Here is a 115343-nt window from a genome sequence, read left to right as displayed (position 1 = left end):
AAAACTTTTTTCAGATCTTTTACATCAAGGAGTGGCAAATTATTATCATCACAATATTTAAACAGGATGGTAATTAATCCTGCTTGTGTATCATTTAATTCTAATATTTTTGAAACCAAAATTGGTCCAAATTCTGAAATTGTTGCACGTAGCCGAGTTCCTTTTTGATCAGATAAAGTAAGAAACTCAACTGGAAATTTTTTTTGTTGATATGGAACTCCAATTTTGGAATGTCTTTCTTCTATTTTAGGATTAGAAGTTCCCTCAGCGGCTATTCCGCTCAAATCGCCCTTAATATCCATCAGTAACACAGGGATACTTTTTTCAGAAAGTGATTCCGCAAATAACTGAACTGTTTTAGTTTTTCCGGTTCCGGTTGCACCTGCAATTAACCCATGCCTGTTAATGGTGCTTAATGGAATTTTTATGTGGAGGTTTTGTTGAGGTTTACCATTATAAATTGCAGTTCCAATTATTACTGAATCACCCTTAAATGTGTAACCATTTGTAATTTCCGAAATAAAATTATCTGGTGCGCTCATATTTTATCCTGGTTTTATAAAAAATCTAAAAAAGAAGGGAATTGAAAATACTTCCCTAAACGAAAACTTATAAATTTACATTATTTTTAATCAGTATATCCATCAATTTATTAAAATTGAATTTGCATAAAGTTAGATACTCGTACCAAGTCTATTTATTCAGCTATTTCAATATTTTCAATCGTTATAGGATTTATCCTTGTTATAAATTTACCCCGGAAAACTTATTTTATAATTCAATAAAATTTTTAGAATAATGAGTAACTAAATCCAAGTTGCAAAGCTTCTCTTAATTGAGTCTTTCTAGTTTGGCTTATCTCATGAATCACTGTAACCGCAAAATTAACATTGATATAATCATTTACTTTTGCAGAGATGATGTTATCCCATCTTACATCCCATACATCCAGAGAATTAAACCTGGTGAATAGTCTGAGAAAACTTGAATATTTCATATTTTCTAAAAATTCATAATTTACCTCAGTCACTGATTCAAGACCTGTATCAAACTTAAATTTTTCAATTTCAGCTGTTACCGGATCATCTGTATAGCCAGTAAATTTGTTTGCAAATGTTTGTTGAATTGCAATACCAAGCCTTGTTGTAATTATTTTATTCTGATCGTAAGTGAATCCGAGCGCTTCAGATAGGTAACCGGGGTCAAAGAAATCAACTATTTGAATACCGGAAGTCTCAACTGAATAATCATAACCTTTTGTTAAAGAGCTTCTAAATGTTACTGAAAAATATGGATCAACAGCCCAGCCGATATCCCTGGATGCTATGCTTTCAAAATAGATATCATTTTCATTTGTTCTGTATCCTTCATTACCAATTTTAGATCTTCCATAAGTCATATTTAATCTATTTTTCCATTTCCAGGGAGCATTGTTATATATAGCTCCTAAATTGGTGTATGCGGCGAATGCTAATGAATTAGAACCACCCTGTGCCCAATTAGAAAATGAAGTTTGACTTAGATTCAAGCCTACAACTCCAGTCATATTCCAACCTACTTTTAAAAGTGAATCTGGAATATCTTGAGCAAAAGAATTAAATGAGATTGCTATAAAAATTATTAGGAATAGTTTTTTCATAGGTAGAGCCCTCTATAATTAATGAAAGTTTATTGTGTTTTTATAAAATCTAAATTGAGAAATCAAAGACTTGTTCTAGTTTGAATGGAAAATCAAAATAATAAAAGTCCCCATCCTCTTTTTTTACTTTGTCTTTTGTAAGATAATAGTTCTGAGTGGAATCATCCTTAATATCTTTTTTATAAGAAAGAAAAAGTCCTTCTTCAAAGTAATATTTTGGAAGTCTAATCTTTTTGTGTGATGCTAAAAATGCCATATCAATCGATATTTTTCTTATAAAACCGTTACTAATTACCTTAAGATATATTGTTCTCATTTTCCACTCGCTTTAGTACAAAATTAGTTATAATGTCGATAATCTAAAAACCTTAAATATAGCTAAATAGTTCGCAAAGAAGAGATATTTTATAGATATAGCTTATATTTGCAAAATTAAAACAGGATTTATTGATGAAATATTTTACACTCATCTTTCTGATATTTTCCATAGTATTTGCTGATACTGCTTTTTCACAAATTGAAAATGTTCCTATTCGAAATAGCGTATATACTTTTCTTAAAGAAATGAAAGTGAAGGGATTATTATCATTCATCAGGGAAGATGATCCTGTTCTTTCCAGATTTGAAATCAAAGATTTACTTGATAAAATAAATAGTAACCTAAGTGAGCTAAGTTCAACTGAAAAAAAACTTTTGAATAAGTATATATCTGAATTTTCCGGTAGTGTTGATTCTGATACCACGACTCAGCTTTTTAATCCAAAAAATAATTTATTTTCAGATCTAGATGAGATGATGTCTGATAAAGTAAAATATTTATATTCCTACAAAGAACCCGAAAATAATATTTTTATTGAATGGCTCGGACATTTTTATCATGCGCAGGATTTCTCAAATGATTATGCAATCAATTCTAATCTTTATGATATTGGATTTGCAATTCGTGGTACGGTTTTTAATCATCTGGGATACAATCTTACAGTATTTAAAGGCGGAGTAAGCGGCAATAAACATTTGGCAGAAGTTGTTGAACCACGTTTGCTTACCAGCTTTAAATGGTTAGAAGATATCGAAAATATTGGCAACTATGATTTTACTTATGGTTATTTAAAGTATCATACCGAACCCTATGAAAAGATGAACATTAGTTTTCAACTCGGAAGGGAAGACATAACTTTAGGTTATGGATACGGAAGCAAATTGATTCTTTCCGGTGATAACCCAACAATGGATTTTTTCAAGTTTAATTTTGATTACGGAATTATAAACTTCACATCACTTCACGCCTCCACAACCGGCTATTTTAGTTTTACACCCGAGGATCGTTACACTAAATATTATGCGCATAATCATCTAAAACTAAAATTTGATAATTTGTTTGATATTGGAATTGGTGAAACTATGATTTACTCAGGGCGAGGAATTGAACTTGGATATTTATCTCCAGTAACTTTTTATAAGTTTATTGAGATGGGAACACAAGATAGAGACAACGGAAATCTATATTTTGATCTTCAAACAAAATTTTTAAAAAATTTAGAACTACAAGCAACCTTTTTACTCGATGAAAATATTCTTAGCAATCTTGGTGATTTAGAAAAGTACACTAACAAAACAGCCTACCAACTTGGTGCATTTTGGTATCAACCTTTTTCTTTAAATGATCTTTCATTGATAATTGAATACACAAAAATACGGCCTTATGTTTACACACATTTTAATATTAAAAATAACTATACTGCTTTTGGGGCAAATTTAGGGCACAGAATAGGACCAAATGCTGATGAACTGATGCTCAGATCAAACTATAATTTTAATGAATGGCTGAGATTGACACTTGAATATCGTTATCAACGAGAAGGTAATAATGTTTATGCTGATGATGGAACTCTAATCCAAAATGTTGGCGGCGATATTGCACTAACTCACGGATATGTTATTACAACGGATCGAGCCTACTTTTTAGATGGAGAAAAAGTAAATACAAATATTTTTATGTTAGGACTAAGGGTAGAGCCGATAAGAGGTTATATATTTGATATTTCCTACAATAATAAAAATCAAAAGAACATCGCAAAAAATCTCTCTGATAATTTAAGTTACACACTTCTAAAGTTTACATTAGAGTATTAATTTTTTTTGTATCAAAAAAAAACTACTTGTTAATCATAAAAAAGTACTAATGTAATTAGTTGCTAATTATATAATAACCCTCATTTCTGAAACTGCAATAAAACTAATTTCCTATTTGTGAGAAGCTAGAATAATCTCTACAATAATTGGGAAATGAATATACTCCAAAAATTGAAAAATTTTGCATAATGTAATAGTTGCGCGTTGCAAAATTTTGGAACGTAGTTTGATTTACAAGACAGGCAAATAAATAATTCATTAAGGATAATTTTATGAAAAAATTAGTACTTGTTCTATTTTTCTTCGCTGTTGGGACGATTTTAACATTCGCTCAAACAGTTGACTTAACAACATACGGTGTTTCCCCTAGAGATGTCGCGAGAGATACTGTTGACCAATATTTTGATCTTAGCTATAATTCTCTGAAGAATGTAGGTACAGAAGCTAAAGTTTATTTAAAAGGAACTTCCGATGTTACTTTTACATCTCCAACCTGGAATTTTTCTACAAAACCTGCTGGTTCAAACGCTACATTTGGCCCAGTTAAGGATTTAGATACATCAACTCAACTCATAACTTTTATTCCTGATGTTGCTGGTACATATGTGATTGAGTTTTCAGATGGAGGTGACTTGGCATTAATTACTATTAATGCGGCAGTCTATTGGGGTGTTGAAGGTGGACCGGTTTCCTGTAAAACTTGCCATCAAAATACTATCAATAATATACCAGATATTTATAATACCTGGGTAAATACTGGACATGCTTCGGACACAAAAAAAGCATTTGATGGTGAGTTAAGCAGTCACTTTAATGTAAGCTGTATGCCCTGTCACTCAACGGGATACGACTTGAGTGCTGCTAACGACGGATTTGACGATTTTCCGTTCGTATTTCCAACTGTATTTCAACCTGGAATGTATGATTCATTGTCCGTGCTTTATCCCGATGCAATGGGAAGAGCAAATATACAATGCGAAGCTTGTCATGGACCAGGTAGCAACCATTTAAGTGCAATAGATCAATCAAAGATAGATAAATCATTAAGTGCTGAAGTTTGTAATGCTTGTCATGATGCTTCTGGAACACACCATGTAATTGGAGATCAATGGAAACACTCTGGACATGATGCTACAGAATTTGATGGCAGAGGGTTTCATGGCGGACATTTTGTGGGAGCATTTGTTGTGTCCGCAGATAGAGATGGTTGTTCACCATGTCATAGTGGTTCAGGATTTGTACAGTGGATTAAAGAAGGCAGACCAGTTGATGCTTTAGGTCTACCTGCTGCCACAAATATTAGACCACCAGCTATGAATATTTCTTGCGCAGTATGTCATGATCCTCACGATGCTACAAATATTCATCAATTAAGATCAGTCGAATCACAACTTGGTGATGGTACCATTCTTACTGTTGAACAATATGGCACCGGAACAACTTGTATGACTTGTCATAGAAGCAGAAGATACGCAAAAACTTATGCTTCAAATACAAGTAACCAAAGTGCACATTATGGAGCACATCATGGTCCTCAAGCTGACATGTTAGTTGGAAAAAATGCCCCAGATTATGGTATTGAATTTCCAAGTTCACCACACGGTGTAGCAGGCGGTAATGCATGTGTTGACTGCCATATGGTAGGCGAAAAAACAGGTCTTGATGGTAATCCACTTCCTGTTGGCGGACATACTTTCAACATGAATGATGTTGAAGGAAATGATCACGTTGAAGCGTGTGAACCTTGCCACGGAAATGTTGGTTCATCATTTAAAGATAAAAAATATTATATAAATGGTAATGCGGATCTAGATCGTAATGGCATTGCTGAAGGATTACAGTTAGAAGTTCATGGTTTAATGGAACAATTAAGTACACGTTTACCGCATGATGCTAATGGGCTTGTTTCAATTACTAATAATAATGCAGATTCCATTGCACTTACTCCTGCAATTATGAGAGCTGGATATGTTTATATCTGGATTGAAGAAGACAGAAGTTTTGGTATTCACAATCCGGCGTTTACAGTTGCATTATTAAAAGCTGCAATTGAAGATTTAGGCGGTACAGTGGATATTGATTTTGAAAATAATACACCTACGTCTTATTCACTAAATCAGAACTATCCTAATCCGTTTAATCCATCAACAACTATTAGCTTCAATTTACCTGAACAAGCTAAAGTAAAAGTTACAATTTATGATGCACTTGGAAATCAGTTAGAAGTTATAGCTGATGATTTTAAGAGTGCCGGTACTCATAATGTAACCTGGAATGCTTCAAATTACGCTTCAGGAATTTACTTCTACAGACTTGAGGCTGGTAATTTTGTTCAAGCTCGTAAAATGATTTTAATGAAATAATTTGAATGAATGATTAGTTAGTTAGTAGTTAGTTAGATTTCAAAGGCTCAGGTGACTGAGCCTTTGTAAGTTTAAATGAGTTTCTTTTTAGAGTTGATTATATATTATTTGTTATTTTCTTCTACACTTTTTGTATAGACCTTTAAACTTTCAAACGCTTTTAATTGTGAATTTCATCATTCTAAAACAAACTTACCCTAAATTATTTATTTAAAGATTGTTCAAGAAACCATTTATATAATTCTTCATTATTATAAGTTTCTGTCCACGAGTTATGATTTGCTTCCGGATAAACTGTAAACTTAACATCCGAACCACATGATTTCAGTCTTTCAACCATAAATTCTGAAGATTCAATGGGAATTACATTATCTTTTGCGCCATGAAACACCCAAATAGGCATATCTTTTAACCTGCAGGCGTCAGAAGGCATATTCCAACCGCAAACAGGTGCAATCGCAGCAAAACGTTTTGGTTGTGCAATTGCGAGCGACCACGTTCCATTACCACCCATACTTAATCCAGTTACATAAATTCTATTTTTATCAACAAGATAATTTGTTTCAATCTCATCTAATAAAGCTGAAAGAATATCTGTACTCCAAACCTTATCTTCAGAACATTGTGGGGAAACCACGATAAATGGGAATTCTTTTCCTTCATTAATTAATTTTGGCAGCCCGTGTGTTTTAACTTTTTCTAAATCGGTTCCTCTTTCTCCAGCGCCATGTAAAAATAAAACTAATGGAAATTTATTCTCACTTTCTGCATAATCTTTAGGGAGATAAAGAAGATAATTTGCAGTTAAAGTCTTTGTAATTTCTTTTTGAAAATTGTGAGTGGTTTGTTTTTCTTCTTGTGCAAATGAAGGTGTTATCATAATGTATAGTATATAAAATGTTAATAATATTTTCATAATGTTTCCAATATGGTGATTTGAAGAATTGAATTACTTTTTATATTGAATTAAACAAAGTATTGGAACGAAAATAGTAAAAAAAATTCTTAATAACCCCAAACAGCTCTAATACGCTATTTAATAAGGTTTTAACCTACTCAATCTTCAGAATCTCATTCCAAAGTAAAGCTAATCGAGTATTTTTATCAAGCCTGGATGGGAAAATTATTATAAAAAAAAGTAATGCTTACTATCTTAATAAACATTAAATACAGTTTTTATATAGCAGGTGTTTTACCACATTTCTTCTTAATTTTACAGTAATAATAATTATCAAATATGTTTAGTCAATTCACATCCACGCAGGGGCGTTTATGAAAAAAATATTTTCAGTTTTATTTATTTTATTTATTTCTTCAATAACATTTTCTCAAGTTTTAGATGAACTGTATTTTCAGGATAATCACGAAGTATATTTTAAGTTTAATATTTCGGATCGTGCTGAGATACGAACGCTAATAAACATAATCTCTATTGATAATGTTGAAGGTAATACCGTTTATGCATATGCAAATGAAACCGAATTCCGTGAATTTGAAGGATTAAACTATGGTTATACAGTTCTAATTCATCCCGGAAAACTAATTGAACCAGAGATGTCATCAGATCTTGAGGGACTTACTGCATGGGATGTTTATCCAACTTATGAGGCGTACATAACAATGATGAATTTGTTTCAAGCAAACTATCCCAATCTTTGCAGAATAGTTGATGCCGGAAATACAGTACAGGGAAGAAAAATATTATTTGCAGTAATTTCTGATAATGTAACTGAACACGAGGCAGAACCACAATTTATGTACACTTCCTCTATGCACGGCGACGAGCTGACAGGATATGTTTTAATGTTACGATTAATTGATTCACTTTTAACAACTTATGGAACTGATTCAAGAATTACAGAACTTGTTAACAATGCTGAGATTTGGATTAATCCACTTGCAAACCCCGATGGAACATACAGAAGTGGAAACAACACAGTCAGTGGCGCAACTCGCTATAATTATAACAATTATGATCTTAACAGAAACTTTCCTGATCCTATTTATGGTGTTCATTCAAATCAGCAAATAGAAACTACACGGTTTAGAAATATTGCAGAATCAAATAACTTTACGCTTGTTGCAAATTTTCACGGTGGAACTGAGGTAGTAAATTATCCTTGGGATACTTGGACGAATACTCCGCCAGATAATCGTCATCATCCGGATGAAGCGTGGTATCAATATATTTCTCATCTATATGCGGATACTTGCCAGGCAAATGCTCCATCTACATATATGAATGGTTTTGATGATGGGACAACAAACGGTGGCGATTGGTATATTGTGAATCATGGAAGACAGGATTACACAAATTATTTTAGATGGGGCAGAGAAGTAACAATAGAAATTTCTGATACGAAACTAATTCCTGCTTCTCAGCTTCCGGCCCACTGGAATTACAATAGAAAATCTTTAATTAAATATATAGAATCAGTTCTAAAGGGTGTTAATGGAGTAGTAACTGATACTTTAGGAAATCCAATTAAAGCAAAAATCACAGTATTAAATCACGATGTTGATAATTCAGAAGTTTATTCGGACTCAACAGGCTTTTATTTACGTATGCTATCTCCAGGGGCATATTCATTTAAATTTGAAGCACCTAATTATTATACGCAAACTATAAATAATGTAAATGTTAGTTCTTATAATTCATTAACTGTTTTAAATGTGCAGCTTGTTTCAAGTATAATTCCGGTTGAACTCATTTCATTTAATTCATTTGTTGATGGAAATAATGTAACGCTGAACTGGCAAACAGCCACAGAAACCAATAATATGGGATTTGAAATTGAAAGAATGTTATACATCAAAGGTCAAGAGTCAAACGGCTGGGGCAAAATTGGATTTGTAGATGGTAACGGAACTTCGACTGAACCAAATACCTATTCCTATATAGATGAAAATTTAATTTCTGGAAACTATCAGTACAGATTAAAGCAAATTGATTTTAATGGATCGTTTGAATATTCAAATACAATCAATGCAGAATTTACCTTGCCAATTGAATTTTCATTGGGACAAAATTATCCTAACCCATTTAATCCAACGACTTCAATACGATATAGTATTCCTAATGTCATTTCTACCGAAGGGAGAAGTCTAAATGTATTACTTAAGGTTTACGATGTTCTTGGAAATGAAATTGTTACACTAGTTAATGAAGTTAAACCTTCAGGGAATTATGAAGTTGAATTTAATGCGAAAAGTATTTCAAGTGGAATTTATTTCTATAACTTGAAAGCTGGTTCCTTTTTTGAAACTAAAAAGATGATACTCTTGCAATAATTTTCCGGCGGGAGGTATTTAACTTCCCGCATATCTTATTTTGAATAACCTCTTATTTTTATATCTTGCTGCAAGAAAATCCGATAGAGAATTATAAAATGAGAAATTATACAATCCTAATTATTGTTTTCGTTTCTTTCTTAACTTTTGCATACTCAGGTTTGTTTGAATACGATTTATTAGGTGGAACAGAATTAAACGGAAGCGGCTGCGTTTGCCACACAGTTGAACAAGACACTTCAGTTTCAGTTTGGATTGTGGGTCCAGATACCCTAATGAGAGGACAAACAGGAATTTACAGGATGTATCTTGCAAATGGTCCAGCAGAAGGCGGCGGCTACAATGTAGCAGGCAGATATGGAATTATGTCGCTCGTTGATACTCTTTCATTCTGGCATTTTGCTTCCCCTAATGAATTAACACAAGCATTTCCATTAGTTTTTCCAACTCCTCAGGATACAATTTATTGGGAATTTGCTTACACCGCACCTGATTCAATTTTAATCGATACTTTATATTCGTGTGGATTGAGCCTTGTTTACGATGGAATTCCTGATTTTCACGATAGATGGAATTTTGGCCCGAAGTTTCCGATAGAAGTAATTGAAAATTTTATACCTGTTGAATTGATTTCATTCACTTCTATTATCAATAATAATTCCGTATTACTTAGTTGGAAAACAGCATCAGAGGCAAATAATATGGGATTTAATATTGAACGTGCTGACATTTCGAATGATGTGGGAAATCTTTCTTGGAAGACGATTGGATTTTTAAATGGCAGTGGAACTTCGACTGAACAGAAATCTTATTCCTTTAATGATGAAAATTTAACGACTGGAAAATATCAATACAGATTAAAACAAATAGATTTTGATGGATCGTTTGAATATTCAAACCAGATCGAAACTGAAATTACTTCTCTAATTGCATTTTCTTTGGAACAGAATTATCCAAACCCATTTAATCCAAGTACAACAATTAAATATAACATTCCAAGTGTCATTTCGTCCGAAGGGAAAAATGTTATTGTAACAGTTAAGGTTTATGATGTTATGGGAAATGAAATTGCTACTTTGGTTAACGAAAATAAATCTGTAGGAAATTATGAAGTTGTGTTTAATGCAAAAAATCTTTCTAGCGGTGTTTATTTTTATAAATTAAAAGTGGGGAATAGGGCAATCACAAAAAAAATGGTTTTGATAAGATAATAGAGAAAACAAAAAAGGCTGCCTTTAAGACAGCCTTTTTAATTTTAAAAAGCAGTTATAAAATTGATATTGTATGAAGAAGAATTATCAGGGTAATTTTGTACTCCTACAGAAACATTCCATCCAACTTCCTGATTTAGATTGTTGTTATACTTTGAGACTAATCTAACTGCGTTTATGGCACTAACAACTCTGTTTAACAATAATGCGCCAACCACAAATCTTAGATTATTAAATGATTGCTCAGAAGAAACCCACATATCCCTGTAACTTTTTCTTTCTTCGCTGGTATTCCATTTCCAGAAATAAGTATTTGAATTATACATCTCATTAAAATTACGCTCAAAAGCTTTTGCATCATTATATTGATCTATGTTAAGGTATTCGCCAATAGTTGCGTAGTAATCATCATCTTTGCTAGCAGTGGAGATACCTGCATTTGATTGAGCGTAGGAGATATATCTATCCTTTTTCCAGTTAGCATAAACATTCATGCCAATGTATGTTCCCCAAAGAACACCATCCGCAACAGTAAAGTAAACTCCGCTGTCATATGCATCGGCATATAATTCACCCATACCGGGCAGCAGTAAAGAATATACAATTGCTAAGCCCGTATTCTTTTTCTTTTTTACATCATCAACAACAAGATTACTATTTAAATCTGTTGACTGAGAAATCTCAGAAATGATTTGTTGCTTGAGTGAATAAAATGATTGTTCATCAATTTGTGACAATATTTGGGTGGAGATAAGTATAAAAAGGATAAGAGTATTTTTCATTTTTTTTATATGAATAATATGATTAGGATATTTCTAATGCAACGGAATTTTTTATCTCTTTTACATCACCGTAACATAAACCGTTATAAATTCCATTAACTAAAACGCTGCAAACCCGGTTTTCTAATTCTTTGATAAATTTATTTTGTACTCTTATGTAATTGGAGGAAAACCCTTTTATTGATCCTTCGTCATCTTCAGATTCAAACAGAACATCAATAGTTTTTCCAATTATCTGATTATAAAAATAGTTTTTCTTTTTATCACTTAAAATTCTTAGCCTTTTATTTCTGCTTTTTCTATCGGAAGGTTCAACAGAATCTACAAAAGTTAAAGCCTTGGTATCCGGTCTCTCAGAATATGTAAAAACATGCAAGTAAGTAATTGGTAGATCAAGAAGAAAATTATATGTCTCCATAAATTCTTTTTCTGTCTCGCCAGGATAGCCAACAATTACATCAACGCCAATTGCAGCATCCGGAATCATTTCTTTAACTTTTAATACAACATTTTTGTAATTATCAACTGTATATCTTCTTTGCATTGATCGTAATATAGTATCGCTTCCGCTCTGCAAGGGAATATGAAAATGATTACAAAGCTTATCTGAATTAGCTGCAAGTTTAATAATTTCTTCCGTAAGCAAATTTGGTTCGATCGAACTAATACGAATTCTAAAATCGCCTTCTACTTGAATAAGATTTTTTAGAAGTTCAAACAAATTTAGATTAAAGGAATTCCCATAATCGCCAACATTTACACCTGTTAGAATAATTTCTTTATATCCTTGATTAACAAGATTTGTAAATTCCTTTACAACAAGTTCAGGATTCATGCTTCTGCTTTTGCCACGGGCAAGTGGAATTGTACAAAAAGTACATTTATAATCGCAGCCATCTTGAATTTTAAAATAAGCTCGAGTTCTACTATCAGCATCTGTGGAACTTGCTAATCCAAATTTATTTAGTTCATCTTTTGGTGAAACATAAATACAGGATAAATCTTTTTTATTAAAATCTTTCAACAAAGTAAATATCTCAAACTTTTCATTACTGCCAAGAACTGCATCAACGCCATCAATCGCAGCAATTTCGTTGGCTCTTAACTGCGCATAACATCCAGTAACAATTACATAAGCATCAGGATTTGTTCTTAAAACTCTTCGTACAAGTTGTCGACATTCTTTTTCAGCATTTTCTGTAACGGTGCAAGTATTAAATACATAAACATCTGCACTATCTTGCATATCAACAATGGAAAAACCGTTTTTTAAAAAATGATTTCCAATTGTAGATGTTTCTGAAAAATTAAGTTTACATCCTAATGTATGTAGTGCAACTGTTTGGGGCATTTTATTTTTATTTGATAAAAAAAGAGCGGGAAGTTATCCCGCTCTAATATAGAATATTTAAGAGAATTTATTCAGTCTCTTCTTTTTTCAGAACTTCAGGTTCAGAAACTTCAAAGATTGGGAATTCGGAAGAATCTATCGTTCCCATTTCAGCATTTTGAATGTTCTGTACAGTGACACGTTCTAATTTAAAGTTATTGATGTACTGTTCAATTTCTTCATCAGATTTTTCTTTAAGAGCTGCAATAGCACTTAAAACTATTTTCTTGCTTTCCTTATCAAACTCGATAACTTTCAAAGGTATTGTTGCATCGATAGGGAAGTGATTAGCAATATTTTTAATCTTTGATGTAGAAAGCTGAGTTGTCGGTACAAAACCATCCACGTGTGAAGGAAGTTCAGCAATAATTCCTTTTTCAATTATTCTTACAACCTTACCATCAGTTAGTTTACCAACTGAGTAATCTTGTTCAAAAGTATCCCAAGGATTATCCATAATTTGTTTATGTCCGAGTGATATTTTTCTTTGATCAACATCAACGCCAAGAACTAATACATCTATTCTTTCGTTTTTCTTTACAACTTCCCCGGGATGACGAATTTTCTTAGTCCATGATAGATCAGAAATATGAACTAATCCATCAACTCCTGGTTCAAGTTCTACGAAAACACCAAAGTTGGTAAGATTACGCGCAACGCCTGCATGTTTTGATCCAACTGGATATTTAGCCATTAAAGTTTCCCAAGGATCTGGTTCAAGCTGTTTGATACCAAGAGAAATTTTCTTTTCATCTTTATCAAGACTTAAAATGATTGCTTCAACAATTTGTCCCATCGCAACTATTTGAGAGGGATGCTTAATATGCTGAGTCCAGCTCATTTCGGAATTGTGAATAAGACCTTCAATTCCTTTTTCGATCTCGATGAAAGCACCGTAATCAGTTAGAGATACAACTCTACCTGAAACTTTATCACCAAGATTATATTTTTCAGAAATTTGTTCCCAAGGATGTGGAAGAAGTTTTTTAAGAGAAAGTGAAATTCTTCTTTTCTCTTCATCAAAGTCTGTAACAACTATTTTTATAGTTTCATCAAGTTTTACAACTTCATTTGGATGGTTGATTCTTCCCCAGCTAAGATCTGTAATGTGGATAAGACCATCAACGCCGCCAAGATCAACAAACACACCAAAATCTGTAATTGCTTTAACTGTACCTTCAAGAATCTGTCCTTTTTCAAGGCTCGTAAGTATCGCATTTCTTTGTCCAGAAATTTCTTCTTCAACAAGTACTTTATGTGATACAACTACATTTTCTGTTGGAACGTTAACTTTAACAACTTTGAAATCCATTGTCTGACCAACAAACGCATCAAAGTCTCGGATAGGACGAATATCAATTTGCGAACCTGGTAAGAATGCTTCCATTCCTAAAAGATCAACAACCATTCCGCCTTTAATCCTTTTAACAATTTTACCTTCGATAATTTCACCAGTATCGTGTGCTCTAAGAACTTTTTCCCAGATTCGCAAGAAGTCAGCTCGCTGTTTACTAAGAACAAGATTTCCTTCTTGATCTTCAACACTTTCGAGTACTACTTCAATTTCTTGACCGACTTTTAAATCAACGCCTTCAAAAAATTCACTACGTGGAATTGTACCTTCGGATTTAAAACCAACATCAACGATAACATTATCACCCATGATTCTAACAACTTTCCCCTTAATCATCTCGCCTTCTTTAACATCTCTAAATGAATCTAAGTAGAGTTTGGCAAGCGCCATAAACTCTTCTTGAGAGTATTCTTCATCGTTAAATTTATTCTTGGCTTTTTCATACTCATCGGGTGTCACAGTTTTTAGAGTCGTTTCTTTTTCTTCGGACATTCATCCTCCTAAAAATATTTTTCTGTTTTTCTGAGTCTCAGCCGGATAGCTCAGGCAAACAGACTATTTAGTTTAACAATAGTTTAGCCGGCTTAAATTCTAGTATCTTTTTTATCAGTGATAATTTTTACTTGATTCAAAATCAATTCAACTTGTTCTGTTATTGTGGTGTTTGAAGTATCAACTTTTATTGAATCCGGAGTTTGAGTTAACGGACTTGCTTCACGATTTGAATCAATAAAATCTCTATTTTTCAAATTCTCTCTAACTTTATCAATAGGAACATCAGTCCCTTTTTCTAAAAATTCTTTAGCTCGCCTTTCAGCCCGCTCATCAATACCAGCGGTAAGAAAAATCTTAACATCAGCATTTGGATAAACAACAGTTGTTATATCTCTACCTTCCATAACAACGCCGCCATTTTTTCCCATTTCTTGCTGTTTCTTTACAAGAATTTTTCTAACGCCTTCAATGCAGCTAATTTCACTAACGTTACTATTCACTTCAAAAGACCGAATCTCTTTAGAAACATCTTCTCCGTTTATAGTAATATTAGTTTCACCATCAACAAAACTTAGAACAATATTTAAACTGTTTGCAAGCTTGATTATTTCATCCGTTTTTCCCATCAATTTTTCTCTTAAAACGAATAAAGTGACCGCTCGGTACATCGCACCTGTGTCTATGTAAAGATAATTTAATCTATTAGCTACAAGTTTTGCGGTTGTACTTTTCCCGGAGCCTGCAGGTCCGTCTATGGCAATGATTAGATTTTTTGACATAGGACACAAAAATATGTATAACTATTTAATTTTCAAACGTTTATAGTGGTTCAAAATATAGAAAATAAGTTGATAATATTAGTTAATTTCACTTCCGCCAAGATCTTCTACAATGATTTTTTCATATGGATCGAGGATTTTGGAAATTTTAGCACTTTTCGTGGGTTTGATCTCTTTATTTGCAGTAGATTTTACTTTTGGAAGCTCATCTCCGCCGAACTTGATATTTACTTTTTTACCAAAAAAATCACTAGATTTTTTATTGATATACTCTTTATGGAGAAGTAGGGAAGACTCAGTTGTTGGGTCAGATGATTCCAAATTCAGATTTGTGCCATCAAAATTTATTGGCTTAACTTTATTAAAAAGCGGAGTTAGCAGAAATGATTTTTCTTTGCAAACATCATCCACAAAGCTCTGCCACTTTTGTGTGATTAATTCAAAATTTAAATCTTTTTGGATCCCTGAAAGTGTTTCTTTGATCGGCGGAACAAATGGTTTTGATTTTACATTTGATTCAATTTTAATTTCGCTTTTTTTTTCCGGTACAATTTGTTTTGCAGAATATGTTGAAGAACCTTTTTCTTTTGCGATAGAATTTTCGGTAGTAGATTTTATTTCAATACTTCCTGATTCTAACCCTGAAATTATTTCTGAAAGCGTTGCTGATTTTTCCAATCCAACAAGATTTGTTAAAGCGATCTCTATTTTAAGTTTTTGATTGTTAGAATATCTAAGTTCCTGCTGGAGCTTACTTAAGTAATTTAATATTCTTAATAAGTCTCCTTTAGAAAAAGTCTCAATATAATTTGCATATTTTGTTCGATAAACTTCTGCTGTTTCAACAAGTTCTGTTTTTTCCGTTAAGATAACAGTTAAAATATTTCTAAAATGTTCCAGCAATCCATCATTAAAGTCTATAAAATCCCAACCATTCTGATAAATTTTTTCTGTTGTTTGAAAGACGACATTAAAATCTTTTTCAAGTATTGCATCCGAGATTGTAAAAAATAAATCATCATCAATCAAGTTTAACATTTTAGCGACTGTTTCAGAATCAATCTTATCCCCGCAAAATGAAATTACCTGATCAAATAAACTTTGTGCATCGCGCAATGCACCGTCAGCTTTTTTCGAAATTAATGTGAGTGTCTTATCATCAATATTTATTTTTTCTTGTTTTGCAATATTACTTAATGTGCTTTTAATAGTTTCAAGCTGAATCCTTCGAAAATCAAATCGTTGGCAGCGTGAAATAATTGTAAGTGGAACTTTGTGAATATCTGTTGTTGCAAAAACAAAAATTGTATGTGCTGGAGGTTCTTCCAACGTTTTCAGAAATGCGTTAAACGATTCCTTTGTGAGCATGTGAACTTCATCTATAATATAAATTTTATATTTGCCGCGTGTTGGTGCATACTTAACAGATTCACGCAGTGTACGTATTTCATCTATACCACGATTTGATGCGCCATCAATTTCAATGATGTCCATTGTCTGTGAATCGTTAATCGTTTTACACATTGCACATTCATTACACGGTTCAAAATCCTTTGGATTTTCACAATTTAAAGCTTTGGCAAGTATTCTTGCGGTTGTTGTTTTACCAACACCACGTGGACCTGTGAAAATATAAGCATGTGCAATACGATTTGTTTTAATCGCATTTTTTAAAGTTGATGTTATATGTTCCTGACCAACAACATCTTCAAATTTTTGCGGTCGCCATTTTCTAGCAGTTACTTGATAAGCCATATACTTTAAATAATTTCTTTACTTAAAAAAGTTACTAATTCTTCAAGATATTTTTTGTCTGTTGTATTAAATGAAGCATATTCTGTGCTATCTATATCCAAAACTCCAAACAGATTTCCATCTATAATTATTGGAACAACTATTTCAGATTTTGATTCGACATCACAAGCAATATGACCTGGAAATTTATCTACATCATCAACAATAATTGTTTCTCTTTTTTGTGCAGAAGTGCCACAAACCCCGCTGCCGAGTTTTATTTCAGTGCAGGCAACTTTTCCCTGGAATGTGCCGAGATAAAGTTTTGATCCATCAAAAAGATAAAATCCCACCCAACTGATTTTTGAAAAAGTTTGTTTTAGTGCAGCAATAAAATTAGAAAGATTCGTAATCAGATTATCATCCTTATTCAATAGGTTCCTAATCTGTTTAACTAATAGTTTATATTGCTCATCCAAAGAAATAGAGTTATTTATGGTTAATGATTCTGACATTAACTATTTTTTTTAGTTTTATTCGTTTTTTGTTTTGATGCTGGTTTAATCTTTTTCATATCAGGAAAAATATAGGGGATAGCCTCTTCCAATTTTGCAATAGGAATTATCTTTAATCCTTCTTTAACTTTTTCCGGCATTTCCTTTAAATCAATTTCATTATCCTTTGGGATAAGGATGGTTTTTATATCATTTCGTTTTGCTGCAAGCAATTTCTCATTCAAACCACCAATTGCAAGAATAGATCCTGTTAAAGTTATTTCACCTGTCATCGCAATACTGTTTGAGGCCGGCATTCCGCTAACAGCAGAAAGCATAGCCATCGCCATTGTTATTCCTGCAGAGGGACCATCTTTTGGAATTGCGCCTTCAGGAAGGTGAATGTGAATTTCTTTCCCTTTGAAGAAATCAGGATTTAATCCCAACTGCTTTGCTTTTGATCGTAAGTAACTTAATCCTGCGTGGGCAGATTCTTTCATAATATTGCCAAGCTGTCCTGTAAGTGTTAACTTTCCTCCACCATTCATAATGGTAACATCAACGGTAAGAATTTCGCCGCCAACACTAGTCCAAGCTAAACCGGTAACACTGCCAATTTTATTTAACTTACTATGTCTATGTGATCTGAACCTTGGTGTTTTTAAATAATCTTCAATCCTGTTTTCATCAATAACTTGCTTGTGTGTTTTTTTCACTTTCCCATTTGCAGATTCTTTAACAACAATATCCCTCGCAACTTTACGGCATACAGTTGCTAATTCTCTTTCAAGATTTCTAACACCTGATTCACGTGTATACTCTGATATTATTTTTTTTATCGCCTCATCTGAAAAAGTTACATGCTTATTTTGAATTCCATGAGCAATAAGCTGCTTTGGCAGGATGTGTCTTTTTGCTATTTCAAGTTTATCATAATCAAGATAACCAGGCAGTTCAATGATTTCCATTCTATCCTGCAAAGGAAGAGGGATATTATATCTAACATTTGCTGTTGTGATGAACATAACCTGGCTTAGATCGTAATCAACTTCGATGTAGTGATCGTTAAATGTGTTGTTTTGTTCAGGATCTAAAACTTCAAGCATAGCTGATGATGGATCACCACGAAAATCCATACTCATTTTATCAATCTCATCTAATAAAATAACCGGGTTTATTGTACCCGCTTTTTTCATCGAATGAATAATTTTACCTGGCATTGATCCGATATATGTTTTACGATGACCACGAATTTCAGCTTCATCCCTAACCCCACCAAGACTTATTCGTATAAATTTTCTTCCAAGAGCTCGGGCAATTGATTTTCCTAAAGATGTTTTACCGACTCCGGGAGGTCCAACAAAACATAAAATCTGTCCTTTCATGTGTTTTACAAGATTAAGCACAGCAATGTGTTCAATAATTCTTTCTTTAGGTTTTTCTAATCCAAAATGATCTTCATCCAAAATTTTCTGAACATGCTTAATACTTAAATTATCTTTAGTCCGTTCATGCCAGGGAATATCAACCAGCCAATCAAGATAATTTCTTATTACTGTTGATTCGGGTGACATAGTTGGAGTTTTCTTTAACTTGTTAAATTCTTCAAGCGCTTTTGCCTCAACATCCTTTGGCATTTTTGCTTTAACAATCTGTTCACGGATTTTTGCAAATTCCGATGTGGATTCTTCATCATCACCTAGTTCGTCTTGCAGAATTTTTATTTGTTCTTGAATGATAAATTTTCGCTGCGTCTTTGCAATATTTTCCTGAACCTTATTATCAATTTCTTTTTCGATTTTCAGAATATCAATTTCTGAGTTAAGAACTTTTATAACCTCGTAATACTGTTCCTTCAAAATGTATTTTGAAAGAATATTCTGTTTTATCTCAATCGACTGATTAATATTTGCGGCAGCGTAAAATATTTTTCTATCCGGCTCTTCAATGTTATCAAATGCGGCTATTGTCTCATTTGGAACATTGCGACTAATCTTAACATAATCCTTAAATAGTTGAGACATTTGCCTAACTAATGCATTCATTTCGTGATCGACTAATGTTTCTGGAATAATAACTTCAATCTTACCCTCAAAAAATTCTTTTCGATCTGTAAACGAAATAATTTTCGCTTGTAATAAACCATCAACTAAAATTTTTAACAAACCATTAGGCAGTTTTAGTATTTGTACAATCTTGGCAACAGTACCTTCTAGATAAAAATCAGTTGGTTTGGGATCTTCTATACTTGATTTTTTTTGTGTTGATAGAAAAATGTACTTTGTATTTTCTAAAGCGTAGTTTGCTGCATTAATTGATTGCTCACGTCCTACAAGAACAGGGAAAATCATATACGGGAAAATTACAATATCTCTTAATGGAAGTATTGGTAAAATTGATGGAATTTCATCAACAAGATTATTTTCTTTATTATTTTTTACTATTTCTGACTTATCGCTCAATTTCTCTCCTTATTTTCACTCGATTTTGAGTCCAAATATACCCAAATACAAATGTGCTATCAAGGAACAGAAAAAGCACAAATTTAGGTGTGTGATTTAGAGTTTTTATATTTGTAAGTAAAACAGAGAGAATTATGATTAAAGATATTTTAGAGATAGCAGGTGTAGCAGGTGAAATTGTTCGTAATGGTTTTGGAAAAAATTTTCAGGTTGAATATAAAACGAATGAAAAAAATCTTGTAACAGAAATAGATAAGAAATCTGAAATTGCCATTATGGATTTTATATCCCGAAAATATCCAACACATAATATTCTAACCGAGGAATCCGGTGAGCATAAAAAATATTCGGATTATTTATGGGTGATTGATCCGATTGATGGAACAACAAACTTTGCACACGGTTTGCCAATTTTTTCTGTTTCTATTGGAGTTATGAAAAAGAATGAAATAATTGCCGGAGTTGTTTACGATGTTATGCAAAATATTTTTTATTCTGCGGAAAAGGGGAGTGGTACTTTTGCAAACGATAAGAAAATAAAAGTTAGTGATAATTATAATATTGGTTTGGGAGTTTTAGTTACTGGATTTCCTTACGATGTTGCAGATAATCCTGACAAGGCTTTTGAAAGATTTGAATCACTAACAAAGCAGGCAAGAGCTGTAAGAAGACTCGGTTCTGCAGCAATAGATTTTTGTTATGTTGCTCGCGGAGTGTTTGATGGTTTCTGGGAAGTTTCTTTACAACCCTGGGATATATGTGCAGGAAAATTATTAGTGGAAGAAGCCGGAGGATTGGTTACAGATTTTTCTGGAAATGAAATTGATATCTTTACCTCACAAATTTTGGCAAGCAATAAAAAAATTCATCAACAGATGATTGATGGATTGAAAATTTAGTTTTCAGAATTATTGTCAGATTCTCACCACGATTTAGCGTGGTGTTAATTTCGAAAAAAAAATTGTTAACGGTTTTAACCGTGTACAAATATCTTATATTTTTCTAGAAAAAGCTGATATTCTTCGCTGAAACTTTTCTTTCTTTGATGTTCTTCCTGTTTCTTAATGTAATCTACCACATTTGGAACTTGCGATTCTGAAACTGAAAAAACACCATAACCTCTTCCCCAAGTAAATTTAGTTTGAGTAAGTCTATTCTGATGAATAAAATGTGAGGAAGCATCTTTGAATAATTTTATACATTCTTCAATTGATAAATTTGTAGGTAATTCAATTAGGATATGAACATGATCACTGTTAACAAAGTTTACTTTCATAAAAATATTTTTTTCCTTTGAGTATTCGAATAGATATTTCGATATTTTTAATCGAGCTTCTTTATTAAAAACATATTGATGATCTAAAGTTTCCCAGAAGAAATTATCCAGATTTTACTGAACGAGTGTGATGACATTTTTTCCTCCAAGACAATTAAACCGTTAAAACGGTTTATTATTTAAGTAAAAACTAATTTATCGGCACAGATCTATCTAAACTTTGGTACATCTGCTCAATCAAATCTTGGTACCTTTCCTCAACATACTTACGCTTGATTTTTAAGCTTGGGGTAATTTCACCGGATTCAATCGTAAATGGTCTGTCTAATAAAACATACTTTCTTACTTTTTCGAAATTAGCCAGTTTTTTCTGAAATTGATCCATTTCCTTATCAAGCATTTTATAAATTTGTTCATCTCGTATTAAATCTTCTACTTTATCATAAGGAATTTTATGTGTATCGGCATATTCTTTTACAGCTTCGAAGTCAGGAACAATCAGCGCAGTTAAAAACATTCTTCTATCGCCAATTAATACAAACTGATCGATGTATTTACTTGCAAGGAACATGCTTTCTATCGGATTTGGTGCAATATATTTTCCCGCGGAAGTTTTGAATAGGTGTTTTTTCCTATCAGTAATCATCAAAAAGCCATTAGGATCAAATACACCAATATCACCTGTGTAAAGCCATCCATCTTTAATTGTAGCTTCTGTTTCTTTTTTATTTTTGAAATATCCTTGCATAATGTTTGGACCCTTTGCAAGAATTTCACCATCACTTGCAATCTTAATTTCAACACCAGGAAAAGGTTTTCCGACAGAGCCAAATTTATAATCATCTACTCTGTTTGCACAAATTACAGGTGAAGATTCTGTTAAACCGTAACCTTCTACTATAATGATTCCTATGGCTTCAAAAAACTTACCTAAATACAGAGGAAGAGCTGCACCACCGGAAATAAAGAATCTTAAATTGCCGCCGGTTTTTTCTCTTAATTTACCGTAAACAAGTTTATCTGCAAGTTTATGTTTTAAGGAAAGTGCAACTGAAATATTACCATTCTTTTTTGCTTCATTAAATCTAACACCTACATCCATAGCCCAATAGAATATTTTTTGTTTCTTTAAAGGCTGGCTATCAACATTTTTAATAATCTTGGAGTGAATTCTTTCAAACAAACGAGGCACACTTGTCATAATTGTAGGTTTAATATCAACAAGATTCTGTGCTACAGTCTCAATGCTTTCCGCATAACAGACTGTACACTTTGCTGCAAAAGCAGTGTAATAGCCAGCCATTCTTTCAAAGATATGACACAAAGGTAAGAAAGATAAGAAAACATCAGTACTTCCAATCGGAAAGCAATCCAATGCAGCCTGAACGTTAGAAAGAATATTGCGATGAGTTAAAACTACGCCTTTCGGTTCACCCGTTGTGCCTGAAGTATAAATTATTGTACAAATATCATCCGGTTTTATTATGGAAAGACTATCTTTTAGAAGTGATGTATGCGCTTTACTAAAAGTTTTTCCTAACTCCTGAACTTTGCTGAACGATAACAGATCTTTAATTTTATCATCAACATCTTTTTCATTTAATAAGATGATGTACTTTAAAGTTTTACATTTGTCTCTAATCTTCATCACTTTATTAAGCTGGAATTTGGTTGAAACAATTATGACTTTTGATTCAGAATTATTTAAAATAAATTCCACGGATTCAGAAGTAAGCGATGGATAAAGCGGAACATCAATAGCGCCCAAACTTAAAATCGCAAAATCGCTGTAAACCCATTCCGGACGGTTTTCTGCTATGATTGCAATCTTATCGTCTTTTTTAATTCCTAATGAAGCTAAACCAAAAGCAAAAGCATCAGTTTCTTCTTTTAGCTGATCGTATGTTATACCAACATATTTACCTGCAACTTTATGTTTTAAGACAAAATTATTTGTTTCTTTGCTATATTCTTCGGTAAGATGCTGATAGAGACGGGGAACAGTGGTTAAGTAATTTAACTGAGCCATATTTTTACTTCTCTCCTTTAAATGTCGGATTTCTTCCCCTGAAAACCGTTATTTAGTTTAAGTTAGCTTTGTCTTTATACAAGTTGTAACGGAATTTTGCGTGACAACCAATAATAATTGACTAAAAATAGCATCAAAAAATTTAAGAGCAAAAGGAAAAATGTTAAAAATGAAACTAGTGGAATTATATCCATAAAGATCTTCAAATATGTCTCCCTTAATTAAATTGAGCAGCCTAACAAAGTGAAGTTTTCAATAATTCTCTATTTAGTAAAGGGAGTACCCGAACGAAATGAACCTTATATAAAGTCTCCCTTTAGTAAAGGGAGATTTCGCGATAGCGACAGAGGGATTTGTTTGTACTAAAAATAAGATTTGAGTACTCAGTAAGTTGAATCCCCCTCGGCTTCGCCGCTTCCCCCTTTATTAAAGGGGAACATTTCTGAAATCAGAAATAATATTTAAAGGTTATCAGGTCGCACCGTTACAAATAGTTAGCAAAGTCACAGAATGGTCCGTGACTTGCCATAAATATCCCTTTTTTACATCCTATTTTGCATTCAACCCAAATTGATAATCCCGCCCAAAAACCTTAATTTTTCAACTACAATTTTTAATTTTTAGGATGTCAAATGTCAAACGCATATTTCAAAGTTCCACAACCAGTAAATGAACCCGTAAAATCATACAAACCGGGCAGCCCAGAAAGAGAAGAATTAAAGAAAAAATTAGCTGAATTAAAATCAAAACAAATAGAAGTTCCACTTATTATTGGTGGAGAAGAAGTTAGAACCGGCAACACTGAAAAAATGGTAATGCCACATAACCATAGCCACGTTCTTGGAATTTATCACAAAGCTGGTAAAAAAGAAGTAGATATGGCTGTTGAAGCCGCTCTTGAAGCTAGAAAAGAATGGGCGGAAATGCCGTGGGAACATAGAGCTTCTGTTTTCTTAAAGATTGCTGATTTATTAGCTGGACCTTGGCGAGCGACAATAAATGCTGCTACTATGCTTGGACAATCTAAAACCGCTTACCAGGCCGAAATTGATTCTGCTGCTGAGCTTATTGATTTCTACCGATTTAATAGTTACTACATGGCTCAGCTTATGCAAGATCAACCATACTCTGGTGGTGGAATGTGGAATCGTTTGGAATACAGACCACTTGAAGGATTTATTTTTTCTGTAACACCTTTTAACTTTACTTCTATTGCTGGAAACTTACCGACAGCACCTGCGATTGTTGGTAATGTAAGTTTATGGAAACCGGCATCAAGCGCTGTTTACTCTGCTTACTGGTTGATGAAATTATTTGAAGAAGCAGGTTTGCCAAAAGGAGTAATTAATTTTGTTCCCGGTTCAGGCGGACAGGTTGGAACACCTGCATTTACAAATCCAAATCTTGCTGGGGTACATTTTACAGGATCAACAGAAGTATTTCAGAATATGTGGAAAACGATTTCAGAAAATCTTAAGAATATGAAATACTATCCACGCATTGTTGGTGAAACTGGCGGTAAAGATTTTATATTTGTTCATAATACTGCCGATGTTGATGCACTTGTTGTTGCAGCATTGCGCGGTGCTTTTGAGTATCAGGGACAAAAATGTTCTGCTGCATCAAGAATGTACATTCCAAAATCTTTATGGAAAGAGTTTAAAGAAAAATATGTTGCGGAAGTTGGTAAGATTAAAATGGGAGATATAGAAGATTTTACAAATTTTATGGGCGCTGTAATTGATAAGGGTGCATTTAAATCAATAACTGAATATATTAAGTTTGCAAAAGAATCTAATGAAGCCGAGATAATAACAGGCGGAAATTTTGATGATTCAAAAGGTTATTTTATCGAACCAACAACTATTGTAACAACAAATCCAAAATTCAAATCGATGGAAGAAGAAATTTTTGGACCGGTTATGACAATATATGTTTATGATGATAACAAGCTGGATGAAACATTAACCCTGTGTGATGAAACTTCTCCTTACGCATTAACAGGCGCTATCTTTGCACAGGATAGAAATGTAATTGTTAAGTTATCTAATAGACTTCGAAACGCAGCAGGTAACTTCTATATAAATGATAAACCAACAGGTGCAGTAGTTGGGCAACAGCCGTTTGGTGGCGGTAGAGCTTCCGGTACAAATGATAAAGCAGGTAGTGCAATGAATTTGATGAGATGGATGACAGCAAGAACGATAAAAGAAACTTTCGATCCTCCGAAAGATTGGCGTTACCCGTTTATGAGTGAAGAAGGCAAATAAAAATATTTTAGTCATTTCGATCCCGGTTTTAATCGGGAGAGAAATCTTAATCGTTATTACTAAAACAGATTTCTCATTCGATGACTCCTTCGAAATGACAGCAAAAGAGTTTATTAAAAATAATTCAAGGAAAATAAATGAAAATACACGAGTATCAAGCAAAGGAAACATTAAAGAAATTTGGTGTTCCTGTTCAAGATGGTATTGCAATAAAAAGCATGTTAGAGTTTGATGATGCTATTGCAAAATTACAGCAGCGTGGTATAAATCAGTTTGTGGTAAAATCACAAATACACGCCGGTGGAAGAGGGAAAGGAACTGTTTATGATGTGATAAACAGAGATTTAGTTGTTCTTGAAGGAGGAGTTAAATTTACTACTTCACCTGAAAAAGCTGCTGAGTACGCTGAAAAAATTCTTGGTAATGTTTTAGTTACTCATCAATCCGGAGCAGAAGGAAAAGTAGTTAAAACACTTTTTATAACTGAAGGATTAGATTATAAAACAGAACTGTATCTCGGAATTTTATTAGATCGTGCTGTTTCTAAAAATGTAATTATGGTTTCTACAGAAGGCGGAGTTGAAATTGAAAAAGTTGCTGAAGAAACTCCGGAAAAAATTATCAAAGAATGGATCGAACCTGGTATTGGGTTACAGGCTTATCAAGCACGTAAATTAGCTTTTGCACTCGGCCTTGAAGGCAATGCTTTCAAGAGTTTTATCCCTTTTATAAAAGCACTTTACAAAGCATATGAATCAACTGATGCCTCTATGTTAGAAATAAATCCGTTAGTTATTACAAATGATGATAAAGTTGTTGCATTAGATGCAAAAATGAATTTTGATGATAATGCTCTATATCGTCATCCAGAAATTCTTGAATACAGAGATTTAGATGAAGAAGATCCATTGGAAATTGAAGCTTCAAAATTCAATCTGAACTATATAAAGCTGGATGGAAACGTTGGTTGTATGGTTAACGGTGCGGGACTAGCAATGGGAACTATGGATATTATCAAACTTGCAGGTGGTGAACCCGCAAACTTTTTAGATGTTGGTGGTGGAGCTAATAAAGAAACTGTTGCAAACGGATTTAAGATTATTTTGTCTGATCCAAATGTAAAGGCAATTCTGATTAATATATTTGGCGGTATCGTAAGATGTGATAGAGTTGCTCAGGGAGTTATAGATGCTGCAACAGAAATGGATGTTCATGTTCCGATTGTTGTAAGACTTGAAGGAACTAATGCAACAGAGGCTGCTGATCTGCTTGATAAATCGGATCTTCACTTTGAAGTTGCAAAGAGTTTACAGGATGCAGCAGAAAAGGTTACGGCTGTTTTAAAAGTTAATTAATATTTTTTAGAGTCACACTTGGATGTTTCGGCATCGTTGTGTGACACTTATAATTATCATTACAAAAAATTTAACTAACTAACAAATTATACTCGCCTTGATTTTCTTTTTTATTAGTTATAGATTTTTCCTGAAATTATTTTCAGTTAGGAGAACTTAATGTCCTTTTTCGATTCCGAATTTTCTAACGAAGAGGAATTCGATCTGCCCGAAGAAAACTTTGATGAAGAGTTAGCTTCTTGCAAAAAGATTCTTGAAAGCGGTTATGTATTTGATTCAGTTGAAAGAATAGAAGAACTGATACAAGTAGCTATGGATATTGATCGGTATGAAGATGCTTTATTTTTATTGGATAAGTTTTTAGAAATATTTCCATATAACTCAGAATACTGGCTAAAGAAGGGCATAGTCTTAAATGGATTATTCCGTTTTAGTGAAGCTTTACTTGCTTACGATAAATCATTATCTCTCAATCCAAACGATATCGAAACTTTAATTGATAAATCAGCTACAGAAGAAAATTTAGGATTATACGATCAGTCTCAGGAATCACTTGAAAAAGTTTTAACGCTTGATCCTGAAAATGATGATGCACTATTTAGTCTTGGACTACTATTCCAACGAAGAGCACATCTTAAAACAGCAATAGAATATTTTAATAAAGTTGTTGCCCGTGATCCTGAATATTCTGAAGTTTATTATGAACTTGGATTTTGCTACGAAAACTCAGCACAACTTGATAAAGCATTGGAATCATACGATAAATTTTTAGAACTCGATCCATATAATCCAAATGGCTGGTATAATCGTGGAATTGTTTTAGTTAAAATGGAGAAACTTGAACAAGGTATAAACAGTTATGAACTTGCTATATCAATTCGTGAAAATTTTTCGAGTGCATGGTTTAACAAAGGAAATGCGCTTGCAGATCTCGGTCGTTTACACGAAGCTATAACTTGTTTTAAAAAAGCATATGAAATTGATAAGCAGGATGAAACTGCTGTTTACAATATTGCTAATATTTATGAAGAGCTTGATGATTTATCCACGGCTATAAAATATTATACAGAGTCAATCAAATTAAATGACGAATACTATGATGCTTATCTATCGCGGGGATTCTGTTATGATTCGATGGGCAAATTTCAGTTGGCTTTAAAAGATTTTAATAAATCAATTTCTCTTTCTCAAGACAGTGCAGAAGCTTGGTATGCTAAAGCTGATCTTGAATATTCGCTTGGACAGATTCAGGATAGCATAGTGAGCTATACAGAAGCTGCAAGAATAGAACCGGATAATTCTGAGGTGTGGTTTAATCTTGCGGAAACTTATTATGAAATTGGTGAATGGCTAGATTCGCTAAAAGCTTTTGATGAATGTATAAGGATAAATCCAAAAGATGCTGCCTCTTTTTACGGTAAAGCAAAAGCAAATTTTATATTAAGCAGAACTCAGGAAGCTATTGAATGTCTTAAATCAGCGTTTCAATTCGATCCAACCATAAGGATAGAATTTGAAAAAGATTATCCTGACATAAAATCATCAAAGTTATTTAAGAGACTTATAGGCGAAGTTTAAAATTAAATATTTATTATTTATACTTTATGCAAAATTCATTTTATTCAAATACTGAATTAATAGGTTTGATAGGTTACCCTATCAAACAAAGTTTTTCACCATTTATTTTTAATGTTGCTGCTGAATTGACTGGAACTAAAATTCTTTATCTTCCGTTTGAAGTTCACTCAAGTAGTTTAAAAAATGCTGTTAAAGGTGCCGTGGCTCTAGGGCTTAAAGGATTTAACGTGACTGTTCCGCATAAAGTTAAAGTTGTAGAGTATATTAATAAACTTTCTGAAGAAGCCGCTGTAATTGGATCTGTTAATACTGTTGTAAATGAAATAGGCAAACTAATTGGGTATAATACTGATGTAAGTGGAATTCAGGAATCACTTTTACCTTATAAATCCCAAATAAGTGGAAATGAAGTTTGTATAATTGGTGCTGGTGGCTCAGCAAGAGCGGTGATTTATACACTTATCAGAAATTTTAAACCACAGAAAATTTATTTGGTTAACCGCACTGAGCAGCATGCAGAGGAACTTAAACAGCATTTTAAATCTAAAATGAAATTTGATAGTATCGTCCCGAAAGAACTGCAGCAGCCAGATTTAATTAATATTCTAAACAATTGTTCATTAATAGTTAATTCAACTCCAGTAGGTATGTATCCAACTGCTGATGATAGTGTATTAAGTACAGCAGATGTTTTTGTAAAGGATCAAATTGTTTTTGATTTGATTTATAATCCTGTTAAAACAAAGTTTTTACAATTGGCTGATTCCAAAAATGCAATCACAATAAATGGATTAAGTATGCTTGTTCAACAGGCTGCAAAATCCTTCACTCTTTGGACAGGGAATGAATTTCCCACTGAGAAAGTTTATAAATCTCTTCTGCTATACGTAGCTAAATAATTTAATGTATTTTGTTTAATGCCTTCTTTAGTCTAAATATTGCTTCATGTAAATGATCCATAGAAGTTGCATACGACATTCTCAGATATCCTTCACTTCCAAATGCACTGCCAGGAACCGCAGCGATGTGGGCTTCATAAAGCAAGTGCATCGCAAAATCAAAAGAGTTTTCCACCTTTAGCACATCAGATTTTTTGTTAAGATAATGTGAGATATTGGGAAAAAGATAAAACGCTCCTTCAGGTTTGTGGCAAGTTATACCTTTTATTGAAGTTAATTCATGGTAAAAATATTCGCGTCGATTTCTAAATTCTTCAAGCATTTCACTTATAACATATTGTGGACCCGCGACGGCTTCTATTGCAGCATGTTGTGATATAGAAGATGCATGTGAGGTTGTGTGACTTTGAATCTTATTGATGGCGCTCACAATATTTTCTTCTGCCGCTGTATAACCAATTCTCCAGCCTGTCATTGCATAAGTTTTTGATATTCCGTTAACAAGTATGGTTTTCTTTTTCATTTCAGGGTCAAGTGAGGCAAAACTTATGAATTCAAAATTATCATATACTAATTTTTCATATATCTCATCTGATAGAACATAAAAACTATTTTTTAAAACAATTTCTGCCAACGCAGTCAATTCATCTTTCGTATATGCAGAGCCTGTTGGATTTGATGGATTACAAAGAATCAGCATTTTAGTTTTGGGAGTAATCGCAGAAAGTAATTGCTTAGGAGTAACTTTAAATCCTGTTTTTTCATCGGTTTGAATTATAATATTTCTACCACCCGCAAGCGAAACCATTGCAGGATATGATACCCAATATGGCGCAGGAATAATTACTTCATCGCCAGGATTTACAGTTGCAAGAATGCTGTTATAGACGCTTTGCTTAGCACCATTGGAAACTATTATTTCATTTAATTTGTAATCAAGATTATTATCACGTTTTAACTTTGCAGAAATAGCGGTGCGTAGTTCATTAGTCCCTTGATTAAGTGTGTATCGTGTTCGGTTTTCTTCAATCGCATTTATACCAGCAGTTTTAATACTATTTGGAGTGTGAAAATCAGGTTCGCCCATACTCAAGTCAATTACATCAACGCCTTCAGATTTTAATTTTTTCGCTTCGGCGGCAACCATCATTGTAGGTGATGCACCTATTTCTTTTACTCTATCAGCTACCAAAATATTACTCCTGTATTATTATGTTTGGGGAAATGTTAGTAAATCAGACTTGGGCAAATATAGTATGCTGATTTGGAAATAAAAATTATTTTGAATCTTACTGAAATCCTATTTTTTTCTTGGCCTATTTTTCGTCGCTAATTCTTTCAACAGCTCAGCATGAAAGATAATATTTTCAACATCATTTTCAACTATCACGGATTGAACATCGCCGATCCAATATTCAGTTTCAAGAACAGTTTTGTCATCCAAAAACATCCCAAGGACTATCATAGTTTTAGTCTTGATATTAAGAGAATCATCTCTCATTAAAAGCATTTTCTGGTTATATCTTATTAATTGATTGTCTTTAAAGTAATATTGATTCGCGGAATTGCCTCTACTTCCTATACTCTCCTCTTCATTGATAAAAACAAGCTCATCATTTAAAAAATATGAACGAAATATGGATCTTCTTTCTCCAACTACCTTGATTGTATTAAATCCATCTTCAAATTTTATTTCGCTGGAGATTTTTTGGACATAGACTTTATAATTTTGAAGTTTTTCATCTTTGCTTGCGCAGGAGATTATAAGAGCAAATCCAAGAAACAGGGAAAGAAAAGCTTTTATCATATCATTTATAAATTTATTTAATGAACCTTCTTAATCTAAACCCAAAATGTTTTTTTTACAATGAACTTTACTATGGAACTTACTATCTTCTTTTTGAGTTTTATAGATATTCATTCAATATTAAAGAGGAGTAATAATGATTAAAACACTTTTAGCGGTGGTTTTTGTTTTTGGAATTCAGCTTATATCTGTTGCACAGAATAAATCCTGTTGTTCGACAGAGGAATCAGTTTCATTCACATCTTTTTCGGAAGAAAAGGAATTTAGAGATATTCATCAAATTCCTGCCGCATTTACTTTAAAAGATGCATTAGGTCAAATGATTACTTTCAAAACAAAGGATGGCAAATCAGCAAACGGTTATTTTGTAATATCAGAAAAACCATCAAACAAGTTTATTTTTGTTTTTCACGAGTGGTGGGGTTTAAATGACTACATCAGAAAAGAATCTGATGAACTTAAAAAAAAGCTTGTTGATGTGAACATTTTGGCTATTGATTTATACGATGGAAATGTTGCTGATAATCGAGAAGACGCCGCAAAATATATGCAATCAGTAAAAGATGAGAGAGCATTTAATATTATTAAAGGTGCGATTGATTATGTAGGTAAAGAAGCAAAAGTTGGAACAATTGGCTGGTGTTTTGGCGGTGGTTGGTCTTTACAAGCAAGTATTATGCTTGGTAAACAAGGTAGAGCCTGTGTGATGTATTATGGAATAATCGAAAACACCCCGGAAACATTTAAGGAATTAAATGCTCCTGTTCTTGGAATCTTTGCTGAAAAAGATGGTTGGGTAAATCCTGAAGTATATGGAAATCTTGAGAAAAATCTAAAAGCAGCGGGAAAAAATGTAACTATAAAAAGTTATGATGCCGATCATGCTTTTGCAAATCCAAGCAATGCAAAATTTGATGAGAAAGCAACTAAGGATGCAAAAGAGCTCACTTTGAAGTTTTTTAAAGATAATTTAATGAAATAATAAAATGATTTTTTGATAAATAATATTAATATTAGTCGGTAACTAAAAAGCCATTCTATTAGAATGGCTTTTTGAATTAAAAGTATTTAATTATTTATTTCTTTAATAAGTCTCTAATCTCGCCAAGCAAAACTTCTTCCTTGGTGGGTGCAGGTGGTGGAGCTGGAGCCGCCTCTTCTTTCTTTTTCATTGAATTCATTGCTTTTATAACCATAAAAATTGCGAAAGCAATTATTAAAAAATCGACGGTAGCATTGATAAACATACCATAATTTAAAGTTACTGGCGCCACTCCTTCTGAGCCCTCTTTTAGCGTTAATGCTAATTTAGAGAAATCCATTCCACCAAGAAGTAAGCCAATTGGCGGCATTAAAACATCACTTACAAATGATGAGATAATTTTACCGAATGCACCGCCGATAATTATACCGACTGCCATATCCATAACATTACCCTTCATTGCAAATTCTTTAAATTCCTTCATCATGCTCATTTTTTAGTTCCTTTTATGTTGATTGAAATAGTTAGCATATTTAGATGTGCTGGTCTAATATAGAAATATTACTCAATATAAAAAACCGCAGTGAAAACTGCGGTTTTTAAAAACAAACTACTAGCACCAGAACTATTTCATAAGTAACATCTTCTTAGTTTCAGAAAAGTTTTCTGTCTGCAATGAATAGAAATAAATACCACTAGGTAAATTAGTTGCATTAAAAGTTAATTGATGATAACCTTGTTCTTGAGTCTGATTAACAAGAACTGCAATTTGCTCACCAATAGCATTCATAACAACAACTTTAACATTTGTTTTTGCACTTAGCACATAACCAATTTTAGTTGTTGGGTTAAATGGATTAGGATAATTTTGTTCGAGTGTATATGTGTCAAGACTTCTTACATCAACCTCAATTGCTTCAGAATATTCATAAGCTCCATTATAATCAATTTGTTTTAAGCGGTATGAATATATTCCATTTTGTAGATTCTTATCAGTAAATGAATATTCTTTTTGTTCTGTTGTAGTTCCAGCACCTTTAACAAATCCAACAGTTACAAATTCAGAATTAGCAGAACTTCTTTGAATTTCAAATCCATTATTGTTTATTTCTGTTGCTGTTGACCAATTAAGTGTAACCTGTTGGTTTTGAGATACAGCAGTAAATGAAGTTAATTCAACTGGAAGTACAACTCCGTCTAATTTTAATATAGTACCAGCATTACCGACAGCCCAGCAATAATTTCCTGTTGTAGCCACCCAGTACAAAGTTTGTGTTGTTCCTGTCGTTAATGGTATCCAGGTTGCTCCGTTATCTTTTGTATAATTACTGACACCAGAACTGCCGACTGTAACGTAGGCACTATAAGTTGGCACATTTACAATAGATCTAAATCCTACACCAGCTAATGAAGAAGTTGTCCAGGTTGATCCACCATTATCTGTCATGGCGATAGTATTGTCTAAACATACTATAAGTCCATTTAACGGATCTTTAAAGGAAATAAAGCTTGAACCACCAAGTATACCAGGAAATGAAGAACGTGTCCAGTTTAGTCCATTATTATCTGATTTGTAAACAAAATCTGTAGTACCAGCTGCGGTATAAGATGAAAACCAAACAGTATTTCCAAGAGTAAATAAATTACAAGCAACTCCAACTTCACCAGCAACGCTGTCTGCAGGAGGATAGTTTCCTGCAGGTACTCTGTTCCAATTTGTGCCGCCATTAGTAGTGGTCAGTATCTCCCAATTGGATGATGTAACTGGATCAGGATCACCATAGTAAACTCCATTGTTTGCATCAAACATACGTAAACCATCACCAAAACCTGTCGGGTTATTATATTGAGAAACCCATGAAGTTCCGCCATCTGTTGTTTTCCATATACTAACATCTGCTGAACCGCCAACTGTTCCTGTTACCCAAGCTGTTGTGGCATCAAAGGCATCAATTGTATACATCGTTGAACCAGCGTTAGGTGAAGTTACTGGTACCCACGTTGTACCTCCATCTGTGGTTTTTAGAACAACACCACTGTTTCCGCAAGCCCAAAGAACATTGTCATTAACTGCCTTTATGTACCTTAAACGGGTTGTTATACCGCTGGTCTGTGGTACCCATTGTGAAAAAATTTCTGTTGCTGAAAGTACCACGAGAGAAAGAACAATAATGGAAGAAAGGAGAGATCTTTTCATACTATACTCCTGAATTATTTTGAGGTTATTTAATTGTAGGAACGTTATAATAAATAATAATTTATTAACTGCTTTTAACCTAATAAAATGAATATCATTTGTCAATTGGAGATAAATTGAAAATTAATATAAAAAAGCGGGTTGTACGTACCCGCCTTTTCTAACAATTTACTTTCCTAATCTCTTTGGGCCAGCCGATTGTACTTCATCTGAAGTGTCTTTTTCAAACAGCTTAAAGTTCTCAACGAAACGTGCTGCAAGCGCATCATACTTTTTCCAATACTCATCTTTATTGCCCCAGGAGTTTGAGGGCTCAAGTACATCTTCGGGAACTTCTGGACAAGTTAGTGGCACTTCAAATCCAAACAATTTATCTTTTCGATATTTTACTTTATCTAACTTACCTTCCAGGGCAGCATTTAAAAGATTTCTAGTATGACGAATACTAATTCGTTTTCCCACACCAAATCTTCCGCCAACCCAGCCTGTGTTAACAAGCCAAACATTTGCTTTATGCTTGAGCATTCTTTCTTTCAACATTGCAGCATATTCATAAGGATGACGAACCATAAACGGGGCTCCAAAACAAGCAGAGAAAGTTATCTGTGGTTCTATTCCAAGTCCGATTTCAGTTCCAGCAATTTTAGAAGTGTAACCGCTTATAAAATGATATTGGGCTTGTTCAGGATTTAATTTTGCAATTGGAGGCATTACACCTGAAGCATCGCATGTCAAAAAGATTATATTTTTTGGATGTGTTCTTACATATCCATCGGGAACAACATTTGGAATAAAACTTAATGGATAAGAACAGCGGGTATTTTCTGTGATCTGATCATCGTCCAAATCGATGTATCTGCTAACAGGATCGTAAACAACATTTTCTAATATCGTTCCGAATCTTCTTGTCGTTTCATAAATCTCCGGTTCAGCTTCTGCAGAAAGACGAATTACTTTTGCATAACATCCGCCTTCAAAATTAAACACACCTTCATTACTCCATCCGTGTTCATCATCGCCTATAAGATTTCTTTTTGGATCCGCAGAAAGTGTTGTTTTACCAGTTCCGCTTAATCCAAAAAACAATGCAACATCACCTTTGTCTCCAACATTTGCTGAACAGTGCATAGGTAAAACATCTTCAAATGTTAGTAAGAAATTTAGAAGTGTAAAGACAGATTTCTTAATCTCGCCGCCGTAAAGTGAGTTTGCAATTATCGCCGTGCGTTGTGCAAAGTTTAATATAATTCCAGTTTCAGTTCTCGTTCCATCAATGGCGGGCTCGGTTTTAAAACCCGGTAAGCAAATAACTGTAAAATCAGGAATAAACTTTTTAAGTTCATCTCTGTCTTCTGTTGTGATGAACATATTTCTTGCAAATAAACTGTGCCACGCTTTTTCAGTTATTATTCTGATCGGCATTTTATAATCCGGATCGGCACCAACATAACAGTCTTGAACAAATAATTCTTCACCCTGACAATAAGCCTGAACTCTACCCATCAACTGATTAAATTTTTCTGAGCTGAACGGACGATTATAAGCACCCCACCAGATTTTATCATTTGTGCTTTGTTCCTGAACTATAAATTTATCTGCCGCAGCTCGTGCAGTATGTTTGCCTGTATTTACTACAAGCGGACCTTGTTTAGAAAGTTTTGCTTCATTTCTGAAAATTGCTTCCTCATACAAAGCTTCGTCAGGTAAATTCCAGAATACACGATCAAGATCTGTTAAACCCTGATTCTTTAATCTGAAATCAGAGGCAAGTTCCATTGCCTGCTTTGTTGCGGGGGTATTAAATTCTAAATATTTCATGACCAATCCCTCACTAATTTTCTGTCGCCAATATATAGTTCGTTAGGTGAGTTAGGATCGAGAGCCCATTTCATTCTCTCAATTCCATCTTGAACATCTTTTATAGCTCCGCAATAGCTTAACCTCAAATGACCATCCAAACCAAACTCTTTACCTGGAACTGTTAGCACCTGAACTTTATCAATTAAAAATTCCGAGAGTTTGTTTGAGTCTTTCATATAAGCAGAAAAATCCGCAAGACAATAAAATGTTCCATCAGGTTTAGAAACTTTAACACCTTCAAACGATCTTAACAAATCAACCATAACATTTCTGTTGTTTTCTAAAGTTGCACGTAAACTTTCTACACCGGATTGAATTCCGTTTATTGCGGCAACTGCAGCTTTTTGTAACAATACAGATGGACCGGAAGTTTGATGTCCCTGTATGTTGCTCATTGCCTCGATTACTTTTTTATTTCCAACAGCCCAGCCGATTCTAAATCCCGTCATAGCATACTGTTTAGAAACTCCGTTTATTACAATTATCTTAGAATTTTCATCTTTCTTTTTTGCATACTTAAAACAGTTGATTGGTTTTCTTCCATCAAACAATAAGCGATGATAAATATCATCCATTATCAGCCAGATATCTTTCTTCTCGCAGAACTCAACAACTTCAGCAATAAAATCCTCGCTGTACATTGCGCCGGTAGGATTGTTAGGACTGTTGATGATAACCGCTTTTGTATAAGAGCCAACTCTGTCTGTAATATCTTTAATGTTCGGATAAAATGTACCATCTTCCGGAAGTGCAGTAACAGGAATTGCACCAATCATTCTTGCCATATCAGGATAACTAACCCAATACGGAGCAGGGAAGAGAACTTCTTCCTGAGGATTTAATATTGCCTGAAGCGCAACCATAATTGCCTGCTTAGCTCCGCCTGATGCAATAACGTTTTCAGGTCTTACTTTTCTTTCATAAAATTCATCTGTGTACCTGATGACGGCCTGCTTAAGCGCAGGAATACCATCTGCAGGTGCGTAGCGTACTTCTCCGGTGTTTACGTGTGCAACAGTTGCAAGTATTGCATCCATTGGCACTTTGGTTTTTGGTTCCCCGCCGCCAAGATGAATTACGGGATCACCTTTTTCTTTTAAGATTGCAAACTTTTCATTTAGCTTTAAAGTGGGCGAGGCTTTAATAGATTTTGCGATAAGACTGAGACTCATTTAGAACCTCTGATTGTGTGAATAATACTTATTAAAATTAACCCTTCTAAATTATTTGCACAGTGTAAGAAAGGCAAGGTTATTTGAATCATTTTCAAAAAAAATAAAAAATAAATTGCCAAAGTTTATTTGATTTTAACTAATTTATTTTGTTCGTTTGTGGTGAAGGTTTTTATTCAATTTTTCATTCAGGGGCTTTTATGAAAAAATTAGTTTTAGTTTTTGTATTCTTTTCTATAATTTCATTTCAGCTAAATGCACAGTGGTTTCAACAAATAAGTGGAACAGAGTTCGATTTATACGGAGTCTCTTTTACTGATGTAAATAGCGGAACAGCTGTCGGAGATGGCGGTACAATTCTCAGAACTACAGATGGAGGTACTACCTGGACGCTGCAATCAAGTGGAACAACAAATTCTTTATCGTGTGTTTCATTTACTGACTCAAATAACGGAACAGCTGTTGGTTACAATGGGACCATATTAAGAACTACAGATGGTGGAGCGAGTTGGATTCTACAACAAAGTGGAACAATGGAATGGTTATGGGGTGTATCCTTCACAGATTCAAGAATTGGAACCGTTGTTGGTGAGAAAGGTATAATTCTCAGAACAACGAATGGAGGAGCTTCTTGGGTTCCACAATCTAGTGGTACGACAAATACTTTATTAAGTGTATCCTTTACCGATTCAAATAATGGGACAGCTGTCTGTTTAGATGTTCTCAGAACCACAAACGGTGGAGCTACTTGGATTCCCCAAAATAGTGGAGCAACAAACTGGTTGGCAAGCGCTTCTTTTACTGATTCCAATTATGGAACAGCAGTTGGTTATGAAGGCACAATCTACAGAACTACAGATGGTGGTATTACCTGGACTTCGCAAACAAGTGGAACAACAAATTGGTTGTACGGTGTCTGCTTTACCAATGAAAATTACGGAACTGCTGTTGGTACTTTTGGGACAATCTTAAGAACCACAAATGGTGGAGCAACCTGGATTTCTCAGCAATCTAATGTGGTTCCTTTTAATTTATCTGCTGTGTCATTTACAGATTCGCTTACTGGGACAGTCGTTGGTGATCAAGGTAGAATCGTTCGTACCATAAATGGTGGAGTAACAAATATAGAAAAGACGATTGATGTAATGCCAACTGAATACGGCCTGAGTCAGAATTATCCAAACCCGTTTAATCCAAGTACCAGTATCCAGTATGCAATAAGCAGTAGGCAATTTGTCACTTTAAAAGTTTACGATGTCATAGGTAAAGAAATTGCAACACTAGTTAACGAAGAAAAAAGTGCTGGAAATTTTAATGTTGAATTCAATGCATTTCACTTGGCAAGCGGAATATATTACTATCAACTAAGAGCAGGGGATTATGTTGAGACTAAGAAGATGATTCTTTTGAAATAAAAAAGTCACGAATTTGTTTGTGACTTTCTTCTCTGTTATACTAAAAACTTTTTCTTCAAAGCATCATGTACATTTGGTGGAACAAAGCTGCTAACATCTGCATGAAGAGATGCAAGATTTCTAATAACAGTTGAATTAAGGTAAGTATATCTTTCGTGAGGCATTAAAAATATTGTGGTTATATCGCCGCTAAGTTTTCTATTCATTAACGCCATCTGAAATTCAAATTCAAAATCGCTTATTTGCCTTAACCCCCTTACAATTGCGGTTGCACCAACTTGTTTTGCATGCTCAACAAGCAATCCAGCAAATGAATCTATTACAACTTTAGAATTAAATTCTTTTAATGATTCACGGAGCATTTCAACTCGTTCTTCAGTAGTAAATAATGGCTTTTTTGTAGGATTGATTGCTACAGTAACTACTACTTCATCAAATAAATCAACTGCTCTTTTTACAATATCAATATGCCCAAATGTTACAGGATCGAATGTACCGGGGTAAATTACTTTTTTCATATCATACCAAATAAAGTTTATTTATTACATTCAAATCTATTATTAATAACAAAGAATAAAAAAATCTTATTTAATTTATTTTTTCTACAACCAGTCCTGAAGAAAATTCTTCTAAATCTATAACTTTTTCTACCGATAAAGTTTCAGTATTAATTATTCCTAAAGTCCCGTTGTTGCCTTCTCCATTAATTTTAAATTTTGGTTGATGCATTCCATCAAGATTACGACCGGAAACATAAATGTATTTGTCATCTTTCGTAATATCACAGCCATGCAGCATATTTAAACGCACATCGGAAATTTGTGCAATTCTGTTCCAACTTGTACCTGATTTTTCTATCACATTTAAAGCACTTCCATTGCCAGAATTCATCATTGTAGAAACGTATATTCTATTGCCAGTGCTAGAAACCACAATATGCATTGGCATTTCGTTCACAACAACTTCTGCAAATATACTGTCTGCATTGGTGTCTATAATTAATATTTTACTTACTCCTCTTGCGGAGATATATAAATAATTACCATCTGGTGAAATAGCTGCCTGCATTGGTTCAGTACCAGTTGGCAGTATTATATCATCAAGAAACTCATCATTTACCGCATCTACAATGCTTATCCTATCCTTGGTAAGATTTGCTACGTATAATTTTAAATTACTTTGATTCAATGCCAGAGCATGCGGTATACCAGTTACAGGTAATGAAATCTCTTTAGTTAAACTCATAGTGTTTAAATTAATTACGTATATCGTATTGTAGATACTTGAGGAACTAGATGATCGTGATACATAAGCTTTTGTGCCGGTAGAATCAATTTGTATCATTCCTGGTTTTTCTAGACCGGAAATTTCAGCTACAATTTGGTTATCAGATTTTCTAATTTTAAAGAACTTACCTGAGCTAATAACAGTTGCATAGATAAATTCCCCAAACTCCTTTACCATATGCGGTGCATCAATTGTGGAATTGGTACTAACATTAATTAATCTTGACACCACTTTTTTATCACCATCTATTACTGATATCAGATCACTTGCTTGATTGCAAACATAAACATGGTAACTGGCATTGCTTGATGAAACTGTTCCGCCTTTGTCTTTAGCACCATCATTTATCCAATTCTTAACAATTTCTGTTTCTGAAGAAGTAAGATTTATTCCATCATGCGGAGAAAGGGGAGTAACATTTTTTTTTATTATTTGATAAAGAAGACTTTTGTCGGCGTTAAACGGAATGACAACCTCACCTTCAAAATTAAAGCTACCGTTATTGCCTGATTTTGCTCCTTGCATTAAAGCTGAAAATGTTTCCATCGAAATATTACCTGCCGGTGTTGCACCAATATGGCATCCTGAACTAGCACATTTATGAATAATAATTTCAGCGACAGCGTAACTTTCAAATCCATTATTATTTTCATCAATATATCTGACAGCATCTTTAGGGTTTTCTTTACATGCGATTAGTGTCAGAAATATTAAACTAATGGATACAACAATAATTATTATCTTCATTTTACTCTCATTTAATCAAATTCATTTTAATAATGTTGGAATAATTTCCTGATTGTATTCTAGCAAAGTATGCCCCTGATGAAAGATTACCAGCGTTGAAATTTATTTCAAAAACTCCAGAGTTTTTTATTTCATTTACAAGTTCTCTTACTTTTTCGCCAAGAGAATTATAAACAGAGATGTTTACAAATCCACTTTCAGGAATGGAAAATTTTATTTTGGTAGTAGGATTAAACGGGTTTGGATAGTTTTGTTGAATCTGAAACGAGGTAGTTGAATATACTTCAACTTTAATCACTTCGGAATAACTAAAACTTCCATCAAAATCTAACTGTTTTAACCGGTACTCGTAAGTACCCTCAACTATATTTTCATTGGTGAATGAGTAAACTTTGGGTTCAGTTGTAGTTCCAGCTCCGTTAACAAAACCAACCGTAAAAAAATCATTGCCTGATTTTCTTTGAATCTCAAACCCCTGGTTATTCGTTTCAGTTTTCGTTTCCCAATTAAGAACAACTGAATTTCCTAATACATTACTTGAAAATGAACTAAGCTCAACAGGAACTATGGCATTAAAATGTAGAACGTATAACCCAGTTTCTATATCTGATATTATTGTATTACCTGAAGGAAGAAAAGGATAACAACCCCAAGCTCCCTCATAAGTTCCTGTGTTTGAAGGATAAGTATCATAGTTGGCTGCTAATATTGGTTGTGTTGGATCGGAAATGTCTAACACAGCATAACCATGTTTATAATATGATATGTGAGCGTAGTTTCCCTTCACAAAAAGATTATGCACTGGATCACCACTGCCGGGATTTGGGTTTGGTAGTTGCCAGTTCGGAATCACGAGATCCCAGCTAGATCTATCTTGTAAATCCCAAACTGTAATATCTCTCTGATCAAACTCTTCACAACCAATAAAATATCTTTTGTCTTCGGTCATCCAACCACTGTGTGCATATATACCAGGTAAACTTTGACTAACTGAAATCAAGACAGGATTACTTTTATTTGTTATATCAATAAGATCATACGAATCTTCAGCACAAGCGACTACAGTATCATTCCAAACAAAAACATCATGTATATACCCGCTGCCCGCGTAGTATGCTGTTCTGGTTGGATTTGTTGGATTGCTTAAATCTAAAATATGCATTCCACCACTTCCGTTTGTTCCGATAACAAATGCATAACCGTTATCAATAAAAATATTATGGGCGCGTGTAAACCATGTTTCATTTGTTGCTACTAATGTTGCATCATTTGGTAATTGAGAAAGATCAATAATTTGCAACCCTCTCCCCGTACTTGTTGCTTCGGTGACAACATAAGCATAAGTTCCATGTACTTTTGCGTCTCGCCAAATTGAAGGAGGACCAGGAATAAACTTGACTTCCACGGGGTTTGAAGGATTTATCAGACTAACTATTGAAGTTCCATGTTGTGTAAGAAGTAATGCATATTCATTTCCCAATGGATCAACATATCCCCAAATATCATTGTAACCTATTGAGGGATATGGATTGAAGTTAGAAACTAGCTCAATACTCGATTGAGCAAAGTTTGGAAATGCAAATGCCATCCATAGCATGAATAAAAGAATTTTCATCGTGTAACCTTATTTATTTTAATAAAACAATCTTAATCGTTACACCGGATTTCAAAGTTCGCAGATTTATAAAATATACACCTGCAGGAAAACCGGCAGCATCAAAGCTTAATTGATGACTTCCGGAATGCATGAACCCATTAAATAATTCGCTAACTTTTTCGCCAAGAGCATTGTAAACGGCAAGCGAAATCAATTCGGATTCATGTAAATCAAAACTGATTATTGTTGACGGATTAAAAGGGTTGGGATATGCTGTAAGAAGTAAAAATTCTATCGGCTTAGTATCCCAGTCTTTGATATCGGATATCGTTAGGTTGTTGTAAAGATAAAGCCCCCCTTTAATATTTCCAAACATTAAATCGATATCTGAATCGTTGTCAATATCAATTAAATTTGGAACTGAATTACCTCCAAAATTTAATTCAGTAATAAGATTGTTTTTAAGTGTCCAAATCGGTGTAAAATCATTTCCCGCATTTTCGAAGTAAAAAATATTTCCATCTCTGCTGCCTGAGAATAAATCGTTATCCCCATCATTATCATAATCAATAAGAAACGGTGCACTGTTATCTCCGACATCAATTCCAGAGAAATAATTTTGCTGTAATTCGTAGGCTGGGGAAGTTTGTGAACCAACATTTTTATAAAATGTTATTCTGCCATTAAAACCTCCAATAATTAAATCCAAATCACCGTCTATATCGATATCTTTAATAAATGGAGTGGATGAAGTTCCAATATCTATGGGAAGTAAATTTATATCGGTTAAAATTCCCTCAAGTACAAAATCAGGAATAAACTTTGTCCCAATATTTTTATAGTATGATATCTTTCCATCAAATTTTCCAATAAAAAGATCATAATCTTCATCTCCATCAACATCTCCAAATGCTGGTACTACCGAAAGATCACCGGTAATATTTGAAAAATTTTCAGTAAGAAGATTATAGTGTGGTGAAATTGGTGAGCCATCATTTCTAAAAAAATAAATTGAGCCCAACGGATTTTTTAATGCACCAATAAATATATCCAGATCACTATCTGCATCAATATCTACAAATACAGGATAACTATTATTTCCTACATCAAGTGTTTTCAGATAGTCCTCAGTGATTTTCCTGAGGTTCGGATTAAATTGGTTCCCCTGATTTTCATAAAACATAAGCGATTGGGGCACACTTGGATCGTAAAGCACGGAAACAAATAAATCTAAATCTTTGTCTGAATCAATATCAACCAAACGCGGCATATTGAATCCACTGGTGTTTACACTATCTTCATTTATCGGATAGATAGTTGATGTAAGTTGAATGTTGGGAACGGTCGCAGTGCCTGAATTGGTCAACAAATAAAGGCTATTACTAAAAAAATCTCCCCAAATTAAATCTAAATCGTTATCACTATCAATATCAGCAAACTCCAAAGAACTTGCACCGTGTCTGAATTCTGAATTTGCTGATGTTCCAATAATTAAAATGTTCTGCCAAAAATTTGTAATAAACTTAAATGAAAAATTTTGTGCTGTTCCAATGTTTTCATAATAAGTAATGGTACCTGCCGAGTTTCCAAGAAAAAAATCATAATCATTATCTCCATCAATATCTGCAAGTATTGGATTACTGCCTGTTTCATTTGGGATATTTTGTCCGAGATTATCCTTAAGAGTATCAATGCTATTTTCAAAAAAAGGTGTTGCAGCGGAACCAGTATTTTTATTATATGTGATGTATCCACCATTACTTGTAAAAAAATCAAAGTCATTATCAAAGTCTGCATCAAAAAAATAAAACCAATCCAACAATTTTAAACCTGGAATAGTATCCAAAGACAAGACAAATTCCGGTTCACTTGGATTCCCTTCATTTTTTAATAATCCAAATGTTCCATCGCTATTAAAAAAAAAGAGGTCAAAATCGCTGTCGCTATCAATATCCACAAATTGATGCTCAATGTTATTGAATCCACCGGATAATATATTCTGATATTCGGATGTTCCATTTGTAAAAATCGGATTGTTAATTTGTCTTTGGTATAATTGGCTGAAGATGTCGGTAGGGATAATAAAAAGCAGTACAATTAAGTAGAAAAAATTTCGTATAGACAAGCGTCACCTATTATTTTAAACGGTTCAACATTAAAATTATCAATATCCTTTTGCTTTGTTTGGATTGATCTCTCAATTATCATTCTGGCATCTTGCTTAAGATATCCATTAGATTTAATATTCTCAACAACTTTGTAAATATCATCATTAAAGAAGGGCGGATCAGCTAGGATTAACTCATATTGTTTTTCCGGTATTCGTTTAGAGTAATCAACTGCCTCAGATTTTACAACTTTACAATTATTCTCAACTCCAAGTGATTTAATATTATCGATAAGATTTTTGTATATCTGAAAATTTCTTTCAATAAAAGTTACGTGCAAAGCACCACGGCTGATACATTCCAAGCCGAGTGATCCTGATCCGGAATAAAAATCGAGTATTTCAATTCCATCAAAATCTATTCTATTATTTAATAAATTGAAAAGTGTTTCTCGAACTCTGTCTGTTGTTGGTCTAATTTCTTTGGATTGAGGAACGTTAATCAATCTTCCTTTAAAGATGCCGGATATGATTCTCATTCTCATATAATTTTAAAAGTAATTAGGCAATTCTAAAAGCAATTCCTGCTGCAGAGGCAAAGGAGTTATACTTTTCTAAGTACAACTTACTTTCGTAAAGATCGGGTACTGGTCTTATTTTATCAAAGGGGTTGAATAGAGTGAAATCCAAACCCAATGTTTTTTTAAGTGTTTGAACAATGGCACCTGTTATTTCATCACCAGAAATAAATGCTGCTTCTATCTGTTCTCGTTTTACATTAAGGATAGATGAATGGGATGTTTCTTTAATTAGATGATTTGTTATCTCTCCAGCATCATTTAAGGGAATTACTTTAAAATATAGCGGTTTGCCGTTAAACGCATAAAAAAGTGAGAGAAATTTACTGTTGAAATAAATGCTTAGAGTTAATCCTTTATAAACGATTGCATTACTAACAGATAAAGACCTTTCAGCTGCTATGTGAAGGTTATCTATAAATTTTAGTTTGAGATTATTTCTTTTACAAAATGAATCGAGCATCTGTAAATATCTTCGCTGGATAGCAAAAACTAATGCAGAACTTGTTTCATTGAAATGCCCCTTCTCAATCTCAAAATACTGAATAACTAAATTTTTTGTAGAAATGAAAGGGTAGAGTACTGATAGTTCCCATTTAAATTCATCAAGCAAATCTTGATACAAAAGCGTTGTATCGTAAGGCATTTGCATTGTGTGAAAAAGTTCGAATGGAAGAGTAAACGAGACGGCTGTACTTTTAAAATTCTTTTTGATCAGCAGTTCATCAAAAGCGCCCTGAAGTAGGGCGCTAATTTTTGTTTCTTTATCATTTTCAAAATCTATCTGATCATTAAAATAAGTTTCATCAACATTAACCAACTTGAATTGATCATCTGAATAATTTATTTCAACAACTTGCAGTTTAGAACTGGATATATTAAACCCGATATGATTTTCAAATCCAGTCATTAATTTTCAGATTACTCCCAGGATGCTGTGTTTTTCAAAGCATCATTATCAATACTTCCTATGGTTCCATAACCGTTTGGATCTTCAATATAATATTTTGTTCCAATAACCTTTTTCTTATCAAGTCTTAAAAATTTTCCGGAAGGTGTAACAACAGAATCGGTAACTTCCGAACTATCAATTTTCATGACAAATCTTTCAAAAGTCTTTGGTGAGTAGTATAGACTGTCAGGTGTAAAAGTACCATCGGATAAGTTATTAAAAGGATTTGCAGGTTTCATGGTAAGTGAATCAAATGCATTAACAATGCTATCAACAAATCTATCATTCTTAACAAAGTTAATCAGCTTATCCAAATCACCGCTAAAAGCTCCATTCTTTTTTTGGAAAAGAATTTGTGCTTCTTTAAGATTTGACATTCTCATTCTTGTTTCATTCTTGAAATATTTTTCAGCTTCAACTTCAGCAGAAGGATCAATAACCGCAACTTTAATTAAAAGAAAGGTAAGGATGGCGACAACTAAATATAAGCCAGCGTGGATGTACCAAGGATCATCATTCTTCGAGTTTTTGGAAAACATTTTTCCTCCGGAAAAAATATAATGTTAAACGTTAATCAATAAAAATGTACTTTTTAATTTTAGATAATTTGCTTTCGCCAATGCCTTTTACATTCAACAGCTCATTAATGTTTCTAAATCGTTTATTTTGTTCACGATAATCAATAATATTTTGAGCCGTTTTTTGCCCTATTCCTGGTAAATTAACCAGTTCACTAACCTTGGCAGTGTTCAGATTAATACTTTTTTCTGCAGGCAAAGTTTTTTTCTGAATATTATCAAAACTTTGAGTGTTAAAATCTAAAACTTCCTGCTTATAGTCAACCTCTTTATCATCACTTTTTTTAGAATTATCTAAATCAGCGACTTTACTAGAATTATTAAACTTTTCATCTTCTTCAGAATAATCAAAAATCTGATAAGAAACTGTTTCCTGTTTGTCAACAAATACTTTGTATGTTAATCCAACTATAAAAACTATAATTACAAACAAGGAGATTTTTAATTCAGTTTGCGTTAATCCTATTTTTTTAGAAATTCCCTCGAGCATTTTGCCCCCGAGTAATACCTTTAATTTATTTTACTAAGAAAGTTAACAATTACTGTTTAATTATAAACCAAATCTCCTAAAAAAACCTTTGTCATTTTCTTTATCAGACGTTTTAAAATTTGGCTGTTCAGCAAGTTCTTTTAACAATTCCTTTTCCTTGTTACTAAGCTTTTGTGGAATATTAACAACAACTCTTACTATTTGATCGCCGCGTCCGGAATGATTTAAATGTTTAATTCCCTTATCGCGCATCTTTAAAAGCTTGCCTGATTGTGTACCTGAATCAATTTTTAATCTTGCTTTTCCAACAAGTGTTGGAACATCTACTTCAGTTCCTAAAACCGCTTCGGGAAAAGTGATTGTCAAATCATAAACAATATCATCCTCTTCTCTAACAAAATACTCATGTTCTTCTTCTTTAAAAACAACAATTATATCTCCTGAATGACCTCCTCGTTTTCCGGCGTTACCTTCACCACGCATTGTCATATAACTACCTTCGTGAACTCCAGCAGGCACATCAATATTGACCATTATGTCATCATTAATTCTTCCATCGCCCATACACTTTTTACAAGGAGTATCAATCACTTCGCCTTCACCATTACAATTTGCACAAGCAGTAATGTTAACAAATTGCCCAAATACCGATCGAGAAACAGATCTGATTTCTCCAGAGCCATTACAAATTGGACATTTCTTTTTAGGCGTATTTGCTTCAGCACCGCTGCCGCTACATTTATCGCACTTAACTTGTTTTTTTACTTTTATTTTTTTTGAAACACCTTCGGCAATTTCTTCCAACTTAAGTTTTAAAGTTACTTTTAAATCAGAACCAGGTGTTCCGTGCCCACGTTGTCTTCCACGCTGCTGTCCGCCGCCAAAAAAGTCATCAAATATTGAAGAACCGCCGCCGGCTCCAAAAATATCCGAAAAGTGAGAGAAGATATCATTTATATCCGAAAATCCTTGCGAGCCATAACCGCTGCCTCTAACTCCATCGTGGCCAAATCTATCATACTTTGCTCTCTTATCATCATTATTTAAAATCTCATATGCTTCTGCTGCTTCTTTAAATTTTTCCTCTGACTCTTTATCACCTGGATTTCTATCCGGATGATATTGCATTGCAAGCTTACGGTAAGCTTTTTTCAAATCATCTTTTGTTGCGTTTTTTGCTACACCAAGTATTTCGTAATAATCTCTTTTAGTCATTAATTTCTTTGTCTTTCTCTTTGATATAAAAACTACTCTTCACTAACAATAACTTTTGCGTGTCTTATTACACGATCTTTATACATATATCCAGTTTCTAATTCATCAATTACTGTGTAAGGTGGAACTGAATCATCGGCCCGTTGCATTAATGCTTCGTGAAATTCTACACTAAACGGCTGCCCAATTGATTCTATCTTTTTTATGCCCTGTTCATCAAGCGTTTTGATGAATTTATTATAGATAAGCTGGACGCCTTCTTTTACTTTTTTAATATCGTTTTCTTCATTAAAATGTTCAAGCGATCTTTCTAAATCATCAAGAGTCGGAAGTAGTTTAATTATTAATGATTCGGCAGCATATTTTAATAAATTAAGCTGGTCATTTTCTGTTCTGCGTTTATAGTTTTCAAATTCCGCAGCTTTTCTTAACATTAATTCTTTGTATTGATTAACTTCAGCCTCCAGTGATTTTATTTTTTCTTCTGAATCAGATTTAGAAACTATTTCTTCTTCAACATGATCATCATCTGCGGATTCAATATCAGGATTCATATTTTCATTTAATTCATCTTTGAAATTCTCATTCATTTTATCTTTACCTTTTCCTTTAGACATTAAAACGATTCTCCTTTTTTATTTCCTTTTAAAACTTCTGATAACATATCACCCAAATAAGAGACTATAGCAACAACTTTTGAGTACTCCATTCGTTTTGGGCCTATAATACCAACTGTTCCGGAAGTTTCGCCAAACGAATATTCTTTTGTAATTAAACTGTACTCGTTCAGTTTTTCATCTTCAATTTCACTTCCGATTGAGATTATAACATTACTATTTTTATCTGATTTTTTCTTGTCCATAATGTGGATAATTATATCTTTATCTTCAATTAATTCTATCACACTTTGAAATTTTTCCGGATCTTCAAACTCCGGCTGTTGAATTACATTTGTTGCACCAGTAATTACGAGTTTATCGCCATTTTTTTGATCTTTAAAAATCTTATCAACCGAATCAATAAATAATCTAATAATTGGTTTTTCAGATTCAGGAATATCAATAAATCTTTCCTTAAATGTACTTCTGATTTCTTGAAAGGTGAGTCCGTTTAATCTTTCGTTTAAGAGTGATTCCACTTTGTGAAGCTTTGTAATTTCAACTTCACTTTCAAACTCAAGTGTTATCGTTTTAACTAATCCAGACTTAATGCTTACCACAACTAATAATCTAGTTGATGATAAAATTACTAATTGAATTTTTTCTAAAATTCCGTTATCCAAGGTAGGATATGTAACACACGCAATTTGTTTTGTAATTCTGCTTAATAATTGAGATGCGATTTTTAAAATCTCATCTGTTTCCAATAAACTTTTATCTAAGCTTTGATCAATAATTCCTTTTTCGGAAATTTTTAATTTCTGAATTTCCATCAAAGAATCAACGTAATATCTGTAACCTTTATCGGTAGGGATTCTTCCGGCTGAAGTGTGTGGGTGATTTATAAAACCCGAATCTTCTAAATCGGACATAATATTTCTTACAGTCGCAGGAGAAACCCCAACATTAAACTTTTTGGTGATATTTCGCGATCCAACCGGTGAAGCAGTTAATATAAACTGGTGCACGATCGAACGCAGAATAGTTTTCTCTCTCTCGTTTAAATCTTCGTAAAGCATTTTCTAAAAGTGTTAACAATAAAATTATTTTTCAATTGTCAAATATATCAATAAATGAAAAAATATGCCTTATTTAATTGTTTTTATGTTTTGCAAAAATTTCCTTTAATTATAGTCTTGCTATTCCAAACATCATTACCAAACACAGCAATCTGATGAAAAAACGAACTTTTAGTTTCAATTGTAATAAAGTAACTATTGCTAAACAAAAATATTTTGGAAATTAATAATATCAAATATATTTTAGGGCATAAAATAAATAAGGTTATTTAAATGCCCACTGAAATGGAACCGATTGCGGAGATGATTTGCGAGTTGACTCGGAATTGCAGCATAAAGGAGGAATATTTTGCAGCAAGTTTTAATCTTTCACCAACAGAAGTAAAATTTTTAAAACTTTTTGCTGTAAAACCTAAATATACTATAAAAGAACTACGTGATATTTTAAAACTTACTCCCGGCAGAATAACTCATATTTTAACCTCTTTGGAGGCAAAAAACCTAATTTCAAGAACATTGGATGAAAATGATAAACGAGTTATTCTTGTAAGCATTTTGCCCAAAGCAAATCCTCTAATTGCCAATCTTCATCAAAACTACAGCGAATTACATAAACGAATTTTGCAAAATGTTAATGAAGAAGAACTGCAAAAAATCTCATCTTCATTAAAAATTCTTAACGAAGTCTTCGGGAAATGGGTAAATCAAAAATAGTTTAGAGCCTAAAATAATATCAATTTAAATCTTAAGTTAAAAAAATGAGAAAGATAGTATTAATTCTTGCCTTTGTTGGCTTACTGGTTGTAATAGCTGTGGGTTTTTTCTCACAAAAGGATTACGAACCTACTACTTTAATGAATTTGAAAGAAAAATATTCTCAAAAATATTCTCCTTCAGTTGACCACTCAAAATTTACTTCGCTTCAACAAAAATTTGAATCTCCGCAGGAAGTGACAGCAACTTGCATTAGCTGCCACAATAAAAGACAGACAGAAGTGATGCATTCAAATCACTGGAATTGGGAGCGAGAAGAATATGTTGAAGGACGTGGCATAGTTTATCTTGGTAAAAAAAATGCAATAAACAATTTTTGCATCGGAACACAAGGAAATGAAGAAAGCTGTGCAAAGTGTCATATTGGATATGGAATGCATTCCGATGGAAAAGTTTTTACAGATTCAACAAATGTAGATTGTCTTGTTTGTCACGATAATTCTGAAACTTATGCTAAAGCACCAGAAAAAGGCGGATTACCTGTTGCTACTTTAGATCTGAATTTAATTGCTCAAAGTGTTGGTAAGCCAAAATTAAGTAATTGCGGCGTTTGTCATTTCTTTGGCGGTGGTGGAAACAATGTTAAACATGGTGATCTTGATATGGCGATGTTTGAAACCACCAAAGATGTTGATGTACATATGGGCACAGACGGTGCAAAACTTCAATGCGTTGATTGCCACACAACTGAAAAGCATAATATTTCAGGTAAAGTTTATTCGCTTTCTTCAATGAATCTAAATAGAAATACTTGTGAACAATGCCACACTGAAACTCCGCATGAAGACAATATACTAAACGAGCATTCAATTAAAGTCGCTTGCCAGAGTTGCCATATACCAACTTATGCAAAAGCAAACTCTACAAAAATGTCTTGGGATTGGTCCACTGCGGGTAAATTAAAAAACGGTGAGCCGTACGAAGAAGATGATAGCCTTGGCAATCATACTTATTTATCTATAAAAGGTAGTTTTACCTGGGAAAGAAACGTTGAACCTGATTATATATGGTTTAATGGTACTGCCTCACACTATCTTGAAGGCGATAAGATTTCTGACACGACAAAACCACTCATACTTAATCAACTTCACGGATCTTATGCGGATGATGATTCAAAAATTTATCCTGTAAAGATTCATGTTGCAAAACAACCATTTGATCCAGTAAATATGATTCTTATCCAGCCAAAACTTTTTGCTGAGAAAAAAGGAGAAGGAGCATTTTGGAAGGATTTTGATTGGCAAACAGCATCTACCGAAGGAATGAAGCAACTTGGTTTACCATTCAGCGGAAAAATATCTTTTATCAAAACTGAAATGTATTGGCCTGTAAATCACATGGTTGCAACAAAAGAAAATACTCTTGATTGCAATAGCTGTCATCAAAGAGAAAACAGCAGGCTTGCGGGATTGAAAGATTTTTACATGCCGGGAAGAGATTATTCCAACATTGTTGAAATAGCCGGCGTTTGGATGTTGATACTAACTTTATTGGGTGTGCTAGCACATGGCACAGTTAGAATTTTTGTTGCTGCAAAAGCAAGAAAAGGAGACAAAAAATGAAAAATAAACAAGTTTATGTTTATAAGGCCTTTGAGAGATTCTGGCACTGGATGCAAGCAATATTAATTTTCTTTTTAGCCTTTAGCGGTTTTGAAATTCATGGTTCTTACACTTTTTTTGGATTTAAAGATGCTGTTAAGTATCACAACATCGCAGCTTATATGCTTATCGTATTAATTGTATTTGCAATTTTTTGGCACTTCTCAACGGGCGAGTGGCGACAGTATGTTCCTTCTTTTGAAAATATAAGAGCACAACTTAATTATTACATTTTAGGAATTTTTAAGAATGCTCCTCATCCAACCAAGAAAACAGTTTTAACAAAATTAAATCCACTGCAAAAGTTAACATACTTTGGACTAAAGATTTTGGTTATCCCAGTTATCGTTACATCAGGTCTGCTTTACATGTTATATCGTTATCCACAGCGACATGGAATTGAATCTTTAAATATTCAATCTTTAGAATTGATAGCAATAGTGCATACTATTGCTGCATTTTTCTTTTGTCTTTTATTATCACACATTTGTACTTGATTACTACTGGCGATAAAGTAACAACAAATTTAAAAGCAATGTTAACCGGTTACGAAGAACTAGAGGGGGATGATGAGCACAAAAATAAATCAGAATTAAAAAATGAAATTAAAGATGAGCTACAAAATGTTCGATCAGAAAATTTAGTATAGAGGATATTATGGAAGAAAAAAAATATATGAATCCTTATTTAGCAGGAGTTTTTCTTGGTCTTTTGTTAATAGCAACAATTTATATTACTGGCAGAGGTTTAGGTGCAAGTGGAGCAGTTAAAAGTTTTGCTGTTGGGATTGTGGAGTCAGTTGCACCAGAACACACAAGTAATCAAACTTTTTACAAGGAATACTCCGAAGGACACTCCGGCAGCCCATTAATGAACTGGTTGGTTTTTGAAGTTGTTGGAGTTTTTATCGGTGCATTTCTATCGGGACTTATATCCAACAGATTAAATCTAAAATTAGAATACGGGCCCAGATCTAAACCAAACATAAGAATTGTTGGAGCTTTAATTGGTGGATTGTTATTTGGATTTGGTGCTCAGCTCGGAAGAGGCTGTACTAGCGGTTCCGCATTAAGCGGAATGGCAGTTTTATCAACAGGTGGATTGATAACTATGATGGCAATATTTGGCGGAGCTTACTTGTTTGCATACTTCTTTAGAAAATTTTGGATATAGAAAGGAGAATTTATTATGGGACCATTAGTACCCGATGTAATTGGAAATGATTTAAATTTTATTGTAGCACTTATAATCGGAATTTTATTTGGAGTGATTTTAGAACAAGCTGGATTTTCAACTTCAAAAAAATTAGTTGGATTATTTTACGGATATGATTTTACAGTCTTAAGAGTTTTCTTTACTGCCGGAATTGTTGCCATGATTGGTGTAATAGCTTTAGAGCATTTTGGTTTGCTTGATATAAATCTAACATATATTAACCCTACATTTCTTTGGTCTGCAGTAATTGGTGGATTGATAATGGGACTGGGATTTGTGGTTGGCGGGTTTTGCCCCGGTACAAGTGTTTGTGCTGCGGCCATTGGGAAAATTGATGCAATGATTTTTATTGCTGGTTCATTTATTGGAGTATTAATTTTTGCTGAAGGTTATCCACTTTGGGAAGGTTTATATAAAGCGGAGAACTGGGGAAACATTAGAATTTTTGATTTACTAGGAATGCAACAAACTATATTTGCGTTTATGTTAACTGCATTTTCACTTTTTGCATTTTGGATTGCCTCAATAGTAGAAAATAAAGTTAATGGAATAAAAAAACCTGCATTTAGGTTTACTCCATATTATGTTACAATTGGTGCAATCGGATTTATACTGTCTCTTTCTGCGTTCGTGCTTACTGAAAGAAAAGATTCACTTTTACAGCGAGTAGAGGATATTAAATTTGTAAATAATTATGGTATCAAAACTATGACCGTTGATGAATTTGCTTTTCGATTAATGAAAGATGATAACAAACTACAAGTAATAGATTTTCGTCCCTTTAAAGAGTATCAAAAACAAAGTTTACCATACTCAACGTCATTTACATTTGATAATCTTTTTGAAAAAGAACCAAGTAAGATTTTAAAAATCAGACATAAAATAAATGTATTTGTTTCTGGCGATGAACTTGCAGAAAGAAAGCTTGCCATTATTGCCGATAAGCTTGGTTTTACAAATATAACCATTTTAAAAGGCGGCATGGATAAGTTTAATAAAGACATTTTAAATTTTGATAAAAATAGTATTGCTTCAAACAAACAGGAACATGACACATTTCGATTTAGAACTAAAGCAAGCTCAGTTATTCCCATTCTTATTGAGCAAAATAAATCGGCAGGACCAGTTAAGAAAACACAAAAACGTGTAGTTGGCGGATGTTAAGATATTAAATGAAGCCGGTTTATGCCGGCTTTTTTATTTTCACTTAAAAATTAAATCCCTAATTTTTTAATTTTTCTCCAGAGTGTTGAAGGATTGATATTTAGTTCATTTGCTGCTTTTGTTCTATTTCCATTGAACTTATCTAAAACTGAAATTATCAAATCACGCTCTGCATTTTTAAACCCATTTTGTAAATCACGTTTAATTGGTTTACTAATATTCAGGTTTTGTTCGCGTAATCTTTTAGGAAGACATTCAACCTGAATAATATCTCCATTGCATAACACAAAACAATGCTCGATAACATTTTCTAATTCTCTGATATTTCCTTGCCAACTATAATCCACAAGAAGCTCATAAGCATCAGATGAAAATTGCTTTATTTTTTTATTAAACTTTGTATTAAACGATTCTATAAAATGTTTTACTAATAACGGAATATCATCCATCCGCTCTCTAAGAGGAGGAAGATGTATATTGATAACGTTTATTCTGTAAAATAAATCTTCACGAAATCTTCCGGCGTTTATTTCTTCAGCCAGATTTTTATTTGTTGCGGTAATTATTCTAGCATCCAATTTTATAGTTTTGTTTCCACCAACTCTTTCAAACTTGTGTGTTTCTAAAACTCTAAGAAATTTTGTTTGAACTGTGCTTGAAAGATCACCAATCTCATCAAGAAATAAAGTGCCGCCTTGTGCAAGCTCAAACTTTCCAATTTTTGTTTTTATTGCACCTGTAAATGCGCCTTTTTCATGCCCGAACAATTCACTTTCAATAAGTGATTCTGCAAATGCACTGGAGTTAACTGCGATAAAAGGACCTGTTTTTCTCGAACTGTTTAGATGGATAGCTCGCGCTGCTAATTCTTTTCCTGTTCCGCTTTCACCGGTTACTAAAACTGAAGTATCAGTTTGTGATACACTTTCCAGAACAGAAATAATTTGTTTGATTTCTTTGTTTCTACCAACAATATTTTCGTATTTAAAAAACTCACTTAAATGAGCAGAAAGGTTTTTTATTTCAGAAATATCAATGAAGGTTTCAACTGCACCAATTTTTTCATTTTTGTTATTAATGAGGATACCGGAATTTACACGGATAGGAATTTTTTTGCCATCTTTATGCAGTATTTCCAATTCATTACCAATCATTGGTTTACCTTTTTGCATTGTCTGCTCCATATGGCATCCATTACGACATAGTGAAGAATTAAAAATATCCCAGCACTTTTTTCCTATTGCTTCAATTTTTTTTAACCCGGTTATTTTCTCTGCTGATGTGTTAAATGAAGTTACATTCCAATCATTATCAATTGTAAATGTTCCTTCAATATTACTGTTGAAGATTGCATCTAGTATATTTTTTTGGTCCATTAATTCAAATGTTTTATGTTGCAGCTCTTTGGCAAGTGAAAGCATTTCGTTCGTATCTCTAAAAACAAAAACTACACTTAGAACATGATTCTCTCTTTTAATTGGTGTTATCGATGCAAGAACGTTTTTAGTTTGTCCGTTGTGGTCAGTAATATTAAATGCAAGATTATTGAATGCTAGATTTTTCTCTAATGATTCATTAATAAATTTTCTTCCATCTGGATTATTTTCAAAAATAAATTCAAAAGAATTTCCAATTACTTCATCTTCAGAATAACCCGTTATGCGTGAAGCTGCTTCATTAAAGACAATTATGCTCTGATCTTTACCAATCACCACAATTCCATCTGGAATGATTAGCGTTTCTTTATTTTTATCAATAATCTGTTGTACATCTGACATATCAATCTCATTTTTTTAGATAAAATAATAATTGCAATGCAATAATGCAAGATGATTGCAAGATATATTGCAAAAATGCAAATCTCTCTAGATGAAAAAGCGAGATAATCGCATAAAAGATAATTCAATTAGTGGAACATGAATAGCACTACAGTAATTATTACAAACGAGGTATGAAATGGATAATCAAGTACATAAATGGTTTAAAGGTAAATTGGAATCAATTTACTTAAAAATTGAAAGAAGTGTTCTTTCAAATAAATCCCTAAAATGTAAAGTTGTTTTTGGTCCTGTTCGCTCAAGAAGATTGGGTTTGGTTTTGGGAATTAATAATTTAAAACCAAACGTGTGTTCCTATGATTGTATTTATTGTCCGGGCGGAAAAACTTCTTGTTGCTCAATCTGCACAAAAAATTGTCTCTCACCTTATGAACTTTACTTTTCAGTAAAAAATAAAATTGATGAAATTAAAAAAAGTGGAAAAGATATAGACTATATCCTTTTTGCAGGAAGCGGTGATCCTGCACTTGATTCAAATCTTTCAGAGGAAATTAGGATTCTTAGAGAATTTGGTTACAAGGTTGCAGTATTTACTAACTCAGCACTTTTGTGGAATGAGAACATTCAAGAAAATCTAATGTATGCTGATTATGTTTCACTTAAAGTTGATACTGTAAACGAAGATACATGGTCAAAAATAAATCGCCCGCATCAAAGATTGGATTATAATCATATCCTGAAGGGGATTGAACAATTTTCTAAAAGATTTAGAGGGCATCTTACAACCGAAACAACACTAATAAAAAATTTGAATGATAGTTCAGAAGAAATAGAGCAACTCGGCAAATTTTTAAATACCATTAAACGAAATGTTTCCTATTTTATGACTCCAATCTATCCTACAGCCGAAGTTTATGCGATTAGTCCTGACACTGAATCACTTAAAAAATTATCCACAGTAATTAACAATAATGTCGCGAACTCGAAGATGTTATGCTGTCCGGAGAAAGAAGAGTTTTTTGCAACTGATGATTTTGAAAATGAACTTTTAGGATTACTTCAGATCCATCCTGTTAACGAATCTGCTGTAAAAACTTTTGCACTTGCTAACAGCAAACTGGAAAAATTGACTGAACTGATAGACACCAAAATTATTAAAAAATTAGATCATAACGGCAAAACATATTATGCAATTGAAGAATCATTGCAAACAGAAATGATTAAATAATAAACCTGTGTAGAAAGATTATAAATGAATCAACAAGACAAACAAAAATCATATGAAGAAGAGGAAAAAAGAATTTCTGAAACAATCTCGAAAATAAAACACCGCATTGCAGTCTTTAGCGGTAAAGGTGGAGTTGGAAAAACTACGGTTAGTGTTAACCTTGCTTACGCTTTACAATTAGAAGGTTTTAGAACAGGAATACTCGATGCTGATATCACTGGGCCGAACGTTGCAAAAATGTTGAACATTGACAGCGAAATAATTTTCCTGAACGAGAAGATTGTTCCTTTTGAAAAATACGGTGCTAAAATGATTTCTATGGCAAGCATGTTACCGCAAGGGCAGCCATTAATCTGGCGTGGACCAATTCGATCAAAAGTTATAAATCAATTTTTAGCAGATGTGGAATGGGGTGAACTTGATTATCTAATAGCAGATTTGCCTCCAGGAACCGGAGATGAAATTTTAACTATCGCACAAGAAATGAAGCCTGATTATGCAGTTATTGTTACAACCCCGCAGGAAGTTTCCGTAATGGATGCTGAACGAGCGATAAACATGGCAAAGAAACTTGAGATTCCATTTATTGGTGTCGTAGAAAATATGGCTGGATTTGTCTGTCCACATTGTGGCGCTGTTGCTGAAATATTTGGTGCTGGTGGTGGTGAAAAGCTTGCTGCTGACTATGATGTGAAATTTTTAGGATCAATTCCTATCGATATTGATGCGCGAATACTTTCTGATAAAGGAAAACCTATTGTACTTGAAAAACAAAATTGTGAAGTATCATCAGTCTTTAAATCAATCTCTGCTTTTATTGCAGAACATTATCAAAAAGAACCGTTTAGTAAAATTGTTAAGTAAAAAATAATCAACGTTAAATGAGGTTAAAATGATCAGGTTAATATTTGTTTCTCTTCTAATTTGTGTTGCTTCTGTTATTGCTCAATCACACAAAGATTATATCTCCGGACCATTTAACGGTCCACAGGAAGTGACACAGGAATGTTTGAATTGCCACGAAAATGCTGCAACAGAAATAATGAAAACAAATCATTGGACATGGCTTAACGAAGAGTTTGTTGATGCAAATGATAATAAAGTACAAATGGGTAAGAAAAATTTTATAAATAATTTTTGTATTGCAGTTCCTTCAAACTATCCTCGCTGCACAAGTTGTCATATAGGTTATGGATGGAAAGATGCTTCTTTTGATTTTAAAGTTGAACAAAATGTTGATTGTCTTGTATGTCATGAGCAAACCGGCACTTATATAAAAGTTCCAACGGGAGCAGGAATACCTGATGCAAAAGTTGATTTATTAGTTTCAGCACAAAGTGTTGGTAAAACTACTAGAAAAAATTGCGGTATCTGTCATTTTGATGGCGGTGGCGGAACTGGTGTTAAACACGGCGATATGGATAATAGTTTATACGACCCGAAACCTGAAACAGATGTTCATATGGGAGCACTTGGTTTTCAATGTTCTGATTGTCATACTACTAAAGAACACAAAATTATGGGCGCCAGTCATGGTTCTATGGCTTCTGGTCAAAATCATATTTACTGTACAGATTGTCACGAAGGTGAAATTCACGAAAATAAAACTATTAACAAACATCTTAGCAGAGTCGCTTGCGAAACCTGTCATATTCCTCAATTTGCAAAAGAAGAACCCACTAAAGTTTGGTGGGATTGGTCAAAAGCTGGTGAAGATAGAACAGATATAAAAGATAAATATGGAAAAGATTCTTACAACAAATTAAAGGGTGAATTTGTGTGGGCAAAGAATGTTGTCCCTACATATCAATGGTATAACGGCAGTGCAACATATTACAAATTTGGAGATAAGATTGAACTAGGTGAAATCGTAAAGTTAAACTCTCTAAATGGTGATATAAAAGATCCTAAAGCTAAGATTGCTCCCTTTAAAGTTATGCGGGGCAAACAAATTTATGACTCACAGAATAAATATTTAATCGTACCAAAACTTTTTGGTGAAGACGGCTACTGGAAAACATTTGATTGGAATTTAGCATCTCAACTTGGAATGAAGGAAGTAAACTTGGAATACTCAGGTAATTATGCCTTTATTGAAACTGAAATGTATTGGCCAATAAATCATATGGTTGACTCAAAAGACAAAGCACTCGGTTGTACAAATTGTCACGGCGTCAAAGGTGATAGATTAAATTGGAAAGAATTGGGTTATACCGGTGATCCGATGAAAGTAAAAGGAAGAAAGTTTAGTAATTAAATAATTAAGCATTACATAAATAAGCTGAAATTTTATGGATAAAAAAGTAAAAATCGGAATTATCATTTGTGATAGATATAAAAGCTGTGCTGGTGGCAAATGTTTTAGATCAATCAAAGAACGAGCTGGCGCTTTTGATATTTATAGAGATAAAGAAGTTGAGCTTGTGGGATATACAAGCTGTGGTGGGTGTCCGGGTGGAAATATAGAATATGCGCCCGAGGAATTAAAAAAGAATGGTGCAGAAGTAATCCACTTTGCAACCGGGATGGTTGTGGGATATCCCCCATGCCTTTATATAAATCAATTTAAGGATTTTATAGAAAGTAAATTTGATTTAAAAGTTGTTGTTGGAACTCATCCAATACCGGAAAAATATTTTCTTACTCATACGCAGCTAAATACTTGGAATGGAAGTGAATGGAAAGAAATTTTAACTCCAACACTCAAAGATAAAGCAGTTAGAATAGCTTATGATTAATATGATAATAAATCTTATAATATATTATAGAGAGTATAAATAATGATCGTTTTTGGTCCAATACCATCTCGTAGATTAGGCAGAAGTTTAGGAATAAATAATATACCGCCAAAAGTTTGCAGCTACTCCTGTGTTTATTGTCAGGTTGGATTAACTACTCAACTATCGATTGAGCAAAAAGAATATTATTCACCGATGATGATTTACACAGAGATTGAAGATCGGATATCTGAACTTAAAAGTAATAAAGAACGAATAGATTATCTTTCTTTTGTTCCTGATGGCGAGCCAACCCTTGATGTAAATCTTTATGAAACAATTCAACTGCTTCAAGAATTTGGGATTAAGATTTCAGTTTTTACAAATTCATCTCTCATCTGGAAGAAGGAAGTTCAAGAAGCATTAAATCTTGCGGATTATGTTTCTGTTAAGATTGATGCAATAGATGAAGCCACATGGAAACAAATTAATCATCCTGCTTTGTCACTTAAGCTTAATACAATTTTAGATGGAATTCTGGACTTCAAAGAAAAATACAATGGTACACTTGTAACTGAAACAATGTTGATTGATGGATTGAATGATAATGAAGATGAACTTATCAAAATTGCACATTTTATTGTAAAGGTTGATCCTGAGATTGCCTATTTGACTATTCCAACAAGACCTACACCATTGAAGAATATTCATAGACCTGATAGAACAAAAACAATTAATGCTTACAGAATTATTAAATCAGTATACAATAACACTGAGCTATTGAACGAGTATGAAGGGAATGAATTTTCTACTGGAAGTGAAACAGAAGAAAGTTTAATAAGCATTATGGCGGTTCATCCAATGAGAAAAGATGCTGTTGAAAAATATCTAAAGAAATCTAGTTCAAATTGGAATACAGTAACAAAACTGATTGAAGAAAAAAAGATTAAAAAGCTTATATACGATGGTAATACTTTTTATAAAAAGAATTAATTGATCAATTAATTAGAGAGGTAAGATATGGCAATCAGTAAAACATATTCACAAGACAAAAAAGTATGTCGTGTTACTTTTACACTTCCTAAAGAAGTTTGTGAAAACTTTGAGGAGATAAGTGTAGTTGGTGATTTTAATAACTGGGATCCGCATCACGATAAATTTTCACACAGTCATCCTGATGGTTCTTCATCAATCGAATTAGTGCTTGATGCAGGAAATGAATTTAAATTCAGATATCTGTGTGATGGCGCAACTTGGTTAAATGAACCTGAAGCTGACGCAGAGGTTTTAACTCATTATGGAGACTCGAAAAACTCTGTAATCGTTGTATGAAAATGTAATGTAAAAATTAAATCACAAATTAATAGGAATAAATCATGCCAAACTTAGATGGAACTGGTCCGCAAGGACAAGGTGCTTTGAAAGGACGAAGAAGAGGTAAATGCAGAGATACAGAAAAAGGTGTTACAAAAGACCAATCAACCGAAAATAAAGAAGTTGTATACGGACTTGGACGCGGTGGAAGACCACATGACGGTGGAGGAGTTGGGTATGGACAAAACAGAGGAAAAGGATTCGGAAGAAATCATACTTCCAATAAATAATACCTTGATAATAGCAGTCTCAATAAATAAGCCGGAGTTATCATCCGAAATCTCTGATGTGTTTGGAAAAAGTAAATATTTTTTGATTTACAACTCCACCCATAATACATCAGAGTTTTTGCTCAATCCATTTACATCGGAATTAGGAGGTGCTGGAATTCAATCAGCTTGGTTCCTGATTGAGAAAAATATTGAAGCTGTGATCACAAAGCGGATTGGAATCAATCCTCTAAGATTCTTCAGTTCTTCAAAAATAAAATTATATCAATTCAATAATGGAACAGCAGAGGAAGCAATAAAAGCATTTATTGATAATAGACTTCAAGAAATCAGTGTAGATGAAATCGAACTAAATCCAGTTAGAAATCGAAAAAGATATGGAAGAAAATTTTCCAATAAAATTATTACAAACAATCACAATAAAGGACAGGATTCTATATGAAGAACAGAATAGCAATTGCAATTGAAGAAAGTGGCAATGGAAGAGAAACAGTTGCAGAACATTTCGGAAGATGTTCGAGATTTAAAGTTTGTGAACTTGATGATGATAAATCAGTAGTTAAAACAGAAATTTATTTTAACCCAATGGTAGGTGAGCATAACGGTGCGTGTCAACTTCCTGGTTACGTAAAGCAATTTAATGTTAACACAATTATTGCTGGCGGAATGGGACAAAAAGCTGTAAGTAATTTTCTTAATTACGGTATAAGTGTAATAACCGCACCAGGACTTTTATTTGAAGATGCTTTCGATCTTTATCTGCAAGGGAAACTAAGTGGATATGAAGCTTGTAAGCATGAACATCATCATCATTGAGGTTTAAGTTGGTAATATCAATTGCATCAGGTAAAGGCGGAACAGGAAAAACAACAGTTGCATGCGGACTCGCTTCAGTTATTAACGAAAGTGTTTACATTGACTGTGATGTTGAAGAACCTAACGGTCATCTTTTATTAAAACCTGGAATCTTAAAAGAAGAACCTTCTTATAAACTTATCCCAAAGATTAATTATGAGAGCTGCGATTTCTGTAATAAATGTGCAGAGGTTTGTGAATTTAATGCACTGCTTAATCTCAAATCTGAAATTTATTTGATTGATGAACTCTGTCATAGTTGTGGAGCTTGTACTTACTTTTGTCCTCAAAAAGCAATTACAGAAGCAAATAAAGAAAATGGGAAGATCAGAATTGGTGAAACCTCAAATAATATTTTATTCTATGATGCATATCTAAAAGTTGGTGAGGCCTCTGCCGCTCCACTAATTAAAAAAGTTAAAAATGCTTATAAAGGAAATAAAACTGTAATCATTGATTCACCTCCGGGAACTTCCTGCTCAATGCTGGAATCAGTTAAAGATTCTGATTTTTGTGTACTCGTAACAGAATCAACCCCGTTTGGTTTTAATGATCTTAAGCTTGCTATTAATGTATTAAGACAAATAAAAATACCATACGGAATAGTAATAAATAAATATGATGAAAATTATTACTTGCTGGATGAATACATCCAGAAAAACAAGCTCAATTTATTATTGAAAATTCCCTTTAGAATGGATATAGCTGAAAGCTACTCAAAAGGTGAACTGCTAACAGAGACAATTAAAGATTACAGAATTATGATGTTAGAACTATTGGAAAAAATCAAAACAGAAATTGTTGAAAAAGAATATGTTTGATAAAAAGTATAAACAAATTGTAATTCTAAGCGGTAAAGGCGGCACTGGTAAAACAACCGTTGCAACTGCATTGTCAGAAATAGCAGAAGATAAAATAATTATTGATGCAGATGTTGATGCTGCCAATATGCATTTAGTTTTTGATTATTACATTAACTCTGAATACGATTACTATGGAGGGAAAAAAGCTGAAATAAATTCTGATAGATGTTCGCAATGCGGAATATGCGAATCGGTTTGCAGATTTGATGCTATCAAAGATTTTAAAGTAAACAGAACAAGCTGTGAAGGATGCGGATTTTGTTTTCGTATTTGTCCTGATAGTGCAATTTCATTTTATGAATCAAAATCCGGAGTTTATTCAGAGTGTGAACTGGAAGATCAATCTAAGTTTTATTTTGCTCAATTATTAGCCGGTGAAGGTAATTCCGGTAAGCTTGTAAGTGAAATAAAAAAGAAAGCTAACGGACAGGCTAAGGGAAAAGTTAATTGGATTATTGTTGATGGACCGCCGGGAATCGGCTGTCCGGTTAATGCCAGTCTTTCTGGAGCTGATTTTGTTGTAATTGTAACTGAACCAACTCAATCCGGTTTACATGATTTGAAAAGATTAATAAACTTATTAAAGATATTTAAGATCCCGAGCTCTGTGATAGTCAATAAATTTGATATTAATATTGAAATGAGCAAAAGTATTGAAGAATATTTAAAACCAGAAGGAATTTCTGTTCTTGCAAAAATTCCTTTTGACAAACAATTCATTAAAGCAATTCAAAATTCCAAATCTATAATTGAATATGATCACACTTATGGAAAAAGATTCAAAATTATTTGGGATGATATTCAAAAAATTATTTTAAACTAAAGGTCTAAAAATGTTAGTAGCAATAACCTCAACTTGTGATACACTTGATGCATTGGTAAATGAAAAGTTTGGACGATGTCAATATTTTTTAATTGTAGATCCGTATACAATGAAGTTTGAAGCTGTTCCTAATCCCGCAGAACAAGCTCAAGGTGGTGCAGGACCCAAAGCGGCAGAAGTTATAATTAACAAAGGAGTAAATGTTTTATTGACGGGACACGTCGGTGACAAAGCCGAACAAGCTCTTAAAACAGGAAACATTAAAGTTGTTGATGGATTATCGGGAAATGTAAAAGTTAAAGATGCTCTCAACAATTACTTATCAAATTTAAAACGAGATTAATATGTATGTTCCAACAAAAATATTTTTTACAAAAGGTGTAGGAAGGCACAAGGATTACCTAAGTTCTTTTGAACTTGCATTAAGGAATGCAGGCATAGAAATCTGTAACCTTGTAACAGTCAGCAGTATATTTCCACCATCCTGTAAACGTATAAGTAGAGAAGAAGGATTAAAAGAATTAAAACCCGGACAAATTACATTTGCGGTAATGGCAAGAAATTCTACGAATGAACCTAATAGACTAATAGCCTCATCAATTGGAGTTGCAATTCCTGCCGATAATTCTCAGTACGGATATCTCTCTGAATATCATCCCTTTGGTGTAACTGAAAAAAATGCAGGGGATTATGCAGAGGATCTTGCAGCACAAATGCTAGCAACAACTCTGGGAGTTGAATTTAATCCCGAGTCTGATTGGAATGAAAGAGAGCAGGAATTTAAGATGTCCGGCAAAATTGTTAAGACTTTTAATATCACTCAATCCGCCGAGGGAGATAAAACGGGATTGTGGACAACAGTAATTGCCGCTGCGATTTTGTTACCATAGAGTGTTACTAAAATCAACTAAAAGTCAGATAATTAATTCATAACTATGATTCAGTGTCTATAAAATATTTGTGAATCATATTTGATAATTGTGTACCGCAACTTGTAGTTGCTTTTTGCATCTAAATGGCATTAAACAAATAATATTATTGCTGTAAAATGATTGATACAATATTAAAAATAGTTAAAGAATCAATTCAGATTTCATTGCTTGTTGCAGTAATGATGATATTAGTTGATTTGATAAATGTAGTAACTAAAAACAAACTTGAGTCATTTTTTATAAATGCACGAAAGTTTAAGCAGTATATATTAGCCTCTTTAATCGGGACTGTTCCAGGCTGTATTTGTGGATTTACAAACGTATCTTTATACATTCATGGTTTAATAAGTTTTGGTGCCCTTTCCGGAGCTATGATAGCTGTTTCAGGCGATGAAGCATTTGTGATGCTAGCTATGTTTCCGAAGGATGCTATTATTCTCTTTTTCATTCTATTTGTTATCGGAATATTCAGTGGTTGGTTAATCGATATTATTGTTAAAAAATATAAAATCTCTACTTGCGAAAATTGTAAGGAGATGGTTACTCATCCTAAAGAGAAAAGTTTTAAACATTATTTCAAAGAACATATCTATGGCCACATTATTAAAAAGCATCTTTGGAAAACTGCTCTTTGGACATTCGGAGCATTAACGGTTGTTGAGTTTGGTCTTCAATATTTGCATTTAGAACAGTTCACATCACAATACAAAATTGTTTTTCTATTTGTTGGAGCGTTGCTTGGATTGATACCGGAATCTGGTCCACATTTAATATTCGTTACTCTTTTTGCACAAGGACTAGTTCCATTTTCCGTTTTGTTAACAAGTTCCATTGTTCAGGATGGGCATGGTATGCTGCCGATGCTTTCATATTCGTTGAAAGATTCAATTAAATTAAAAATATTCAACTTTGTAATCGGTCTAACTATTGGTCTAATAGTTTTTGCTTTAGGGTTTTAACTTACTGTTACTTATAAATTATCCGCATAATACCAAACAATAAATATAATTAAGGAATTTTATAAAATGGATATTAGAGCAATTCAAGATTACTATCCTGATGATGTAGCACATTGTTATGGCTGTGGTAGATTAAATGAATCCGGACATCAAATTAAAAGTATTTGGGATGGAGATGAAACAATTTCTAAATTTAAACCAAAGGAATATCACACTGCAATTCCAGGTTATGTTTATGGTGGGTTGATTGCTTCCTTAATTGATTGCCATGGAACCGGAACTGCTGCATTGGCTTCATATAAAGCCGATGGGAGAGAGCCGGATACTTTACCCCCATTTCGTTTTGTTACGGCTTCTCTTCAAGTTGATTATCTAAAACCAACTCCACTTGGTGTTGAACTTGAGCTAAGGGGAAAAGTAATGGAAATAAAAGGAAGAAAAGTAATTTCTGAAATTACAGTTTCTGCAAACGGAGAAATTACTGCACGTGGTAAAGTAATAGCGGTTCAGATGCCTGAAAGTTTAATCTAAGATAGTAAATCCGAGAATTGAGTTAATGTAAGTGTCAAAGCTTAGTGATTTCACGTAACCTTTGTAATAATCTTGGATTTGTGGTAAATTTTTTTGTGAAATAATTATCAATTTTTATAAAAAGAGAGTTCGTTTTGGATCAAACTTACAAAGCTGCTGGAGTCGATATTGAAGCAGGCGAGAAGACTGTTGATAAAATTAAAAGCTATGCAAAATCCACATTCAATAAAAGTGTTTTAACTGATATCGGGATGTTTGGAGCTTTTTATGAACCTGATTTTTCGGGTTATAAAAATCCTGTTTTAGTTTCCAGCGTTGACGGTGTCGGTACGAAGCTGAAAATTGCCATAGAAATGGATAAGCACGATACGATTGGTCAGGATTTGGTAAACCATTGTGTTAATGACATTGCCGTTTGCGGTGCAAAGCCGCTTTTCTTTTTGGATTATTATGCAACCGGAAAATTAAATCCGGATAAAGCCGCGGATGTTATTAAAGGTTTTTCAATTGCTTGTAAAGAAAATGATTGCGCATTAATTGGTGGTGAGACTGCTGAAATGCCCGGTTTGTATCAGGCTGATGATTTTGATGTTTCTGGAACAATTGTAGGAGTTGTTGATAAATCAAAGATAATTGATGGAAAGAGAATACAAAAAGGAGATTTGTTAATCGGATTTCCTTCGAATGGACTGCATACAAATGGTTACTCACTTGCAAGAAAAGTTTTGTTAGAAAAATATAAAGTAACTGATTACGTTGATGAAATTAAAAACACAATCGGTGATGAGTTGTTAAAAATTCATAAATCATATCTAAATCTTATTACCGCTCTTAAAAAAACTGTTAATGTAAAAGGTTTATCGCATATTACAGGCGGAGGAGTTGTTGGCAACACCTCTCGAATAATTCCAGAAGGCTTGGATTTACAGATCCATTGGGGTAATTGGGAAATGCCCGCAATATTTAAATTGATACAGTACACTACAAATATATCTAATGAAGAAATGCACAAAGTTTTTAATTGCGGCATTGGTTTGATTGGGGTTATTTCTCCATCTGACAAAATAGTTGCATTTCAGGCAGCGCACGATGTACATGAACATCCTTTATTGATTGGTGAAGTTATCTAAAATGTTTATAGATACTCACGCACATTTATTTTTTGAAAATTATAAAGATGATATTGATGAAGTAATTAATCGTGCAAAAGAGAATGGAATCGATTACATTATTATTCCTGCCACAGATCTTAAAACTGCAAGTGAAGCAATATCTCTTGCTGAAAAATATGAACAAGTTTATGCAACGGTTGGAATCCATCCGCACGATACAAAAGATTGGAATGAATCTTTAATCCCCGAAATTGAAAAACTTTCAAAACATCCTAAGATTGTGGCGATTGGCGAAATTGGGTTAGATTACTACTATGATTTCTCTCCTAAAGATCAGCAAATTAAAGCATTCAAATCTCAACTTGAACTTGCCATCAAATTAGAACTGCCGGTTGTTATACATAATCGTGACTCTGATGAAGAAATGCTGGATATTATTAAGAGTTATTGCGGAACTGGACTGAAAGCACAATTCCATTGCTATAATGGCTCTGTGGATGATGCAATTGAATTAATGAAAATGAATCATTTTATTTCTTTTACGGGAAATATTACTTTCAAAAAAAGTGATGGATTAAGAGAAATATTAAAACACGTAGATTTGAATCATCTTTTGCTTGAAACAGATTCACCGTTCATGACTCCAGTGCCATATCGTGGCAAGAGGAATGAACCTGCCTATGTAACTTCTGTTGCAAAGCAAATTGCAGATGTTCATAAAATTTCAATTGAAGAGGTTGGAAGAATTACATCCTTAAATAGTTTTAGATTTTTTGGAATTGGATCATTACCTAAGACAAGTTATACATACTTACTTGGTAATTCTTTATATATCAATATCACAAATCGTTGTAATGCTGATTGTACTTTTTGTAGAAGGAAGGAAGATCCATTTTTGCGTGGATATAATCTGGGAATGAAAAAATCTGAAGAACCAACGGCGGATGTTTATATTAAGGAAATTGGTGATCCAACTAAGTACGATGAAATTGTTTTTTGTGGTTACGGCGAACCTACAATCCGCTGGGGGATTGTTAAGGAAATTGCAAAGTATGTTAAAGAAAATGGCGGTAAAACCAGAATTAATACAGATGGTCATGGTAATTTGATTAACAAAAGAGATATAACCCCAGAAATGAAAGATCTTATTGATATTGTATCAATTAGTTTTAATTCATTTGACTCAAAACAATATGCCAAACTAATGCGGGTTAGTGAGAATCATTTTGAGGAGATGAAAAATTTTGCTCGGCTTGCAAAACCTTTTGTTAAAAAAGTTGTTATGAGCGTAGTTTCTTTAGATGAAGTTGAAATTGAAAAATCCCGCAAAGTTGTAGAAGAAGAAATTGGTGCTGAGTTTAGAGTCCGTAATTATTTTTAATCCCATCGCGTATAAAATTATTATTACTTCTAGGTAGTTAAATGAAAAAAAATATTTTCCTTCTAATTTTCTTATGTTTCAATGTTTATCCGCAATCATCTAAAACTAAAATCGATAATTTATTAAATGATGAATTTTTTGAAAGCTGCTTAGTCTCAATTCAAGTTGAAGATTTAACATCAAATAATACTATATACAAAAAGAATGAAAAAATGCTTCTGCGTCCAGCATCAAACATGAAAATAATTACATCTGCGGCAGGATTGTTATATCTTGGACCTGAATATGAATTTAAAACTGATTTGTACTATGATGGCTATGTTTCCAACGATACACTTTACGGAAATCTTTATGTAGTTGGCGGATGTGATCCTGATTTTACTACTCATGATTTATATTACTTTGTTGATACTTTAAAATCTTTGGGTATATCAACAATAGCTGGAAATCTCTATGGAGATATTTCTTTCAAAGATTCTTTGTATTGGGGTAAAGGTTGGATGTGGGATGATGATCCATCATCGGATGCCCCATATTTAAGTGCCCTAAACCTCAATGATAACTGCGTCGAAGTTATTGTTCAGCAAGAAGAGTATATTCATCAACCTGTTGTAACAATATATCCAACGACTAATTATGTTTCTGTCACAAATCAATCTTCATTCGATAGTGAAAATAAATTTGAAATTAACCGGAATTGGTTAGAGAGAAAAAATGAAATAATTGTTAAAGGTAAATTTCCTATTTCAAACCGCTATGTAACTAAATTTGTAAATGTTTTAAATCCAGAAAAGTATTTTCTAACAGTTTTTTCTGAAGTATTGGACTCAAATTTTATTAGTATAAGCGGTGATCTAAAGATAAAAATAACTCCGCGAGACGCAAACAAGATTTGTACGTTCAAAAGAAGTTATGGTGATTTAATTGAAAATCTTAATAAGACAAGCGATAACCTTAGTGCAGAAATGACTCTGTATGTATTATCTGAAAAATATTCTGGTAAACCCGCAACTGCTGATAGTGGGGTTCAATTAATTAATCTTATGATTGATACAATTGGATTAAATCATAAAAACTATAGAATCGTTGATGGATCTGGAGTTTCACACTACAATGTTGTAAGCGCTGAACTTCTTGTAAATATTTTAAAGTATTTTTACTCTAAAAACCCTAAACTATATGAAGTTTTATACAACTCTTTTCCCATTGCAGGACTAGATGGAACTCTGGAAAATAGGATGCGAAAGACTGCAGCAGCAAATAATGTTCATGCTAAAACTGGAACGTTAACTGGAGTGAGTACTTTATCGGGTTATTTAATTAATAAGAAAAGCCATACTATAGCATTTTCAATAATGATGCAGAATTATGTCGGTTCTTCTAAAAAGGCGAAGGAATTTCAGGATGAAATTTGTAAGATATTATCTGAAAACGAATAAATAAAATAATTATGAAATCATATAAAGAATTTATAATAATCGCAGAGCCGTTTAATGTTGAAATTCTTTCTTCAATTTTGTGGGAACTTAATATTGATGGAATAAATGAAGAGGTAAACTGCTTAAAAGTTTTTGCTCAAGATGAAAAAATTACTATTGCATCAATTGAAGATGAATTAAATCATCTTAAAGAAAATAAATTATTACGTGAGTTTTCCGTACAGGAAAATTATGTTGTTGAAAAAAATTGGAATGAAGAATGGGAAAAGAGCAGGGAAGTTGTACGCGTTACAGATAGAATTATTATAAAACCTACTTTTAAAGAATACGAGACTCAAAAGAATGAAATCGTTCTCACACTTGATCCTAAAATGTCATTCGGTACGGGTGATCATCAAACGACTAAAATCTGTCTAATATTTATTGAAAAATATTTAAAACCTGGAATGAAAGTTCTTGATGCAGGTTCCGGGACCGCAATTCTAGCTATCGCCGCCGCTAAACTTGGTGCTGAAAAAGTTATAGCTTTTGACATTGATGAGTGGTGTTTCGGTAATGGAGTCGAAAATACTCAGCTAAATCATGTGCAAAATATTGTTGATATTAAAAAATCTGAATTAAAAGATATTGTAGATATCAATTTTGATTTGATAATTGCAAACATCCAAAAAAATATTTTATTAGAACTTGTTGAAGGATTTAAATCAAGAATAAAACAAAATGGAATTTTAATTCTTTCCGGTTTGCTTGAAATGGATACAGAAGTAATTAAAGAAAAATATTCTGCTGTTGGATTTATTGAAATTGATTATCTTAAAATGGATGAATGGGTTGGAATAGTTTTAAAGTCAGTGGAACCCTAATCCTTAATAAAAAATATGATTGGTTATGTTCTTAATTAATCATAACTATCATAAATAAACTGCGCATCATATTTACTTTTTATAAATTATTTTTCCATCAAAGACGGTCATCTCAACTATTGCATCTTTTATTTTAATCGGATCAATTGTGAGAATATCATCACTCAATACAATTAGATCTGCTAACTTTCCAACTTCGATACTGCCTTTTATGTTTTCCTCAAAGGAAGCATAAGCGGAATTTATTGTGTAACATTTAATTGCATCTTCAATTGAAATCTTTTGTTCTGGTATCCAACCATCTGGATTTTTATTATCAAGAGTTCTGCGTGTAACGGCTGCGTATAGCCCTAGTAGCGGATTAAGTGGTGCAACAAACCAATCGGTTCCAAAACAAACTTTTACCCCGGCATCTAAAAAAGATTTAAATGGATAAGTATATTTTATACGATCCGGCCCTATTCTTTTTTCTGCCCATACACCATCATCAATACAGTGATATGGTTGAACGGATGCGATCACACCAAGATTTGTAAATCGAGGAATGTCTTCAAATCTAACATGCTGGGCATGTTCAAGTCTAAATCTTCGATCCCATACTGGGTTTTCTTTAGAAATTTTTCCAAATAGATCAAGCATCCATGAATTAGCTCTATCACCAATAGCATGAACTGAAAGCTGTAAATGATTTTTATCAGCGTCAATACACCATTTTTCCATATCGCCGTTGGTTATAATATCCATTGGTAAACCAAAAGTTGTTGTGTCTTGATTATATTTTTCAAAAAACCATGCTGTACTTGAACCGAGAGAACCATCAGCAAATGATTTGAGAGAACCCATTCTTATATAATTATCACCAAAACCAATTTTTATATTTTTATCTACAAGGCTTTTATAATCCACTATTGGCCAGCGAGTATAAATTCTACAAGTTAGTTTATTTTCTTCGCGTAACTTTTTGAATGTAGTAAAAGCATCCTCAAATGTGATATCCTGAACACTTGTAATACCTAATTGTTTTGATTCTTCAAGAGCAGCAATTGCGGCATCATAATTTTCTTCTGCTGATGCAGCGGGAATAATATTATAAACAAAATTCATAGCATTGTCTTTTAACACACCGGTTGGCTCCCCGGTTTTAGGATCTTTGACAATGAGTCCACCATCAGGACTTTCAGTATCCTTAGTAATTCCAGCTAATTTTAATACATTCGAATTTGCTAAACCCATATGACCATCTAATCTTTCAACAAAAATAGGAGTGTTCGGAGATATTTCATCAATCATTTCTTTTGTTGGAAGTTCTTTTGTTTCCCATTTTTCATGATCCCAATAACCGCCCGTAATCCATTTGTTCGGATATTTTTCTACATAATCTTTCAGAATCTTTTTAAACTCCATTGTGGAATTCGCTGGACGTAAATCTATACCTAGTAAATAAAATCCACCGCTTAAAAAATGCACATGATTATCAATAAATCCCGGCAGCATTAGTTTGCCGTTAAGATTAATTATTTCTGTTTGAGAATCGATGATATTTCTAGCATCCTCATCCGATCCAACGAATACAATTTTGTTTCCATCAACAACAACGGCTTGCGCAATAGGTTGATTTTCATTTACAGTGTAAATTTTTCCATTTATAAAGGCTGTTTTCATAGTTTGTGCTGATATTGATGAAATGATTAAGATTGATATTAGAACAGATAATAAATTTTTCATGTCTTTCCTTAAGGATTGGTAGACGAAAAATAATGCAGAGATTAATAAAGAAAAAGGATTTAAACCAATAAAGATTTAAATCCTTTTAATAATTAGATAAATAAAAATTACTATTTCATTAATTGCATCTTTTTAACTGAAGTGAAATTTCCTGCTTCAATCTTGTAAAGATAAATTCCACTTGAAAGATTATCCGCATTAAAAGCTACGGAATGATTTCCCGCTGAGAATTTAGAGTTTACTATCTCATCAACTTTTTGTCCGATTAAATTATATATACTAATCTTAACATTACTTTCAGTAGGAAGTGTAAATCCAATTTTTGTAGTTGGATTGAATGGATTCGGATAATTTTGTTTCAGAGAAAATATTGTTGGTGTAATTCCTTCAACTTCAACTGATGATGAATATTCAAAAGCTCCATTAAAATCAACTTGCTTTAATCTAAAATATTGTTTTGAATCTTTTTTAGACGTTGAATAACTGTAACTTTTGCTTTCCGTAGTTGTGCCATACCCAGGAACAAATCCTATTTTTTCAAAATCCTTATTGTTGTTACTTTTTTCAATTTCAAATCCTGAATTGTTAAGTTCAGTGGCCGTAGTCCATTTTAATACAATATTGTCATTAATTAAAGATGCACTGAATGAAGTAAGTTCCACAGGGATGAAGAATGGGGAATTAAGTTTATAAAAACCACCGCCCTGTGCTGCAAACTGTGTCATAGAATCAACTGTAAATACTTGATAACCAGTTGACGGGATGTTAATTGGATTCCAAGTTGTACCTGCATCTGTAGATCTCCAGCTTCCTGGAGAAGTTGAATAACTGTTCGATAAAATAATATTTCCGTCAGTCGGTTGAATATGGACACCCCACATATTAATACTTCCAAAGTAAGAAACTAAATTCCAAGTCTGTCCATAATCAGTTGATTTTAACATTCCTCCGCCACCGCTCCATTTAGTTGCCCACGCAACCCCTGGATGAGTAAAATCAACTGATACTGTTGGGATTTCGCCGGATGTTGTGTATCTCTGCGACCAAGTTAAACCATAATCAGTACTTTTAAATATTCCTGTTCCATTATCGCCGATTAGTATGATTGAAGTATCTGGAAAAACTTCGATATCGCATGGTGCATTTAATGGCCCAAAACTGCTGGAGATGGTTGACCAAGTGCTGCCAAAATCGGTTGAGCGTTTAAAGTTTGTGTTGACCATTGTATAAAGAGTATCTGGATGAGAAGGATCTTGGCTTACAGGTATTCCAAAATAAGACATTTGCCCTTCATCGTTTGTTAGAACCCAGGTCTGTCCATAATCAGTAGTTTTGTAAATTTTATCATTCGGGCTTGCTTCGATTGCTACCACCATTGTGCCAGGTGCATTATCATTTACTGTAAGACTTTTTACAGAAGATGAACCAGGAATTAAATTACCCATTTGCTGAAAAGTATTTCCTCTATCAATACTTCTGTAAACTTTGTTTCCGCTGCCGTAATAAACATTGTCTGAATTATATTGTTCAACATCAATCGGACCACCCAAACTTGACCCTGATTGTTTTAACTCCCAAACATAAGCTTGTGAAAATGTTAAGATTGTAACTGTAAATACAATAAACAAAGTATAGAAAAACTTCATTCGGAAACCTCGTTAGAAATGATAAAATATTAAATAATTGGATTATTGTTTTTAAGATAAAGATATGATATAAATTTGCAAAAATTTATTTCATTTTTAATTTCAATTTATTGTTAACTTCATCAAAACTTGTCTCTATTCATTAGCATACATTATAGAAAATTTTTAAGTTCACACATATCAAATTATTAATTAAGGGTGAAAATGAATTTAGATGTTTTAATCTTTGGAGCTCATCCCGATGATGCGGAACTGGCTATGGGCGGAACCATAGCTAAACTAACTAAAAGTGAACTTAAAGTTGGAATAATTGATTTAACTCGAGGTGAACTCGGTACTCGTGGAACCGCTGAAACCAGACAACAAGAAGCATTTAATGCAGCTATTACTCTAAAAGTTGCTGTAAGAGAAAATCTTGAAATTCCGGATGGTGATTTAAAAATCACGAAGGAAAATCTATTAAAGATTATTGTTGAGATTAGAAAATTTAAACCCAAAATTATTTTTGCACCCTATTTTAATGATCGCCATCCTGATCATATAGATGCAAGTAATTTGGTAAAGCGTGCAATGTTTTCGACCGGACTTTCAAAAATAAATTCGTTCGATAAAGAAATTCCACAAAATCATTATCGCCCGGAAAAACTATATTACTATATGCAAACATATACATTCGATCCAACTTTTGTTGTTGATATTTCTGATACATTTGATTTGAAAATGAAAGCGGTAGAATGTTACAGTACACAATTCCACAATCCCAAAAGCAAAGAACCCGAAACATTTATTAGTAGTCCTGAGTTTATTAACTATATAAAATCACGAGCAGAGTTTTTTGGATTTTCAATTGGTAAAAAATTTGGCGAGCCATTTTATAGTGAAGAAAAAATTGAGTTCGATTTAGTTAATTCTTTAAGAAAAACTAGGTAAATTAAATTGTAGAATATATTTGGGCAAAAACATAAAAACTAAAAAAGGAAAATACTATGATTAAAAAAGTTAAGCTGATGGAAGAACTTGCAGCCATTGGTATTAAAAATACGCGCGAAGTATTTTATAATTATGGCACACCGGCACTTTACGAACAAGTAATCAGAAGGCGAGAAGGTTTATTAGCTCATCTCGGTCCGCTTGTGGTCAGAACCGGTTATCACACGGGAAGAAGTCCAAATGATAAATTTATTGTTCGTGAAGGTGACAGTGAAAAAAATATCTGGTGGGGAAAAGTTAATAAAGGAATGTCTGCCGAATGTGCAGGTAGGATATACTTTAAAATGATGGCATATATACAGGGAAAAGATTTATATGTGGAAGATTGTTATGCCAGTGCTGATGAAAAAAATAGAATTGGAATTCGTGTTGTGACAGAAAATGCTTGGCACAATCTGTTTGCAAGAAATATGTTTAGAAGATATACCTCTGAGAAAGAATTGACAAATCATAAAACGGATTTCACAATTATTCAAATGCCTAATTTTCATGCAGATAGAGATGTAGATTGTACAAACTCTGAGGTATTTATACTTCTAAATTTTGATAAAAGAATAGTTTTGATTGGTGGAACGAGCTATGCAGGGGAAATTAAAAAATCCGTTTTTACAATTATGAATTATTTGATGCCAATGCGCGGCGTAATGTCTATGCACTGTTCTGCAAATGTAGGAAATGACGATGATGTAGCATTATTTTTTGGATTAAGTGGTACTGGCAAAACAACATTATCTGCTGATCCAAAAAGAAAATTAATTGGTGATGATGAGCATGGTTGGAGCGATGATGGTGTATTTAACTACGAAGGTGGATGTTATGCAAAAGTAATTAAACTTTCTGAAGAAGCTGAACCTGAAATTTATGAAACTACCAGAAAATTTGGTACGATTCTAGAAAATGTTCAGATAGATGCACAATCACGCAGATTAGATTTGGATGATGACACTTTTACAGAGAATACTCGTGCCGCTTATCCGCTTACTCATCTCTCAAACATTGTTGAAGATGGAAAAGCGGGACATCCAAAAAATATTATTATGCTAACCGCTGATGCTTTTGGTGTACTACCGCCAATTTCAAAATTAACAACTGAACAAGCTATGTATCACTTTATTTCCGGTTATACAGCAAAAGTTGCTGGAACTGAAAAAGGAGTAACTGAACCAAAAGCCACTTTTAGTACTTGTTTTGGTGCCCCGTTTATGGCACTTCATCCAAATGTTTATGCAAAATTACTCGGTGAAAAAATTGTTAAACATAAAGTTAATTGCTGGCTCGTTAATACTGGCTGGACTGGCGGAGCTTACGGTGTTGGAAGCAGAATGAAAATAAAATACACTCGTGCAATGTTAACTGCAGCTTTGGAAGGAAAATTGGATAATGTTGAATACACAAAAGATCCATTTTTCAATTTGATGATTCCAAATTCCTGTCCCGATGTTCCAACAGAAGTATTAAATCCCAAAAATACTTGGGCTGATAAAACTGCATACGATGAGCAAGCTAAAAAACTTGCTAATATGTTTATAGAGAACTTCAAAGAATATTCTGAAGGAACAGCTGATACAATTAAAAATGCTGGACCAAATAAGTTCTAAAAATTATTTAGGCGGGATTAGCAATTTGCTTATCCCGCTATTAAAAATTAATAAATCCTTTATTGTTTCTAATCTAAACTACTTTTAATTTCATCCTAAATTTTTAATTCCATTCTCACTTACTAAAGGAGCATCAAATGGCAGACAAAAAACTCACAGGTGAAGTTTATTATCCTACAAAAGAAATTATGGATAACGCACATGCAAAATGCGAAAGCTTATATGATTTCGCCGAAAAAGATCCAATTGGATTTTGGGAAAACGAAGCAAATAATCTCCATTGGTTTCAAAAATGGGATAAGGTTTTAGATGATACAAACAAACCTTTCTTTAAATGGTTTACAGGAGCAAAAACAAACATTGCTTATAACTGTCTTGATGTTCACACAAAAACTTCTAGAAGAAATAAATTAGCACTTATTTGGGAGGGAGAGGATGGAGAGTTCAAAGCCTTCTCTTATTTTGCACTTCATCGTGATACTTGCAAGTTTGCTAATGTTTTAAAAAGTCTCGGTGTTAAAAAAGGTGATCGTGTAACTCTTTATATGGGAAGAGTGCCTGAATTAATGATCGGAATGCTAGCCTGTGCAAGAATTGGTGCAATACATTCCGTTGTTTACGGAGGTTTTTCTGTTGAAGCATTACACGAAAGATTGGAAGATAGTCAATCAAAAGTTTTAATTGTTTCTGATGGTGCTTTTCAAAGAGGAAAAATTGTTGAACTTAAAAAAATTGCTGATGAAGCATTACAACGAGCTGCAACTGTGGAAAGTGTACTTGTAGTAAAGAGAACCGGACATCAGATTAATATGGAGTTTGGAAGAGATATGTGGTATCACGAATTAATGAATCTTCCGATTGCGAATAATTCTGACTGCCTTGAAATTGTTGATGCTGAAGATCCTCTTTTCATGTTATACACTTCAGGTACTACGGGAAAACCAAAAGCAATTATGCATACGCATGGCGGGTATATGGTAGGAACTTATACAACTTTAAAATATGTTTTTGATATTCACGAAGAGGATAGATATTGGTGTGCCGCAGATCCTGGTTGGATTACCGGCCACAGTTACATCGTGTATGGCCCGTTGTTAAACGGTGCAACATCTTTTATGTACGAAGGCGCTCCAACTTATCCATATCCTCACCGCTGGTGGCAGATGATTGAAAAATATGGAATAAATATATTGTACACTGCTCCTACTGCTATCCGTGGATTGATGCGGTATGGTGATGCTTGGCCTAATCGTTATAATTTATCTTCTTTAAGATTACTCGGTAGTGTTGGGGAACCTATTAATCCAGAAGCTTGGCGGTGGTATTATAAAGTTATCGGAAAAGAAAAATGCCCGATAATGGATACTTGGTGGCAAACTGAAACCGGAATGTTTATGATAACTCCAATGCCTTGCACACCTTTAAAACCGGGTTCAGGTACAAAACCTTTCCCTGGATTAATAATGGATATTGTAGATGAAGAGGGAAAATCAGTAAAATCAAATGAAGAAGGTTATCTTGTAATAAAAACACCTTGGCCATCAATGCTAAGAACAATTTGGAATGATCCGGATAAATATGTTAATCAATATTGGAGTAAATATCCCGGAATGTATATGACGGGAGATTCTGCACGTAGGGATGAAGATGGATATTTCTGGGTTATCGGACGTGTTGATGATGTTATAAAAGTTTCCGGTTATAGATTGGGAACTGCGGAAATTGAAAGCGCATTAGTTAGTCATCAAGCAGTTGCCGAAGCTGCAGCAATTGGTTTACCACACGATATTAAAGGAAACGCTATTCATTGTTATGTAATTCTTAGGAGTGGATATGAAAGTTCTGATAAGTTAGTTGAAGAACTTCGATTGCATGTCGGTCACGAAGTTGGCCCGATTGCAAAACCTGAAAGTATTGAAATCGTAGAATCATTACCGAAGACTAGAAGCGGTAAAATTATGCGCAGAGTTTTAAAAGCAAGAGCACTTGGGCAGGATCCAGGTAACTTAAGTACTTTAGAGGAATAAAATTAAAGGGGGTCTATCTAGACCCCCTTTTTATTAGGAAAATTTCATAAATAAATAGATAATTAAAATTGGGATTACTAAGAATATAATTCCCAAAATATAATCCTTAAATACTGAGGATTTTTCCTCTTGATTTTTATTCTGATTCATTTAGTTCCTTTATAGATTTATTTTTTTATTGACTTCAACACTTTGTAAAAACAAAATGAGGTTAACCAAATTATTATTCCCCATCCAACTGTTAAAAATATCCAGCCGCCTATATTCATAGCACACCTGATGGTTAAAGTTTAAAGTATAATTTTCTGCTAGTTAGTTTTAGTATCTATCCTAACAAAGAATAGGTAAGAAATAATTTGAAGGAGGCGCTCTGAGAGAATAATTAGAAATGTAAGTAAGATAGAATAAATGCACAGAATAAGTGCGAAAGTTAACAAAATATTCTGTGTATAAAGAAAAACAATGATCGGTGGTTATAGCACTCTTATCAATACTAAATTGGTATTGATCAATTAACTTCGTTCGCTGGTTGCCTCGTTAAGATTAATTTCAAAATAATTTTGAGTAGTTGAAAGTATATAGTCATTTTTACAATTATTTAATATCAGTTCATTGGAAGCGAATATCTCAGCGGTGCTTAGATATAAAAGTGAAAAGATTAATAATACTCTAATAAATTTTTGCAGAAAGTTGTTCCTGCTGAATCTAAATCTATTTAATTTGTAAATATTCATATATTGGTTAAATCAAATCTAGCTTTAAAATAATTATAGTACAATACACTGTTCGATAACCATTGATCTAATTTTCAACAATCTTTTTTTTGAGTATTATTTTCGCCCTAAGTGTTCTATATTTGCGCAACATTTATTAAGGTTTTGATTCAAAAAATGCTGTTCAGGTATGCATCCTTTTTTTTAGCAATATTACTCTTAAATTCAATCGATATACAAAAAACTTATGCTCAGCAATTTGGTAAACTTAGAGGCGTTGTAATTGACTCCACTAATGGGGAGGTTCTTGTTTATTGCAATGTTTTTATAAATGATCTAAATACAGGTGCTTCCACCAATAAGCGAGGTATGTTTTTAATTAACAGCATTCCCGCTAACAAAGAGTTTGAAGCCATAGTATCTTACGTTGGTTTCAAATCAAAAACTATTCGGTTTAAAGTATTTCCTGATCTAATAAAAGATACAACTATTAGTTTACAGCCAATAAGTCTGGAATTAAATCCTATTGAGAAAATTGGTGAGAGGATTGTAGAAAAAAATGTTACGGATCTCGGATTAGAAAAAATTTCCATCAAACAATTAGAGAATCTTCCCAAAGGTATTGAAACTGATGTTGTAAGAAGTTTACAATACTTGCCCGGGGTTAGTTCAACTGGTGATATTTCAGGCAGGTACTATGTGCGGGGTGGTAGCGGAGATCAAAATCTAGTTTTGTTAAATGGTGTTACTCTTTATGCTCCTTTTCATTCCCTTGGATTATTCAGCTCGATTGATCCTGATATGATTAATTCTATTGAATTCTTTAAAGGTGGATTCTCTTCAGAATTTTCCGGTCGATTATCATCCATTCTAAATGTGCTGACAAAAAATGGAAACAAAAATAGATTTAGTGCAAGTGGAAGTTTAAGTTTTTTAACCGGTAAACTATTAGCTGAAGGTCCAATTCCAAATGGTTCTTTTCTAGTAACAAGTAGATTTAGTCATTCAGATAAAATTTTAAAAAAGTTTCTTAATAATGAATCGTTACCCATAGATTTTTATGATATTTCTGCAAAGTTAAATTATTCCAGTCCTAAGGTATTTAACAATGCAAAATTTTCTTTATTCACATTTTTAAGTAATGATAATATCAAGTATTCGGATCCTTCGCGAGAACAATATAAATGGAAAAACTTTCTATTAGATTTTGAATGGTTGCAGATTTATGATGCACCATTCTTTTCGAGGCTCGGAATCTCAATGAGTAATTTTGAGGGGAAAATTATTCCAAACGGCAGTAACTTAAAACCACTAAACAATGATGTAAAAGATATATCAGTTACATTTGATCTTAATGCAGTACTTGATTCCAAAGATGAAATTGATTTAGGCGTGATGATAAAAATGCTTGATACGCAGCTTCTACTAGAAAATAAAACCGGAATTGAATCTCAACTTAGTAGATTTGCCGGCAATATAAGCGCTTATGCAAAATATAAATTATTAAGATATAAACTCTTTGGATGGGATATTGGCTCCCGAATAAATGTTACTGGATTAAATGGAAATTCAGCTGGATTTTTTGAACCAAGAACAAGTTTTACTTACAGACCTTTTGAACAACTTATATTAAAAGGATCAGCCGGAATTTATTTGCAAGAAGTTGCTGCTGTTTCAGATGAAGATGAAATCATTTCCATTTTTGATCCTTGGATTATCATTCCAGATTATTTAAACCCAGCCCAAGGTTTAAGTATTTCAGGCGGAATCGAATATGAGTATACTAAAGAATCAAGTTTGCAGATTGAAGGATACTATAGAAAAAACAGAGACATTCCTGTAATTAATCAAGATAAAATATTTTCTTATGATCCTGATCTGATTTCCGGAAGCTTGGAATCTTACGGTTGGGAACTTGGATTTTATATTCATAACGAAGTTTACTCTATCTCTACAGCATATTCATTAAGCTGGGTTTATAAAACTGTAAACGATTATGTTTACTATCCAAAGTATGATACAAGGCATACTGGAAATATTTTATTAGAATATAATCTTGATAACTCGTGGAATTTTAGTGCAGTCTGGTCAATCTCTTCCGGATTACCTTTCACTCAATTGATTTCTTATTACGATAAATACAAAATAGAAAATCCTTTTGAGATTACATCAAACAATACAAACTACCTCCCATATCTAATCTTAGCTGATAAAAATATGGGAAGGCTGCCTGCATATCATCGACTTGATCTTGGACTATCTAAAAAAATTATAATTGGTCCATCGGTTTTTAGTCTAAGTTTGAATGTTATTAATGCATATAACAGAGAGAACATTTTTTATTACGAACGTGATACCGGCAGAAGAGTGAACATGCTTCCATTTCTTTTTACAGCTACTGTAAAGGTGGAGATATGAGTAAAAGATATTATTTAATATTTGTTCTGATGTCTTTTTACTTTATATCTTGTGAAGAATCGTTCAATCCGTTTACTGATTTCAAACAGAACTATGGGGTTGCGTGTATTTTAAGATCAGATACAACTTTGCAATTAGTATCTGTAACAAATAATTACCCAAATGGTTCAGACGTAGGATCAACACCAAAATATTTATTTGAAGATGGTGCCGATGTAAGAGTTTGGTATCATGATTCTGTTTATAGATTTAAGGATACAAGTCTTATATCTTTTGATAATCAGGATACATTAAAATATTATTTTTCAGATAGATTTAGGATAGATTATTCAAAAGATATTGAGCTAGAGGTTTTATTAAAATCAGGTAAAAGATTAAAAGCATTTAGTAAAACCCCAGAAGAAATTTTATTTAAAAATACAAGCGAAGTCTTAGTTCCGCCAATCGGGAAGAGCATTGTTCAAGTTTTCTGGTCATCAACTTCTTTGCAGTTTTTTTATCTACCTCGATTAAGAGTTAAATGTGAGAGACTAAATAATGGTGTTAAAGAAATATTTTATAAAGAATTACCCATAAAATATGAAACCATCGATGGCTTCCTGCAACCTGTTTATCCAAAAGCATCAAAAAATCTTTCTATCTCTTATCAATTGGATGCAATTAACAAATTTTTAACAGATTATTCTTCTTCTCTTGAAAATCCATCAAGTGTAACAATTCATCAGATCCTTGATTTTGAGGTTATTACTTTTGATGCGGAAATTTCACGTTACATTTCAGTTTCAAATACAAATACAAATAATCTTTCTATTCGGTTTGATGAAGGCGATTATTCCAATATTTCTGGTGGCCTTGGAATATTTGGATCGCAGGTAAATAAAAAATTTACAAGACTAAAGATTTTAGAAACTTATATAAGAAGTTTCAACTTCAATTATTTATATGATTTATAAACCAATTATAACTATTGCCGGGATTAGAAAATTATTTTTTCTTATTCCTATTCTAGCCATATTTACTTCAAGTTGTGATAAACAATTATCTACAAGTCCAGTTGAACCAGAACCACAAAAGGGAAAACTAATATTCGATTCAAACCCGCAAGGATTTACAATTTTTATCAATGGCAAAAACACAGGATCCATAACTCCAGATAGTCTTACTTTTTTGGATGCTGGAACTTACGATGTAACTCTTAAAAAGAAATACTATAAGGACTCTCTGTTTACGTTGCAACTTCTTGAGGATGAAGGAAAAAATCTTTTTATTGATTATATGAATAATCCGAGTATGTTTGGTAAATTAAATTTGTTTACAATTCCCGCTGGCGCTTCAATTAAGATTTTTGATTCCTTACTTATATCAACAACTCCCGATACAATTGAACACTTACTGCCTGGAGAATATACCATTACGCTTTCATATCCCGAGCATCGATCTGTAACATTTAATTCAATTGTTGAAAGTGGAAAAATAAATTTATACTCGAATGTTTTACAGGATACATCTGAGTGGGTGGATTTTCAGGTATTTAATTCCGGGATTGTCTCAAATAATCTAAAATCTTTAGCTATTGACCATAATAATTATAAGTGGATTGGATCAATAGATAAAGGATTACAAAAGTTTGATGGATTTAATTTTATAACATATAATATCACCAACTCAAATATTCCATCTAACCGAATAAATGTTATTAAAGTAGATAACAATAATAATATTTGGATCGGCACTAATAACGGAATAGGAATATTTAACGGAGTTAGTTGGACGAATTATGATAAAAATAATTCCGGGCTTTCCTCTAACGATATTCTTTCAATTGATTTTGATGACATTGGCAATACCTGGATTGGTGTTTCAACAGGGTTATATAAGTTTGATGGAATCAACTGGACTCGTTATAACGATGCCGATTATAATTTATGGACAAATGATTTGAAAGTTGCTTCTGATAATTCTATTTGGCTGGCCACAAATAGCGGCATAATAAAATTTAATAGTGGAGTTTTAACTTATTATCCAGATTCAGTCTATTTATACCCTACTAATATTGTATCGGCAATCGATATTGATCAAACGGGAAGTGTATGGAGCTGTCATCAAAATGTTTTGGGCAGTCGTAATGGTGTTTCAATTTTTAATGGAACATCATTTACAAATAGTTATTATGGGTCATCCACTAATATTTTGAATGATGTTTTTATTGACAAAAATAATCGAAAATGGATTTCAACAAATGAAGGGCTGGTACTAGTAAAACAGGATGGTAGCACAATATCTTATAAAAAATCAAATTCTCTTATTTCTTCTGATGCAATAACGAGTTGTTGTTTAGATTTAAATGGTGATCTTTGGATAACATCATTTGGCGGTGGATTCAATAAATTTAAGGTTCACTAAATCATCAAAATTATTTTTGGAAAAAGATTGTAGTTCATACCTTTTTTTGAAATTTTAACATATTAAATAAATCGTTTTGAAAGAAAAAATTTGAACGGTCTTGTATTTGATATTAAAAGATTTGCACTTCATGATGGGCCTGGAATTAGAACAACAGTATTTCTAAAAGGATGTTCTTTAAGGTGCTGGTGGTGTCAAAATCCTGAAAGTATTCGTGAGTTTTCAGAATCCTACCAAGTTAAATCAATTTCTTCAACTTTTAACAAAGAATGTCTAGAAGATACTATTTTCGGGAAGCAATACTCGGTTGACGAATTAATTGATGAATTGGTTAGAGACCGAGTATTTTATGACCAGTCTTCCGGAGGGGTTACGTTTTCCGGTGGTGAACCTCTAATACAGCATAAATTTGTTAGTGAATGTTTAAAAGAATGTAAATCACTTGGATTAAAAACTGCAATTGATACTTCAGGTTATGCACCATTTGAGTCTTTTAAAAAAATCTATATGGATACTGATATTTTTTTATACGATATTAAACTAGTTAATGAGAATGACCATATAAAATTTACTGATGTTTCAAATGAATTAATTCTTTATAATCTAAAACATCTCACAGAACTAGGAAATAAAGTAGTAATAAGAATCCCATTGATTCCAGGTATTACGGACACAATAAAAAATTTGGATGACACAGTCTCTTTTTTAGCAACGTTAAAAAATATCAGGCAAATTGATTTATTGCCGTATAATAAAATTTCAGAATCAAAATATAAACGATTCAATACACTTTCAAAGCTTGGCGAACTCCAAACCCAAAGCAATGAAAAACTGCAAGAAATAAAATCATTATTTGATACGCTTGATGTAAAAGTATCTTTGAAAGGGTAAAAATGTACGAAAGAATAAAAAAACTTCGTGAACAAACTCTTAATGCAATTCCATCGATTGATCTTGAAAGAGCAAGACTAATTACTGAATTTTATAAGAGTGGAAAAGCAGAAAGAGTTTCTATACCCTTAGCAAGAGCATTAGCTTTTAAATATTTATTGGAAAACAAAGCACTCTGCATAAATGATGGGGAACTAATAGTTGGTGAAAGGGGACCTCGACCTGCAGCTACTTCAACTTATCCTGAAATTTGTACTCATTCAATACAAGACTTTGAAATTTTGGATACACGGGAAAAAATATCTTTTAAGGTTGATGATGAAACAAAGCGTTTTCAGGAAAGCGAAATCATTCCATTTTGGATGGGGCGATCTTTGCGTGATAGAATTTTCGGTGAATTAGATCAGGATTGGAAAGATGCTTATGAGGCTGGAATCTTTACCGAATTTATGGAACAACGAGCTCCTGGACACACAGTACTTGATGATAAGATTTATAAGAAAGGATTTAAGGATTTTCGAAAAGATATCAACGAAAGTCTTTCTGGATTGGATTTTTACAATGATAAGTCTGCTTTGGAAAAGCGTGAAGAATTAAATGCGATGAAGATTGCTGTTGATGCTTTAATAATGTTTGCAAAAAGATATTCTAATTATTTAATTGATTTAGCTGTTAAAGAAAAAGATTTTGAAAGAAAAAATGAGCTTGAAACACTTTCAGGTATTTGTAACCGTGTTCCAGAAAATGCTCCAAATACTTTCTGGGAAGCGTTGCAATACTATTGGTTTGTTCACATTGGCGTAATAAGCGAATTAAATACGTGGGATTCATTTAATCCTGGTAGAATTGATCAACATTTATACCCATTTTATAAAAGAGATATTGAAAGTGGTTTACTAAATAAAGATCAGGCTAAAGAACTACTTGAATCTTTCTGGATAAAATTTCATAATCAGCCAGCTCCACCAAAGGTTGGAGTTACAGCACAAGAAAGTAATACTTACACAGATTTCTGTTTAATAAATCTTGGCGGGGTTACACCTTATGGCGAGGATGGTGTGAATGAGTTAACTTATCTTATTCTTGATGTAATTGAAGAGATGCGTCTGCTGCAACCGAGTTCTATGGTACAAGTGAGTAAGAAAAACCCGGATCAATTTTTAAGAAGAACTTTAAATATCACAAAAACTGGATTTGGTCAGCCTTCAATTTTTAATACCGAGGCTTTAATTCAGGAAATGCTTCGTGTTGGTAAATCACTTGTTGATGCAAGAAATGGCGGAGCAAGTGGTTGTGTGGAAACCGGTGCTTTTGGTAAAGAAAGTTATATCCTCACCGGATATTTTAATATTCCAAAAGTATTAGAAATTAGTCTTAACAATGGGCTAGACATCCGAACTGGCAAAACAATTGGTATTATCTCAGATAATTCAACTAACTTTAATAATTATAATGATTTAATAGATGTATTTAAAAAACAATTAATGCACTTTGTTAACATCAAAATAAAAGGGAATTTAATAATTGAAAGACTTTGGGCTCAATATCTTCCAGCACCATTTTTATCGGTTTTAGTTGATGATTGTATCTTAAATGGTAGGGATTACAATGAAGGAGGAGCACGTTATAATACTTCTTACATTCAAGGTGTTGGGATGGGGACGATAACCGATTCGCTTTCCTCAATAAAATATAATGTTTATGATCAAAAGAAATTCACTCTAAATGAACTTTTAGAGGCAATGAAATATAATTTTAAGGGATTTGATAAAATCAGAAAAGCTATTTGGGATGAAACTCCTAAGTATGGAAATGATGATCATTATGCTGATGAAATTCTTAAAGAAGTTTTTGAAATTTATTTTAATGCTATTGATGGAAGACCCAATACAAAAGGTGGGCATTATAGAATTAATCTTCTTCCAACAACTTGTCATGTTTATTTCGGAAGTGTAATCGGGGCAACACCAGATGGAAGGCTTGCAATGAAACCGGTTTCGGAAGGAATTTCTCCAGTGCAAGGAGCTGATAGAAATGGGCCCACTGCTGTTCTAAAATCTGCTGCAAAGATCGATCACTTAAGAACCGGAGGTACATTACTGAATCAAAAATTCACACCTCAGATTTTAGAAGACGAAACAGGAATAGAAAGTGTCTTACATTTAATTCGTTCATATTTTAAAATGGATGGTCATCACATTCAATTCAATGTTGTAAACGCTGATATACTCCGAAAAGCCCAGAAAGAACCGGAAAATTATCGTGATCTTATTGTACGGGTTGCTGGTTACAGTGATTATTTTGTGAATCTTGGAATAGATTTACAGGAAGAAATTATTCATCGAACCGAACATTCAAACTTTTAAAACGTTATTAAATTATGGAAACATATATGAAACAAAAATTATTAGCCATATTGCTGTTATTTTTTATTTCAACGACAAACTCAATTTCACAATTAGACAACACACAGGAAACTGATCTTTATTTATGGCTAAAATCTTTACCCGATATTGAAGTAACTCCAATCAAAGCTGATAATATTTTTACTGAAGCTTATGAAATATTTATTACTCAACCCATAGATCATAATAACCCAAATGGACCCAAATTAAAAGAACAGCTTTTTTTATCACACGTTAATAAAGAAAGACCTATGGTAATTGAACTCGATGGATATGCAGTCAATAATCGCACAACTGAGCTAAGTAGAATATTAAATTGTAACCAAATTATGGTTGAGCATAGATATTTTGGTGAATCTGTTCCTTCCCCTTTTGATTGGAAATATTTAACGATTAAACAGGCCGCTGATGATCATCACAGAATTATTGAATTATTTAAAGAATATTACCCAGGGAAGTGGATAACTACAGGTATTAGTAAAGGCGGTTCTTGTGCTATCTTCCACAGATATTTTTACCCGGATGACGCAGATGTTTCAGTTCCATATGTAGCACCATTAAATACTTCAACGGAAGATCAGCGTGTGTATGAATGGATAAAAACTGTATCAACTCCGGAATGCCGAGAAAATATTTACAATTTTCAAAAACTTTGTTTTGAAAAACGCGATGAATTGTATCCGGTATTTATTAAAAATGGTGAAGATAAAAAACTAACTTATAATATTGTTGGATCTGAAAAGGCATTTGAATATGCTGTATTAGAATACTCTTTTGCATTTTGGCAATGGGGAAGAAATAATTGTTCTGAAATTCCTGATCCAACTTCTTCAATTGAAGAAATTTGGGATCATTTACTAGCGAATGGCGGTGTTTCTTATTTTAGCGATGGTGATATAATTGATAGCTATCCCTTTTTTTATCAGTGTTATACTGAGTTTGGTTATTATGCTTATGAAATTAAACAATTTAAAGACTTTCTGAAATATGCTGATGGAAAGACTGAATTTTTCATTCCCCAAAATTCTAATCCAACCTACGACCCAAGGTTATTAAAGGATATTGATCAGTGGGCGATGAATGAAGCCAAAAATTGTATTTTTATTTATGGCGGTAATGATCCCTGGACTGCCCCAGGTGTTTGTTTGTCTGGTAAAACAAATTCTTTGAAAATGGTTTTGCCAAGTGGAACACACAGATCAAGAATTAAAAATTTTTCCAAATCTGATAAAGAATTAATTTATAAACGACTTGAAGCATGGTTAGAGTTGGAAATTGAGGATAAAAATTAATCATTAATTAAACGAAAAAGAGAATTATTTAATTCCCTTTTTTTATATTTCGCTCAACCTTTATATGTGCCACTTATCACTGAACTTTTGGGCTCCTTTTTCGGTTTACATATTTTTACATATTCATTAATAATACTATTTCAATGGAAACTAAAAACGCTGACTTATCTTCTTTAAGAATTGATAGATCTAATAAACCAGAAGTAAACTCGAGTAAAAAAAATATTCTTATTCTAATTGGAGTAATTGTTTTATTTGTTATTGGATACTTTATTATTACTTCTGTACTTGGTAACTCAGTAGAAGTAAAACTTACTACTGCAGTGCTTCAAAAACCTGGACAAACTACTGCTTCACTTCAAGCAAGTGGATATGTTGTTGCTCAACGAAAGGCTGCAATAGCATCTAAAGGCACAGGCAGATTAATTTTTCTGGGAGTTGTTGAAGGCGATAAAGTAGTTAAAAATCAAATTATCGGGAAATTAGAAAATACAGATATTCTTCCCCAGCTTGAGGAAGCAAAAGCTAATCTTCAATTATATATTGCTGACTTGGTGAGTGCGGAAAACACTTTTAACCGAGAAAAAGAATTATATCAAAAAGGGTTAAGTTCTCAACAGACCTTTGATCAGGCGAAAGCTGGATATGATAGATTACTTGCATCGATTGATATTGCCAATGCAAGAATCAAACAATTTGAAGTTGCAATAGAAAATACACTCATCCGAGCGCCCTTTGATGGAACTGTTCTTACAAAAAATGCGGAAATTGGAGAAATTGTTGCTCCTTTTGGCGGAAGCACAACATCAAAAACCGCTGTTGTTACAATTGCAGATATGAAATCTTTGCTTGTTGAAGCGGACGTTTCTGAATCAAACATTGAAAAGATAAAGGTTAATCAGGATTGTGAAATAATTTTAGATGCTTATCCAGAAAAAAGTTACTCTGCTTATGTTTTTAAGATTGTTCCAACTGCTGATAGATCTAAAGCAACTGTTCTTGTTAAAGTTGGATTTAAGAATTATGATTTAAGAGTACTTCCTGAGATGAGTGCAAAGGTTTCATTTTTTACAGAACCTGTTGATACATCGATCACAAACCAGAAACCAATTCTGGTTATTCCATCATCTTCGGTAAGAATCGATGGGGAAAAGAAGTATGTATTTACTATCCTAGATAATAAAGCAGTTAAAAATGAAATTATCACCGGACAAACTCTAGGTTCTTATGTGGAGGTTATTTCAGGTTTGATATCCGGGCAAAAAGTTATCGACAAACTCGACGATAAAATTAAGAATGGCGCGGAAGTAAAAATCACTGAGTAATAAAATATAAATTATCGAACAGAGATAATTTTCTATTTAATAGATTGCTTCATCCCTTCGGGATTCGAAATGACAATAAAATTAGAATTAACTTGGAGAATAAATGGCAACATTGATTAACGTTCAAAATGTTTCTAAATCCTACTGGAGAAATAGTATTGAAATACCGGTGTTAAATAATATTTCTATAACTGTTGAACAAGGAGAATTTCTTGCACTGATGGGACCATCAGGTTCAGGTAAAACAACTTTGTTAAATCTTATAGCTGGAATTGATAAACCTAGTAACGGGAATATTATTATTGATGGAACTAATATTTCGACATTAGGTGAGTCAGCACTTGCAAAATGGCGTGCAAACAATGTTGGATTTATTTTCCAATTTTATAATTTAATTCCGGTTCTAACCGCATTTGAAAATGTTGAGTTACCCTTATTACTCACAAACCTTTCAAAAGGGCAAAGAAAAAAACAGGTGGAAACAGCATTAACTCTTGTAGGACTTGGTGATAGAATGCACCACTCTCCAAAACAACTTTCAGGAGGACAGGAACAAAGAGTTGCTATAGCGAGAGCGATTGTTACAGATCCTGTTTTAATTGTTGCAGATGAACCGACGGGTGATCTTGATAGGACATCTGCTGAGGAAATTCTTACTTTGATGGAAAGACTTAATAAAGAATTTCAAAAAACAATTATTATGGTAACTCACGATCCACACGCAGCAGAACGAGCAAGAATTATAAAGCAGCTTGAAAAAGGCGATCTGGTAGGAGCATAAAATGAAAATATTAAAACTCATTTTCAAAAATGCACTTAGACACAAACTTAGAACGTCTCTAACAATCCTAGGAATTGTAATAGCTGTTGTTGCATTTGGATTACTCAGAACCGTTGTTACGGTTTGGGATTCCAGTGTTGATGCCGCTTCAGCGAATCGCTTAATTACTCGGCAGGCTGTATCATTTCTATTCCCTTTACCTTATGCCTATAGAGATAAAATTAAAGCAGTAGAGGGTGTTAAAACCGTGAGTTATGCAAACTGGTTTGGAGGTATTTATAAAGATAGAAATAATTTCTTTGCTCGATTAGCTGTTGATCCTGAAACTATTTTTGATGTTATGCAAGAGTTTTTAATCTCGGATGAAGAACTTGCAAACTTTAAAAAAGAAAGAAGTTCCTGCGTGATCGGAGAAAGTATTGCAAAAGAATACAATATTAAAATCGGTGATCAAATGGTATTGGAGGGCGATATTTTTCCCGGAAGATGGGAATTTATTGTGCGTGGTATTTATAAACCACAGAATAAAAATACTGATGGTACACAGATGTTGTTTCATTGGGCTTATGTTGATGAAAGAATGAAAATTGAATCTCCTGTTCGAGCTGGTGAGGTTGGATGGTATATTGTTTTAATAAAAGATCCGAATAATTCTGCGGAAATATCAGATCAGATTGATGCGATCTTTAAGAACTCTGCAGCTGAGACCAAAACTGAAACTGAAAAGGCATTCACTCAAGGATTTGTTTCTGCATCTGGCGCAATTATAACTGCTATGAATTTTATGTCATTCGTGATAATCGGAATTATTATGCTGGTGCTGGCAAATACAATGATAATGTCAGCAAGAGAAAGAACTCGTGAATATGCTGTTTTAAAAACTTTAGGATTCTCTGCATTCCACATTGTTGGTTTAATATTAGGCGAATCAATGGTGATAGCTTTAATAGGAGGCGGAATTGGTGTCGCACTAACATATCCAATTGTTGCAGGATTTGAACAGGCAATTCCGAAAGGTTTTTTCCCGTTCTTTTTTATAGAGCCAATTACAACTATTCTCGCAATGAGTGCAGCAATATTAATCGGTGTACTTGCATCAATTTTTCCAATTCAGCGAGCACTTAAAACAAAAATTGTTGATGGTTTTAGATTTGTAGGATAATACAATAAGGGTTTTTTATGAAAATTCCATTTAAATATACTTTTAGAAATTTTAAAGCAAGAAAACTGACTGCAGTAATAACGGTTTCTGGCATTGCAATGGTTGTGTTTGTCTTTGCTGCCGCTTTAATGATGGCATACGGAGTTGAAAAAACTCTTGTATCTACTGGATCTGCAGATAATATTAAAGTACTTCGTAAATCTTCGCAAGGAGAAATTAGTAGTATAATGGATGGAGATACTCAAAATATCATTCGTTCTCTTCCTCATATCGCAAAAAATAGTGATGGCAAGTTAATGATTTCTGCTGAACCTGTTGTTATTATCAATTTGGAGATTAAAGGCGGTGGAATGAGTAATGTTACCGTTCGAGGAGTATCTCAAACTGTTTATGAACTAAGGGATCAAATAAAATTAGTTGAAGGAAGATTATTTAATCCATCTCTAAGAGAATTAATTGTTGGAAAGTCAATTAATAATAAATTTAAAGGTGCTCAAATCGGAAGCAAAGTTAAATTTGCCGGTGATGAGTGGGAAATAGTCGGTTTGTTTGAAGCTGACGGCAGTGGATTTGAATCTGAAATGTGGGGTGATGGTCAACAGTTGTTAAATGCATTTAATCGTGGAGCAAGTGTTTCTACTTTAACTTTGAAGTTAGATGATATGGCAAATTATGAAGAGTTCAAAAGATCATTTGAAACTGATAAGAGATTACTTGCTTTTGAACCAAAGATTGAACAAAAATATTTTGAAGAACAATCAGAGTACCTTGCTGGATTTATTAGAGTTCTGGGAATATTTATTACTATTATTTTTAGTTTTGGAGCAACTATAGGAGCAATGATTACCATGTATTCTGCTGTAGCAAATAGAACTGTTGAAATAGGTACTATGAGATCTCTTGGTTTTAGCCGGAGAAGTATATTAGCAGCATTTCTATTTGAAGCATTATTAACTTCCGTCGTTGGTGGAATTATTGGGCTTTTTATAGCATCTTTTCTTCAGTTTTTTACGATTTCAACTTTAAACTGGAATTCCTTTTCTGAACTTGCATTCTCATTTTCACTTTCACCATCAATTGTTATTTCATCATTAATTTTTGCTGTGGCTATGGGGGTATTAGGGGGATTTTTACCATCTGTTCGTGCAGCAAGATTAAATATTGTTAATGCATTAAGGGCAGGATGACTTGGAGTCCACCTTAAAGTTTAGTTAAAAATCTAAAAAGATGAAAATGATTATTGGAGAGTGAATTTGCATAGTTAAAGGTGGCCTCCAATTAGAACTGCAATCTATTCTATGGAACGTTTTAAGTGTAGGCCATCTTGAAGATCGACTACACGAGCAATTTATCCAGCTGTCGTTTTAATTCCTCTTTGGCTGAGTCAGCTTGTTTAAAGATCAGTGCAGCTTTTACAAAATCAAAAACTCTCACATCAAATATTTCCGGTCTAATATAAATATCAGGTCGTAGAAATTTTAATCTTTCTTTTATTATGGAATTCTGCATAGTCTGATAAGTTGTAAAAACAGAATCAAATGTTGGAGGAATTTCACTTTCATTCTGTGCTTTAAATGCAGTAACGTCAATAGCTATTGTTATATCACAATGATCCATTATCAAATCAAATGGAAGAGGATTAACGGCACCTCCGTCAATTAAAATTCTGTTTTTAATTTTAACCGGGGTAAATAATCCTGGCAAGGAATAACTAGCTTTTATTGGCTGAATCAAATCACCTTTTTCAAAAATCACAGCTTCTTTTTTCCAATAATCAGTAGCAACTATCTTTAATGGAATTTTTAATTCCTCAAACCTGGAAACTTTTAAATGATTTTTCATATAGTTCTGAAATTTCTCACCTTTTATAAATCCAGACCTTATGAACTGCGGATCAAACATTGTAAAAAGCTTAACTATATCTGATTTGAGGAGAAAATCAAAGACAGAATCGCTTTTAGGATTGATAAGTTGATTAAGAATTTCTTTCATCTCCTTTGCTGAAAATCCAGCAGCATAAAATGCACCCACAACTGCACCAATACTTGAACCAGCAATAATTGAAGGTTTTACTCCGAGTTCATCAAGTGCTTCAATCATCAAAAGATGAGCAATCCCACGCGCACCGCCAGCACCAAATGCAATACCTATGGACTTGGAGTCCACCTTAGATTTTAAATTAGCAATATTAGAAATTCTGCTATTCATAATAATTAGATAACCTCAAATAACTGAAGGTGGCCTCCAAGTTGCGATTAATGTAATTCATAAATAAAATTATTCTTTTCAACTGTTGTTAACGAAAATAATTTGAAAGACTCAGTAGAAGTAAATTTGTTTTGGATAAAAGTTTTATCAACTAAGGTTCCATTTCGTAAGCCGACGTAATCCTGATAACTCGAAAATTCCCAATCTTCTAAATTGTTAACAAGGTATTTCCTATTAGGATTTTGATGAATATATGAAATAACAGTAAGCAGGCTTTTATCATCCGCAATTAGTTTTGTTTTTGTATGTTGCTGGAAGAGACTACCAATTCTTGAGAAAGACTTGTTGACAGCTTTAGTGTAAGAACTTAAAAGTAAGCCGATGTTTTTCTTAATTATTATTAAATCATTGGATTTTACATAAACAGAAAAATGAAAGTGATCCGGCATTAAACAGTAAGCAAGTGTATTAACAAATGGTGATACATATTTTCTGTACTTCGATAGAAAATAAATGTAATTATCTCTGCTTCTAAAAAGTAACTCTTGGTTATTAGAACGGTTATATAGATGATAATATTTATTTGGTTCAAGCTCCATAGAATCTACTTAAATAAAGTGAAGGCCACCTATAAGGTGGACTCCACTTTGAAAACAGAATCCAAAACAGTTCCATCAACCCATTTGATTATTGCCACGACTTTATCTTTATTTAGTTTTGGTTTAGATGGAGCACCGCCACAAATTTCATCAACTTCTTTTTTAATTTGCTTAATGTCTTTTATTGGCAGTCCTGAATTCTTAACAGCTTCTAGTAAATCTTTTCGCAATGGATTAATCGCAATTCCTCTTTCTGTTATGATAACATCAATCAATTCTCCTGGTCCGCATAAAGTTGTAACACTATCCACAATAACAGGAATGCGATCTCTAAAAGAGGGAATAGCGAGAATTGTACATTTTGAATACAAACAATTCTGCCAACCGCCGATTCCGTGTAACAAATAACCATCTGAGTGCGTAACTACGTTAGCATTAAACTTAACATCAACTTCGGTTGCTCCAAGTACCGCAGTATCAACAATTGATGCAAAGTTTCCTTTTCCGTGAAAATTGTAACTGGTAAATGGAGATGTGTTCACGTGATTTACATTTTCACGCATACTTCTTACACCTTCAAGATCAAAAGTTTGACCATCAAGAATGTAATCAGTCAATCCTTCTTCCAAAATCTCAACTAAATATTTTGTACTTCCGCCGCGCATAAATCTTGCTTTAACACCGGCAGCTTTCATCTTTTCTTTTAGGAAAAGGACAAAAGCAAGATTAGTTCCGCCTGCACCAGCCTGAAGTGAAAAACCATCTTTCATAATTCCGGCGGCTTCAATAAAATCCGCAACATATTCAGCAATCAATAAACGATCTGGAGATTTTGTTACTTCAGTAGTTCCGCTTACAATTTTTTTAGGATCGCCGAGTGATTCAACTTCAACAACAAAATCTACATTACCCCCTTGAATCTGCCAAGGAACACAAGGGAAGGGAATAAGATTATCAGTTACAATTATTACTTTATCAGCATACTCAGAATCGCCAAGAGCAAAGCCAATTAATCCACAAGCTGATTTACCGCGATCACCGGTTGCATTTCCAAAAGGGTCTGCTGTTGGAGCAAGTATAACAGCAATATCAATGTGTACTTCTCCATCCTGCAATGATTGATATCTTCCTCCGTGAGAACGGAGAACACCGACACCTTTCATTTTTCCTTCTGTAGTAAATTTGCCAAGAGGTCCGTTCATACTTCCTTCAATGTGATGAATTGTTCCATCTTCTAAATATTTTATTAAGTGTGAATGAACAGGAAAACTTGCTGAAGGAAACCATCGAATATTTTTAATTCCCATTTCTTTTACTGTATCGAACAACATATTTGTTACAGCATCACCATTTCTTAAATGATGATGGGTTGAAATAGTCATTCCATCTTTTAGTCCGGCTTTTTTTAATGCAGTTTTTAAATCCTTAACAACTTTATTTCCATCAGATGGATAATCAATACAGGTTCGAATCGGAGGTTTTGCTTTCACTCCTGTAGGCTTGTATTTATTAACTCCTTTAAAAGGAATTTGAGTTTCTCCGTTTACTTCTGTTGGAACGAATCTTCCTGCTGCATTTTTTACTAGTTTCATATTTAAATCTTATAGTTTAATAATTAAGTTTTATTCCAAAGCCAATTTGTCTAGGTGGACCGTAAAATGTCTGTTGTCCTCCACCAGGATTATAATCAACAAGTAATTGATGTAATTGGGTGATTTGAGCCCATTTTTCTTCAGAATAATTTTGAGAATAGTATAATGTGCTAAAGCCATCATCATCCGGTTTTCCTGTGTTAGAAAAAACATTATAAATATTTTGATTGTCAAATAAATTTACCGCATAAAGATAAACATCTAAATTCAAATCATTCGAAATAATAAAACTTTTTTCAATCTTTAAATTAAAATTTAAAATTGAAGGAGTATAATCTTGTACAATATATCGTTCTCCATCACGCATTCCATTATACTCGTAAATAATATTAACAAACGAATGACCATCATTATAATTAAATAATAAAGAGAAATTTAATTCATTGAAAATATCTGAAATATTGTTAAGGGATGAAAAATCATAAACTAAGAGAGTATTAAAATTAATTTGGTTTATTCTTGGGGAATTAATGCTATAATCAATGAAATCGGTGCCGTCAGCAATAAATGAGTAATAATTTGCCAATTCTGTTGCTTTTTGAATACTTAATACTGAACGTATTTTAATTCCTCTAAAATAATATTCTAATAAAAAGTCTATTCCATTAGCGTCCATGCTTCCATTATTACTTAAATATCTATAAGATTGATATGGTGAACCGGATACTGTTTTTTGTATTTCTTGTCGCAGCATATTTCTTGAAGTTTTATTAAAGTAAACCATTTTCAAATTAAGATTAATAACAGGGTTATAGTTTATACCTAATTCAATGGATTGATTTACAATTGGTTTTAAATCTTGTACATTAGAAAATATCTGATTTCCAGCTCTTAGTTTCTGTCCTAAAGAATAAATTCCTTCATAAATATTTGAATATGGATGACTTTGAACATTTTGCGAATAACTTGCTGTGAAAGCCAAATTATTAATTGCCTGAAACTTTATAGCTGCTTTGGGAGAAACAAAAGACTGCGATTCAATATCTATCAAACCGGAACTAATCAATTCTCCAGATTGAAAAACTATCGTTTTCTCCGGAGCAATTGGATCAATCATTTTTTGGAAATCATAATCGTAATAATCATATCTCAATCCTATATAAAATTGAAAATTATTAAATGCGTCAAAGTGGTCCTCAATATAAAAGGAATAGTTTACAGGTATAGGAGCACTATCATTTTTCGTTCCTATTAGATCATAACCTATATTATTAACACCTCTGCTAATAAGTACAAATTCTTTTAATTCATTTTCAGTAAAGTTGATGAATGGAGGAACCAAACTAGCGCTATAAAGATCACGGGCAAGTCTTGCCTGTCCGAGTAATTGCCACAACCCAATTGTATTTTGAGTATAGTCGCCACCAATTCTAATATTGTGATTTTCCAATTTATAATTTACAGATCCTGATAAAGTAATTGACTTCTGAAAAGATTTTTGATGATCAATTCCTGGATAACCATCAACAATAAAATAGTTACCTAAAATAAATTTATTGGAAGGCAAGGTATACCTGCCCATACGTCCATTGTTAATATCATTTTCACTTCTATGCCATATTATTCCGGCATTAGCGTTTGCAACACTGTCTCCATAGGACCAGTAACGATCACCTAAATATTGGTCTGTTGTAATATCATCTTTATAGGAATAGTTCCCGCTTAAAGAATATGATAACTCGTCATTTATGTTATGATCAAATTTAATATTAAATACTCTACCATCGTTATTCACTAACCCAATTCTGGAGTTTAGATAATCTGAGATGTGATTTCTTTCGGTAAAACTATTTTCATCAAAATAAATTCCAGATGCTTTTATTTTTATATTGTCAAAATCAAATAAAAGTGTAGAAAGAAAATTAATATTCTCAAATGAATTGAATGAAACAATTCCGGCAGGAAGATCAATAAAGATTGAATCGGGAAGAAGCCCTGGATCTAAACTATTATCGAATTTCAGATTATCAGCGCCAGGATATCTTTGCGGATTTTTATCCCGTTGAAAAAGATAATTAACATTTGCAAAAAATCTTACATTAGGAAAATATAACGGACCACCTATACTTATGTTGGTTTCATTATGTCCGTAATAATATGCTCCTAATCTTTTCTTACCAGAAAAAGGATTATTTGTAAAAGTTATGTTGTCACTCAAATGTTCGGCTTCAAAACTAATTTTATCACCACCGGTTCTCAAAGTATAATCAAATAAACCGGAAGATACATTTCCAAAATCATTTGGGATAAATCCATTATAGTAATCAATTTTTTCAAATACATTTGGATTAAGAAAAAAAGAATTTCCACCGGAAAATAAATCATTAAACTTTACACCATCAATAAAAAATCCTGTTTCATAACTCTCTCCACCTCGGATATAGAAATCTTGAAAATACGAAACCACTCCGGGAAAAATTCTATTTAAATTATTTTGATTTTTAAACGGCAATTTATTTAAAATCGAATCTGCGATTGTATAATGAATAATACTTTCTTCAGATAGAATTGTTGAATCAGGATTTATTTTGTAACCTATAAAATTTAAACCACTAGCATATAAATGTGTACTTAAAAGAACAAAACAAATTGAACATATTAATATCTTCATAATCTTCTCCCTTAAAGTTTATGAGAATGACATTAAGCCATTCCTCCCAATTAAATTAACTTATTAAGTTTGGCAAGATGCATTATGTTTTGTGCACGCTTAACTACAGGCGGATCAATCATTTTACTCCCGAGTGAAACAACGCCCAATCCTTTTTTCTGAGCTTCTTCAAATGCCTGGACAATTTTTTTAGCTTTTTCAATTTCCTCAGCGGTTGGTGCAAAAGCTTCGTGCACAACTTTTATTTGTCTGGGATGAATGCATCCTTTGCCTTCAAATCCAAGTGACTTAGCTTCAATAACACTTTGTCTCAATGCTTCCATATCCGCAACATCAGAAAATACCGTATCTATTGCCTGTATTCCTGCTGCTTTAGAAGCGTTAACAAGCATTTGTCTCGCAAAAATACTTTCTCGTCCTTCGTTTGTGCGTTGAGTTCCGATATCTGCAGTATAATCTTCTAATCCGATAGCAAGTGAGCATATTTTTTCGGAAGCAGAAGCAATTTCATAAGCTTTAATTACTCCAAGTGCGCTTTCGATAATTGGCATAAAGTAAATTGGATTATCTACTTTGTATTGCTTTTTGATTTTATCAACTTCTTTTTCTAACTGATGAATTTGTTCGGCTGATTCGCATTTTGGAAGTAAAATTACATTTACATTATTAGGCACAATATATTTTAAGTCATCCAACCCTTTTGGAAGTTGGTTGATTCGAACCATTCGTTCTGCACCATAAAAATCAACAGAGCGCAAGGAATTTCTTACCAGAAGTTGTGCCGAATCTTTTTCTGTTGGAGCAACACTATCTTCAAGATCAAGAATAATCCCGTCTGGAGAGTGGAGACCGGCATTTACAAAAAACTTTGGTTCATTACCTGGCAGATAAAGTCTGCTTCTGCGTAGCTGGTCTTTTTTTGTTGAATATAAATTCTTTTCGTGCAAGGGAAGCAAGTATTCTTTCTTAAGATCAGGAAATAATCTTTTAACAGCTAGTTCAAATCGTGCAGCAAGAACAAATGGAAGTGCTCCATTATCTTCCAGCAAAATCTTTGCATCCTTCAGTCCAAAGAATTTACACATATCAAGAATCATTTGTTTTATTGATTCTCCATACATTACATCCACTTTACTCTTTAAATCAATTTTAATTCCACCTGAGTTTTTCAACTCAATTTCAAAATAACAATCAGAACGAACTGAATCGCCGCGTTTTCCGGCTGTACTTTTTTTAATGTTTTGTTTCATATTATTCCTTTTAAATTGTCATTGCGAGGAATGGAATGAAGAAGCGATCTGTAACTTTGACAGATTGCTTCTCCCGATTTTATCGGGATCGCAATGACTTAAATTAGACAATGAGCTTTTTCATAAACTCTCTTGCAGTCATTAATTCTGCACTAAAGATTGCATCTTTAATTTCTTTTCTTCTGCCAGCAACAAGTAGCTGTGATGAAAGTGCTTCAAATTTATTGTCAAGGTCTTCCATAGTCATTGGCTCACGTGGATCACCTTTAGGATATTCTAAATATTCTGAAAATTCCCTTCCATCTTTTGTCCTTACAATAACTTTACTCGGTTGTTTTGCAGGAAACATTTTTTCAAACTCTACCGATGGCTCACCTTTAATTCTGTCAATTACTTCCCAGATTCTTGGATCTTTTAATTTTTCATCTGAGAAAGATTGTGTTGTTACTTTATGATCAACCAATGCTGCAGCTATACAATAGGGAAGTGAATGATCCGCTGTTTCTCTTGATTCAGGTCGATACTTATGTGGATCAAAAAGAATATCATAAGCTTGTGCTAAAGTTGTAAGTGTAACAGTTTCAATCTGATCGTAACTGATATTATTCTTCGTGACAACATTTAATGTAGCAGAAAGGTGTGTATGAGTAAGCGCCTCAGTTGGAAATGCTTTCATTCCACACTCAAGAATTTTATATGACTCACCAAGTCCGCCAATAAGTTTATCAATATTCCATTTCCACTCAGAAACTCCATCTCTACCTTTCATACTTTGCGGCTCAACTTTGTTTTCTTTTGCATTGAAGCCAAGGAAGCAGTCCATAAAACCTTCTTTACCTTCAAAAACGGCTTCAGTTCCTGTGTACCCACGTCTTGCCATAAGCGCAGCAAAAACTCCAGCTTGTGTTGCCATTGGATCAACCGTGTTTTTCATCATTGTTAATTTGCCAGCTGTAGGACATCCGATGGTATGACTATGACTTCCGCTTATTCCAATTGCGTTTACCATTTGATCAACTGTTAATCCTAGAATTTTACCGGCAACAATTGGAGAAACAAATTGTGTTAATGTTGCGTGATGCCATTTGCGTTCACGAATTCCCGGGACTGCAAACTCGCAAAGTCTTTGCTCAAATTCATACGCAAGAACAATCGCTGTAATAACTTCTTCCATCGACGCACCAACCATTTCTGCAACGGAAAGTGCAGCAGGAATTATATCTGATGGATGTGAAGGATCTTCCTTCCAGTAAATGTCATTAAAATCCAAAGCGCGTATCATTAATGAATTTACAAGTGTTGCATTAACGGCTGGAATTTTATCTCCAAATCCTATAACTGTTGCTTCTTCTGTGCCGCCCATATCATGATAGATGTTTCGGATTATTCTTACGTCTTTTGTGTGATATCCACCGAAGGCACATCCAACTGAATCATATAAATATCTTTTCACTTCGTGAATTACATTTTGTGGTAAATCTTTGTACTGCAGATTAACTGCAAATTCTGAAATTGTTCTTGAGATTGATTTTTGCATAAACATTCCTTTAATTTTAATTGTAATGTCATTGCGAGTGAAACGAAGCAATCTTTGTTATACTTAAGATTGCTTCACTCTCCCAAAGGGATGCCTATGGCAGAAGACTCGTTCGCAATGACTTGTTTTTATAAATTCTTTTTAACCCAATCTTCCAAGCCACCAGTTACAACTAACTCCTGCGCAGCTTCACCAACCGGATCGATAGAATAAGTTTTGTTATCAAATGTTAAAACTGAGTTTTCAAAATCTATCTTTACATTCAATCCTGATTTTACTGTAAGCTTATTATTTCCGTATTTAGATTTCAAATCGTTTACTAGCTGCGGACATTCTATTAACAAATAACCATTGTTAAGTGCATTACGTTTGTAAGTTTCGTTAAAAGTTCCAGCAACTACTAATTGAATTCCTTTATACTTTAACGCTGTTGCTGCTTGCTCACGAGATGAACCTGTTCCAAAGTTAAATCCACCAACAAGAACATCACCTTCTTTTGTAATCTTAACAAATTCAGGGTCGTAATTTTCCATAACAACCTCTGCCTGCTGCTGCGGAGTCATATCATCATTGTACGTGTACTTGCCCGGATAAATTCCATCTGTGTTTAAATTATCCTGATAACAAAAAATTAATTCGCCTTCAACAACCGGTTTAAATCCATTTATAATTTTTACAGAAGATTTAGTTCCAGCTTTTTTCTTATTTATTTTGATTGATCCTTTCAATTCTCGATGTTCTTTATTTTTCCAATCATAGTCAATCTTACCAGAAATTGCAGATGCAGCAACAACTGCAGGAGATGCAAGATAAGCTTGTGCACTTGGTGATCCCATTCTGCCTTTAAAGTTTCTGTTAGTTGCTGAGATTCCAACTTCACCATCTTCAAGCAAACCGGTTCCGAGTCCAATGCAAGGTCCGCAGCCGGGAGGCAATGGAATTGCACCAGCTTCAATTAATGATTGCCAATAACCATATCGTTCTGCTTCTTTTTGTACTTCACTCGACGCAGCAGCAATATAAAATTTTACTTTCTCAGAGATCTTTTTTCCTTTTACGACTGCAGCAGCTTCTGCAATATCATCAACTCGACTGTTGACGCAAGAAACAAGATATGCTTTATTGATTGCAATATTTTTTTCTTTTAGTTCTAAAACAGCAGCATAAGTTTTAACAGTGTTAGGTCCGGAAACAAAAGGTTCAATTGTTGAAAGATCAATTGTTAATTCTTTTGCATAAAATGCGTCAGCATCTGCTTGAGGAATATTGTGCTCAAGTTCTTCAATTCGTTTAGGATTAATTCTTGGATGTTGACCTCTACCATCAGTATCAGAAAAAACTCCTTCAAGTCCCCGATGTTCAATAAATCTTTCTCGCTTTTTTAACCATAAAATTGTAGCTAAATCGATAGGGAAGACACCAGCAAGCGCACCCCATTCAGTAGTCATATTTGCAATTGCTAATCTTTCATCAATTGTGAGATAGCGAATCCCATCACCAACAAATTCAATTGCGTGATTAAGAACTTCATCGTGATTAAAGAATCCGCACAAAGCAATGATAACATCTTTGCCGGTTACACCTTGTCTTAAGCTTCCTTTAAGTTCAACTTTTGCAATTTGTGGAACTTGCCACCAGGTTCTTCCTGTAGCCCAGATTGCTGCTGCGTCTGTTCGCACAATTGGGGTTCCAAGACAACCTAAGCCGCCATACATATTTGAATGAGAATCTGAAGCAACAACCATTGTTCCTGGAAAAGCATAACCTTCTTCACACATTATTTGATGTCCGATTCCACGACCAGCAGGATAAAAATCTGCGCCCATTGATTTTGCAAACTCTTCAATCTTTTTATACTTCTCTAAATTCTTTTCTGATTTATCCTGAACATTGTGGTCAAGGGTATTTACAACTTGTCGTGGATTAAAAAGTTTTGTTGCACCGATGGACTTGAATTTAGGAATGACAGCACCGGTATTATCATGCGTCATTACATAAGCAGGTCTAATGGAAAGATAATCACCAGCCTGTACTAGCTGATTTGGATCTAATCCCACAGCAAAATTTTGAGCTATTTTTTCGATGAGAGTCTGTGTCACTATGTTCTCCTTTTCTAAAACGTCATTGCGAAGGAATCCCTTCAGGGTGACTGAATCAATCTATAATAGTATAAGGATTGCTTCACTCGAAGACTCGCTCGTAATGACTTTTATTGATAATTTCTTATATATACAACTGATCAAAATTGAATAAGTCTTTCCATTCAGGATTGATCTTGTTAATCAGATCAATTTTCTTTTTCCTTGATCCAGCTTTCAGTTGCTTTTCTCGTTTAATAGCATCAGAAGGATTATCAAATGATTCATGATAAACTAATTTATCCAGATTATATTTTTTAGAGAATCCTTCAACTAATTTGGATTTATGTTCCCAGATTCTTCGTGTAAGATTATTTGTTACACAAACATAAAGAACAGTATTATTTTTATTTGTTAAAATATATATGCAATAGTTTTTCATTTCCATTTATAGATTACTTCGTTCGAAGACTCACTCGCAATGACAATCGAGAAATCACGCTTTGAACGGATCGAATGAAACAAAATCTGCATGATGAACTATTATTGCTTCAACATTACGTTTTGCTAAATCGCCTTCTTTTGCATGATAAGCGATTATATGCTGTACTTCGTATGGCAATCCAAAACGATCAGCAATTGAAACCCCACTAAATGGATGACGAAGTAAAGTTCCTGCTTTACTTGTGACAAGTTTACCCTCAACTTTATCATATTCAATTAATTTTCCAATATCGATTAAGATAGCTCCCGCAATAAGTAAATCCATATTGATTTTAATTTCATCTTTAAAATTTTCTTTCATTCGCTTTGCAATATCAACAGAAAGCTGAACTGCTGTACGTTTGTGATTCATAAAAGATATTTTACAATCTTTGATGAGAAGAGAGAAGGGAATTATTTCTAAATCTTCTGGGGAGAGCACAGAATTTTCAATAGCGTAAACCCAGCAGTTTAAAACTTTTTCTCGAAGTTCTTTATTTTCAATCCAGTTTATTTCTGGCCATATTTTTAAAACTTTTTCTTTCACTGGTACTCCGATTTACATTTAAATTGGTTCTTTAATTAGTTCTTTGCCATTTGTTAAAACGCTATAAGCTTTTAAACCAAGCATGACAGCAAGTGTAAAAAGTAAAATTGAGATTATGGATAGAGCGTAATTGGTAGCAACAAAATTTGTATAGATTAACATAACAAGTGCTGTAAGAGTAACAGCAAACATGAATATCATCGGAATCAAAACGAATAAATAACCTTTCTTAAGATTTGCAACCCAAACTGTTAAAGCTAACAATGCAAGTGCTGCAAGTAATTGATTTGCACTACCAAACACAGGCCATATGGACATCGTTTGCCCGCTAAACGTTAATGCAGCACCAAACAGAACTGTTATTGCCGTAGAAGTGTATCTGTTGGTTACGAAAATAGATTGTTTTTCGTTTTCTTTTTTCTCAAAATATTCCTGGAACATAAATCTTGCTAAACGTGTTGCAGTATCAAGAGAAGTAAGTGCAAATGCCGAAACAGCAAGAGCAGTAAATGTTTGAGCCATTGGTACTGAAATGTTCAAGACAGGAATTGCACTAATAAATCTTGCAACTCCAAGAGAAAATGCTGTAACCGGTCCTTTTGTAACCAGAATATCTATAAACTCTTTATTAACCATCGAGGCTACAGCAATTAAGGAAAGTACCGCTAACATTCCTTCAATTAACATTCCACCATACCCAACAATTTTTCCATCTGTTTCCTTATCAAGTTGTTTGGCGGTTGTTCCACTTCCAACTATTGAGTGAAAACCGCTTATTGCTCCGCAAGCCACAGTTACAAACAACGCAGGGAAGAGGTAACCAACTTTATCTAATGAGAAAGAATTAAATGCAGGAATGTTAATCGAAGGTGCGGAGAAGAATACTCCTACCAAACCTCCAATCATCAGGGCATAAAGGAAAAATGAATTTAAGTAATCTCTTGGTTGAAGTAAAATCCATACAGGAACTGTTGATGCAATAAAAATGTACCCAAATAAAATTAACTGCCAGGAAAACGCACCTAATTGAATTGGAAATAAATTGCCAGCTGGAATTGATAAAAAGAGCAAAATCACACCAATTATGGTTGCAATCCAGAGAGGAACTTTCAATCTATAAATTGAAATTCCAAATAAAACTGCGAGCAGCATAAATAAAATGGATGAAGTTCCAGCACTTGGGATATTTGTAAAAGTATCTGCAACGATAATTGTGAAAACAGCTATTACAAGAATCAAAGTTGCCCACGCAAAAATTAGGAAAAGTTTTTTTCCGCTAATTCCAATATATTGCTGAATAATATAACCGATTGATTTACTCTGGTGGCGAACTGAAGCAACTATACTTGCATAATCGTGTACTCCTCCAATAAATATAGAACCAAAGACAACCCATAAATAAACGGGCATCCAGCCAAAACCTGCAGCTATTACTGGGCCAACAATTGGCCCAGCTCCGGCGATTGATGCAAAGTGATGACCGAGTAAAACAGGAGCCTTTGCAGGACAGTAATCAACTCCATCCGACATTGTGTGTGCCGGAGTTTCTTTGCTGTTGTTTACATCAAGTCGTTTGGTTAAAAATCCACCGTACAATTTGTAAGCGACAACAAACATTCCTAATGCGATTAGAACTAATTCTATTCCATTCATGCTCTTCTATTTCAGCTTGTCATTGCGAGCGCGTCAATGAGTGAAGCAATCTATCGTAAATACAGATTGCTTAGTTCCTCGCAATGACTTAATATTAAAGATTTTTGATTATTTCATCCGTCATCTGTTGTGTGGTGCAAGCGCCATGCTTAAACACATCCGGACCACCACGGAGTTTCATCATATCATAAGTTTTAACTTTGCCTTCTTCAATTACCTTTGCAATTGCTGTTCTAATCTTATCAGCTTTCGCTTTTTCATCAATGTGATCGAGCATCATGCAAGCGCTCAACATCATTGCAATTGGATTTACTATTGATGGATTTAATTCCTGGTACTTTGGTGCACTGCCATGAGTTGGTTCAAACACTGCAACTTCTTCACCGATATTTGCACTGCAGGCAAAACCAAGTCCGCCGACCAAACCGGCAAATCCATCAGAAATGATATCACCGAACATATTTTCCGCAACGATAACTCCATACGTTTCAGGATTTTTTGTAAGCCACATCATTTGAGCATCAATGTTTGTATCCCATAAATCAATACCAGAATATTCTTTAGCAATTATTTTTGCTTCTTTAAACATCATACCTGAAGTTTCGCGAAGTACGTTTGGTTTTTCGCAAAGTGTGAGATTTGAGTATCCAAATTTCTTAGCATATTCAAAAGCAGCACGAATAATTCTTCGTGAAGCATTCCTTGTAACTATTCTTGTAGATATTGCCATATCTTCACTTGGAGTGTCTTTAAAGAATTTCATTTTTGGATGAGTCTCAAGTGCATCACGAACCTGTTTTGGAGGATTAGTCCATTCTACTCCGCCATAAAGACCTTCTGTGTTTTGTCTGAAAACAACAGCATTAACTAAAGGTTCATCAAATCCGCCTTGCCCATTTCTAATAATAAAGTTTAAAGGATTGCCTTTGAATGATTGACAAGGACGAATACAAATATCAAGATTAAACTTTTGTCTTAATCCAACAATTGGAGAAAAGTAAACGAAGCCTTTATCTTTTAAAGAAGGATCAAGTTCTTTGTCTGCTGCATCTTTTGGTTTAGATGTGATCGCACCAAACAATCCGATTTTATATTTTGAAAGAAGATCGATTGTTCGCTGTGGAAGTGCATTACCTTCACTGCACCAAAAATCCCAACCTATATCTCCGTGAATGTATTCGGCATCAAAACCGACTGCTTTTAAAACTCTTATTGCTTCTGGAAGTACTGTTTTGCCAATGCCATCACCAGGCATTGCAACTATTGTTCTTTTCATTAAAGTATACCTATAAAATTAGAAAATATTGACAGGCGAAACTTAATTATTTGGTAATGATGAAAGCAAGGAAAATCGGTCTGAAAACCTGAATTTTTAGCCAAAATTTAATTTTTATTAGCAAAAGCATTAAATTGAATTGCCAAATAGTCGATAATAAAATGTTGATAATTTTATAACAATTTAGATGTCTAAAAATAATATCGAACAAAATTTAAAAACTCAGCAACTGGAATCTTTATTAGATTCTTCACTAGATGTTATTTTTAGAATCTCACCGACAGGTAAATTAAATTATATTAGTCAGTCCTCCTTCAATTTACTTGGCTATTATCCTGAAGAAATTCTTGGTAGATCGATTGCAGATTTCATCCCTCCAGAAAGTTTAAATGATTACTTCAAAGAAATGTCTATCCTTTTTAGAGAAAATAGCATAGTCACTTTTAGAGCTGATTTACAACATAAAAACGGAACCAAAATTCCTGTTGAGATTTCCGGAAAAGTCGTGGAATTAGATGGAAAATTAATGGGACAAGGTACAATTAGAGATATTAAACAAAGAATAGAAACACAACAAAAATTAGTTAGCTCAGAAAATGTATTCAAAGCAGTTTGGGAAAATTCACAAGACGGGATGAGATTAACTGATCAAGATGGAATAATTGTTTTATGCAACAATGCGTTTGCTCAGTTATTTGAAAAGAGTGTTGATGAATTGGTGGGAAGACCTATAAGTGATTTATATTTTGAGGAAAAGCAGGAAACTACAGTAGCTAAATACAAACAGAATTTCATTCAAGGAATGGTAAAAGATTATCTTGAATCTAGTGCGGTACTTTGGAATGGCAAAAGACTTTTTTTCGAAATATCAAATTCTATTATTGAAGATTTGAATGAGAAAAGATTTTTGCTTAGCATTTTTAGAGATATAAGTGAAAGAAAAGCCAGTGAAGAATTACTTGAGAAAAAAGGTAGGTTACTTCAAGGAATTGCTAAAGCAACAAATGCACTAATTACAGATTTAGCTTTTTTTGATGGTTTTAACGTTGCGTTAGAAATTTTAGGTGAAGCCGCCGAAGCTGATCGTGTTTATATTTATAAGCATATGGAAGATGATGAAACCGGAGAATTATATTTTAATCCGCTGTTTGAATGGACTGCTGAAGGAATAAAATCACAGCTTGAAGAGAACTTGTTAGGGAAATTATCTTATTCGCGGTTTTCATCTTTAAAGTTTTACGAATCATTTTCAAACGGGGAATCTTTAAAATTTATTGTTAAAAGTCTTCCCAAAGAAATTCAAGAAGTTTTTATTGATCGAAATATTAAATCAATAATTCTAGTTCCGATTATGATTGAGGGAGCGTATTGGGGATTTATCGGATTCGATGAATGTCATTCAGACCGCATTTGGAGCAATGATGAAGAATCAATCTTAAGCGCCATGGCTGCAACGATTGGTGAAGTTATAAAGAAAAATAATTTTCGTGAAGAGTTGATTAGAAAAAATGCAGAACTTGATATTGCTGTTCAAGAATCTGAAAAAGCTGCTAAAGCAAGAAGCGAATTTTTAGCTTTGATGAGCCACGAAATCCGAACTCCGATGAATGGCGTAATTGGAATGACAGGCTTACTTCTCGAAACAATGCTCAGCGAATCACAAAAAGATTACGTAAATACAATAAGATTAAGTGGTGAGCAGCTTTTGGTTATTATAAATGATATACTTGATTTTTCAAAAATAGAATCAGAAAAACTTGAACTTGAAACCCAACCTTTCGATTTGCGGGAATGTATTGAAGATTCGATGGATTTAATATCGACAAAAGTAGCTGAACAGGATATTGAACTTTTTTATAACATTGATGAAAGCACTCCTTATGCAATTCGTGGTGATGTTACTCGTTTACGCCAAGTACTAACAAACTTACTAAGCAATGCCGTAAAGTTTACGCACAAAGGAGAAGTTGAGATAACAGTTACATCGGAGGAGCTAGATTTTAAGGAGTATCTTTTCAAATTTTGTGTAAGAGATACTGGTTTAGGAATTCCTGATGACAAGATAGATAAACTTTTTAAACCCTTCAGCCAGGTTGATTCATCCACCACAAGAACTTTTGGCGGCACAGGATTGGGTTTGGTTATCAGCAAAAAAATTGTTGAACTAATGGGCGGTGAAATAGGTGTAACAAGTGTTGAAGGAAAAGGAAGCAACTTTTTCTTTACAATAAAAGCTGGCTCTGTTACATCAGATAAAAAAGTTTATTTGTTTGAATCATCACCTAAACTTGTTGGTAAAAAAGTTTTAATAATTGATCAGAATAGATCTAATGGAACTATGATGAATAATCTTACCAGAAGATGGCGATTGAGTTCTGATCTTATAACTGATGTATCAGATTTAAAACCCAAGTTAGAACTTTATCCTGATTATGATCTCTTCATAATAAATACATCTGGTTTTAATAATAAAGTTTTTACGCTGGTGGATAAAATTAAAAGTTTGGTTCCCAAAAAAAATATCGGTTTTATTTTAATTAAAGCTCAAGGAAAAGATTTAGGAATTGCGGAATCTGATCGCCATCCTTTCTGCAAAATAATTGCAAAACCAGTTAGACGTAAACAGCTTCATCAAGCAATTCTTAGTTTTGCAGAGGCTGGTTCAAATCAAACCGAAACTTCTACTGCGGAAAAAGAAATTCCCAAGACTTCTATAGGCAAAAAAATAAAGGTGCTTTTAGTTGAAGATAATAGTATTAATCAGATGGTTGCATCACGAATGCTTCAAAGAATTGGTTACAATGCGGATATCGCTTCTAACGGAAAAGAAGCTGTTGATTCTGTTGAATCGATTGGATATGATTTAGTTTTTATGGATATCTCAATGCCGGAAATGGATGGACTTACCGCTTGTTCTATTATCCGTGCGGATAATAATTTAAAAAAGCAGCCCATTATTATTGCTATGACCGCCAATGCAATGAGCGGAGATAGAGAGAATTATCTTAAAATCGGGATGGATGATTACATTAGCAAACCTGTAAACTTGGAGGAACTTAGAAAGATCATTACCAAGTGGACTGATAAAATATATAGTGATATGAATGTTGAAACGAGAAAGAATATTGAATCTGAAATTAAATTAAAATTTATCGAAGAAAAAAAGATTTCTTTTTTACAGGATCTTAAGACTCATGCTGATCTTGAATTCTTCAAAGAAATGTTAGATATCTATATAAGAGAAATTCCTAAGAACATTGAATTTATTCGTAATTCCATTTTTCAGAATAATGCAGATCATTTAAGATTTTATGTGCATAAATTAAAAGGGTCTTCGCTTACACTTGGAATTGAATGTGTGCTAGATGACTTCAAAATACTTGAAGATATGGCACTTGATAACAACATAAGTGAAGAATCACTTCGCATATTTAAAAAAGTTTCTGAAAAGTTTGAGATGATTTTGGAAGAAATAGTTCTTCTAAAAAACAAATACTCAGGCTTCAAATTATCCTAATAAAAATTTCTAAGTTAATGTCCCAATTAAAAAAAAGAGCGCCACTAAATAGGACAATCAATATCAGTGATGATGAAATCCAATTTTACAATGACAAAAAGATAATCCTAAAGTCTAAAGCCGCATTTTATGATGTCTGCTGCAAAGTTATTAATCAGGATTTGTTTGATGTTATTGATTTTTTACCGGATAATTTTGTCGATTTACTTTTTCTTGATCCACCTTATAACCTAAATAAAAAATTCTCTTCGATTGATTTTAAAGAAATGACAATGGATGATTATGAAAATTGGTTAGATCAATGGCTTTCAAAATTAATCAGAACATTAAAACCCAACTCTTCAATTTATTTTTGCTGTGATTGGAAAACTTCTATTCCAGCTTACAATGTGTTAAAAAAATATTTTATTATCCGAAATAGAATAACATGGGAACGCGAAAAGGGCAGAGGGTCAAGAGATAATTGGAAAAATTCTTACGAAGATATTTGGTATTGTACATTGAGTGATGTATTTACTTTCAATATTGATGATGTTAAACTTAAACGAATGGTTAGAGCGCCTTATAAAACCATTGAAGGTGTTCCAAAAGATTGGCAATCTGAAAATGGTAAGAATTTTAGGATAACTCATCCATCAAATTTATGGACTGACATCTCAATACCGTTCTGGTCGATGCCGGAAAACACTGATCATCCAACACAAAAACCAGAAAAGCTCTTAGCAAAGATTATACTTGCAAGTACACACGAAAATGATTTAGTGTTTGATCCGTTTCTTGGTTCCGGGACAGCAATCGTTACAGCAAAAAAACTCAACCGTAATTATTGTGGAATTGAGATTGATGAAGTATTCGCCTCACTAACTTTAAAGAGATTAGATTTAGCCGATATAGAAAAATCAATTCAAGGTTATGAAGATGGAGTTTTTTGGGAAAGAAATAGTTTGCAGTTGCAGAAGAAGAAAAAGTGATATAAAAAATTTTGTTTCTTGATTGAGAAGATTTTATTCCACATTTTAACAGCCCAAGATTTAGAGTTTAGGGCACCGGTTAACAGGTTAATACCCAACCCCGTCAGGTCCGGAAGGAAGCAGCGGTCAGTATATAATTTGTGTAACTGTGTGCCCCTTTTTTTACAACCCACTAACGTTTTAAGATTCCTAAAAGCAACCTTTACAATGTCATTCCCACGAAAGTGGTGATCCACTTATGATTAATATTTTTGGATTCCCGTTTTCACGGGAATGACATAAGGGAATGATCTTTATTAAATATGAATTATCGGAGGAATAAAGTAAATCAATCTTCCTTTGCTGTATTTGATGCTGTTTTCAAATTCAATCTTTGCAAGTGAAGCTGGTGGAAATGAAAGATTGAAACTTCCGGTTCCACAAAAATTATTTATATGTATTGATAAATCTGGTTGATGACCTACCACTAAAATGTTTTTATAATCAAGAGTGTTTAAAATTTCGATTAGGTCTGCAGTTCTGCTTCCGGTGCTAAGAAGATTATCTTTAACTAAGTTTGATTTTTCCTGAAGATTTTTAGCAATAATTTCGGCAGTTTGAGCAGCACGGATTAATGGTGAACTTAAAACTACATCAAGATTTTCAATATAACTTTTCCAAGCATCCGACGTTTTTTTAATAACAATCTTTCCTTCATTAGTTAATTCGCGGTCAAAATCTTTTTTATTGATGGAAACATTTTCAGCAATGCTGTGTCTTACTAAGTAAAGATTCATAACTAAATATCGTAGTTCACTGAAATCATAGTTACCATTTGATGGAAATCCGTTAAGTCTTTTGTTAGCTGTTTACCGGCTTTGGAGTTCATCAATTCGTTCATCTTGTCTTTAGATTCAAACTCTACTCCACAGAAATAAGAATATTTTTGATCAAGCAATAAATTACTTTCTACTTTTGCGATTTTTATTTGCTTGCCCGAAAGTTCTGATAAATGTTTAAGAATAACATCTTTAAAATGGGAAAGAGCTTTATCATTTTCGGATTTATGAAGGAAGAATAATTGTTTATACATCAGCATTTAATTAAAAAAGTTTTAATAATTTCTTCATAATGATTTTTGTTTAACTCATAAGTGGATTTTGGAGTCTCAAGTATCATTAAGATTTTTTTAGTTGGGCAGGAAAATTCAAATAACTGGTATATATTTTTGCTATCAATCAACTTTTCGGAAGATCGTACAATGCTTTTTAACTGGTTATGATTTTCTAATATTTCATTGAAATAATTTTCAGCAGAATCAGTTGGAGCAATAGCAGCAAGAGAAATTGCTGCACCCATTTTACCACTGATATATTTTAATCCATTTAATTTTTGTTTAACAAGATTTGATATTGTTACACTGCCAAGCATTTTCCAAGTGGAATCAAGAACAATTTCAAAATCCTTTTCATTCAACTTTATTACAGTTTCTAAAGAGTTTGATTCAGGATTATTAAAAAATCTTATAATGGAAACTGCATCAGTTATTTGTGGATTTTTAGTCTGTATGT

At 33.3% G+C, this 115343-nt stretch carries 96 protein-coding genes, 1 other RNA gene and 1 pseudogene (2 of these 98 cut by a window edge); 51 read left to right on the top strand and 47 right to left on the bottom strand.

The annotated features are described in order from the left end of the window. The 3 genes from IPJ23_06740 to IPJ23_06730 form a co-directional block, all read right to left on the bottom strand. Positions 1 to 542, bottom strand: the 5' end (the start) of a protein-coding gene (locus IPJ23_06740; protein MBK7630379.1) for a DUF853 family protein. Its footprint begins 1027 nt before the window's first position; the window shows 542 of its 1569 coding nt (coding positions 1-542); the start codon lies at positions 540 to 542; the stop codon falls past the left edge of the window. Between the two features lie 248 nt (positions 543 to 790). Then, a complete protein-coding gene (locus IPJ23_06735) occupies positions 791 to 1639 on the bottom strand; it encodes a DUF3078 domain-containing protein (GenBank protein ID MBK7630378.1) in 849 nt (282 codons plus the stop codon). A 49-nt stretch (positions 1640 to 1688) separates the two neighbouring features. Continuing rightward, entirely contained in the window at positions 1689 to 1955 is a 267-nt protein-coding gene (locus IPJ23_06730) for a hypothetical protein (GenBank protein ID MBK7630377.1), read from the bottom strand. A 134-nt stretch (positions 1956 to 2089) separates the two neighbouring features. Between IPJ23_06730 and IPJ23_06725 the strand changes: the two genes are divergently transcribed. Both IPJ23_06725 and IPJ23_06720 read left to right on the top strand, forming a co-directional pair. Next, the gene (locus tag IPJ23_06725) at positions 2090 to 3772 is read left to right on the top strand and encodes a hypothetical protein (GenBank protein ID MBK7630376.1); all 1683 of its coding nucleotides are present in this window, start codon (positions 2090 to 2092) and stop codon (positions 3770 to 3772) included. A 272-nt stretch (positions 3773 to 4044) separates the two neighbouring features. Beyond that, the gene (locus tag IPJ23_06720) at positions 4045 to 6135 is read left to right on the top strand and encodes a T9SS type A sorting domain-containing protein (GenBank protein ID MBK7630375.1); all 2091 of its coding nucleotides are present in this window, start codon (positions 4045 to 4047) and stop codon (positions 6133 to 6135) included. A gap of 202 nt (positions 6136 to 6337) precedes the next feature. On the opposite strand, the gene IPJ23_06715 is transcribed toward IPJ23_06720, so the two are convergent. Then, on the bottom strand, positions 6338 to 7015 hold the full coding sequence (locus tag IPJ23_06715; protein MBK7630374.1) for a prolyl oligopeptidase family serine peptidase: 678 nt from the start codon (positions 7013 to 7015) through the stop codon (positions 6338 to 6340). Between the two features lie 392 nt (positions 7016 to 7407). Here IPJ23_06715 and IPJ23_06710 point away from each other — a divergent pair, with 392 nt between their 5' ends. Beyond that, the gene (locus tag IPJ23_06710) at positions 7408 to 9426 is read left to right on the top strand and encodes a carboxypeptidase regulatory-like domain-containing protein (GenBank protein MBK7630373.1); all 2019 of its coding nucleotides are present in this window, start codon (positions 7408 to 7410) and stop codon (positions 9424 to 9426) included. A 701-nt stretch (positions 9427 to 10127) separates the two neighbouring features. After that, positions 10128 to 10637, top strand: a complete 510-nt coding sequence (locus IPJ23_06705; protein ID MBK7630372.1) for a T9SS type A sorting domain-containing protein — start codon at positions 10128 to 10130, stop codon at positions 10635 to 10637. A gap of 44 nt (positions 10638 to 10681) precedes the next feature. On the opposite strand, the gene IPJ23_06700 is transcribed toward IPJ23_06705, so the two are convergent. The 7 genes from IPJ23_06700 to lon form a co-directional block, all read right to left on the bottom strand. Next, positions 10682 to 11419 (bottom strand): hypothetical protein, encoded by a 738-nt coding sequence (locus IPJ23_06700; protein ID MBK7630371.1) that lies wholly within the window; start codon positions 11417 to 11419, stop codon positions 10682 to 10684. A 22-nt stretch (positions 11420 to 11441) separates the two neighbouring features. Continuing rightward, the gene (gene mtaB, locus IPJ23_06695) at positions 11442 to 12770 is read right to left on the bottom strand and encodes a tRNA (N(6)-L-threonylcarbamoyladenosine(37)-C(2))-methylthiotransferase MtaB (GenBank protein ID MBK7630370.1); all 1329 of its coding nucleotides are present in this window, start codon (positions 12768 to 12770) and stop codon (positions 11442 to 11444) included. 67 nt (positions 12771 to 12837) lie between these two features. Beyond that, the gene (gene rpsA, locus IPJ23_06690; GenBank protein MBK7630369.1) at positions 12838 to 14655 is read right to left on the bottom strand and encodes a 30S ribosomal protein S1; all 1818 of its coding nucleotides are present in this window, start codon (positions 14653 to 14655) and stop codon (positions 12838 to 12840) included. A 92-nt stretch (positions 14656 to 14747) separates the two neighbouring features. Beyond that, the gene (locus IPJ23_06685; protein MBK7630368.1) at positions 14748 to 15437 is read right to left on the bottom strand and encodes a (d)CMP kinase; all 690 of its coding nucleotides are present in this window, start codon (positions 15435 to 15437) and stop codon (positions 14748 to 14750) included. Positions 15438 to 15515: 78 nt separating this feature from the next. Next, positions 15516 to 17192, bottom strand: coding sequence for a DNA polymerase III subunit gamma/tau (gene dnaX / locus IPJ23_06680; protein MBK7630367.1), 1677 nt, complete (start codon positions 17190 to 17192; stop codon positions 15516 to 15518). 5 nt (positions 17193 to 17197) lie between these two features. After that, positions 17198 to 17686 (bottom strand): GAF domain-containing protein, encoded by a 489-nt coding sequence (locus tag IPJ23_06675; GenBank protein MBK7630366.1) that lies wholly within the window; start codon positions 17684 to 17686, stop codon positions 17198 to 17200. Further along, a complete protein-coding gene (lon, locus tag IPJ23_06670; GenBank protein ID MBK7630365.1) occupies positions 17686 to 20127 on the bottom strand; it encodes an endopeptidase La in 2442 nt (813 codons plus the stop codon). Before lon ends, IPJ23_06675 begins: the two co-directional genes overlap by 1 nt. Positions 20128 to 20261: 134 nt before the next feature. On the opposite strand from lon, the gene IPJ23_06665 reads away from it, so the two are divergent. After that, a complete protein-coding gene (locus tag IPJ23_06665) occupies positions 20262 to 21026 on the top strand; it encodes an inositol monophosphatase (protein ID MBK7630364.1) in 765 nt (254 codons plus the stop codon). A gap of 74 nt (positions 21027 to 21100) precedes the next feature. On the opposite strand, the gene IPJ23_06660 is transcribed toward IPJ23_06665, so the two are convergent. Together IPJ23_06660 and IPJ23_06655 are read right to left on the bottom strand one after the other, a co-directional pair. After that, positions 21101 to 21514, bottom strand: coding sequence for a transposase (locus tag IPJ23_06660; GenBank protein MBK7630363.1), 414 nt, complete (start codon positions 21512 to 21514; stop codon positions 21101 to 21103). Between the two features lie 79 nt (positions 21515 to 21593). Continuing rightward, entirely contained in the window at positions 21594 to 23432 is a 1839-nt protein-coding gene (locus IPJ23_06655) for a long-chain fatty acid--CoA ligase (GenBank protein MBK7630362.1), read from the bottom strand. A 632-nt stretch (positions 23433 to 24064) separates the two neighbouring features. Between IPJ23_06655 and pruA the strand changes: the two genes are divergently transcribed. The 4 genes from pruA to aroE all read left to right on the top strand — a co-directional run bounded on the left by pruA (position 24065) and on the right by aroE (position 29534). Further along, positions 24065 to 25702, top strand: coding sequence for an L-glutamate gamma-semialdehyde dehydrogenase (gene pruA / locus IPJ23_06650; protein ID MBK7630361.1), 1638 nt, complete (start codon positions 24065 to 24067; stop codon positions 25700 to 25702). Between the two features lie 137 nt (positions 25703 to 25839). After that, positions 25840 to 27057, top strand: a complete 1218-nt coding sequence (gene sucC / locus IPJ23_06645; GenBank protein ID MBK7630360.1) for an ADP-forming succinate--CoA ligase subunit beta — start codon at positions 25840 to 25842, stop codon at positions 27055 to 27057. A gap of 159 nt (positions 27058 to 27216) precedes the next feature. Beyond that, positions 27217 to 28635 (top strand): tetratricopeptide repeat protein, encoded by a 1419-nt coding sequence (locus tag IPJ23_06640; GenBank protein MBK7630359.1) that lies wholly within the window; start codon positions 27217 to 27219, stop codon positions 28633 to 28635. Between the two features lie 26 nt (positions 28636 to 28661). Then, the gene (aroE, locus tag IPJ23_06635) at positions 28662 to 29534 is read left to right on the top strand and encodes a shikimate dehydrogenase (GenBank protein MBK7630358.1); all 873 of its coding nucleotides are present in this window, start codon (positions 28662 to 28664) and stop codon (positions 29532 to 29534) included. 1 nt (position 29535) lies between these two features. Here the strand turns inward: aroE and IPJ23_06630 are convergent, their stop codons facing one another. Continuing rightward, positions 29536 to 30726: a pyridoxal phosphate-dependent aminotransferase gene (locus IPJ23_06630; protein ID MBK7630357.1), complete on the bottom strand. Its 1191-nt coding sequence runs from the start codon at positions 30724 to 30726 to the stop codon at positions 29536 to 29538. 108 nt (positions 30727 to 30834) lie between these two features. After that, entirely contained in the window at positions 30835 to 31341 is a 507-nt protein-coding gene (locus IPJ23_06625) for a hypothetical protein (GenBank protein ID MBK7630356.1), read from the bottom strand. Between the two features lie 136 nt (positions 31342 to 31477). On the opposite strand from IPJ23_06625, the gene IPJ23_06620 reads away from it, so the two are divergent. After that, on the top strand, positions 31478 to 32323 hold the full coding sequence (locus tag IPJ23_06620) for a dienelactone hydrolase family protein (GenBank protein ID MBK7630355.1): 846 nt from the start codon (positions 31478 to 31480) through the stop codon (positions 32321 to 32323). Positions 32324 to 32417: 94 nt separating this feature from the next. Here IPJ23_06620 and mscL read toward each other — a convergent pair whose 3' ends face one another. The 4 genes from mscL to IPJ23_06600 form a co-directional block, all read right to left on the bottom strand. After that, positions 32418 to 32810 carry a large-conductance mechanosensitive channel protein MscL gene (mscL, locus tag IPJ23_06615; protein MBK7630354.1) on the bottom strand — a complete coding sequence of 131 codons (393 nt, stop codon included), beginning with the start codon at positions 32808 to 32810 and terminating at the stop codon, positions 32418 to 32420. A gap of 138 nt (positions 32811 to 32948) precedes the next feature. Next, the gene (locus IPJ23_06610; GenBank protein ID MBK7630353.1) at positions 32949 to 34520 is read right to left on the bottom strand and encodes a T9SS type A sorting domain-containing protein; all 1572 of its coding nucleotides are present in this window, start codon (positions 34518 to 34520) and stop codon (positions 32949 to 32951) included. A 168-nt stretch (positions 34521 to 34688) separates the two neighbouring features. Next, positions 34689 to 36338: a phosphoenolpyruvate carboxykinase (ATP) gene (gene pckA, locus IPJ23_06605; protein MBK7630352.1), complete on the bottom strand. Its 1650-nt coding sequence runs from the start codon at positions 36336 to 36338 to the stop codon at positions 34689 to 34691. Next, positions 36335 to 37552 carry an aminotransferase class I/II-fold pyridoxal phosphate-dependent enzyme gene (locus tag IPJ23_06600; GenBank protein MBK7630351.1) on the bottom strand — a complete coding sequence of 406 codons (1218 nt, stop codon included), beginning with the start codon at positions 37550 to 37552 and terminating at the stop codon, positions 36335 to 36337. Before IPJ23_06600 ends, pckA begins: the two co-directional genes overlap by 4 nt. Positions 37553 to 37752: 200 nt before the next feature. On the opposite strand from IPJ23_06600, the gene IPJ23_06595 reads away from it, so the two are divergent. Beyond that, positions 37753 to 38967, top strand: a complete 1215-nt coding sequence (locus IPJ23_06595; protein ID MBK7630350.1) for a T9SS type A sorting domain-containing protein — start codon at positions 37753 to 37755, stop codon at positions 38965 to 38967. A 35-nt stretch (positions 38968 to 39002) separates the two neighbouring features. Here the strand turns inward: IPJ23_06595 and coaD are convergent, their stop codons facing one another. From coaD to hrcA, 11 genes are all read right to left on the bottom strand, one after another. After that, positions 39003 to 39485, bottom strand: a complete 483-nt coding sequence (gene coaD, locus IPJ23_06590; protein MBK7630349.1) for a pantetheine-phosphate adenylyltransferase — start codon at positions 39483 to 39485, stop codon at positions 39003 to 39005. A 70-nt stretch (positions 39486 to 39555) separates the two neighbouring features. Continuing rightward, on the bottom strand, positions 39556 to 41001 hold the full coding sequence (locus IPJ23_06585; protein MBK7630348.1) for a YncE family protein: 1446 nt from the start codon (positions 40999 to 41001) through the stop codon (positions 39556 to 39558). 7 nt (positions 41002 to 41008) lie between these two features. Continuing rightward, on the bottom strand, positions 41009 to 42616 hold the full coding sequence (locus tag IPJ23_06580) for a choice-of-anchor B family protein (protein ID MBK7630347.1): 1608 nt from the start codon (positions 42614 to 42616) through the stop codon (positions 41009 to 41011). 13 nt (positions 42617 to 42629) lie between these two features. Beyond that, entirely contained in the window at positions 42630 to 44723 is a 2094-nt protein-coding gene (locus IPJ23_06575; GenBank protein MBK7630346.1) for a T9SS type A sorting domain-containing protein, read from the bottom strand. Further along, positions 44696 to 45250, bottom strand: coding sequence for a 16S rRNA (guanine(966)-N(2))-methyltransferase RsmD (rsmD, locus tag IPJ23_06570; protein MBK7630345.1), 555 nt, complete (start codon positions 45248 to 45250; stop codon positions 44696 to 44698). The genes IPJ23_06575 and rsmD overlap by 28 nt, the downstream gene beginning before the upstream one ends. A 16-nt stretch (positions 45251 to 45266) precedes the next feature. Beyond that, positions 45267 to 46193 carry a hypothetical protein gene (locus IPJ23_06565; GenBank protein MBK7630344.1) on the bottom strand — a complete coding sequence of 309 codons (927 nt, stop codon included), beginning with the start codon at positions 46191 to 46193 and terminating at the stop codon, positions 45267 to 45269. Positions 46194 to 46204: 11 nt separating this feature from the next. After that, positions 46205 to 46774, bottom strand: coding sequence for a hypothetical protein (locus IPJ23_06560; protein ID MBK7630343.1), 570 nt, complete (start codon positions 46772 to 46774; stop codon positions 46205 to 46207). A gap of 31 nt (positions 46775 to 46805) precedes the next feature. Beyond that, positions 46806 to 47303, bottom strand: a complete 498-nt coding sequence (locus tag IPJ23_06555; protein ID MBK7630342.1) for a helix-hairpin-helix domain-containing protein — start codon at positions 47301 to 47303, stop codon at positions 46806 to 46808. Positions 47304 to 47363: 60 nt separating this feature from the next. Continuing rightward, positions 47364 to 48518: a molecular chaperone DnaJ gene (gene dnaJ / locus IPJ23_06550; GenBank protein MBK7630341.1), complete on the bottom strand. Its 1155-nt coding sequence runs from the start codon at positions 48516 to 48518 to the stop codon at positions 47364 to 47366. A 32-nt stretch (positions 48519 to 48550) separates the two neighbouring features. Beyond that, the gene (grpE, locus tag IPJ23_06545) at positions 48551 to 49108 is read right to left on the bottom strand and encodes a nucleotide exchange factor GrpE (GenBank protein ID MBK7630340.1); all 558 of its coding nucleotides are present in this window, start codon (positions 49106 to 49108) and stop codon (positions 48551 to 48553) included. Positions 49109 to 49134: 26 nt separating this feature from the next. Further along, complete coding sequence (gene hrcA / locus IPJ23_06540) at positions 49135 to 50196, bottom strand: heat-inducible transcription repressor HrcA (protein ID MBK7630339.1); 1062 nt, start codon at positions 50194 to 50196, stop codon at positions 49135 to 49137. A gap of 273 nt (positions 50197 to 50469) precedes the next feature. On the opposite strand from hrcA, the gene IPJ23_06535 reads away from it, so the two are divergent. The 5 genes and pseudogenes from IPJ23_06535 to IPJ23_06515 all read left to right on the top strand — a co-directional run bounded on the left by IPJ23_06535 (position 50470) and on the right by IPJ23_06515 (position 54950). Next, the gene (locus tag IPJ23_06535; GenBank protein ID MBK7630338.1) at positions 50470 to 50910 is read left to right on the top strand and encodes a MarR family transcriptional regulator; all 441 of its coding nucleotides are present in this window, start codon (positions 50470 to 50472) and stop codon (positions 50908 to 50910) included. Positions 50911 to 50954: 44 nt separating this feature from the next. Then, positions 50955 to 52532: a tetrathionate reductase family octaheme c-type cytochrome gene (locus IPJ23_06530; protein ID MBK7630337.1), complete on the top strand. Its 1578-nt coding sequence runs from the start codon at positions 50955 to 50957 to the stop codon at positions 52530 to 52532. Further along, a pseudogene (locus tag IPJ23_06525) lies at positions 52529 to 53220 on the top strand (cytochrome b/b6 domain-containing protein). The gene IPJ23_06530 and the pseudogene IPJ23_06525 overlap by 4 nt, the downstream one beginning before the upstream one ends. A gap of 8 nt (positions 53221 to 53228) precedes the next feature. Continuing rightward, complete coding sequence (locus IPJ23_06520; protein ID MBK7630336.1) at positions 53229 to 53744, top strand: YeeE/YedE family protein; 516 nt, start codon at positions 53229 to 53231, stop codon at positions 53742 to 53744. Between the two features lie 15 nt (positions 53745 to 53759). Next, positions 53760 to 54950, top strand: a complete 1191-nt coding sequence (locus IPJ23_06515) for a YeeE/YedE family protein (GenBank protein ID MBK7630335.1) — start codon at positions 53760 to 53762, stop codon at positions 54948 to 54950. A 50-nt stretch (positions 54951 to 55000) separates the two neighbouring features. Here the strand turns inward: IPJ23_06515 and IPJ23_06510 are convergent, their stop codons facing one another. Then, entirely contained in the window at positions 55001 to 56728 is a 1728-nt protein-coding gene (locus tag IPJ23_06510) for a sigma 54-interacting transcriptional regulator (protein MBK7630334.1), read from the bottom strand. 178 nt (positions 56729 to 56906) lie between these two features. On the opposite strand from IPJ23_06510, the gene IPJ23_06505 reads away from it, so the two are divergent. From IPJ23_06505 to prmA, 19 genes are all read left to right on the top strand, one after another. Beyond that, positions 56907 to 57956 (top strand): radical SAM protein, encoded by a 1050-nt coding sequence (locus IPJ23_06505; GenBank protein ID MBK7630333.1) that lies wholly within the window; start codon positions 56907 to 56909, stop codon positions 57954 to 57956. A gap of 24 nt (positions 57957 to 57980) precedes the next feature. Beyond that, a complete protein-coding gene (locus tag IPJ23_06500) occupies positions 57981 to 58820 on the top strand; it encodes an Mrp/NBP35 family ATP-binding protein (GenBank protein MBK7630332.1) in 840 nt (279 codons plus the stop codon). Positions 58821 to 58848: 28 nt separating this feature from the next. Continuing rightward, entirely contained in the window at positions 58849 to 60213 is a 1365-nt protein-coding gene (locus tag IPJ23_06495) for a tetrathionate reductase family octaheme c-type cytochrome (protein ID MBK7630331.1), read from the top strand. A gap of 34 nt (positions 60214 to 60247) precedes the next feature. Beyond that, positions 60248 to 60694: a CGGC domain-containing protein gene (locus tag IPJ23_06490; protein MBK7630330.1), complete on the top strand. Its 447-nt coding sequence runs from the start codon at positions 60248 to 60250 to the stop codon at positions 60692 to 60694. A gap of 42 nt (positions 60695 to 60736) precedes the next feature. Next, complete coding sequence (locus IPJ23_06485; protein ID MBK7630329.1) at positions 60737 to 61666, top strand: radical SAM protein; 930 nt, start codon at positions 60737 to 60739, stop codon at positions 61664 to 61666. Positions 61667 to 61693: 27 nt separating this feature from the next. Beyond that, positions 61694 to 62005, top strand: coding sequence for an isoamylase early set domain-containing protein (locus IPJ23_06480; protein MBK7630328.1), 312 nt, complete (start codon positions 61694 to 61696; stop codon positions 62003 to 62005). A gap of 44 nt (positions 62006 to 62049) precedes the next feature. Then, the gene (locus IPJ23_06475) at positions 62050 to 62277 is read left to right on the top strand and encodes a DUF5320 domain-containing protein (GenBank protein MBK7630327.1); all 228 of its coding nucleotides are present in this window, start codon (positions 62050 to 62052) and stop codon (positions 62275 to 62277) included. After that, positions 62225 to 62719 carry a NifB/NifX family molybdenum-iron cluster-binding protein gene (locus IPJ23_06470; protein MBK7630326.1) on the top strand — a complete coding sequence of 165 codons (495 nt, stop codon included), beginning with the start codon at positions 62225 to 62227 and terminating at the stop codon, positions 62717 to 62719. The genes IPJ23_06475 and IPJ23_06470 overlap by 53 nt, the downstream gene beginning before the upstream one ends. Next, on the top strand, positions 62716 to 63093 hold the full coding sequence (locus IPJ23_06465; protein ID MBK7630325.1) for a NifB/NifX family molybdenum-iron cluster-binding protein: 378 nt from the start codon (positions 62716 to 62718) through the stop codon (positions 63091 to 63093). Before IPJ23_06470 ends, IPJ23_06465 begins: the two co-directional genes overlap by 4 nt. An 8-nt stretch (positions 63094 to 63101) precedes the next feature. Then, positions 63102 to 63953, top strand: a complete 852-nt coding sequence (locus IPJ23_06460; protein ID MBK7630324.1) for an ATP-binding protein — start codon at positions 63102 to 63104, stop codon at positions 63951 to 63953. Beyond that, positions 63946 to 64818: an ATP-binding protein gene (locus tag IPJ23_06455; GenBank protein MBK7630323.1), complete on the top strand. Its 873-nt coding sequence runs from the start codon at positions 63946 to 63948 to the stop codon at positions 64816 to 64818. Before IPJ23_06460 ends, IPJ23_06455 begins: the two co-directional genes overlap by 8 nt. A gap of 10 nt (positions 64819 to 64828) precedes the next feature. After that, positions 64829 to 65161, top strand: a complete 333-nt coding sequence (locus tag IPJ23_06450) for a NifB/NifX family molybdenum-iron cluster-binding protein (protein ID MBK7630322.1) — start codon at positions 64829 to 64831, stop codon at positions 65159 to 65161. Position 65162: 1 nt separating this feature from the next. Then, the gene (locus IPJ23_06445) at positions 65163 to 65708 is read left to right on the top strand and encodes an arginine decarboxylase, pyruvoyl-dependent (GenBank protein ID MBK7630321.1); all 546 of its coding nucleotides are present in this window, start codon (positions 65163 to 65165) and stop codon (positions 65706 to 65708) included. A 158-nt stretch (positions 65709 to 65866) separates the two neighbouring features. Continuing rightward, on the top strand, positions 65867 to 66709 hold the full coding sequence (locus tag IPJ23_06440) for an arsenic efflux protein (protein ID MBK7630320.1): 843 nt from the start codon (positions 65867 to 65869) through the stop codon (positions 66707 to 66709). A 66-nt stretch (positions 66710 to 66775) separates the two neighbouring features. Next, the gene (locus tag IPJ23_06435) at positions 66776 to 67240 is read left to right on the top strand and encodes a PaaI family thioesterase (GenBank protein ID MBK7630319.1); all 465 of its coding nucleotides are present in this window, start codon (positions 66776 to 66778) and stop codon (positions 67238 to 67240) included. A gap of 134 nt (positions 67241 to 67374) precedes the next feature. Further along, positions 67375 to 68370, top strand: a complete 996-nt coding sequence (locus IPJ23_06430; GenBank protein ID MBK7630318.1) for a phosphoribosylformylglycinamidine cyclo-ligase — start codon at positions 67375 to 67377, stop codon at positions 68368 to 68370. Between the two features lies 1 nt (position 68371). After that, complete coding sequence (locus tag IPJ23_06425) at positions 68372 to 69733, top strand: YchF/TatD family DNA exonuclease (protein ID MBK7630317.1); 1362 nt, start codon at positions 68372 to 68374, stop codon at positions 69731 to 69733. A 41-nt stretch (positions 69734 to 69774) separates the two neighbouring features. After that, positions 69775 to 71172, top strand: a complete 1398-nt coding sequence (gene dacB / locus IPJ23_06420) for a D-alanyl-D-alanine carboxypeptidase/D-alanyl-D-alanine-endopeptidase (GenBank protein MBK7630316.1) — start codon at positions 69775 to 69777, stop codon at positions 71170 to 71172. Positions 71173 to 71183: 11 nt separating this feature from the next. After that, a complete protein-coding gene (prmA, locus tag IPJ23_06415; protein ID MBK7630315.1) occupies positions 71184 to 72035 on the top strand; it encodes a 50S ribosomal protein L11 methyltransferase in 852 nt (283 codons plus the stop codon). 72 nt (positions 72036 to 72107) lie between these two features. Here prmA and IPJ23_06410 read toward each other — a convergent pair whose 3' ends face one another. Continuing rightward, complete coding sequence (locus IPJ23_06410; protein MBK7630314.1) at positions 72108 to 73760, bottom strand: amidohydrolase; 1653 nt, start codon at positions 73758 to 73760, stop codon at positions 72108 to 72110. 110 nt (positions 73761 to 73870) lie between these two features. Beyond that, a complete protein-coding gene (locus tag IPJ23_06405) occupies positions 73871 to 75406 on the bottom strand; it encodes a T9SS type A sorting domain-containing protein (protein ID MBK7630313.1) in 1536 nt (511 codons plus the stop codon). Positions 75407 to 75610: 204 nt separating this feature from the next. Between IPJ23_06405 and bshB1 the strand changes: the two genes are divergently transcribed. The 13 genes from bshB1 (at position 75611) to IPJ23_06340 (ending at position 94598) form a co-directional block, all read left to right on the top strand. Further along, entirely contained in the window at positions 75611 to 76336 is a 726-nt protein-coding gene (gene bshB1, locus IPJ23_06400; GenBank protein MBK7630312.1) for a bacillithiol biosynthesis deacetylase BshB1, read from the top strand. Positions 76337 to 76392: 56 nt separating this feature from the next. Further along, complete coding sequence (locus tag IPJ23_06395; protein ID MBK7630311.1) at positions 76393 to 77994, top strand: phosphoenolpyruvate carboxykinase; 1602 nt, start codon at positions 76393 to 76395, stop codon at positions 77992 to 77994. 137 nt (positions 77995 to 78131) lie between these two features. Further along, on the top strand, positions 78132 to 80021 hold the full coding sequence (gene acs / locus IPJ23_06390; GenBank protein MBK7630310.1) for an acetate--CoA ligase: 1890 nt from the start codon (positions 78132 to 78134) through the stop codon (positions 80019 to 80021). An 890-nt stretch (positions 80022 to 80911) separates the two neighbouring features. Continuing rightward, positions 80912 to 83152: a TonB-dependent receptor gene (locus IPJ23_06385; GenBank protein ID MBK7630309.1), complete on the top strand. Its 2241-nt coding sequence runs from the start codon at positions 80912 to 80914 to the stop codon at positions 83150 to 83152. Then, positions 83149 to 84105: a DUF4249 family protein gene (locus IPJ23_06380; protein MBK7630308.1), complete on the top strand. Its 957-nt coding sequence runs from the start codon at positions 83149 to 83151 to the stop codon at positions 84103 to 84105. Before IPJ23_06385 ends, IPJ23_06380 begins: the two co-directional genes overlap by 4 nt. After that, positions 84095 to 85555, top strand: a complete 1461-nt coding sequence (locus tag IPJ23_06375) for a PEGA domain-containing protein (GenBank protein MBK7630307.1) — start codon at positions 84095 to 84097, stop codon at positions 85553 to 85555. The genes IPJ23_06380 and IPJ23_06375 overlap by 11 nt, the downstream gene beginning before the upstream one ends. 90 nt (positions 85556 to 85645) lie before the next feature. Continuing rightward, the gene (locus IPJ23_06370; GenBank protein MBK7630306.1) at positions 85646 to 86446 is read left to right on the top strand and encodes a glycyl-radical enzyme activating protein; all 801 of its coding nucleotides are present in this window, start codon (positions 85646 to 85648) and stop codon (positions 86444 to 86446) included. A gap of 2 nt (positions 86447 to 86448) precedes the next feature. After that, on the top strand, positions 86449 to 88812 hold the full coding sequence (locus tag IPJ23_06365) for a glycyl radical protein (protein ID MBK7630305.1): 2364 nt from the start codon (positions 86449 to 86451) through the stop codon (positions 88810 to 88812). A gap of 26 nt (positions 88813 to 88838) precedes the next feature. Next, positions 88839 to 90143 (top strand): peptidase, encoded by a 1305-nt coding sequence (locus tag IPJ23_06360; protein ID MBK7630304.1) that lies wholly within the window; start codon positions 88839 to 88841, stop codon positions 90141 to 90143. Positions 90144 to 90286: 143 nt separating this feature from the next. Further along, positions 90287 to 91468: an efflux RND transporter periplasmic adaptor subunit gene (locus tag IPJ23_06355; GenBank protein ID MBK7630303.1), complete on the top strand. Its 1182-nt coding sequence runs from the start codon at positions 90287 to 90289 to the stop codon at positions 91466 to 91468. A 103-nt stretch (positions 91469 to 91571) separates the two neighbouring features. Further along, positions 91572 to 92249 carry an ABC transporter ATP-binding protein gene (locus tag IPJ23_06350; protein ID MBK7630302.1) on the top strand — a complete coding sequence of 226 codons (678 nt, stop codon included), beginning with the start codon at positions 91572 to 91574 and terminating at the stop codon, positions 92247 to 92249. Position 92250: 1 nt separating this feature from the next. Beyond that, positions 92251 to 93411, top strand: coding sequence for an ABC transporter permease (locus IPJ23_06345; protein MBK7630301.1), 1161 nt, complete (start codon positions 92251 to 92253; stop codon positions 93409 to 93411). 17 nt (positions 93412 to 93428) lie between these two features. Continuing rightward, entirely contained in the window at positions 93429 to 94598 is a 1170-nt protein-coding gene (locus IPJ23_06340; protein ID MBK7630300.1) for an ABC transporter permease, read from the top strand. A gap of 148 nt (positions 94599 to 94746) precedes the next feature. Here the strand turns inward: IPJ23_06340 and IPJ23_06335 are convergent, their stop codons facing one another. The 11 genes from IPJ23_06335 to IPJ23_06285 all read right to left on the bottom strand — a co-directional run bounded on the left by IPJ23_06335 (position 94747) and on the right by IPJ23_06285 (position 109305). Continuing rightward, the gene (locus IPJ23_06335) at positions 94747 to 95619 is read right to left on the bottom strand and encodes a patatin-like phospholipase family protein (protein MBK7630299.1); all 873 of its coding nucleotides are present in this window, start codon (positions 95617 to 95619) and stop codon (positions 94747 to 94749) included. Between the two features lie 47 nt (positions 95620 to 95666). Next, a complete protein-coding gene (locus IPJ23_06330; protein ID MBK7630298.1) occupies positions 95667 to 96218 on the bottom strand; it encodes a transposase in 552 nt (183 codons plus the stop codon). Positions 96219 to 96247: 29 nt separating this feature from the next. Beyond that, positions 96248 to 97810: a citrate lyase subunit alpha gene (locus IPJ23_06325; protein MBK7630297.1), complete on the bottom strand. Its 1563-nt coding sequence runs from the start codon at positions 97808 to 97810 to the stop codon at positions 96248 to 96250. A gap of 16 nt (positions 97811 to 97826) precedes the next feature. After that, positions 97827 to 100481: a TonB-dependent receptor gene (locus IPJ23_06320; GenBank protein MBK7630296.1), complete on the bottom strand. Its 2655-nt coding sequence runs from the start codon at positions 100479 to 100481 to the stop codon at positions 97827 to 97829. Between the two features lie 50 nt (positions 100482 to 100531). Next, complete coding sequence (locus tag IPJ23_06315; GenBank protein ID MBK7630295.1) at positions 100532 to 101731, bottom strand: HpcH/HpaI aldolase/citrate lyase family protein; 1200 nt, start codon at positions 101729 to 101731, stop codon at positions 100532 to 100534. A 103-nt stretch (positions 101732 to 101834) separates the two neighbouring features. After that, on the bottom strand, positions 101835 to 103268 hold the full coding sequence (locus tag IPJ23_06310) for an MmgE/PrpD family protein (protein ID MBK7630294.1): 1434 nt from the start codon (positions 103266 to 103268) through the stop codon (positions 101835 to 101837). Between the two features lie 128 nt (positions 103269 to 103396). Next, positions 103397 to 105367, bottom strand: a complete 1971-nt coding sequence (gene lysF / locus IPJ23_06305; protein ID MBK7630293.1) for a homoaconitase — start codon at positions 105365 to 105367, stop codon at positions 103397 to 103399. A 124-nt stretch (positions 105368 to 105491) separates the two neighbouring features. After that, positions 105492 to 105788, bottom strand: a complete 297-nt coding sequence (locus IPJ23_06300; protein MBK7630292.1) for a GIY-YIG nuclease family protein — start codon at positions 105786 to 105788, stop codon at positions 105492 to 105494. A gap of 54 nt (positions 105789 to 105842) precedes the next feature. Further along, positions 105843 to 106376, bottom strand: coding sequence for an HD domain-containing protein (locus tag IPJ23_06295; GenBank protein ID MBK7630291.1), 534 nt, complete (start codon positions 106374 to 106376; stop codon positions 105843 to 105845). Between the two features lie 18 nt (positions 106377 to 106394). Continuing rightward, positions 106395 to 108029 (bottom strand): carbon starvation protein A, encoded by a 1635-nt coding sequence (locus tag IPJ23_06290; protein ID MBK7630290.1) that lies wholly within the window; start codon positions 108027 to 108029, stop codon positions 106395 to 106397. 94 nt (positions 108030 to 108123) lie between these two features. Further along, positions 108124 to 109305, bottom strand: coding sequence for an isocitrate/isopropylmalate dehydrogenase family protein (locus IPJ23_06285; GenBank protein ID MBK7630289.1), 1182 nt, complete (start codon positions 109303 to 109305; stop codon positions 108124 to 108126). Between the two features lie 187 nt (positions 109306 to 109492). Between IPJ23_06285 and IPJ23_06280 the strand changes: the two genes are divergently transcribed. The 3 genes from IPJ23_06280 (at position 109493) to ffs (ending at position 113955) form a co-directional block, all read left to right on the top strand. Beyond that, positions 109493 to 112822 (top strand): PAS domain S-box protein, encoded by a 3330-nt coding sequence (locus IPJ23_06280; GenBank protein ID MBK7630288.1) that lies wholly within the window; start codon positions 109493 to 109495, stop codon positions 112820 to 112822. Positions 112823 to 112839: 17 nt separating this feature from the next. Next, complete coding sequence (locus IPJ23_06275; GenBank protein MBK7630287.1) at positions 112840 to 113793, top strand: site-specific DNA-methyltransferase; 954 nt, start codon at positions 112840 to 112842, stop codon at positions 113791 to 113793. 67 nt (positions 113794 to 113860) lie between these two features. Further along, an RNA gene (gene ffs / locus IPJ23_06270) (signal recognition particle sRNA small type) lies at positions 113861 to 113955 on the top strand. Between the two features lie 134 nt (positions 113956 to 114089). On the opposite strand, the gene IPJ23_06265 is transcribed toward ffs, so the two are convergent. The 3 genes in view from IPJ23_06265 to IPJ23_06255 are tightly spaced (at most 2 nt apart) and all read right to left on the bottom strand, a layout consistent with a single transcriptional unit that may run on beyond the window. Beyond that, a complete protein-coding gene (locus IPJ23_06265; protein MBK7630286.1) occupies positions 114090 to 114569 on the bottom strand; it encodes a histidine phosphatase family protein in 480 nt (159 codons plus the stop codon). Positions 114570 to 114571: 2 nt separating this feature from the next. Next, on the bottom strand, positions 114572 to 114871 hold the full coding sequence (locus IPJ23_06260; protein MBK7630285.1) for a hypothetical protein: 300 nt from the start codon (positions 114869 to 114871) through the stop codon (positions 114572 to 114574). Further along, positions 114865 to 115343, bottom strand: the 3' portion of a protein-coding gene (locus IPJ23_06255; protein MBK7630284.1) for a hypothetical protein. Its footprint extends 697 nt past the window's final position; 479 of the gene's 1176 nt are visible here — the last part of the coding sequence; its start codon lies beyond the right edge, outside the window; its stop codon occupies positions 114865 to 114867. Before IPJ23_06255 ends, IPJ23_06260 begins: the two co-directional genes overlap by 7 nt.

It is taken from the genome of Ignavibacteriales bacterium (assembly GCA_016709765.1).
In the GTDB taxonomy this organism is placed as follows: Bacteria; Bacteroidota; Ignavibacteria; order Ignavibacteriales; family Ignavibacteriaceae; genus IGN3.
The sequence above is the reverse complement of the archived record's forward strand: the minus strand, read 5'-3'. Positions and strand labels throughout refer to the sequence as shown.

What these genes read in the sequence shown, in the direction of transcription:
- IPJ23_06735 (MBK7630378.1), bottom strand. Translation starts at nt 1,639, where the DNA reads ATGAAAAAACTATTCCTAATAATTTTTATAGCAATCTCATTTAATTCT.
- IPJ23_06730 (MBK7630377.1), bottom strand. Translation starts at nt 1,955, where the DNA reads ATGAGAACAATATATCTTAAGGTAATTAGTAACGGTTTTATAAGAAAA.
- IPJ23_06725 (MBK7630376.1), top strand. Translation starts at nt 2,090, where the DNA reads ATGAAATATTTTACACTCATCTTTCTGATATTTTCCATAGTATTTGCT.
- IPJ23_06720 (MBK7630375.1), top strand. Translation starts at nt 4,045, where the DNA reads ATGAAAAAATTAGTACTTGTTCTATTTTTCTTCGCTGTTGGGACGATT.
- IPJ23_06715 (MBK7630374.1), bottom strand. Translation starts at nt 7,015, where the DNA reads ATGATAACACCTTCATTTGCACAAGAAGAAAAACAAACCACTCACAAT.
- IPJ23_06710 (MBK7630373.1), top strand. Translation starts at nt 7,408, where the DNA reads ATGAAAAAAATATTTTCAGTTTTATTTATTTTATTTATTTCTTCAATA.
- IPJ23_06705 (MBK7630372.1), top strand. Translation starts at nt 10,128, where the DNA reads ATGGGATTTAATATTGAACGTGCTGACATTTCGAATGATGTGGGAAAT.
- IPJ23_06700 (MBK7630371.1), bottom strand. Translation starts at nt 11,419, where the DNA reads ATGAAAAATACTCTTATCCTTTTTATACTTATCTCCACCCAAATATTG.
- mtaB (MBK7630370.1), bottom strand. Translation starts at nt 12,770, where the DNA reads ATGCCCCAAACAGTTGCACTACATACATTAGGATGTAAACTTAATTTT.
- rpsA (MBK7630369.1), bottom strand. Translation starts at nt 14,655, where the DNA reads ATGTCCGAAGAAAAAGAAACGACTCTAAAAACTGTGACACCCGATGAG.
- IPJ23_06685 (MBK7630368.1), bottom strand. Translation starts at nt 15,437, where the DNA reads ATGTCAAAAAATCTAATCATTGCCATAGACGGACCTGCAGGCTCCGGG.
- dnaX (MBK7630367.1), bottom strand. Translation starts at nt 17,192, where the DNA reads ATGGCTTATCAAGTAACTGCTAGAAAATGGCGACCGCAAAAATTTGAA.
- IPJ23_06675 (MBK7630366.1), bottom strand. Translation starts at nt 17,686, where the DNA reads ATGTCAGAATCATTAACCATAAATAACTCTATTTCTTTGGATGAGCAA.
- IPJ23_06665 (MBK7630364.1), top strand. Translation starts at nt 20,262, where the DNA reads ATGATTAAAGATATTTTAGAGATAGCAGGTGTAGCAGGTGAAATTGTT.
- IPJ23_06655 (MBK7630362.1), bottom strand. Translation starts at nt 23,432, where the DNA reads ATGGCTCAGTTAAATTACTTAACCACTGTTCCCCGTCTCTATCAGCAT.
- pruA (MBK7630361.1), top strand. Translation starts at nt 24,065, where the DNA reads ATGTCAAACGCATATTTCAAAGTTCCACAACCAGTAAATGAACCCGTA.
- sucC (MBK7630360.1), top strand. Translation starts at nt 25,840, where the DNA reads ATGAAAATACACGAGTATCAAGCAAAGGAAACATTAAAGAAATTTGGT.
- IPJ23_06640 (MBK7630359.1), top strand. Translation starts at nt 27,217, where the DNA reads ATGTCCTTTTTCGATTCCGAATTTTCTAACGAAGAGGAATTCGATCTG.
- aroE (MBK7630358.1), top strand. Translation starts at nt 28,662, where the DNA reads ATGCAAAATTCATTTTATTCAAATACTGAATTAATAGGTTTGATAGGT.
- IPJ23_06625 (MBK7630356.1), bottom strand. Translation starts at nt 31,341, where the DNA reads ATGATAAAAGCTTTTCTTTCCCTGTTTCTTGGATTTGCTCTTATAATC.
- IPJ23_06620 (MBK7630355.1), top strand. Translation starts at nt 31,478, where the DNA reads ATGATTAAAACACTTTTAGCGGTGGTTTTTGTTTTTGGAATTCAGCTT.
- mscL (MBK7630354.1), bottom strand. Translation starts at nt 32,810, where the DNA reads ATGATGAAGGAATTTAAAGAATTTGCAATGAAGGGTAATGTTATGGAT.
- IPJ23_06610 (MBK7630353.1), bottom strand. Translation starts at nt 34,520, where the DNA reads ATGAAAAGATCTCTCCTTTCTTCCATTATTGTTCTTTCTCTCGTGGTA.
- pckA (MBK7630352.1), bottom strand. Translation starts at nt 36,338, where the DNA reads ATGAAATATTTAGAATTTAATACCCCCGCAACAAAGCAGGCAATGGAA.
- IPJ23_06600 (MBK7630351.1), bottom strand. Translation starts at nt 37,552, where the DNA reads ATGAGTCTCAGTCTTATCGCAAAATCTATTAAAGCCTCGCCCACTTTA.
- IPJ23_06595 (MBK7630350.1), top strand. Translation starts at nt 37,753, where the DNA reads ATGAAAAAATTAGTTTTAGTTTTTGTATTCTTTTCTATAATTTCATTT.
- coaD (MBK7630349.1), bottom strand. Translation starts at nt 39,485, where the DNA reads ATGAAAAAAGTAATTTACCCCGGTACATTCGATCCTGTAACATTTGGG.
- IPJ23_06585 (MBK7630348.1), bottom strand. Translation starts at nt 41,001, where the DNA reads ATGAAGATAATAATTATTGTTGTATCCATTAGTTTAATATTTCTGACA.
- IPJ23_06580 (MBK7630347.1), bottom strand. Translation starts at nt 42,616, where the DNA reads ATGAAAATTCTTTTATTCATGCTATGGATGGCATTTGCATTTCCAAAC.
- rsmD (MBK7630345.1), bottom strand. Translation starts at nt 45,250, where the DNA reads ATGAGAATGAGAATCATATCCGGCATCTTTAAAGGAAGATTGATTAAC.
- IPJ23_06565 (MBK7630344.1), bottom strand. Translation starts at nt 46,193, where the DNA reads ATGACTGGATTTGAAAATCATATCGGGTTTAATATATCCAGTTCTAAA.
- IPJ23_06560 (MBK7630343.1), bottom strand. Translation starts at nt 46,774, where the DNA reads ATGTTTTCCAAAAACTCGAAGAATGATGATCCTTGGTACATCCACGCT.
- IPJ23_06555 (MBK7630342.1), bottom strand. Translation starts at nt 47,303, where the DNA reads ATGCTCGAGGGAATTTCTAAAAAAATAGGATTAACGCAAACTGAATTA.
- dnaJ (MBK7630341.1), bottom strand. Translation starts at nt 48,518, where the DNA reads ATGACTAAAAGAGATTATTACGAAATACTTGGTGTAGCAAAAAACGCA.
- grpE (MBK7630340.1), bottom strand. Translation starts at nt 49,108, where the DNA reads ATGAATGAGAATTTCAAAGATGAATTAAATGAAAATATGAATCCTGAT.
- hrcA (MBK7630339.1), bottom strand. Translation starts at nt 50,196, where the DNA reads ATGCTTTACGAAGATTTAAACGAGAGAGAGAAAACTATTCTGCGTTCG.
- IPJ23_06535 (MBK7630338.1), top strand. Translation starts at nt 50,470, where the DNA reads ATGCCCACTGAAATGGAACCGATTGCGGAGATGATTTGCGAGTTGACT.
- IPJ23_06530 (MBK7630337.1), top strand. Translation starts at nt 50,955, where the DNA reads ATGAGAAAGATAGTATTAATTCTTGCCTTTGTTGGCTTACTGGTTGTA.
- IPJ23_06520 (MBK7630336.1), top strand. Translation starts at nt 53,229, where the DNA reads ATGGAAGAAAAAAAATATATGAATCCTTATTTAGCAGGAGTTTTTCTT.
- IPJ23_06515 (MBK7630335.1), top strand. Translation starts at nt 53,760, where the DNA reads ATGGGACCATTAGTACCCGATGTAATTGGAAATGATTTAAATTTTATT.
- IPJ23_06510 (MBK7630334.1), bottom strand. Translation starts at nt 56,728, where the DNA reads ATGTCAGATGTACAACAGATTATTGATAAAAATAAAGAAACGCTAATC.
- IPJ23_06505 (MBK7630333.1), top strand. Translation starts at nt 56,907, where the DNA reads ATGGATAATCAAGTACATAAATGGTTTAAAGGTAAATTGGAATCAATT.
- IPJ23_06500 (MBK7630332.1), top strand. Translation starts at nt 57,981, where the DNA reads ATGAATCAACAAGACAAACAAAAATCATATGAAGAAGAGGAAAAAAGA.
- IPJ23_06495 (MBK7630331.1), top strand. Translation starts at nt 58,849, where the DNA reads ATGATCAGGTTAATATTTGTTTCTCTTCTAATTTGTGTTGCTTCTGTT.
- IPJ23_06490 (MBK7630330.1), top strand. Translation starts at nt 60,248, where the DNA reads ATGGATAAAAAAGTAAAAATCGGAATTATCATTTGTGATAGATATAAA.
- IPJ23_06485 (MBK7630329.1), top strand. Translation starts at nt 60,737, where the DNA reads ATGATCGTTTTTGGTCCAATACCATCTCGTAGATTAGGCAGAAGTTTA.
- IPJ23_06480 (MBK7630328.1), top strand. Translation starts at nt 61,694, where the DNA reads ATGGCAATCAGTAAAACATATTCACAAGACAAAAAAGTATGTCGTGTT.
- IPJ23_06475 (MBK7630327.1), top strand. Translation starts at nt 62,050, where the DNA reads ATGCCAAACTTAGATGGAACTGGTCCGCAAGGACAAGGTGCTTTGAAA.
- IPJ23_06470 (MBK7630326.1), top strand. Translation starts at nt 62,225, where the DNA reads ATGGACAAAACAGAGGAAAAGGATTCGGAAGAAATCATACTTCCAATA.
- IPJ23_06465 (MBK7630325.1), top strand. Translation starts at nt 62,716, where the DNA reads ATGAAGAACAGAATAGCAATTGCAATTGAAGAAAGTGGCAATGGAAGA.
- IPJ23_06455 (MBK7630323.1), top strand. Translation starts at nt 63,946, where the DNA reads ATGTTTGATAAAAAGTATAAACAAATTGTAATTCTAAGCGGTAAAGGC.
- IPJ23_06450 (MBK7630322.1), top strand. Translation starts at nt 64,829, where the DNA reads ATGTTAGTAGCAATAACCTCAACTTGTGATACACTTGATGCATTGGTA.
- IPJ23_06445 (MBK7630321.1), top strand. Translation starts at nt 65,163, where the DNA reads ATGTATGTTCCAACAAAAATATTTTTTACAAAAGGTGTAGGAAGGCAC.
- IPJ23_06440 (MBK7630320.1), top strand. Translation starts at nt 65,867, where the DNA reads ATGATTGATACAATATTAAAAATAGTTAAAGAATCAATTCAGATTTCA.
- IPJ23_06435 (MBK7630319.1), top strand. Translation starts at nt 66,776, where the DNA reads ATGGATATTAGAGCAATTCAAGATTACTATCCTGATGATGTAGCACAT.
- IPJ23_06425 (MBK7630317.1), top strand. Translation starts at nt 68,372, where the DNA reads ATGTTTATAGATACTCACGCACATTTATTTTTTGAAAATTATAAAGAT.
- dacB (MBK7630316.1), top strand. Translation starts at nt 69,775, where the DNA reads ATGAAAAAAAATATTTTCCTTCTAATTTTCTTATGTTTCAATGTTTAT.
- prmA (MBK7630315.1), top strand. Translation starts at nt 71,184, where the DNA reads ATGAAATCATATAAAGAATTTATAATAATCGCAGAGCCGTTTAATGTT.
- IPJ23_06410 (MBK7630314.1), bottom strand. Translation starts at nt 73,760, where the DNA reads ATGAAAAATTTATTATCTGTTCTAATATCAATCTTAATCATTTCATCA.
- IPJ23_06405 (MBK7630313.1), bottom strand. Translation starts at nt 75,406, where the DNA reads ATGAAGTTTTTCTATACTTTGTTTATTGTATTTACAGTTACAATCTTA.
- bshB1 (MBK7630312.1), top strand. Translation starts at nt 75,611, where the DNA reads ATGAATTTAGATGTTTTAATCTTTGGAGCTCATCCCGATGATGCGGAA.
- IPJ23_06395 (MBK7630311.1), top strand. Translation starts at nt 76,393, where the DNA reads ATGATTAAAAAAGTTAAGCTGATGGAAGAACTTGCAGCCATTGGTATT.
- acs (MBK7630310.1), top strand. Translation starts at nt 78,132, where the DNA reads ATGGCAGACAAAAAACTCACAGGTGAAGTTTATTATCCTACAAAAGAA.
- IPJ23_06385 (MBK7630309.1), top strand. Translation starts at nt 80,912, where the DNA reads ATGCTGTTCAGGTATGCATCCTTTTTTTTAGCAATATTACTCTTAAAT.
- IPJ23_06380 (MBK7630308.1), top strand. Translation starts at nt 83,149, where the DNA reads ATGAGTAAAAGATATTATTTAATATTTGTTCTGATGTCTTTTTACTTT.
- IPJ23_06375 (MBK7630307.1), top strand. Translation starts at nt 84,095, where the DNA reads ATGATTTATAAACCAATTATAACTATTGCCGGGATTAGAAAATTATTT.
- IPJ23_06365 (MBK7630305.1), top strand. Translation starts at nt 86,449, where the DNA reads ATGTACGAAAGAATAAAAAAACTTCGTGAACAAACTCTTAATGCAATT.
- IPJ23_06360 (MBK7630304.1), top strand. Translation starts at nt 88,839, where the DNA reads ATGAAACAAAAATTATTAGCCATATTGCTGTTATTTTTTATTTCAACG.
- IPJ23_06355 (MBK7630303.1), top strand. Translation starts at nt 90,287, where the DNA reads ATGGAAACTAAAAACGCTGACTTATCTTCTTTAAGAATTGATAGATCT.
- IPJ23_06350 (MBK7630302.1), top strand. Translation starts at nt 91,572, where the DNA reads ATGGCAACATTGATTAACGTTCAAAATGTTTCTAAATCCTACTGGAGA.
- IPJ23_06345 (MBK7630301.1), top strand. Translation starts at nt 92,251, where the DNA reads ATGAAAATATTAAAACTCATTTTCAAAAATGCACTTAGACACAAACTT.
- IPJ23_06340 (MBK7630300.1), top strand. Translation starts at nt 93,429, where the DNA reads ATGAAAATTCCATTTAAATATACTTTTAGAAATTTTAAAGCAAGAAAA.
- IPJ23_06335 (MBK7630299.1), bottom strand. Translation starts at nt 95,619, where the DNA reads ATGAATAGCAGAATTTCTAATATTGCTAATTTAAAATCTAAGGTGGAC.
- IPJ23_06330 (MBK7630298.1), bottom strand. Translation starts at nt 96,218, where the DNA reads ATGGAGCTTGAACCAAATAAATATTATCATCTATATAACCGTTCTAAT.
- IPJ23_06325 (MBK7630297.1), bottom strand. Translation starts at nt 97,810, where the DNA reads ATGAAACTAGTAAAAAATGCAGCAGGAAGATTCGTTCCAACAGAAGTA.
- IPJ23_06320 (MBK7630296.1), bottom strand. Translation starts at nt 100,481, where the DNA reads ATGAAGATATTAATATGTTCAATTTGTTTTGTTCTTTTAAGTACACAT.
- IPJ23_06315 (MBK7630295.1), bottom strand. Translation starts at nt 101,731, where the DNA reads ATGAAACAAAACATTAAAAAAAGTACAGCCGGAAAACGCGGCGATTCA.
- IPJ23_06310 (MBK7630294.1), bottom strand. Translation starts at nt 103,268, where the DNA reads ATGCAAAAATCAATCTCAAGAACAATTTCAGAATTTGCAGTTAATCTG.
- IPJ23_06300 (MBK7630292.1), bottom strand. Translation starts at nt 105,788, where the DNA reads ATGAAAAACTATTGCATATATATTTTAACAAATAAAAATAATACTGTT.
- IPJ23_06290 (MBK7630290.1), bottom strand. Translation starts at nt 108,029, where the DNA reads ATGAATGGAATAGAATTAGTTCTAATCGCATTAGGAATGTTTGTTGTC.
- IPJ23_06285 (MBK7630289.1), bottom strand. Translation starts at nt 109,305, where the DNA reads ATGAAAAGAACAATAGTTGCAATGCCTGGTGATGGCATTGGCAAAACA.
- IPJ23_06280 (MBK7630288.1), top strand. Translation starts at nt 109,493, where the DNA reads ATGTCTAAAAATAATATCGAACAAAATTTAAAAACTCAGCAACTGGAA.
- IPJ23_06275 (MBK7630287.1), top strand. Translation starts at nt 112,840, where the DNA reads ATGTCCCAATTAAAAAAAAGAGCGCCACTAAATAGGACAATCAATATC.
- IPJ23_06265 (MBK7630286.1), bottom strand. Translation starts at nt 114,569, where the DNA reads ATGAATCTTTACTTAGTAAGACACAGCATTGCTGAAAATGTTTCCATC.
- IPJ23_06260 (MBK7630285.1), bottom strand. Translation starts at nt 114,871, where the DNA reads ATGCTGATGTATAAACAATTATTCTTCCTTCATAAATCCGAAAATGAT.